Annotated in this window: 101 protein-coding genes and 4 pseudogenes; 52 read left to right on the top strand and 53 right to left on the bottom strand. The window is 49.6% G+C overall.

The window, feature by feature from the left end; genetic code table 11:
* Nucleotides 1-106: 106 nt before the first annotated feature.
* Nucleotides 107-1912: a protein-disulfide reductase DsbD gene (gene dsbD, locus ACTHRE_RS09010; protein ID WP_070644886.1), complete on the bottom strand. Its 1806-nt coding sequence runs from the start codon at nt 1910-1912 to the stop codon at nt 107-109.
* A gap of 218 nt (nt 1913-2130) precedes the next feature.
* Nucleotides 2131-2904, bottom strand: a complete 774-nt coding sequence (gene folE2, locus ACTHRE_RS09005; protein WP_377072645.1) for a GTP cyclohydrolase FolE2 — start codon at nt 2902-2904, stop codon at nt 2131-2133.
* 178 nt (nt 2905-3082) lie between these two features.
* Between folE2 and ACTHRE_RS09000 the strand changes: the two genes are divergently transcribed.
* From ACTHRE_RS09000 to ACTHRE_RS08985, 4 genes are all read left to right on the top strand, one after another.
* Complete coding sequence (locus tag ACTHRE_RS09000) at nt 3083-4240, top strand: trans-sulfuration enzyme family protein (RefSeq protein WP_049344451.1); 1158 nt, start codon at nt 3083-3085, stop codon at nt 4238-4240.
* 70 nt (nt 4241-4310) lie between these two features.
* Nucleotides 4311-4754: an META domain-containing protein gene (locus tag ACTHRE_RS08995; RefSeq protein WP_377072647.1), complete on the top strand. Its 444-nt coding sequence runs from the start codon at nt 4311-4313 to the stop codon at nt 4752-4754.
* Nucleotides 4755-4852: 98 nt separating this feature from the next.
* A complete protein-coding gene (locus tag ACTHRE_RS08990; protein ID WP_377072648.1) occupies nt 4853-5632 on the top strand; it encodes a ferredoxin--NADP reductase in 780 nt (259 codons plus the stop codon).
* Nucleotides 5633-5709: 77 nt separating this feature from the next.
* Entirely contained in the window at nt 5710-6711 is a 1002-nt protein-coding gene (locus ACTHRE_RS08985; protein ID WP_377072650.1) for an adenosine deaminase, read from the top strand.
* Nucleotides 6712-6765: 54 nt separating this feature from the next.
* On the opposite strand, the gene ACTHRE_RS08980 is transcribed toward ACTHRE_RS08985, so the two are convergent.
* Both ACTHRE_RS08980 and bioB read right to left on the bottom strand, forming a co-directional pair.
* Nucleotides 6766-7245 carry a DUF302 domain-containing protein gene (locus ACTHRE_RS08980; RefSeq protein WP_003680761.1) on the bottom strand — a complete coding sequence of 160 codons (480 nt, stop codon included), beginning with the start codon at nt 7243-7245 and terminating at the stop codon, nt 6766-6768.
* Between the two features lie 131 nt (nt 7246-7376).
* The gene (bioB, locus tag ACTHRE_RS08975; RefSeq protein ID WP_004519884.1) at nt 7377-8429 is read right to left on the bottom strand and encodes a biotin synthase BioB; all 1053 of its coding nucleotides are present in this window, start codon (nt 8427-8429) and stop codon (nt 7377-7379) included.
* Nucleotides 8430-8646: 217 nt separating this feature from the next.
* Here bioB and miaA point away from each other — a divergent pair, with 217 nt between their 5' ends.
* Genes miaA through hpnC form a run of 3 tightly spaced genes read left to right on the top strand, consistent with a single transcriptional unit; the run spans nt 8647 to nt 11183 of the window.
* The gene (gene miaA, locus ACTHRE_RS08970; RefSeq protein WP_377072652.1) at nt 8647-9588 is read left to right on the top strand and encodes a tRNA (adenosine(37)-N6)-dimethylallyltransferase MiaA; all 942 of its coding nucleotides are present in this window, start codon (nt 8647-8649) and stop codon (nt 9586-9588) included.
* 3 nt (nt 9589-9591) lie between these two features.
* A complete protein-coding gene (gene tadA / locus ACTHRE_RS08965) occupies nt 9592-10314 on the top strand; it encodes a tRNA adenosine(34) deaminase TadA (protein ID WP_377072654.1) in 723 nt (240 codons plus the stop codon).
* A 53-nt stretch (nt 10315-10367) separates the two neighbouring features.
* Complete coding sequence (hpnC, locus tag ACTHRE_RS08960; RefSeq protein WP_440344990.1) at nt 10368-11183, top strand: squalene synthase HpnC; 816 nt, start codon at nt 10368-10370, stop codon at nt 11181-11183.
* Nucleotides 11184-11231: 48 nt separating this feature from the next.
* On the opposite strand, the gene htpX is transcribed toward hpnC, so the two are convergent.
* The 7 genes from htpX to surE all read right to left on the bottom strand — a co-directional run bounded on the left by htpX (nt 11232) and on the right by surE (nt 17809).
* Nucleotides 11232-12071, bottom strand: a complete 840-nt coding sequence (htpX, locus tag ACTHRE_RS08955; protein WP_440344991.1) for a protease HtpX — start codon at nt 12069-12071, stop codon at nt 11232-11234.
* Between the two features lie 192 nt (nt 12072-12263).
* Nucleotides 12264-13172, bottom strand: coding sequence for an oxygen-dependent coproporphyrinogen oxidase (gene hemF, locus ACTHRE_RS08950; RefSeq protein ID WP_440344992.1), 909 nt, complete (start codon nt 13170-13172; stop codon nt 12264-12266).
* 184 nt (nt 13173-13356) lie between these two features.
* Entirely contained in the window at nt 13357-13740 is a 384-nt protein-coding gene (locus tag ACTHRE_RS08945) for a hypothetical protein (RefSeq protein ID WP_002219725.1), read from the bottom strand.
* A gap of 129 nt (nt 13741-13869) precedes the next feature.
* Entirely contained in the window at nt 13870-14403 is a 534-nt protein-coding gene (locus ACTHRE_RS08940) for a C40 family peptidase (RefSeq protein ID WP_070827048.1), read from the bottom strand.
* A gap of 43 nt (nt 14404-14446) precedes the next feature.
* On the bottom strand, nt 14447-15970 hold the full coding sequence (locus tag ACTHRE_RS08935) for a phospholipase D family protein (protein ID WP_107867297.1): 1524 nt from the start codon (nt 15968-15970) through the stop codon (nt 14447-14449).
* A gap of 78 nt (nt 15971-16048) precedes the next feature.
* Nucleotides 16049-16960, bottom strand: a complete 912-nt coding sequence (locus ACTHRE_RS08930; protein WP_377072664.1) for a peptidoglycan DD-metalloendopeptidase family protein — start codon at nt 16958-16960, stop codon at nt 16049-16051.
* Between the two features lie 93 nt (nt 16961-17053).
* A complete protein-coding gene (surE, locus tag ACTHRE_RS08925; protein WP_377072666.1) occupies nt 17054-17809 on the bottom strand; it encodes a 5'/3'-nucleotidase SurE in 756 nt (251 codons plus the stop codon).
* 98 nt (nt 17810-17907) lie between these two features.
* On the opposite strand from surE, the gene ACTHRE_RS08920 reads away from it, so the two are divergent.
* Nucleotides 17908-18246, top strand: coding sequence for a hypothetical protein (locus ACTHRE_RS08920; protein WP_107857684.1), 339 nt, complete (start codon nt 17908-17910; stop codon nt 18244-18246).
* Nucleotides 18247-18300: 54 nt separating this feature from the next.
* On the opposite strand, the gene ACTHRE_RS08915 is transcribed toward ACTHRE_RS08920, so the two are convergent.
* Complete coding sequence (locus ACTHRE_RS08915; RefSeq protein ID WP_070827022.1) at nt 18301-18669, bottom strand: rhodanese-like domain-containing protein; 369 nt, start codon at nt 18667-18669, stop codon at nt 18301-18303.
* A gap of 112 nt (nt 18670-18781) precedes the next feature.
* Complete coding sequence (locus ACTHRE_RS08910) at nt 18782-19117, bottom strand: carboxymuconolactone decarboxylase family protein (RefSeq protein ID WP_003686488.1); 336 nt, start codon at nt 19115-19117, stop codon at nt 18782-18784.
* Between the two features lie 128 nt (nt 19118-19245).
* Here ACTHRE_RS08910 and ACTHRE_RS08905 point away from each other — a divergent pair, with 128 nt between their 5' ends.
* Nucleotides 19246-20202, top strand: coding sequence for a cupin domain-containing protein (locus tag ACTHRE_RS08905; RefSeq protein ID WP_377072668.1), 957 nt, complete (start codon nt 19246-19248; stop codon nt 20200-20202).
* A 101-nt stretch (nt 20203-20303) separates the two neighbouring features.
* On the opposite strand, the gene typA is transcribed toward ACTHRE_RS08905, so the two are convergent.
* Nucleotides 20304-22115 carry a translational GTPase TypA gene (gene typA / locus ACTHRE_RS08900; RefSeq protein ID WP_070461822.1) on the bottom strand — a complete coding sequence of 604 codons (1812 nt, stop codon included), beginning with the start codon at nt 22113-22115 and terminating at the stop codon, nt 20304-20306.
* A 419-nt stretch (nt 22116-22534) separates the two neighbouring features.
* Between typA and bfr (ACTHRE_RS08895) the strand changes: the two genes are divergently transcribed.
* The gene (gene bfr, locus ACTHRE_RS08895; protein WP_070461824.1) at nt 22535-22999 is read left to right on the top strand and encodes a bacterioferritin; all 465 of its coding nucleotides are present in this window, start codon (nt 22535-22537) and stop codon (nt 22997-22999) included.
* Between the two features lie 29 nt (nt 23000-23028).
* The gene (gene bfr, locus ACTHRE_RS08890) at nt 23029-23502 is read left to right on the top strand and encodes a bacterioferritin (protein WP_377072670.1); all 474 of its coding nucleotides are present in this window, start codon (nt 23029-23031) and stop codon (nt 23500-23502) included.
* Nucleotides 23503-23622: 120 nt separating this feature from the next.
* On the opposite strand, the gene ACTHRE_RS08885 is transcribed toward bfr (ACTHRE_RS08890), so the two are convergent.
* On the bottom strand, nt 23623-24738 hold the full coding sequence (locus tag ACTHRE_RS08885; protein WP_377072672.1) for a methyltransferase: 1116 nt from the start codon (nt 24736-24738) through the stop codon (nt 23623-23625).
* Between the two features lie 226 nt (nt 24739-24964).
* Between ACTHRE_RS08885 and ACTHRE_RS08880 the strand changes: the two genes are divergently transcribed.
* A complete protein-coding gene (locus tag ACTHRE_RS08880) occupies nt 24965-26758 on the top strand; it encodes a 2-isopropylmalate synthase (RefSeq protein ID WP_377072674.1) in 1794 nt (597 codons plus the stop codon).
* An 82-nt stretch (nt 26759-26840) separates the two neighbouring features.
* Here ACTHRE_RS08880 and ACTHRE_RS08875 read toward each other — a convergent pair whose 3' ends face one another.
* The 5 genes from ACTHRE_RS08875 to ACTHRE_RS08855 all read right to left on the bottom strand — a co-directional run bounded on the left by ACTHRE_RS08875 (nt 26841) and on the right by ACTHRE_RS08855 (nt 29471).
* On the bottom strand, nt 26841-27173 hold the full coding sequence (locus ACTHRE_RS08875; protein WP_377072676.1) for a hypothetical protein: 333 nt from the start codon (nt 27171-27173) through the stop codon (nt 26841-26843).
* A 96-nt stretch (nt 27174-27269) separates the two neighbouring features.
* A complete protein-coding gene (gene purE / locus ACTHRE_RS08870) occupies nt 27270-27755 on the bottom strand; it encodes a 5-(carboxyamino)imidazole ribonucleotide mutase (protein WP_254346586.1) in 486 nt (161 codons plus the stop codon).
* Between the two features lie 79 nt (nt 27756-27834).
* The gene (locus ACTHRE_RS08865; protein ID WP_377072678.1) at nt 27835-28590 is read right to left on the bottom strand and encodes a tetratricopeptide repeat protein; all 756 of its coding nucleotides are present in this window, start codon (nt 28588-28590) and stop codon (nt 27835-27837) included.
* A 14-nt stretch (nt 28591-28604) separates the two neighbouring features.
* A complete protein-coding gene (locus tag ACTHRE_RS08860) occupies nt 28605-29273 on the bottom strand; it encodes a class I SAM-dependent methyltransferase (protein ID WP_377072680.1) in 669 nt (222 codons plus the stop codon).
* Between the two features lie 12 nt (nt 29274-29285).
* Nucleotides 29286-29471 (bottom strand): DUF3460 family protein, encoded by a 186-nt coding sequence (locus ACTHRE_RS08855; RefSeq protein ID WP_003680728.1) that lies wholly within the window; start codon nt 29469-29471, stop codon nt 29286-29288.
* A gap of 215 nt (nt 29472-29686) precedes the next feature.
* Between ACTHRE_RS08855 and ACTHRE_RS08850 the strand changes: the two genes are divergently transcribed.
* The gene (locus ACTHRE_RS08850) at nt 29687-31039 is read left to right on the top strand and encodes a polynucleotide adenylyltransferase PcnB (RefSeq protein ID WP_377072682.1); all 1353 of its coding nucleotides are present in this window, start codon (nt 29687-29689) and stop codon (nt 31037-31039) included.
* Between the two features lie 117 nt (nt 31040-31156).
* Here ACTHRE_RS08850 and rpoD read toward each other — a convergent pair whose 3' ends face one another.
* Nucleotides 31157-33109 (bottom strand): RNA polymerase sigma factor RpoD, encoded by a 1953-nt coding sequence (gene rpoD / locus ACTHRE_RS08845; protein WP_377072683.1) that lies wholly within the window; start codon nt 33107-33109, stop codon nt 31157-31159.
* A gap of 194 nt (nt 33110-33303) precedes the next feature.
* A complete protein-coding gene (gene dnaG, locus ACTHRE_RS08840; RefSeq protein WP_070644843.1) occupies nt 33304-35076 on the bottom strand; it encodes a DNA primase in 1773 nt (590 codons plus the stop codon).
* Nucleotides 35077-35406: 330 nt separating this feature from the next.
* On the opposite strand from dnaG, the gene ACTHRE_RS08835 reads away from it, so the two are divergent.
* Nucleotides 35407-36843, top strand: a complete 1437-nt coding sequence (locus ACTHRE_RS08835) for an NAD-dependent succinate-semialdehyde dehydrogenase (RefSeq protein ID WP_377072685.1) — start codon at nt 35407-35409, stop codon at nt 36841-36843.
* A 698-nt stretch (nt 36844-37541) separates the two neighbouring features.
* Here the strand turns inward: ACTHRE_RS08835 and ACTHRE_RS08830 are convergent.
* Both ACTHRE_RS08830 and ACTHRE_RS08825 read right to left on the bottom strand, forming a co-directional pair.
* A complete protein-coding gene (locus ACTHRE_RS08830) occupies nt 37542-38528 on the bottom strand; it encodes a malate dehydrogenase (protein ID WP_377072686.1) in 987 nt (328 codons plus the stop codon).
* A gap of 121 nt (nt 38529-38649) precedes the next feature.
* Complete coding sequence (locus ACTHRE_RS08825; RefSeq protein WP_070590856.1) at nt 38650-39624, bottom strand: PhoH family protein; 975 nt, start codon at nt 39622-39624, stop codon at nt 38650-38652.
* 102 nt (nt 39625-39726) lie between these two features.
* Between ACTHRE_RS08825 and ACTHRE_RS08820 the strand changes: the two genes are divergently transcribed.
* From ACTHRE_RS08820 to rlmB, 3 genes are all read left to right on the top strand, one after another.
* Nucleotides 39727-40437, top strand: a complete 711-nt coding sequence (locus ACTHRE_RS08820) for an AzlC family ABC transporter permease (RefSeq protein ID WP_107791874.1) — start codon at nt 39727-39729, stop codon at nt 40435-40437.
* Entirely contained in the window at nt 40434-40742 is a 309-nt protein-coding gene (locus ACTHRE_RS08815; protein ID WP_003680717.1) for an AzlD family protein, read from the top strand. The genes ACTHRE_RS08820 and ACTHRE_RS08815 overlap by 4 nt, the downstream gene beginning before the upstream one ends.
* A gap of 62 nt (nt 40743-40804) precedes the next feature.
* Nucleotides 40805-41554 carry a 23S rRNA (guanosine(2251)-2'-O)-methyltransferase RlmB gene (gene rlmB / locus ACTHRE_RS08810; protein ID WP_004520319.1) on the top strand — a complete coding sequence of 250 codons (750 nt, stop codon included), beginning with the start codon at nt 40805-40807 and terminating at the stop codon, nt 41552-41554.
* A 66-nt stretch (nt 41555-41620) separates the two neighbouring features.
* Here the strand turns inward: rlmB and ACTHRE_RS08805 are convergent, their stop codons facing one another.
* The 3 genes from ACTHRE_RS08805 to pdxH form a co-directional block, all read right to left on the bottom strand.
* Nucleotides 41621-42034, bottom strand: coding sequence for a hypothetical protein (locus ACTHRE_RS08805; RefSeq protein ID WP_377072689.1), 414 nt, complete (start codon nt 42032-42034; stop codon nt 41621-41623).
* 361 nt (nt 42035-42395) lie between these two features.
* A complete protein-coding gene (locus tag ACTHRE_RS08800) occupies nt 42396-43454 on the bottom strand; it encodes a pseudouridine synthase (RefSeq protein ID WP_070461850.1) in 1059 nt (352 codons plus the stop codon).
* A 159-nt stretch (nt 43455-43613) separates the two neighbouring features.
* Complete coding sequence (gene pdxH / locus ACTHRE_RS08795) at nt 43614-44246, bottom strand: pyridoxamine 5'-phosphate oxidase (protein WP_440344993.1); 633 nt, start codon at nt 44244-44246, stop codon at nt 43614-43616.
* A 111-nt stretch (nt 44247-44357) separates the two neighbouring features.
* Here pdxH and dut point away from each other — a divergent pair, with 111 nt between their 5' ends.
* From dut to guaA, 3 genes are all read left to right on the top strand, one after another.
* Nucleotides 44358-44810, top strand: coding sequence for a dUTP diphosphatase (dut, locus tag ACTHRE_RS08790; protein ID WP_003680707.1), 453 nt, complete (start codon nt 44358-44360; stop codon nt 44808-44810).
* A 184-nt stretch (nt 44811-44994) separates the two neighbouring features.
* Nucleotides 44995-45321, top strand: coding sequence for a hypothetical protein (locus tag ACTHRE_RS08785; RefSeq protein WP_039862324.1), 327 nt, complete (start codon nt 44995-44997; stop codon nt 45319-45321).
* A 148-nt stretch (nt 45322-45469) separates the two neighbouring features.
* Entirely contained in the window at nt 45470-47035 is a 1566-nt protein-coding gene (guaA, locus tag ACTHRE_RS08780; RefSeq protein ID WP_314512803.1) for a glutamine-hydrolyzing GMP synthase, read from the top strand.
* A 70-nt stretch (nt 47036-47105) separates the two neighbouring features.
* Here the strand turns inward: guaA and gloB are convergent, their stop codons facing one another.
* The 8 genes from gloB to ACTHRE_RS08740 all read right to left on the bottom strand — a co-directional run bounded on the left by gloB (nt 47106) and on the right by ACTHRE_RS08740 (nt 59817).
* Nucleotides 47106-47855 carry a hydroxyacylglutathione hydrolase gene (gene gloB, locus ACTHRE_RS08775; RefSeq protein WP_314512801.1) on the bottom strand — a complete coding sequence of 250 codons (750 nt, stop codon included), beginning with the start codon at nt 47853-47855 and terminating at the stop codon, nt 47106-47108.
* Nucleotides 47856-47878: 23 nt separating this feature from the next.
* Nucleotides 47879-48964, bottom strand: a complete 1086-nt coding sequence (locus ACTHRE_RS08770; RefSeq protein ID WP_314512800.1) for a hypothetical protein — start codon at nt 48962-48964, stop codon at nt 47879-47881.
* Nucleotides 48965-49148: 184 nt separating this feature from the next.
* Nucleotides 49149-49967, bottom strand: a complete 819-nt coding sequence (locus tag ACTHRE_RS08765; RefSeq protein ID WP_440344994.1) for an HNH endonuclease — start codon at nt 49965-49967, stop codon at nt 49149-49151.
* Nucleotides 49968-50092: 125 nt separating this feature from the next.
* Nucleotides 50093-54019, bottom strand: coding sequence for a phosphoribosylformylglycinamidine synthase (gene purL / locus ACTHRE_RS08760; RefSeq protein ID WP_440344995.1), 3927 nt, complete (start codon nt 54017-54019; stop codon nt 50093-50095).
* A gap of 307 nt (nt 54020-54326) precedes the next feature.
* A complete protein-coding gene (gene rep, locus ACTHRE_RS08755) occupies nt 54327-56327 on the bottom strand; it encodes a DNA helicase Rep (RefSeq protein ID WP_377072700.1) in 2001 nt (666 codons plus the stop codon).
* A 90-nt stretch (nt 56328-56417) separates the two neighbouring features.
* Nucleotides 56418-57353 carry a dihydroorotate oxidase gene (locus ACTHRE_RS08750; RefSeq protein ID WP_440344996.1) on the bottom strand — a complete coding sequence of 312 codons (936 nt, stop codon included), beginning with the start codon at nt 57351-57353 and terminating at the stop codon, nt 56418-56420.
* Between the two features lie 225 nt (nt 57354-57578).
* The gene (locus tag ACTHRE_RS08745) at nt 57579-58760 is read right to left on the bottom strand and encodes an aspartate aminotransferase family protein (protein ID WP_377072704.1); all 1182 of its coding nucleotides are present in this window, start codon (nt 58758-58760) and stop codon (nt 57579-57581) included.
* Nucleotides 58761-58872: 112 nt separating this feature from the next.
* Nucleotides 58873-59817: a class I SAM-dependent methyltransferase gene (locus ACTHRE_RS08740; RefSeq protein WP_377072706.1), complete on the bottom strand. Its 945-nt coding sequence runs from the start codon at nt 59815-59817 to the stop codon at nt 58873-58875.
* Nucleotides 59818-60153: 336 nt separating this feature from the next.
* Here ACTHRE_RS08740 and ACTHRE_RS08735 point away from each other — a divergent pair, with 336 nt between their 5' ends.
* Nucleotides 60154-61563: a DEAD/DEAH box helicase gene (locus ACTHRE_RS08735; protein ID WP_440344997.1), complete on the top strand. Its 1410-nt coding sequence runs from the start codon at nt 60154-60156 to the stop codon at nt 61561-61563.
* Nucleotides 61564-61691: 128 nt separating this feature from the next.
* On the opposite strand, the gene leuB is transcribed toward ACTHRE_RS08735, so the two are convergent.
* The 7 genes from leuB to leuC form a co-directional block, all read right to left on the bottom strand.
* Nucleotides 61692-62762, bottom strand: coding sequence for a 3-isopropylmalate dehydrogenase (gene leuB, locus ACTHRE_RS08730; RefSeq protein WP_070814173.1), 1071 nt, complete (start codon nt 62760-62762; stop codon nt 61692-61694).
* A gap of 66 nt (nt 62763-62828) precedes the next feature.
* Complete coding sequence (locus ACTHRE_RS08725; RefSeq protein ID WP_070814172.1) at nt 62829-63692, bottom strand: DUF1444 family protein; 864 nt, start codon at nt 63690-63692, stop codon at nt 62829-62831.
* A 38-nt stretch (nt 63693-63730) separates the two neighbouring features.
* Nucleotides 63731-64192, bottom strand: a complete 462-nt coding sequence (locus tag ACTHRE_RS08720; RefSeq protein ID WP_004520346.1) for a YhcH/YjgK/YiaL family protein — start codon at nt 64190-64192, stop codon at nt 63731-63733.
* Nucleotides 64193-64256: 64 nt separating this feature from the next.
* Nucleotides 64257-64898, bottom strand: coding sequence for a 3-isopropylmalate dehydratase small subunit (gene leuD, locus ACTHRE_RS08715; RefSeq protein WP_440344998.1), 642 nt, complete (start codon nt 64896-64898; stop codon nt 64257-64259).
* A 45-nt stretch (nt 64899-64943) separates the two neighbouring features.
* Nucleotides 64944-65309 (bottom strand): VOC family protein, encoded by a 366-nt coding sequence (locus tag ACTHRE_RS08710; protein WP_049331002.1) that lies wholly within the window; start codon nt 65307-65309, stop codon nt 64944-64946.
* 103 nt (nt 65310-65412) lie between these two features.
* Nucleotides 65413-65634, bottom strand: coding sequence for a hypothetical protein (locus ACTHRE_RS08705; protein ID WP_070644808.1), 222 nt, complete (start codon nt 65632-65634; stop codon nt 65413-65415).
* A 129-nt stretch (nt 65635-65763) separates the two neighbouring features.
* The gene (gene leuC / locus ACTHRE_RS08700; RefSeq protein ID WP_377072717.1) at nt 65764-67173 is read right to left on the bottom strand and encodes a 3-isopropylmalate dehydratase large subunit; all 1410 of its coding nucleotides are present in this window, start codon (nt 67171-67173) and stop codon (nt 65764-65766) included.
* Nucleotides 67174-67437: 264 nt separating this feature from the next.
* Between leuC and gshA the strand changes: the two genes are divergently transcribed.
* The 7 genes from gshA to ACTHRE_RS08665 all read left to right on the top strand — a co-directional run bounded on the left by gshA (nt 67438) and on the right by ACTHRE_RS08665 (nt 76855).
* The gene (gshA, locus tag ACTHRE_RS08695) at nt 67438-68796 is read left to right on the top strand and encodes a glutamate--cysteine ligase (RefSeq protein WP_070644804.1); all 1359 of its coding nucleotides are present in this window, start codon (nt 67438-67440) and stop codon (nt 68794-68796) included.
* Between the two features lie 102 nt (nt 68797-68898).
* Nucleotides 68899-69969, top strand: a complete 1071-nt coding sequence (corA, locus tag ACTHRE_RS08690) for a magnesium/cobalt transporter CorA (RefSeq protein ID WP_070644802.1) — start codon at nt 68899-68901, stop codon at nt 69967-69969.
* Between the two features lie 117 nt (nt 69970-70086).
* Nucleotides 70087-70569, top strand: coding sequence for an acyl-CoA thioesterase (locus ACTHRE_RS08685; RefSeq protein ID WP_070644800.1), 483 nt, complete (start codon nt 70087-70089; stop codon nt 70567-70569).
* A gap of 127 nt (nt 70570-70696) precedes the next feature.
* Nucleotides 70697-73468 (top strand): DNA gyrase subunit A, encoded by a 2772-nt coding sequence (gene gyrA, locus ACTHRE_RS08680; protein WP_377072722.1) that lies wholly within the window; start codon nt 70697-70699, stop codon nt 73466-73468.
* Nucleotides 73469-73532: 64 nt separating this feature from the next.
* On the top strand, nt 73533-75374 hold the full coding sequence (uvrC, locus tag ACTHRE_RS08675) for an excinuclease ABC subunit UvrC (protein WP_107769045.1): 1842 nt from the start codon (nt 73533-73535) through the stop codon (nt 75372-75374).
* A 27-nt stretch (nt 75375-75401) separates the two neighbouring features.
* The gene (gene aroD / locus ACTHRE_RS08670; RefSeq protein ID WP_377072724.1) at nt 75402-76151 is read left to right on the top strand and encodes a type I 3-dehydroquinate dehydratase; all 750 of its coding nucleotides are present in this window, start codon (nt 75402-75404) and stop codon (nt 76149-76151) included.
* A gap of 134 nt (nt 76152-76285) precedes the next feature.
* The gene (locus tag ACTHRE_RS08665; protein WP_063067856.1) at nt 76286-76855 is read left to right on the top strand and encodes an acetate uptake transporter; all 570 of its coding nucleotides are present in this window, start codon (nt 76286-76288) and stop codon (nt 76853-76855) included.
* Between the two features lie 77 nt (nt 76856-76932).
* Here the strand turns inward: ACTHRE_RS08665 and yfaE are convergent, their stop codons facing one another.
* The 4 genes from yfaE to nrdA form a co-directional block, all read right to left on the bottom strand.
* Nucleotides 76933-77232: a class I ribonucleotide reductase maintenance protein YfaE gene (gene yfaE, locus ACTHRE_RS08660; protein WP_003686421.1), complete on the bottom strand. Its 300-nt coding sequence runs from the start codon at nt 77230-77232 to the stop codon at nt 76933-76935.
* A 105-nt stretch (nt 77233-77337) separates the two neighbouring features.
* Nucleotides 77338-78471 (bottom strand): class Ia ribonucleoside-diphosphate reductase subunit beta, encoded by a 1134-nt coding sequence (gene nrdB, locus ACTHRE_RS08655; protein ID WP_039863698.1) that lies wholly within the window; start codon nt 78469-78471, stop codon nt 77338-77340.
* 99 nt (nt 78472-78570) lie between these two features.
* Nucleotides 78571-79344, bottom strand: coding sequence for a hypothetical protein (locus tag ACTHRE_RS08650; protein WP_377072727.1), 774 nt, complete (start codon nt 79342-79344; stop codon nt 78571-78573).
* 70 nt (nt 79345-79414) lie between these two features.
* Nucleotides 79415-81694: a class 1a ribonucleoside-diphosphate reductase subunit alpha gene (gene nrdA / locus ACTHRE_RS08645; RefSeq protein ID WP_377072729.1), complete on the bottom strand. Its 2280-nt coding sequence runs from the start codon at nt 81692-81694 to the stop codon at nt 79415-79417.
* Between the two features lie 404 nt (nt 81695-82098).
* Here nrdA and ACTHRE_RS08640 point away from each other — a divergent pair, with 404 nt between their 5' ends.
* The gene (locus tag ACTHRE_RS08640) at nt 82099-82431 is read left to right on the top strand and encodes a stress response protein (RefSeq protein ID WP_070583918.1); all 333 of its coding nucleotides are present in this window, start codon (nt 82099-82101) and stop codon (nt 82429-82431) included.
* A gap of 51 nt (nt 82432-82482) precedes the next feature.
* Here ACTHRE_RS08640 and ACTHRE_RS08635 read toward each other — a convergent pair whose 3' ends face one another.
* The gene (locus tag ACTHRE_RS08635; protein WP_440344999.1) at nt 82483-83217 is read right to left on the bottom strand and encodes an epoxyqueuosine reductase QueH; all 735 of its coding nucleotides are present in this window, start codon (nt 83215-83217) and stop codon (nt 82483-82485) included.
* A gap of 112 nt (nt 83218-83329) precedes the next feature.
* Entirely contained in the window at nt 83330-84775 is a 1446-nt protein-coding gene (locus ACTHRE_RS08630; RefSeq protein ID WP_440345000.1) for a patatin-like phospholipase family protein, read from the bottom strand.
* Nucleotides 84776-84915: 140 nt separating this feature from the next.
* On the opposite strand from ACTHRE_RS08630, the gene recO reads away from it, so the two are divergent.
* From recO to ACTHRE_RS08580, 10 genes are all read left to right on the top strand, one after another.
* Nucleotides 84916-85659, top strand: coding sequence for a DNA repair protein RecO (gene recO / locus ACTHRE_RS08625; RefSeq protein ID WP_070824286.1), 744 nt, complete (start codon nt 84916-84918; stop codon nt 85657-85659).
* 68 nt (nt 85660-85727) lie between these two features.
* A complete protein-coding gene (gene pdxJ / locus ACTHRE_RS08620; protein ID WP_070583911.1) occupies nt 85728-86456 on the top strand; it encodes a pyridoxine 5'-phosphate synthase in 729 nt (242 codons plus the stop codon).
* Nucleotides 86457-86544: 88 nt separating this feature from the next.
* Nucleotides 86545-86922, top strand: coding sequence for a holo-ACP synthase (acpS, locus tag ACTHRE_RS08615; protein ID WP_003686416.1), 378 nt, complete (start codon nt 86545-86547; stop codon nt 86920-86922).
* 142 nt (nt 86923-87064) lie between these two features.
* Nucleotides 87065-87868, top strand: a complete 804-nt coding sequence (locus tag ACTHRE_RS08610; protein ID WP_377073258.1) for an NUDIX domain-containing protein — start codon at nt 87065-87067, stop codon at nt 87866-87868.
* 1 nt (nt 87869) lies between these two features.
* The gene (locus tag ACTHRE_RS08605) at nt 87870-88292 is read left to right on the top strand and encodes a hypothetical protein (protein ID WP_107867335.1); all 423 of its coding nucleotides are present in this window, start codon (nt 87870-87872) and stop codon (nt 88290-88292) included.
* A gap of 765 nt (nt 88293-89057) precedes the next feature.
* The gene (gene prpB, locus ACTHRE_RS08600; protein ID WP_293206073.1) at nt 89058-89933 is read left to right on the top strand and encodes a methylisocitrate lyase; all 876 of its coding nucleotides are present in this window, start codon (nt 89058-89060) and stop codon (nt 89931-89933) included.
* Nucleotides 89934-90017: 84 nt separating this feature from the next.
* Complete coding sequence (gene prpC, locus ACTHRE_RS08595; protein ID WP_293206042.1) at nt 90018-91172, top strand: bifunctional 2-methylcitrate synthase/citrate synthase; 1155 nt, start codon at nt 90018-90020, stop codon at nt 91170-91172.
* Between the two features lie 404 nt (nt 91173-91576).
* Complete coding sequence (gene acnD, locus ACTHRE_RS08590; RefSeq protein ID WP_377072736.1) at nt 91577-94183, top strand: Fe/S-dependent 2-methylisocitrate dehydratase AcnD; 2607 nt, start codon at nt 91577-91579, stop codon at nt 94181-94183.
* 118 nt (nt 94184-94301) lie between these two features.
* Nucleotides 94302-95471 carry a 2-methylaconitate cis-trans isomerase PrpF gene (gene prpF, locus ACTHRE_RS08585; protein ID WP_377072738.1) on the top strand — a complete coding sequence of 390 codons (1170 nt, stop codon included), beginning with the start codon at nt 94302-94304 and terminating at the stop codon, nt 95469-95471.
* Between the two features lie 211 nt (nt 95472-95682).
* On the top strand, nt 95683-96894 hold the full coding sequence (locus ACTHRE_RS08580; protein WP_049343851.1) for an acetate kinase: 1212 nt from the start codon (nt 95683-95685) through the stop codon (nt 96892-96894).
* A 74-nt stretch (nt 96895-96968) separates the two neighbouring features.
* On the opposite strand, the gene purM is transcribed toward ACTHRE_RS08580, so the two are convergent.
* Nucleotides 96969-98003 (bottom strand): phosphoribosylformylglycinamidine cyclo-ligase, encoded by a 1035-nt coding sequence (purM, locus tag ACTHRE_RS08575; RefSeq protein ID WP_003686290.1) that lies wholly within the window; start codon nt 98001-98003, stop codon nt 96969-96971.
* A 203-nt stretch (nt 98004-98206) separates the two neighbouring features.
* Between purM and ACTHRE_RS08570 the strand changes: the two genes are divergently transcribed.
* Together ACTHRE_RS08570 and ACTHRE_RS08565 are read left to right on the top strand one after the other, a co-directional pair.
* Nucleotides 98207-99277 carry an AI-2E family transporter gene (locus tag ACTHRE_RS08570; protein WP_070711962.1) on the top strand — a complete coding sequence of 357 codons (1071 nt, stop codon included), beginning with the start codon at nt 98207-98209 and terminating at the stop codon, nt 99275-99277.
* Nucleotides 99278-99339: 62 nt separating this feature from the next.
* The gene (locus ACTHRE_RS08565; RefSeq protein WP_440345001.1) at nt 99340-100056 is read left to right on the top strand and encodes an S-methyl-5'-thioinosine phosphorylase; all 717 of its coding nucleotides are present in this window, start codon (nt 99340-99342) and stop codon (nt 100054-100056) included.
* Nucleotides 100057-100101: 45 nt separating this feature from the next.
* Here ACTHRE_RS08565 and ACTHRE_RS08560 read toward each other — a convergent pair whose 3' ends face one another.
* From ACTHRE_RS08560 to ACTHRE_RS08550, 3 genes are all read right to left on the bottom strand, one after another.
* Nucleotides 100102-100596: a hypothetical protein gene (locus ACTHRE_RS08560; protein WP_063075906.1), complete on the bottom strand. Its 495-nt coding sequence runs from the start codon at nt 100594-100596 to the stop codon at nt 100102-100104.
* Between the two features lie 147 nt (nt 100597-100743).
* Nucleotides 100744-101178, bottom strand: a complete 435-nt coding sequence (locus ACTHRE_RS08555; protein ID WP_004520379.1) for a hypothetical protein — start codon at nt 101176-101178, stop codon at nt 100744-100746.
* Nucleotides 101171-102478, bottom strand: a complete 1308-nt coding sequence (locus tag ACTHRE_RS08550; protein ID WP_070711964.1) for a homoserine dehydrogenase — start codon at nt 102476-102478, stop codon at nt 101171-101173. Before ACTHRE_RS08550 ends, ACTHRE_RS08555 begins: the two co-directional genes overlap by 8 nt.
* Before the next feature lie 205 nt (nt 102479-102683).
* Here ACTHRE_RS08550 and ACTHRE_RS08545 point away from each other — a divergent pair, with 205 nt between their 5' ends.
* Together ACTHRE_RS08545 and ACTHRE_RS08540 are read left to right on the top strand one after the other, a co-directional pair.
* Nucleotides 102684-103058, top strand: coding sequence for an Mth938-like domain-containing protein (locus ACTHRE_RS08545; protein WP_070711965.1), 375 nt, complete (start codon nt 102684-102686; stop codon nt 103056-103058).
* Between the two features lie 273 nt (nt 103059-103331).
* Nucleotides 103332-104177 (top strand): annotated as a pseudogene (locus tag ACTHRE_RS08540) (IS5 family transposase); the annotation flags it as partial.
* A 121-nt stretch (nt 104178-104298) separates the two neighbouring features.
* Here the strand turns inward: ACTHRE_RS08540 and ACTHRE_RS08535 are convergent.
* A complete protein-coding gene (locus ACTHRE_RS08535; protein WP_234395980.1) occupies nt 104299-104505 on the bottom strand; it encodes a hypothetical protein in 207 nt (68 codons plus the stop codon).
* Nucleotides 104506-104646: 141 nt separating this feature from the next.
* On the opposite strand from ACTHRE_RS08535, the gene ACTHRE_RS08530 reads away from it, so the two are divergent.
* From ACTHRE_RS08530 to ACTHRE_RS08490, 9 genes and pseudogenes are all read left to right on the top strand, one after another.
* Nucleotides 104647-105192: an HNH endonuclease gene (locus ACTHRE_RS08530; RefSeq protein ID WP_377072744.1), complete on the top strand. Its 546-nt coding sequence runs from the start codon at nt 104647-104649 to the stop codon at nt 105190-105192.
* A gap of 2 nt (nt 105193-105194) precedes the next feature.
* A complete protein-coding gene (locus tag ACTHRE_RS08525) occupies nt 105195-105581 on the top strand; it encodes a hypothetical protein (protein ID WP_070583431.1) in 387 nt (128 codons plus the stop codon).
* Between the two features lie 38 nt (nt 105582-105619).
* A pseudogene (locus tag ACTHRE_RS08520) lies at nt 105620-105721 on the top strand (HNH endonuclease); the annotation flags it as partial.
* Nucleotides 105722-105723: 2 nt separating this feature from the next.
* Nucleotides 105724-106114: pseudogene (locus ACTHRE_RS08515) on the top strand (hypothetical protein).
* 137 nt (nt 106115-106251) lie between these two features.
* A pseudogene (locus ACTHRE_RS08510) lies at nt 106252-106476 on the top strand (DUF6911 family protein); the annotation flags it as partial.
* Between the two features lie 33 nt (nt 106477-106509).
* Complete coding sequence (locus tag ACTHRE_RS08505; RefSeq protein WP_377072746.1) at nt 106510-107517, top strand: IS5 family transposase; 1008 nt, start codon at nt 106510-106512, stop codon at nt 107515-107517.
* 372 nt (nt 107518-107889) lie between these two features.
* Entirely contained in the window at nt 107890-109635 is a 1746-nt protein-coding gene (locus ACTHRE_RS08500; protein WP_070461294.1) for a ShlB/FhaC/HecB family hemolysin secretion/activation protein, read from the top strand.
* 68 nt (nt 109636-109703) lie between these two features.
* Complete coding sequence (locus ACTHRE_RS08495; RefSeq protein ID WP_440345003.1) at nt 109704-114449, top strand: two-partner secretion domain-containing protein; 4746 nt, start codon at nt 109704-109706, stop codon at nt 114447-114449.
* 264 nt (nt 114450-114713) lie between these two features.
* A partial coding sequence (locus tag ACTHRE_RS08490; protein ID WP_440345004.1) for a hemagglutinin repeat-containing protein occupies nt 114714-115120 on the top strand: 407 nt, incomplete at its 3' end.

Genomic DNA, 115120 nt, shown 5'->3' with positions numbered 1-115120 from the left:
GCCCCTTTGTTAAAGGGGCTTTAGTTATGTTAAAAATGCCCCTGTGATAGGGCGCAATATATAAGGCCGTCTGAAAATCTGTTTTCAGACGGCCTTTTTATAGACGCTATTTCTCGTTTTTGCGATACCATTCGATGAAAGCATCGGGTTTGACAAAGCCTAATAAGGGTTCGCTATGACTGCCGTCGGCGCGGACAACAAACACGCCCGGAGGACCGAAGAGGCCGTATTCTTTCAGTAAGGCCTGATGGTCGGGAGTGTTGGCAGTTACGTCGATTTGGAAGAAGCGCTGCATATCGACCGCTTCGTGTACCTGCGGTTGGTTGAGCGTGTAGGCGGCCATTTCTTTGCAGGATACGCACCAGTCGGCGTAGAAATCAATCAGCACGGGCTTGCTTGGGTCGGCTTTCAAGGCGGCATCCATAGCGGCTTTGAGTTCGCCGACATCGGTAAACATTTTGCCGTGGTCGGTTTCTTGTCCGGCTTCGGATGGCGGGACCAGCGTTAAGAAGTGGTGCAGGGCGGTGGTTTGTTTATTAAAGCTTTGCCAGCCAAACCATGAGCCGCCAATCAGCAGTAAAAAGCCCAATACGGCGGCAACTGTTTTCAGACGGCCTTTTTGTTTGCCGGATTTCGCCAAAAGCATAAGGGCGGGAACAATCATCAGCAAGGTGTAGAGGCCGACTACTGCGAAATAAGGCAGATGCGGTGTGGCAAGGTATACGGCAACGGCCAGTAAGATGAAGCCGAATGCGTATTTGATGCCGTTCATCCAGTCGCCTGCTTTAGGCAGGATATGGCCGCCGAATGTGCCGATGATGATGAGCGGCACGCCGGTGCCGAGCGCTAATGCATAAAGTGCAAGGCCACCCAATACGGCATCGCCGGTCTGGCCGATATAGCCCAAAGCAAATGCCAGCGGAGGCGCAACGCAAGGGCCGACAATCAGCGCGGACAAAATACCCATGATGAAGACGGAAATGATTTTGCCGCCGGAGAGTTTGTTGCTTTGGTTTTGGAAATAGGATTGGACGGAGTTGGGCAGTTGGATGTTGAAGAGACCGAACATGGACAGCGCCAGTACCACCATCAACGCGGCGGCAGCAAGTACGACCCACGGCTGTTGTAGCCATACGGTCAACAGCGCGCCTGTCAAACCGGCAATCACACCGACCAAGGTATAGGTCAATGCCAAACCTTGTACATACACCATAGACAAGATGAACGCGCGGCCTTTGCCGGCTTTTTTATCGCCCACGACAATGCTGGAAACAATCGGCAGGAGTGGATACATACAGGCTGTAAAGCTTAAGCCCAAACCTGCGACAAAAAACGCCAACAGGTTGGCGTTTAAAGTATCCCAAGAGAGCTTGAAGCGGCTGCTGTCGGGATTGTTTGTACTGGGTTGCGTGGGCATTTGGCCGTCTGAAGAGGCGGACGGTTGCAAAAAGCGGTCTTTGGCAGAAACCGGCTCGTCGCTTTGCGGCTGGTAAACCCCGTTGCCTTTTACGTCAAACTCGGTGTCCACAGGCGGATAACACACACCCACTTCGGCACAGCCTTGATAAGTCAGTGTCAGTTTGTATTGCGGTACGGCTTGTTTGTAAGGCAGGTTAACCTGTGCAGTATGGTGGTAAACCGTTTGTTTGCCGAAGAATTCGTCTTCTTTTTCTTCGCCTTTGCTGAATTTGGGTTCGGCCAAGACTTTGTCAGGATTGGTCGCAGCAACGATTTTGGACTGGTACATATAGTAGCCGTCAGCGATCTTGAACTGAACGCTGATGCCTTGATCGGTTACATTGACTTGAGGTACAAAGGCTTGCTCTGGAGGCAGCAAATCATTGGCGTCTACTGCGAATGCGAAGCTGCTCAAGCCTAAAAATGCAATGAGGAAATAAAGGAATTTTTTCATAGTATCTACGGAGATGCCGTTGAGGAACCGTCATTATAAATGATGGAAAAAATAAACGGCTTAATTTATGTTAAATATTGCGAGAGAAATCTAATGCTTTTGAATTATATCGAAATAGAGTTGCCCATATATGACCGATAGTCTCATGTTATCGTTCAATCTATGCCAAAGGCCGTCTGAAACTTTCAGACGGCCTTTATTTCTATTCGGCTCGGCTTTTAAGGATAAGCGATATAAGCGTAAGCGGAATGGTTGTGTATCGATTCGAAGTTTTCGCTTTCGACAACAAACGACTCGATGCGTTTGTCGGCAATCAGCGCAGTGGCTACATCGCGAACCATGTCTTCGACAAACTTCGGATTTTCGTACGCTTTTTCCGTTACATACTTCTCGTCAGGGCGTTTGAGCAAGCCGTAGAGCTGGCAGCTTGCTTGCGCTTCGACGTAATCGATAATTTCTTCAATGCCTACATCTGCGTTTGCAATCAGGCTGACCGTCACATGCGAACGTTGGTTGTGTGCGCCGTATTGGGAAATTTCTTTGGAACACGGACACAATGAAGTAACCGGAACCATCACTTTCAGGCTGTGGCTGTATGTACCGTTTTTGATTTCGCCGGTCAGGGTGACATCATAGTCAAGCAGCGATTGGATGCCGGAGACAGGCGCACTTTTCTTGCGGAAAAACGGGAAGGAAACGCTGATTTTGCCGGAATGGGAATCCAACAGGGCAACCATATCGGCGGTCAGTTTGTGCAGCGTATCAAAATCCAAAGCATCGGTTTGTTTTTCCATCAGGGCGACAAAGCGCGACATATGCGTGCCTTTTTGGTCGGCAGGCAGAAAAACCGTCATGGTCAGGCGGGCGACGGTGGATTGTTCGCCTTCTTTGCTTTTAAGGGAGATTGGAAAGCGCAGGCCTTTAATGCCGACCTGATTAATCGGCAGGTTGCGTAAATCGCGGCTGGATTGCACGTCTGCAATGGCGTTCATGCGTGGTATGTCCTTCATGATAGGATTGTTGAGATGCGTGTGGAGGGAATCGGCTCGTGTCGGCCGATTTGCAAATGCGAGATTATATCACTTGCTTTATCTGCCTGCATTGATTGTTTCTATTTTTCAGATAGTGATAAAATCTTCGATTATTCACATCTATATAGGCAGAGACCCAATGAAATTCGCCACGAAAGCCATCCATTCCAGCTACGATTGCGACGAACACAACCGTGCGCTGATGCCGCCGATTTATCAAAACAGTATGTTTGCGTTGCACGAGATTGGCGAAAATGTGCCTTACCGCTACTCGCGCCTGAGCAACCCGACCCGTCAGGTCTTGGAAGATACCGTTGCCGATTTGGAACATGGTGCGGCCGGCTTTGCATTTTCCAGCGGTATGGCGGGGATTGATGCCGTGTGGCGCACTTTCCTGCGCCCGGGCGATACCATTGTCGCAGTCGCCGATATTTATGGCGGCGCTTATGATTTATTGGTCGATGTTTATCAAAAATGGGGTGTGAACGTTGTTTTTGCCGATTTGGGCAATCCAGATAATTTGGACGAGCTGCTCAAAGCGCACAATGTCAAACTGGTTTGGCTGGAAACGCCGTCCAATCCGCTTTTGCGCTTGGTAGACATCAAAGCGCTTGCCGCGAAAGCCAAAGCGGCTGGCGCGCTGGTTGGTATTGACAACACCTTCGCCACGCCGTATCTGCAACAGCCGTTGGATATGGGTTGCGATTTTGTGTTCCATTCCGCTACCAAATATTTGTGCGGCCATTCCGACGTATTGATGGGCGTAGTCGTTGCCAAAACCAAAGAGCTGGCTCAGCCTTTGCACGACATGATGGTGCATACCGGCGCGATTGCAGGCCCGATGGACTGCTGGCTGGTGTTGCGCGGTATCAAAACGTTGGCTCTACGTATGAACGCCCATTGCCAAAACGCACTCGAAATCGCGCGCCGTTTGGAAGCCCATCCTGCCATTGAAAAAGTGTTCTATCCCGGCCTGCCGTCGCACGAACATTACGAACTCGCCCAAGCACAAATGCCCAAAGGCATTGGCGGCGTGGTTACGGTTTATCTCAAAAACGACACGCGTGAAGCAGCCAATAGCGTGATTAAAAACATGAAACTGGTCAAAATGGCTTCCAGCCTCGGCGGCGTGGAAAGTCTGGTCAATCATTGCTATTCCCAATCCCACAGCGGCGTGCCGCATGATGTGAAAATGGAAATGGGCATCAAAGTCGGCCTGCTGCGTTTCTCTGTCGGTATCGAAGATGTGGACGATATTTGGAACGATATTTCCAAAGCATTGGATACGACTTTGTAAATAAGGCTTAAAGGCCGTCTGAAGGAGGATAGTTTTTCAGACGGCCTTTAGCAATAATTAAGGAATGGATATGAAAACATTATTCGGTGCATTGATGAGTATGGTAGTTTTGGCAGCTTGTACATCTCCTTCAGCATCTCAGACTGAACAAGCCTCTAAAGCGCAGGTACAAACTCAACAAGCTGCGCAACCTACTTTAGCCGCCAAATGGCGTGTTGTCGCTTTCAATAAATTCACTGAAAAAGAATTGGCAGATAAAAACGCCTATTTGGATTTCAGCAAAATGCCTAAGGCTTATGGCAATATGGGTTGCAACGGTATGATGTTTCAAGCGAATGTAATCGGAGCGGGCAAAATTGATTTTGGCCATATTGCGGTAAGCATGATGCTGTGTGAAGACATGAAGCTGGAAGATACGTTTTTGCGCAAACAAAGCGTGTGGAACTATCGTTTTGACGGTAACGATTTGATTTTGGAACAAAAAGTCATCAGTATCCGTTTGCGCCGTGAATAATCTTAAAGGCCGTCTGAAAATAAATATTTCAGACGGCCTTTTGAATCTTTATAATAAGCCCTATTTGAAACTGATACCGAATATCAAGGAAACCTATTATGGCAGCTTCTCCAGAAGCCAAGTTTACCGAAGAAAAAGTCTTGTGGATCAAACACCATACGCCCAAGCTGATGACTTTTACCATCAGCCGTCCCGAGTCCTACCGTTTTTCGGCAGGGCAGTTTTCGCGCCTTGGTTTCCGTGACGGCGAGGGCTTTATTTGGCGCGCGTATTCTGTCGTGTCTGCCGAATACGCCGATACGCTTGAGTATTTCGCGGTATTAATCGAAGGCGGCCCGATGTCGGCGCGTTTTGCTGCGATGAAAGAGGGCGATACTATTTTGCTGGATAAAACGGCTACCGGTTTCCTCTTGCCCGAGCGTTTCCCCGACGGCAAAGATTTGGTTATGCTCTGCACGGGTTCCGGCATTGCGCCTTTCCTCTCCATTATCGAGCAGCCTGAAATTTGGCAGCGTTTTGACCGTTTGGTTTTGGCGCATTCCGTCTCTTATGCTGATGAGTTGATTTTCAACCAGCGCCTTGCTGATTTGAAAGAGCATCCGCTGATTGAGGAATATTTCCATAAATTCACTTTTGTTCCGGTCACTACGCGTGAGGAAACGGAAGGCGCATTGAGCGGCAAACGGATTCCCGAATTGCTGAAGAATGGCGGCTTGGAAGAAAAAGTCGGCTTTAAGTTTACCAAAGCCGATACGCGCTTTATGGTTTGCGGCAATCCGGCAATGGTCAAAGACACTTTCCAAGCCCTGATGGATTTGGGCTACGCTATGCACCGCAACCGCATCCCCGGCGAAATCATGATGGAAAATGGTTTTTAACAGGTAAATGTTCAAAGGCCGTCTGAAAGTTTCAGACGGCCTTCAATATTAAATATAAACCGAAAATTAGAGAAAATATGAATATCAAACAAATTATCCAAGCCCTGCCCAAAGCAGAGTTGCACGTCCACATCGAAGGGACGTTCGAGCCGGAGTTGATGTTTGAAATCGCCAAGCGCAACCACATAGCGATTCCTTATGAAAATGTCGATGCGGTACGGCAGGCTTATGATTTTCACAATTTGCAGTCGTTTTTGGATATTTATTATGCCGGTGCCGGCGTATTGTTGCACGAGGCGGATTTTTACGATTTGACCCGCGCGTATCTTGAGCGTTGCCATGAAGACAATGTCGTGCATACGGAAATATTTTTCGATCCGCAAACCCATACTGTGCGGGGCGTGGCGTTTGAAACCGTGATTAACGGCATTGTCCGTGCCTGCCGTGAAGCCGGGCAGCAATGGGGCATAAGCACGCGTTTGATTATGTGTTTCCTGCGTCATTTGTCGGAAGAAAGCGCATTTGAAACCTTAAATCAGGCTTTGCCATATAAAGAACACATCATCGGCGTAGGCTTGGATTCGAGCGAATTGGGGCATCCGCCGTCTAAGTTTGAGCGCGTGTTTGCGCAGGCGCAGGGTTTGTTGACGGTGTGTCATGCTGGAGAAGAAGGCCCGCCCGAATATGTTTATGAGGCTTTGGACTTGCTGCATGTCCGCCGTATCGATCATGGCGTACGGGCGGAAGAAGATGAGGCTTTGATGGCGCGTTTGATTGCAGAGCAAATGCCGTTGACCGTTTGCCCGTTGAGCAATTTGAAATTAAAAGTGTTCCCTGAAATGGCGAAACACAATTTGCGCCGTATGTTGCAACGCGGCGTGTTGGTAACCGTCAATTCCGATGATCCGGCATATTTTGGCGGCTATATGAACCGCAATTTTGAAGCGCTTGCCGAGGCTTTGGATTTGAGTGCGGAAGAAATCAAAAACTTGTGCGCCAATTCGTTCCGCGCTTCGTTTTTGAGCGAGGCGGAAAAGGAAGAGTGGATACGGAAGATTGAAGGTTTTGATGCTGAATAACGATAAAAGGCCGTCTGAAAAAGTTTTAGACGGCCTTTTATGTCGGCGACGGGCTTATTCGCCTACGGTTTTTTGTATCAGTTTTTCGGCGTTTGCCAAAGTGTTTGCCACTTCGTCAAAACCGATGCGGCTGCCGGCGATGAGGGCGCGCGTATCGGTATAGGCGGCGCGTACTTTGCCGTCCGTTTCGGTAACGAGGACGCGCAGGGGCAGTTGCAGGGCGAAGGCGGGGTCTTTGACCATCAGCGGCGTGCCGGCTTTGGGCGTGCCGAAGACGATGACTTTTGCCGGCTGCATCGTTAAGCCGTTTCGGCGGGCGGCTTCCTGATGGTCAATGACGGCAAAAATGTCCATTCCTTTGCTTTTTATGGCGGTTTCAAGGCGGCTGACGGTTTCGTCAAAGCTGTATTTTGAGGTGAGGGTATGCGTGGTCATAGCGGTTTCGTTTTGGGTGGACGGTTCGCCGGTAGGATGTGCCGAAGCGGTTGAAATGCAGAGTGCGGATGCGGCAATCAGGGGGAGTATGTGTTTCATCGTATTTCCTTATCGGTTTGTTTATCAGGCTTCGGACGGGGCGGCACGCGCCGCGCCTGATGTTGCGCCGCGTGCCGGAGTGCCGTATGCCGTCTGAAAGCCTGTCCTTTCAGACGGCATTATGATGGCGGTTAATAGTCGACTTTGATTTTGGGCGTTTCCTGAGCGGCTTTGTATTCTTCTTCCAATTCAAAGCGCAGCGGATACAAATTCAATTTTTCCATCAGCAGGCGGTCGCCGTCTTCGTCCGGATTGCCCGTAGTCAGCAGCTTGTCGCCGTAGAAAATCGAGTTTGCGCCAGCCATGAAACACATGGCCTGCATGGATTCCGGCATATTGCTGCGGCCAGCGGACAGGCGGACGTAGCTATGCGGCATGGTAATGCGTGCGACGGCGATGGTGCGGACAAATTCAGTCCAGTCCAAATCTTCGGCATCGGCCAGCGGCGTGCCTTCTACTTTAACCAACTGGTTAATCGGCACGCTTTCAGGTTGCGGGTCGAGGTTGGCAAGGCTGGCAATCAGGCCTGCGCGTTCGGCGCGGGTTTCGTTCATGCCGACGATACCGCCGCAGCAGACTTTCAAACCGGCATTGCGGACTTTGCCTAAAGTATCCATGCGGTCTTCGTGTTTGCGGGTGTGGATGATGTCGTTGTAGCGTTCGGGGTCGGTGTCGAGGTTGTGGTTGTAGTAGTCCAAACCGGCTTTTTTGAAGTCTTCAGCCATGCCGTCTTCGAGCATGCCGAAGGTGCCGCACACTTCCATGCCCAAGCCTTTCACCGCGCTGATGATTTCGGAAACGACAGCCACGTCTTTGGGTTTGGGGCCGCGCCATGCCGCGCCCATGCAGAAACGGCTGGCGCCGCGCGATTGGGCAATTTTGGCTTTTTCGACGATTTCGTCCACATCCATCATCTGCTCTTTGCCCAGATTGGTGTTGTGGTGTGCCGATTGCGGGCAGTAGGCGCAATCTTCGGGGCAGCCGCCGGTTTTAATGGAGAGCAGGGTGGAAAGTTGGATTTCGCGCGGGTTGAAGTTTTGGCGGTGGATTTCGGCGGCTTGGAAAACGAGGTCGAGGAAAGGCAGTCCGAACAAAGCCTCGACATCGCATTTTTTCCAATAACGCGCAGTCGGATGCGGCTTGCGCTCGGTTTGACGGCGCAAGGCTACGGGAGATACGGTCATAGTGTGTTCTTTCGTGTTTACAGCGACGCAGTGTCGCTGACGGCTTGACTGCCGGCGCAATGACGGCAGCAGCAGGTTTGAAATCAATATAAAAGGCCGTCTGAAACGGCGCAGCAAGTGTAACGCTTTTGATAATGTAGAGCAAATGTTTCAGACGGCCTGAAATATGGTTTGCCCGGGTTTGCTATAATCGCATTTTTAATTTTTCCGTTTTCTTATGAACGCGCCCAAAGCCTTCGCCGTACTCGGCCCGACCGCCGGCGGTAAAACCGCACTGGCCTTAAATATTGCCCAATCGCTGCCGGTGGAAATCATCAGTTTGGATTCCGCACTGGTGTATCGCGGCATGGACATCGGTACGGCCAAGCCGACTGCCGAAGAGCTTGCCGCCGTACCGCATCATTTGATTGATATTATTTCGCCGCTGGAAAGTTACAGTGCGGCAGATTTTGTCGGCGACTGCGTGCGCTTGGTGAACGAAATACATGCGCGCGGTCGCTATCCGCTGATTGTCGGCGGCACGATGATGTATTTCCACGCGTTGACGGAAGGTTTGAACGACTTACCTAGCGCGGATGCGGCAGTGCGCGCACAACTTCAGGCAGAAAAAAACGAACACGGTTTGGCAGGCCTGTATTGCCGTTTGCAGGAAATTGACCCGATTACGGCAGGCCGTCTGAAAGCCAATGACAGCCAGCGTATTGAGCGCGCTTTGGAAGTCTATCTTTTAACCGGCAAGCCTTTGAGCGAACATTTCACAGAACAAAAGCAGGCCGTTCCTTTATTAGATTTATGCACGGTTGCCTTGATTCCCAAAGACCGCCATTTGTTACATCAGCAAATCGAAAAACGCTTTTTAAATATGCTGGAACACGGTTTCCTAGATGAAATGCACACCTTGCGCCGCGATTATCCGCAGCTGCATGCCGATATGCCGTCTATGCGCTGCGTGGGCTACCGTCAGGCTTGGGATTATCTCGAAGGCGAAACCGATTATGATACCTTTGTCGAAAAAGGCATTGTCGCCACGCGCCAGCTTGCCAAACGCCAGTTGACCTGGTTGCGGAAAATTCCTTTGGCGCACACGTTAGATCCTTACGCAGACAGCGATTATGTTCAGACGGCCTTAGCCTTGGCGCGTCAGCATTTTCAGGAATAATCCATGCTGACCACGCCACCACTTGCGCCTAAGACGTTGGCCGCATTAAAAAAATTGGGTATTCGTACACTGGAAGATTTACAGGAAATCGGCGCAGTCCGCGCATTTCTATTGCTGAAAGCGTCGGGTTTGACCGTAACCAAAAGCACCTTGTGGCAACTGGACACGTTGGTTTCGGGTGTGGATGTCCGGCATATTTCCGAGGAGAGAAAGACGGAGCTGGGCGAGGCCTTGAAAAACCATCCGCCTGTTGCTGTTTTTCCTTCTCAAAACGATATGGAAGCCTTTATGTGGCTGGCGATAGAACAGGCCAGACAATCGGCGGCCTTGGGCGAGGTGCCGGTTGGCGCAGTCATCGTATATCAAGGCGAAGCAATCGCTGCGGCACATAATACCTGCATTGGCGACCACAATGTCAGCCACCATGCCGAAATCAATGCACTTTCCGCCGCTGGTAAGGCCTTGCAAAACTACCGTTTGGAAGATTGCGACGTATACATCACATTAGAGCCTTGCTCCATGTGCGCATCTGCCTTGATACAGGCGCGGGTCGGGCGCGTGATTTATGGTGCGGCCGAAGCTAAAACCGGTGCGGCAGGCAGCGTGGTCGATTTGTTTGCCGACAAACGTCTGAACAAGCATACTGCAATTTTGGGCGGCATATTGGCAGAAGAATGCCAAAACGTATTGCAGGATTTCTTTGCGGCCAAACGTAAGGCCGTCTGAATTTCAGACGGCCTGTCAGCAAAAACACTTTATTTTAAATTTTCGGATTTCCCATGTCAGTCAATCATTACGAAAACTTCCCAGTCGGTTCCATTGTGCTGCCGCGCCGTTTGCGCAAGCCGATTCACGCCGTTTACGCTTTTGCACGGACGGCGGATGATATTGCCGACGAAGGCAATGCCGAAGCAGCCGAACGCCTGCGCCAACTGGATGAACTGAAGGCAGAGTTAGACCGCATTGCACAAGGCGGGAAACCGCAAACGGCTTTGATGCAGCGTTTGTACAACGAAGCGATTGAGCCGTTTCAATTACCGTTGCAGCCGTTTTATGATTTGCTGGCGGCGTTCAGTCAGGATGTGGTCAAAACCCGTTATGAAAACTTTGGCGAATTGATTGCCTATTGCCGTTTGTCCGCCAATCCGGTGGGGCGCATTATGCTGCATTTGTACGGGCAAACCGATGAAGTGAGCATGGCGCAAAGCGACGGCATTTGCACTGCCTTGCAGCTGATTAATTTCTGGCAGGACGTGGCGGTAGATTGGCAGAAAGGGCGCGTGTACATCCCTCAGGAAGATTTGCAGAAGTTCAAAGTCAGCGAAGAGCAGATTGCGGCCGGCAAAGCCGACTTTGCTTTTCAACGACTGATGGCACATGAGTGCCAACGTGCTTTTCAAATGCTGAAGGCAGGCTCGCCGTTGGGCAAAACCCTCAAAGGACGAATCGGTTTTGAGCTGCGCATGATTATTGTCGGCGGCCAGTTGATTTTGCAAAAGCTGGACGGTTGCAAATATGACGTGTTTAACCAGCGCCCGCTGTTGGATAAGAAAGACTGGATGATTATCATCAAGCGGGCTTTGATGAAGAAATAAAAAAAGGCCGTCTGAAATTGATGTTTCAGACGGCCTTGATGTTTTCGACTAGCGGTTTTTCAAACGGTTGATGCGGTTGTCCAAAGAAGGATGGGTGCTGAACCAAGAATCTTTGGCTTCGCTGGCAATGCCCATTGCCGTCATGGTTTGCGGCAAATCGCTGGGGTTGCCTTTCAAGCGTTGCAGGGCGGCAATCATTTTCGGCGCGCCCACCAGTTTTGCAGCGCCCGCATCGGCGCGGTATTCGCGTTGGCGGCTGAACCACATCACGATGATGCTGGCGAGGAAGCCGAATACGATCTGCAATACCATGCTGACCATGAAATATGTACCTTGCGACGTACTGCCGTCATTGTTGCGCGCCACTATACTGGAAACGATACGCGCCAAGAAGACGACAAAAGTATTCACAATACCTTGAATCAGCGTCAGCGTTACCATATCGCCGTTGCCAACGTGCGCCATTTCATGCGCCAAAACGGCTTCGACTTCATCGCGGGTCATGTGGTCGAGCAGGCCGGTGCTGACAGCGACGAGCGAGCTGTTTTTGGTCGCGCCGGTTGCAAAGGCGTTAGGCTCGGGAGAGTCGTAAATGGCGACTTCCGGCGTTTTCAGATTCCATTGGCGGGCTTGCGCTTCAACAGTTGCCAACAGCCAAGCTTCTTCTTCGCTTTGGGGCTGGTCGATGACGACGGCGCCGACCGAATGTTTGGCGATGGTTTTCGACATCAGCAGGGAGACAATCGAGCCGCTGAAGCCGACGACTGCGGAATAAGCCAACAGGCTGCCGACTTGGTCGGTGCTGTTGATGCCCAATATGGCCAAAATAACACGGATGACAACCAGAACTGCGATATTGGTTGCGATAAATAAGAAAATGCGTTTCACCGATTATTCCTTTTTAGTGTGGTTTGTGAGGTGATTTTTATATGGGCGCATTGTCTCAAAAACTCTATAGAGATGAAACAGCGCAATAGGCAAAGGTATGCAAATTCAAAGCAATTGAAGAAAAGGCCGTCTGAAAAAGCAGTATTTATGGTTAAAAACAGCCTTTCAGACGGCCTGTATTGCAAACAGATATTATTTTCCGAATTCCTGCAGCCAGTCTCGCGCTACTAAAAATTGATTTAATGCGGCCTCTGGAGAACCTTCTTCCGGCACATATTGATACTCGAAGCGTACCAAAGGCGGCATGGACATCAAAATGCTTTCCGTACGGCCACCGCTTTGCAGGCCGAACAGCGTGCCTCTGTCCCAAACCAAGTTAAATTCCACATAGCGTCCGCGACGGTAGAGTTGGAAATCTCGTTCACGTTCTCCATAAGGCGTATTTTTGCGTTTGGCCACAATCGGTAGATACGCTGCGATATAGCCTTCCCCGACCGCCTTGATAAAATTCAAGCAGGTATCGAAATCCCAGCGGTTTAAATCGTCAAAAAACAGGCCGCCCACGCCGCGTGTTTCGTTACGATGTTTCAAATAGAAATATTCGTCACACCATTGTTTGAATTCAGGATAAACCGATTCGCCAAATGGCGCGCATACGTCCCGCGCCACTGTGTGCCAATGCACGATATCTTCTTCAAAAGGATAAAACGGCGTCAAATCAAAGCCGCCGCCAAACCACCAAACCGGCTCGGCATTTTCAGGATAGGCAATAAAAAAGCGCACATTGGCATGGCTGGTCGGAACATAAGGATTTTTCGGATGAATGACCAGCGACACGCCCATGGCTTCAAACGCAGCGCCTGCCAATTCCGGACGATGGGCCGTGGCAGAAGCCGGCATTTTTGTTCCCTTTACATGCGAAAAATTCACACCGGCCTGCTCGAATACTGCGCCGTTTTTCAATACACGGGTTTCGCCGATACCCAGCTTCCCAGTCCATACTTCATGCACAAATTTGGCTTCGCCATCTTCTTGCTCCAGCGCGGCGCAGATTTGGTTTTGCAGTGTTTTGAGGAGGGTTAGAACGGATTCTGTGTGCATGATATATCCTTGATGGTTTCGTATTTGTAAAATGACAGGGCGGAAGATGATTTAAGTTGTTGAAACTAATTGTTATTTTTCTGTTTCTTTATTATGGGTAAATTTTTGCATAGGCGTATCTTGCAATCAAGCGTTACTCATCGGCAATAGATTGAAAGGTATTACGGGGTTAAAAATACAGTTGCTACTCTTGCTGCATGATATTGGCAAGATTTAATTTAAATGTTTGTTGAATCTTGTTTACATCCTTAGCAAAAATATGATAGTCACTCGAAGAATAGATAGATTTTATTCTATCCAAATTAGTTTGTTGATAACATTTTTTCATTTCCGCGATGAAAAAATTATCTTTTCCTCTTTCATTGAGACAGTTATTTTCTAACAGATAGATTGCCCATGCTGTAAAAATAAATGTACTATCTTCCGGATATTCAGATAAATAAATTTCGAATTCAATTATAGAATATTCAGCTGCTTCAATTAATGTTATATCTAAATCTCTGACAAATTTTTCCGTTATATTTTTAAATAATTTCTTGAATTCTATATAATTTTTTATTTTTTCCATGATTCTATTTTCCTGTAAAAATATTTAATTAAATATTTGGATAGCGATTTCTAAACTCTAAAATAACATTGCTGCAAGATTGACAGGCCTTTAATGATGATATTGCGATACCTTTCAGACGGCCTTGATTTATTCAGTAAAAAAAGTATGTGCGCCCAAATAGTTTTTTGCGTAGAACGGAGTGGAAAGTTTTTCGGTTTTGATGGTTTTACCGCTGCTGGGGGCGTGAATAAATTCGCCGTTGCCGATGTAGAGGCCGACATGGGAATATTTGTGTGCGCCGCCGGTATTGAAGAAGACAAGATCGCCGGCTTTCAATTTGCTGTCGGGAATTTTTCGGCTGGCTGCGGCCATATCGCGTGCGGTGCGTGGCAGATTGACGTTGAGGGCGTTTTTATAGACGAATTGGATCATGCCGCTACAGTCAAAGCCTGTGGCTGTGGTGCTGCCTCCCCATTTGTAGGGCGTACCGATCAGGCCTAGGCTGTGAAGCATCAATTCCTGCGAACCTTGGGTGTGGTCGATATGGGAAATGCGGACAGGTTGGATTGTTCTGGCGGTTGTTTGCGGCTTGTGGGATTTATGCTTGCCAGTGGTGCCGCAGGAGGCCAACAATAAGCAGGTGGTACAAACAAATAGGGTTTTGCAGATGAGTCGAGACATGGTGAATTCCTCCGGCTGCATGATTTTTGTTTTCAGACGGCCTCTATAATAATCCTTCTATGGGCAGGATGGACAGGATTTTTGAAGTCATCCGTTTCCAGAACTTGGCTTCGGGTTCGTGTGCGTAAGTTCGTTTTTCGCTTGGGTCATACCAGTATAGTTTATTGTAATTGCCAAGCGTTACCTGATAGGCGTAATTTGGGGTGGTCGTTACGAGGGTGCGCTGCATTTGGCCTGCGATTTCGGGGCTTTCGATGACGACACCCATTTCGGTATTGAGGCGTGCGGAGCGTGGGTCGAGGTTGAATGAGCCGATGAAAATGCGTTTCTCGTCCACGATGAATGTTTTGGCGTGCAAGCTGGTGGCTGAACTGCCGGTCAAGCCGCGGTCTTTGGAGGTCGGAACGGCGTGGTTGGGTTGAAGCTCATAGAGTTTAACTCCGGCTTTAAGCAAGGGCTTGCGGTATTTGACGTAGCCGGAATGGACGGCGGCAACGTCGGTCGCCTGGAGGGAATTGGTCAGAACGGTAACATCCACGCCGTTGTGAATCAGCTTTTCTATGGCCTTAACGCCTGATTTTGTGGGTACAAAATAAGGGGAAACAAGGTAAACGCTTTTTTCAGGTTGCTTGAGGGCGTCTTGCAGGCGTTCGGAAATAGGCGGTTTGTGCCGGTCGCGGTCTAAGCCTTTGGCCGGGTCATCGCTGATCAGGCGTGTGCTGACACTTTGCCACTCCATAAGGTTGCTCTGCATTTTTTGATAGAGGTTGGAGTGTTCGATGCTTTGACGGTAGCGGATGAGCGTTTGATTTTTATCTTGGGCGGTGTAATCAAGCTCTGCCAATCCTTTTTGCATGTTTCCCCGTTTGATGATGCTGGTCGCGTTATAGGCGGAGTGGCTTGCCCAATAGCGGTCGAAGTCTTGGGAAACTTCGGTTACTACGCGGCCTGTGGCGAGGATATCAAGGTCGGCAAAAATGGTATCGTCGTTAACCTTAAAATATTCGTCGCCGATATTGCGTCCGCCCAAAATGGTGGCACGGTTGTCCGCGGTAAACGATTTATTGTGCATTCTGCGGTTAAGTCGCGGGAAGTCGGCAACGTAGCCGAGTGCACGCCATTTTCTGAAAATAAAGGGATTAAACAGACGGACTTCGATATTGGGATGATTGTCGAGTGCAAGTAGGAGATCATCCATGCCGTTGGTGTTGTTGTCGTCCAGAAGCAAACGCACACGGACGCCGCGTTCGGCCGCGCGATGAATCAGGTTGAAGAGAAGCTTGCCGGAGATGTCGTTGTGCCAGATATAGTACTGCAAATCGAGGGTATGGTCGGCGGATTCAATCAGGGCGGCACGGGCGACAAAGGCTTCATGGGCATCGTTCAACAGATAGATATGGGAAACATCGGTCTTGGAGGATGTAGAAGGAATGCCTAATGCGCTGTCCAGCCGCGGCGTTGCAGGTATGTCAAGATAACTGCTTTGGGTGCGTTCATCCAATGAAGGCAAAAACGCGGCACACCCACCCAATAGCAGGATATAAAGAAAGGGAAGATGAAATTTCATGGGGAACCGGTACAAACAATCCCTACCTAAATGACATTTAGGCAGGGATTGAAGTGAAATTAGGTTGCTTGAATCAGCTTAGAAGGCAACATAATTTGCCGGATTGACCGGTTTGCCGTTTTGACGGATTTCAAAGTGCAACTGAGTACGAGATGCATCGGTATTACCCATGTGCGCAATGGTTTGACCGCGTTTAACGGTTTGGTTTTCATTAACCAGCAGGCGTTGGTTGTGGCCGTATGCGCTCAAGAATGAGGAGTTGTGTTGGATGATGACCAAGTTGCCGTAACCGCGCAAGCCTGAGCCTGCGTAAACGACTTTACCGTCTGCCGCTGCAACAACAGGCTGGCCTTGTGTACCGGCGATATCTACACCTTTGTTGCTGCCGCCGAAGTTGGCGATAACGTTACCGGTAGTCGGACGCTGCCATGTGATGCCGCTGACGTTGCGGCTGCTGCCGGTAGATACGGTTGGTGTATTGGCAGGAGTGCTTGGAGTCGGAGCAGTGGTTGTAGTTATTGGCGTAGAAGGTTTGCTTGCAGAAGCTGCAGGTGCAACGTAGCCTTCAGGTTTCACACGGAGGGTTTGACCAATGCTGATGGTGTTGTCGGCCAAGTTATTCCATGCGCGCAGATTGTCTTGGGTAATGTTGTAGCGTTTGGAGATGTTGTAAACGGTATCACCACGAACAACGGTATGTGTCGCTGCATTAATATCAACAGGCGCATAAGAAGGCGTGTAAGTGCCGGTGCTGCCGCTGTTGTATGTTGGAGCAGGTGTACTTGCCGGCGGAGTGTATGGAGCATCTGCCGCTGGGCTGGTGTTGGTATTGTAAGGCGCTGCGCCGTAAGGATTGTCAACGGTAGAGCCTGTTGTTGAACCACCGCTTTGAGTGCCGACGACTACAGGAGCCGGTTGTTGGCTGGCACAGGCTGCAAGTAATAAAACCAAAGCTGCCGATCCGGCATAAGATACACTTTTTTTCAACATGTTAATGACTTTCGTATTCGGGTAATTGTTCTCGTCGAGGCATATCATAATAAAAATATGCTTGTTTCTCAAGTGTTCGGCTGTTAGGGACTGTTAAGGCGCAGGGATTTCTGACCAAAAGGAAGCGGTTTGCTCCATTTGTCCGTAGGCAGTCAAATCGACTTGCAGGGGGGTAATCGTGATGAAGCCGGACGCGCATTCGCCAAAGTCGGTACCTTCTTCGCTGTCGGAAACATCGCCGACCGGCCCAATCCAATAAATTTGTTCGCCACGTGGATTATACATGGGAACAATGCTTTGTTCATGATGACGACGGCCGAGCCGTGTAATTTTTATGCCTTGGATATCCTCAGGTGCGACGGCAGGGATATTGATGTTCCATAAGATGGGTTCGGAAATAGGGCGTTTGAGAAAGTAGGAAAGCAGCATCCAAGCGGCTTTTTCTGCAGTTTCCCAATAACGGCCGCTTGAATCGGCAAGCGAAAAGGCAATAGCGGGAATACCCATCAGATAAGCTTCCGTTGCGGCGGCAACCGTACCAGAATAAAGCGTATCGTCGCCCATGTTTGCGCCGTTGTTAATGCCAGACAAGACTAAGTCGGGTTTGAAGTCGGCAAGGGCGTATTGACAGACATGAATGCAGTCGGTGGGGGTGCCGTTGACATAGTAAAACCCATTTTCCGCCTGTTTCAGTTGTAAAGGACGGTCTAAAGTCAGGGAATTGCTGACGCCGCTGCGATCGCGTTCGGGCGCAACCACCCTGACATTGGCAAATTCTGCACACACTCTTGCCAAAACTGCCAAACCGGGCGCAAGATAACCATCGTCGTTTGAGATTAATATGTTCATGTGACAATATTGTGTCTATTGGTAAGATGGGCGGTATTGTACTGGTTTGCTTGAGCGATTGTCCACGAATCGGCAACGTTTGGGCGGAAAGGATAATAATGAAACATTATGAGTTAGACCCCAAAGCTTTATTGGGCGGCGTGATTGCTTCAGACGGCAATCAGGAGATTGTTCAGCTTTCACTGCAGAAGAATAATGAAATTCCGGCATATGAGGCGGATGCGATTATTTTGCTTTTGGTTTTAAACGGCAAAGCCGAAATCAAAACGGTGGGCGAAGTTTTGCAAACCGAAGGCTTGCAAGTTATCCGTCTTGAGCCGATGGAAGCGCACAGCATTCGCGCGTTGGCCGATAACACCAATATTTTGGTTATCAAACAATTGATTCACGAAACCGGTCTCAGCAAACGTTTGAGATTTGGAAGTTGCTGTCTGTAATGCAATAAAGGCCGTCTGAAAAGTTTCAGACGGCCTTTTTAAAATCAACTAGATTTATTTCAAACCTTTTTTCACCAAGTCTTCATAACCGCCATGGTTGGTTACGTTGGTGTAGCCGGCTTTTTTCAGCTCAGTCAGCGCGGCTTCTGCACGGCGGCCGCTGCGGCAGTAGAGGTTTACCGGTGCGTTTTTATCCGGGCTGACGGATTTGATGCGGTCAACGATTTGGTCATGCGGAATATTGAGCGCACCTTGCAAATGGCCTTCTTTAAATTCTTCGGCAGAGCGGACATCAATCCAAACGCCTTTTGCTTTTGCAGGCTGTGCCGCAATTTTTTCAACTTTAGGCATAGAGGCAGCGGAAGTGGCCAAAGGAGTGGCAACAGCGGCGGCAAAAAGTACGGCGGTCAGCAGTTTCTTCATGGTTCAATCTCCTATTAGACAGAAAACAATATGATAACTTTATCAGTTTAGCATTTCATCAGGCCGTCTGAAAGGGGAGTTGGCTTTCAGACGGCCTGATTTTACAAACCGATTAGCGTTGGGTTTCTACTGCTTCCAAAGCGCGCAAAGCGTAGGTATAAGCGGCACCTGCATTCAGAGCGATAGCGGTGGCCAATGCGCCGGCGATTTCGCTTTCGGTTGCACCTGCTTTGGCTGCGGCGGCGGCATGCACGCTGATACAGCTTTCGCAACGTGTGGTAATGGCAACGGCAATGGCGATCAGTTCGCGTGTTTTGGCATCCAGTGCTTCGGCAGCGGCTGCTTGATCCAGTGCGCCGTAGGCTTGCAGCATTTTAGGATGGTTTTTACCCAGTTCACCGAATGCTTTTTTTACCAAGGCGGTATGTTCAGGCCAGTCTTTAAACATGATATGTCCTTTCTTAATGTGAGTGGATAAGATAAAAAATCCTATCCGTTTGTGTTTGGTGTGTGTATTATTGCAATAATTGGAAGAATAAAATCGTCAAAACATCTCATTTATTGGTAAAAAACACTATGGATATTTTGGATAGGCTGGTCGAATTGGCGCAGGTAAAAGGCAGCGTGGATGTTCAATGCCTGTTTCAGGGGGAATGGTATGTGCGGCATGAGCCAAAGCGTGCGCATGGTTTGGTGCATATCGTAACTGCCGGTTCGGGTTATATCCGAATTGATGGGGAGCAAGAGGCTAGGCTGCTGAGTGCGGGGGATATCATTTTTTTCCCGCGCAGCGTAGGGCATACTTTGAGTAGCGACAGCAGTTGTGAAAATCTCGGCGTCAATGTGCTGACGAGTGAAAAAGGCGCATTTAAAGTTAAGCAAAGTCATGCAGGAGGCGATGCGGCTTTGCATCTTTTCTGCGCGCGGTTTGAATATGAAGCGCAGGCAGATATTATGGCAGGGTTGCCTGACACAGTTTTGCTGAATATCAACCATCCGTCTTTACAGTATTTGGTAGCATTGTTGCAATATGAGAGCGGTCAGGCTTTGTCCGGTTCGGTAGCGGTTGTGAACGCATTGGCTTCGGTGTTGCTGGTATTTCTACTTCGAGCCAGCCTGGAGAAAAATGGGGCAGCGCAATTAAGCGGTTTGCTGAATGGTTGGCAGGACAAACGTTTGCGGAATTTGCTTCAGGCAGTAGTGGATAAGCCGGAAGAGGAATGGAATATCGAGAAAATGACCGAGATGGCCAACTTATCTCGCGCCCAGTTGATGCGGGTATTTAAGCAGCAGACGGGAACAAGCCCTCATGCTTTTGTAAACAGTATCCGCTTACAGCAGGGGGCATTATTGTTGAAACAGACGGCGGATTCGGTTTTATCGGTTGCGCTCTCGGTCGGTTTTCAATCGGAAACGCATTTTGGCAAGGCATTTAAAAAGCAATATGGGATATCGCCGGGGCAATATCGTAAGAATGATCGCGCTGATGAAGCAGCAGTACAAGCGGAAGAAATGCCGATTTACTTTATTTGAACAGATGATAAAAGGCCGTCTGAAAGTGTAAAAATGAAATCTAGGATTTCCAAAACACTTTTCAGACGGCCTCAATTTTAAAACGTATCAATCAAACAGAATTAGTCCAGTTTTTTGAAATGACGGCGACGTTCCAATTCGCTCAGGTAGCGTTTACGCAGGCGGATGGATTGTGGCGTAATTTCAACCAGTTCGTCATCGTCGATGAACTCAACTGCACCTTCCAAAGTCAATTTGATCGGCGTAGTCAGGCGTACGGCTTCATCTGTACCGCTGGCACGGACGTTGGTCAGTTTTTTACCTTTTAGAGGGTTTACCACCAAGTCGTTGTCGCGACTGTGAATACCGATAATCATACCTTCGTAGACTTTGTCGTTTGGAGAAACGAACATACGGCCGCGGTCTTCCAAGTTCCACAGGGCGTAAGCAACGGCTTCACCTTGCTCTTGAGAAACCAGTACGCCGTTGTGACGGCCGGGCATATCAGGTTTAACCGGAGCATAGTCGTCAAAAACGTGGCTCATCAAGCCGGTACCGCGGGTCAAGGTCAGGAATTCGCCTTGGAAACCGATCAGACCGCGTGCAGGAATGTGGTATTCCAGACGGGTACGGCCATTACCGTCGCTTTCCATATTGGTCAATTCGCCACGGCGACGGCCAAGCTCTTCCATAACGGCACCTTGGTTGTCATCAGGTACGTCCACGGTCAGGTTTTCGTAAGGCTCGCATTTTTGACCGTTGATTTCACGGAATACCACGCGCGGTTTACCGACTGCCAATTCAAAGCCTTCACGGCGCATGTTTTCCAACAAAATGGTCAGGTGCAATTCGCCACGGCCGGAAACGCGGAATACATCAGCGTCGGCAGTATCTTCAACACGCAGGGCAACGTTGGTCAGCAATTCTTTTTGCAGGCGGTCGCGGATTTGGCGGGAAGTCACGAATTTGCCTTCAGTACCGGCCAAAGGAGAAGTATTGACCATAAAGTCCATGGTCAGGGTAGGCTCGTCCACGCTCAACATAGGCAAGCCTTTAGGATTGTCTTTGTCGGTAATGGTTACGCCGATACCGATATCTTCGATACCGGAAATAATCACGATATCGCCGGCTTCAGCTTCTTCCAAAGGTACGCGTTCCAAGCCTTGGAAGCCCAACAGCTGGTTGATGCGGCCTTGGGCGACTTGTTCTTCATGATTCATAACGGCAACGACTTGGCCGGGTTTGATGCGGCCGTTCAGGATGCGGCCGATACCGAGGCGGCCGGTATAGTTGTCGTAGTCCAGTTGGGAAATTTGCAGTTGCAGCGTTTCGTCCGCGCTGCCGCTTGGTGCAGGCGTGTGTTTCAAAATGGTCTCGAACAGAGGGCGCATGTCGCTGCTCTCGTCGTTCTCATCCAGTTTGGCAAAGCCGGACAGGCCGGAAGCATAGACGATAGGGAAGTCCAATTGCTCGTCGGTTGCACCCAAGTTGTCGAACAATTCGAATGTTTGGTCGATAACCCAGCTTGGACGGGCAGACGGTTTGTCGATTTTGTTGATGACAACGATAGGTTTCAGACCCAAAGCCAAGGCTTTTTTGGTCACGAAACGGGTTTGCGGCATAGGGCCTTCTTGTGCGTCAACCAACAGTACGACGCAGTCAACCATGCCCAATACACGTTCCACTTCGCCACCAAAATCGGCGTGTCCCGGGGTATCTACGATGTTGATGTGGTAGCCTTCGTATTCGATGGCGGTATTTTTGGCGAGAATGGTAATGCCACGCTCTTTTTCAAGATCGTTGCTGTCCATGACGCGCTCTTCTACTTGCTGGTTGGAACGGAATGTACCGGACTGGCGCAGCAATTGGTCAACTAATGTGGTTTTGCCATGGTCGACGTGGGCGATGATGGCAATATTGCGGATTTGTTTCATGATAATTTATGTGTTTCAGCTAGGTGCTTAAAAAAAAGGTAACTGGTAATTATAGCATGATTCCTAAGTGTTGGCCGAATAGAAGAGTCAAAAAAATGAGGCAACAGTAGTTGAGAATAATTTATAATTAAATTTGATTGATTTTGTTGGATTATTTGCTTTTATTTATGGTTAATGAATGTAAATGTTTTTGAATAATGCAATGGATTCTTAATACTAATGTCAAAAAATTGTTATTAAAAACAGGGGATTAATTTTTCAGACGGCCTTTAAAGCGGGTTAAATTTTTTGATAATTGTTTGTATTTTAAATAGAAAATTTGTCAAAAGTGCTACTTATGCATACAATTACCTCATTCCATAACAACACACGAATCTTCATTTCGTGATTATCAACTTTTAAAAGAAAGAGAAAGAATTATGCAAGGCAACCAAGCAGTTATTGATTACATGAACGAATTATTGTCTGGTGAGTTGGCTGCTCGCGACCAATATTTTATCCACTCTCGCCTGTACTCTGAATGGGGTTACACCAAACTGTTCGAACGTTTGAACCACGAGATGGAAGAAGAAACCACTCACGCCGAAGACTTCATCCGTCGTATCCTGATGTTGGGCGGTACGCCTAAAATGACCCGTGCCGAACTGAACATCGGTACTGACGTAGTCTCTTGTCTGAAAGCAGACTTGAATACTGAATACGAAGTACGCGATGCGTTGAAAAAAGGCATCAAATTGTGCGAAGAAGCTCAAGACTACGTTACTCGCGATTTGATGGTTGCTCAACTGAAAGACACTGAAGAAGATCACGCTCACTGGTTGGAACAACAACTGCGTCTGATCGAATTGGTCGGCGAAGGCAACTACTACCAAAGCCAACTGTAATCTAGCCTATAACATATAAGGAGCTGAATATGAAAGGCGATCGCTTAGTTATTCGCGAGCTGAACAAAAACTTAGGTTTGTTGCTGATTACCATTAACCAATACTTCCTGCATGCCCGCATTTTGAAAAACTGGGGTTTTGAAGAATTGGGCGAACACTTCTTCAAACAATCCATCCGCGAAATGAAATCCGCAGACGATTTGATCGAGCGTATTTTACTCTTGGAAGGCCTGCCTAATCTGCAAGAACTGGGTAAACTGTTGATCGGTGAATCTACCGAAGAAATCATTGCCTGCGATCTGAAAAAAGAGTATGAAAAACATGATGCTCTGGTTGCAGCCATCGCTCTTGCAGAAGAGCAACAAGACTACGTCAGCCGTGATTTGTTGGAAAAACAAAAAGACATCAACGAAGAACACATCGACTGGCTTGAAACTCAGCAGGAATTGATTGGTAAAGTTGGTTTGCCAAACTACCTGCAAACAGCGGCGCAAGAGGACTAAAACACAAACCACTGCCAAATATAGCAGTCCCTGCTCCCATCAACGGCATATCTTTACGATATGCCGTTTTCTTTTATGGAAATGTTTAAAGGCCGTCTGAATGTTCAGACGGCCTTAATTTTATATCGCTTTCAAACGGTATAGATAAGTAGTTTCTTTGTTTCTGGCAAACGCCAAAGGATCGGATTCATCTATTGCTTTTTTGTGTTGCGGTTTAGTTTTCAAAATATCAACTACATTGAGCGAGGCCATCTGAAAGCATTGGTTTAGAAAGTCTTTATCGCGTAAATGCAAGTGTTCTGCCAAGTCAGAAATAATCAGCCAAGCTTCGCCGTTTGGATTTAAGTGATGACGTACGCTGTTGAGGAACGCGGTCAGCATGGCATTATTGGGGTCGTAAAGGGCAGTCTCAATAGCGGAGGTCGGTTTTGCCGGCAGCCAAGGCGGATTGCAGACGATAAGGTCGGCGCAACTCTCGGGAAATAAATCAATCGATTGGATGTTGACGGCTTTATCCAAGCCTAGGCGTTTGAGGTTTGCTGTGGCACAGGCAATTGCTTTGGGGTTGGTGTCTGTGGCAATGATGTCGGGTATGCCTCGTTTGGCCAAAATTGCGGCAATAATACCTGAGCCGGTGCCGATGTCAAAGGCCGTCTGAATATTGGGAGCGAGTGGTGCTTGGGCGATTAAATCCAAATATTCGCCACGCAGTGGAGAGAATACGCCGAAAGGAATATGGATTTTTTCATCAAGCTGAGGAATGTCTATGCCTTTTTTGTGCCACTCGTGTGCACCGATAAAACCCAATAATTGATTCAGCGGCAAAAGAAACGGTTTGTCGTTTGGTGTGTCGTAAACATCGCACAAAGCGGCGTAGATGTCGGGTGCGCGTGCATTATCCAGTTGAAAATTTGGTTGGATTTCAACAGCAAGCATATTGAGCAAACGGCTTTGTTGCGCCTGTTTCATACGGTGGGCATGAAAGGCCGTCTGAATATCGGCAGGTGCGCCTTTCTTTTTTTCAGACGGCCTGCGGATGCGTTTTTTCATTGCGGCCAAGACTTGCTTGGCATTGTGAAAATCGCCAGTCCAAACAGTTGCAGTTTGTGCGTGGGCATTTTTTAAAATTTCTGCTGCGGCTGCTTCTTGAATGTAAACCGCCTGCTTGGGCGACTTTTGTGTGCTTTCGTTGCGCCATTCGATGTCGGAGCGGTTGGTAGGGATGGTGTGGGGCATAATGTATTTCAAATCGAGGACATAAGGGATTAGTTTACTATATTTAGGATAGGTTCGGTTTGAGATGGGCTTTTAATAGTCTGAATTAGACAAAATGTATAAAAATTTCTCAAGTTTTAAAATTTAAGCCAATATTTTTATAAAAACAGATTGTCGTTTTGTCTAAAATGAGTATAATGCAAAACCAGAACACAATAATCTTAATCAGATTTGGACAAGGAACATCATGCAATTAGACATTGACCGTTTGGTTGCCTATTTTGGCGGCGTAAACGCGCTGGCCGAAGCCCTGAAACAGCACGACCCGGAAAATGCTGCGACCACAGCGGCTATCTACAAATGGCGTACACGCGGTTCCCTGCCTTTGGCTCAGTTGCAAAAACTGACCGCTTTGGCGGAAGCGCAAGGCAGACCGCTTGATTTGAATGCTTTTTTACAAAAAAACGAATCTCTGGAGAGAACAGAAATGACACAAACCAATCGTGTAATTATTTTCGACACTACCATGCGCGACGGTGAGCAGTCCCCTGGTGCATCCATGACCAAAGAGGAGAAAATCCGTATTGCCCGCCAGTTGGAAAAGATGGGTGTTGATGTGATTGAGGCAGGTTTTGCAGCAGCCAGTCCGGGTGATTTTGAATCGGTTAATGCGATTGCCAAAATCATTACCAAATCTACAGTTTGCTCATTGGCGCGTGCCGTTGAAAACGATGTGCGCAAAGCAGGCGAAGCTGTTTCCCCTGCTCCAAATAAACGTATTCACACTTTTATCGCCACCAGCCCCATCCACATGGAGCACAAACTGAAAATGAAGCCGCAGCAGGTCATCGATGCGGCGGTCAAAGCGGTAAAAATTGCTAAAGAATACACTGACGATGTGGAATTTTCTGCTGAAGACGCAGTACGTTCGGATTTGGACTTCCTTGCCAAAATCTTTACGGCGGTTATTGAAGCGGGGGCGACTACTATCAATATTCCTGATACTGTCGGCTACTCCATCCCTTCCGTATGGTACGAGCGTATCAGCAACATCATCAAAAGCGTTCCCAATGGCGACAAAGTAGTTTGGTCGACCCACTGCCATAATGACTTGGGTATGGCGGTTGCTAACTCATTGGCTGCTGTTCAGGCAGGTGTGCGTCAGGTGGAATGTACCATCAACGGCTTGGGCGAACGCGCGGGCAATGCCAGCCTTGAAGAAATCGTGATGGCGTTGAAAGTGCGTCATGATTTGTTCGGCTTGGAAACCGGCATCGATACCACGCAAATCGTGCCGGTATCCAAACTGGTATCTACTATCACCGGCTATCCGATTCAGCCAAACAAAGCAGTAGTCGGCGCAAACGCCTTTGCGCACGAATCAGGCATCCACCAAGACGGCGTGTTGAAACACCCTGAAACCTATGAAATCATGACTGCCGAATCAGTCGGCTGGTCAACCAACCGCTTGACTTTGGGCAAACTCTCTGGCCGCAGCGCATTCCGCAGCAAGCTGGCAGATTTGGGTATTGAGTTGGAAAGCGAAGAGGCGTTGAATGCGGCATTTGCACGCTTCAAAGAGCTGGCGGATAAGAAACGCGAAATCTTTGATGAAGACCTGCACGCTTTGGTGTCTGACGAAATGGGCAATATGAATACCGAAAGCTATAAATTCATTTCCCAAAAAATCAGCACCGAAACCGGCGAAGAACCTCGTGCCAATATCGTGTTCAGTATTCGCGGAGAAGAAAAACACGCTACCGCTACCGGTTCTGGCCCTGTTGATGCGATCTTTAAAGCCATTGAAAGCGTAGCACAAAGTGGCGCAACCTTGCAGATTTACTCTGTCAATGCGGTGACGCAAGGCACAGAAAGCCAAGGCGAAACTTCTGTCCGTCTGCAACGTGGCGATCGTGTGGTCAACGGTCAAGGCGCAGATACCGACGTGTTGGTGGCGACTGCCAAAGCCTATTTGTCTGCGCTGAGTAAATTGGAATTCGGCCAAGCCAAGCCAAAAGCGCAAGGCAGCGGCATGATTTAATGCTTTGAACAAGTAAAGGCCGTCTGAAATCGTAGTGATATGTTTCAGACGGCCTTTTTTATTTAGTCAAAAAATAGTTTGTTTATTGAAGTTTAAGCAGTCGGTCTTGTTCGACAGACAAGACGCCGTTTACTTTCTTGAAATAGGCAATGGCATCTTTAATCTTGGTCTTGGAAGACGGACGAATAGCAATGCCGTTCAGGTTTTTGTATTCATAAATCAAACTTGCACCCGAGGTTTTCACTGCTTTTAGCAATGGCGCAGAACCGGTTTGGGCATCATAGAAGATAATCAGGTTTCCATTTGTATCTTGGGCTTGCTGTTGAGATGGAATGGCGGTTGATTGAGTAGGAATACTTGGGCTTTGGCAGGCGCAAAGCAGGGTGGAGAGTAGGACGAATGCTAGGGTTTTCATGGTATTAGTTCAATTTGATAAAAGACTAAGGCCGTCTGAACAATCATAAAACGAAATCAAAGTTTCCCTTTACAACGTTCAGACGGCCTTTGTCAGTTATGCTTTAGGCAATTCCATGGCAAGAACGGTTTGTTCTTGTTTGGCACGGAAAGCGGCCAATTTTTCAGCCAATTCAGGATTTTCGTTGGCCAAAAGTGAAATGGCAAACAACGCTGCATTGGCCGCACCGGCTTCGCCAATGGCAAATGTGGCAACAGGAACGCCTTTGGGCATTTGCACAATTGAAAGCAGGGAGTCTTCGCCGCGCAGATATTTGCTGGGAACGGGAACGCCCAAGACGGGAACCGTGGTTTTGGCAGCGACCATGCCCGGCAAATGCGCTGCGCCGCCTGCGCCGGCAATGATGGCTTTGATGCCGCGTTCGCGTGCGGTTTCGGCGTATTCAAACATCAAATCAGGCGTACGGTGTGCAGAGACGACACGCGCTTCATATTCAACGCCGAATTCTTTGAGAAATTGTGCCGCCTGCTGCATCACCGGCCAATCGCTGTTGCTGCCCATAATAATGCCGACTTGGATCATGAGGAATTCCTTTTGCTTGAATGGATTAAGGGTAAAAAATGTTCAGACGGCCTAGGGGATGACAAGGCCGTCTGAACGTTTATCTTTGTTTAAGGCTGATGGAAGCGCGTTTTGCCGCTTCGCTGTTGGGGAAGCTTTGTATCAGTTTGCGCCATGTGCTGCGTGCGATGTCTTTTTGTTGCAGTTTGTATTGGCACTGGCCGATGCTGTACATGGCATCGGGAGCTTGCGGGCTGTTGCGGAATCGGTTGGCGTAGCGGTTGCCGATTTCGATAACGGATTCGCAGTTACCCAGACGTTGTTGGCTTTGCAGGAGCAGATACATATTGCGGCGGGCAATTTCGCTGCCGTTGCCGCCGTCAGCCTCTTTCAAAATGGCCACAGCGGCGGAATAGTTGTTACGCTGATAGTATTTTTGCGCCTGATTATAAAGGCGTAATTCGTTTTGTGCGGCTGAGTCTGTTTCAGACGGCACGCCACCGCCATTGGCCAAATAATTCATTTTCAGATTGCGGTCGTCCAATCGCTGGGCTTTGGGTTTGGGAGCTAAAGGGGTTGGACGTTTGATGTTTCGTTGTTGTTCCAATGTGTGCAAGCGTTGATTTAATTCTTCAACCGTACGTTCCAGTCGGGCAATTTGTATGCCCAAGTGGTCAATCTGGGTTTGTGCGTCCAAACGCGGATAGGGGATACTTTTTTCATGTAAAGGCTCACGCGGAATATCCGGTAGGACAAAGTTGGGATTGTCGGTAGGTTGGGGAGGATGGGAAACGGTGCATGATGCGGCCAATAGAGTAAGCGGCAAAAGAAACAGGGAATGTGATAATGTTTTCATCGGATTGTGTCGTTTTATTTTTTTAGTAGTAATGTCAAACCGTCGCCGATAGGCAGGGTAATAGGAATAATGCGTGTATCGTGCGGCAGATTTTGGTTGAAATGGCGCAGGATATCCAAGCTGGGCGGGTCATTTTCGGCAGCTTCATTCATGACGCGCCCACCCAATAAGATATTGTCGATGGCAATCACGCCGCCACTCCGTACCAGTTGCAAACAGCGTTCGAAATATTTCGGCGTAGGCGGTTTGTCGGCATCGATAAGTGCCAAGTCATAGCTTTCCGATTCGCCTTGCGCAATCAAATCATCCAAAGTCAGCAAAGCCGGCTGCAGATGAAGTGAGATTTTATGCGCTATGCCTGCAGCCTGCCATGTTTCGCGGGCAATATCGGTAAAGGTTACATTGATGTCGCAAGCCGTGATTTTGCCGTCTTCGGGGAGGGCAAGTGCCACGGAGGTGCTGCTGTAACCGGTAAAGACGCCAACTTCCAAATATTTTTTGGCATTCAATAATTTGGCCAACCACACCAACATGGCCGCCTGCTCTTGGGCGATGGCCATCTTTCCCAGACGATGTGATTGGGTACGCTCGCGCAATGCGGTCAAAACGGGATGTTCGGATTGACCAATGCTGTTGAGGTAATGTTGTAATGCCGGATCGGTATTGTGGGTGTTGGTCGTCATACCGATACGGGATTAGTCTTGATAGTAGGTGTAGGGTTTTTTGTTGACTTTGGCCGCTTCAAATTCGGCCTGCTCTGTCGGATTGAGGGTAACATCCCACAGCAAATGGCGGTTTTCGAGGCGTTGCGCTTCCATTTCGGGGTTGTCTTCCATGAGTTTGTCGAGGAATTGGGTAGCTTCGGATTTGTAGTGGTACATGATGTTCTGCCTGAATCGTTGTCAGACCGTCATTATAGCCGATATTTTTTGCCAATACGCTAATTAATCGAACTTCCATAAGGTATAATGGCACGTCTTTTTTAGGCCGTCTGAAGCCTTTGCTCAATGTTTTCCCCTTCTGCGGCAGAATATTGTGCAAAGGCTTAAGCCAGACAAGTTTCAGACGGCCTTTTTTATTGTGAAAAGAGCTGCTTATGTTAAAAAAATGGCTGCATAAAGTGTTGCCTAAAAAACACGTCAAATCGTTGCCCGAAAAGGAAATTATCCCGCTTGAGCAACACGGTATCCGCGCGGATATGTTGAGCTTTGCCGCGGAGAAAATTGCCAAACGTCTGCATGAAGCCGGTTTTCAGGCTTATGTTGTGGGTGGTGCCGTTCGGGATTTGTTGCTTGGGGTCGAGCCCAAAGACTTTGATATCGCAACTGATGCCACGCCGGAGCAAATCCGCAAAGTATTCCGCCGCAGCCGCATTATCGGCCGCCGCTTCCAAATCGTTCATGTGATGATCGGACCTGAAACCATTGAAGTGACGACGTTCCGCGGTGGCGATAAGGTTCAGCAAAATGCGCAAGGCCGTATTATGAAGGACAATACTTACGGCAGCATTGAAGAAGATGCCATGCGTCGCGATTTTACTTGCAATGCGCTGTATTACGACCCGATTAAAGAGGAGATTTGGGACTTCCATCAGGGTGTGGCTGATGTTGCTGATAAAAAATTGGTGATGATAGGCGATCCTGCCGAACGCTATCAGGAAGATCCTGTCCGTATTCTTCGTGCTGTACGTTTATCGGGCAAGTTGGGCTTTGAAGTGGAAGAGCAAACGGCTTTGCCGATTGCCGAATATGCAGGCCGTCTGAAAAATGAGCCTGTTGCTCGTCTTTTTGACGAAATTCTGAAAATTCTGTTTTCCGGTTATTCCCGTGCCTGTTTGAAACGGCTAAACGAGCTGGGTATTCCCGAAGGCATCCATCCACTTTTAGATGCCTTGAAAACTGCTGAAGCGGCTGAAAACCGTATGATTATGTTGGCCTTGAAAAATACCGATGAGCGTATCCGTGCGGATAAGTCCGTTTCCGTCGGTTTCGTATTGGCGGCGGTATTGTGGCCGACACTAAATGCTATGTGGCAACGCAATCTAAGCCATGGACAAAAACCTGTCCCTGCATTGATGGATGCGATGAACACCATGCGAGATACGGTAGAGAAGGGTTGGGGCGTACCGCAACGATTTTCTGCAACCATGCGTGAAATCTGGCAATTTCAGCCGCAATTTGACAATATGCGTGGCGTACGCCCGTATCGCCTGCTATCGCAAACACGTTTCCGGGCCGCTTATGATTTCCTGATTTTGCGTAGCGAGGTTGGCGAGGTTGATAAAGAGATGGCTTCTTGGTGGACAACTTTCCAACATGCCGATGAGGAAACACGCCAGCAAATGACTGCGGCCAATGATCACAAACGTCAGAAACAAAGTGGATCAACCGATGGCAAACCCAAACGTCGCCGCCGCCATCCGAAAAAGAAAACCACTGAGGCTGAATAAATTATCAAAATAAGTTTAAGGCCGTCTGAAACGATTAAATCTTTTGAGATTTGTTTTTCAGACGGCCTTATTATATTTCAATAAAAAACCGCAGGTCTTTTAACCTGCGGTTTGCTTTTATGATTTGTTTTCTTCGCTGTCGAGGAAGCTGCGGAGGCGGTCGCTGCGGGTCGGGTGGCGCAGCTTGCGCAGGGCTTTGGCTTCGATTTGACGGATACGTTCGCGGGTTACGTCAAATTGTTTGCCGACTTCTTCGAGCGTGTGGTCGGTATTCATATCGATACCGAAACGCATACGCAAAACTTTGGCCTCGCGCGGCGTCAGGCTTTCGAGGATTTCTTTGGTTACTTCGTGCAGGCTAGTGTACATCGCAGCTTCTGCCGGCGCAACGTTGTTGGCATCCTCGATGAAGTCGCCCAAGTGCGAATCGTCGTCATCGCCAATCGGTGTTTCCATGGAAATCGGCTCTTTGGCGATTTTCATGATTTTGCGGATTTTATCTTCCGGCATTTCCATTAGCTCGGCCAGTTTAGCAGAATCAGGCTCTTCACCGGTTTCTTGCAGGTATTGGCGCGAGATACGGTTCATTTTGTTGATGGTTTCAATCATGTGAACCGGAATACGGATGGTACGCGCTTGGTCGGCGATAGAACGGGTAATCGCTTGACGGATCCACCATGTGGCGTAAGTTGAGAACTTGTAGCCGCGGCGGTATTCGAATTTGTCCACCGCTTTCATCAGGCCGATATTGCCTTCTTGAATCAAATCAAGGAACTGCAAGCCGCGGTTGGTGTATTTTTTGGCAATGGAAATAACCAAACGCAAGTTGGCCTGAATCATTTCCTGTTTGGCGGCTGAGGTTTCTTTTTCGCTCAACACCATGTTTTTGTTGATTTCTTTCAACTCTTCGATGGAAATGCGGGTTTCAGCTTCCATATTTGCCAGCTCGGTTTGTTTTTCGAGGATGGCGTGGCGGAAACGATCTAACGCGTTTGCCCATACACGGCCTTTGGCTACTTCTTCTTCTACCCATTCCAAATCGGTAATAGCTGGCAGGAAGTTTTTGATGAAGTAGTCGCGATCCATACGGACGCGGTCGATACAGATGTCGCGGATTTCACGCTCGAGTTTACGGATGTTTTCAACGCGGCTGCGCAGGTTGCTGCTCAGGTTTTCGATTTGACGTGTGGCAAAACGGACTTCTAACAGTTTGTTGGCAATGGCATCACGGTGTTTCAGGTAGTTGGCGTGCAGGCTGCCGTATTTTTCCAACTGCTTGATCATTTTGCCGTATTCGCTCTCGATAAAGGCGAAGTGTTCCAAAACTTTTTGCTTCAGTTCGGCCAAATGGGCAGCGGATATGGCTTCAGAGTCGCTACCTGAATCGTCTTCATCTTCATCGTCGCCATCTTCATCATCGCTAACGGTTTCGCCTTCTTCGTCATCTGGTTTGGCATTTTCCAAATGACCCAAGCCCAATTCGTTCAACAAGACTTCATTAGGGTCGATGATGGCTTCAACCACTTCATCCACACGGATTTCGTCGTTGCGGACTTGTTCGATCAAAGCCAGAATTTCGGCAATTGAGCCTGGGCAGGCGGAGATTGCCTGCACCATGTTTTTCAGTGCATTTTCGATTTTTTTGGCGATGATGATTTCGTCTTCACGCGTCAACAGATCGACTTGACCCATTTCACGCATATACATACGCACAGGGTCGGTTGTGCGGCCGAATTCTGAATCTGCACTGGAGAGTGCTGCTTCGGCTTCTTCAACGGCATCGTCGTCGGTCATGGCGGCGGCGTTGTCGCTCAAGAGGATGTCTTCAGCATCGGGAGCTTGCTCGGTTACTTGGATACCCAAGCCGGAAATCATGCTGACGATGTTGTCGATTTGCTCGGCATCGGACATATCGTCGGGCAGGGCATCGTTAATTTCGGAATAAGTGATGTAGCCGCGTTCTTTACCCATGATAATGAGTTGGCGCAGACGCGCGCGCTGCTCTTCGATACTCAAAGGACGGTTGTCGTCTTGGTCTTGGTATTCTTCGTAGTTTTGATTTTTAGACATGGATTGCTCTCTAGGTTGGTAGGATGCCGACGGTTTACGGTGATGTGGCCGTACCTGAAGGCGGAGCAGAGCTTTTTGTTGTGAAATCAGATTTCACTTTAATACTCTGAGGCCGTCTGAAAATATTACAGATGGGGTGTTCTGCGTGTCATGTTTTGCAGCGTGTGTTTAGATTGTTCAGACGGCCTGAGGGGTTAGTTTTGCTTTGCCGTCAAAAGTGACAGCAAGAGCCTTTTTTCATTTTCGGTCAAACCAGTTTGAATACTTTTTTGCTTTAAAGTTTCGATTTGACTGTATTTTAATTCATTTAACAACTTTTTCATGCCGATTTGGAAACTTTCGCAATCTTCTTCGTTATCCCCTTCCATTTCTTCAGAGTGAAGGGTCGATAAAAAGATTTGATTGACGGTTTCCTCATAGGGCGAACCGCGCATATATTCAAGCACTTGCGCAGTTGCAGGAGTCGTATCGTGATGCTTGATGGTTTCGGCTAAATTGGCAAGGCAGGCGAAGTCGCCGCTTAAAGCCAGATAATCGGGCAGGTCTATATATGAAGCCCAAGCCGGATTTATCAAGAGGCTGCGTATCTGTCTTTGAACCAGTGTCAGCATGGTTGGCTGTTTGACAGAAATAGGCGGCAGTTTGTAACTTTTTTGTTTGACGTGCCGCTTGGGCGCTTCTTGTCCGAGTAACTGGGCGAGGTTGTCAGGGTCAATGCCCACCAACTCGCTGAGTTTTTGTTTCAGGAGATAGCCCAATGCCGGCGCGGTAATTTGCGCTAAAAGCGGAGAACTGGTTTTGACCAATTCTGCTTTGCCTTCTTGTGTATTGAGGTTGAGGCCGTCTGAAAGATGTTCCCAAAAGTATTCCGATAGGGGCTTGCTTTGGTTTAACAAGGCATCTTCAAATTGAGCCTTGCCATAGGCGCGAATGTAGCTGTCTGGGTCGTGTTCTTCGGGTAGGAATAGAAAATGCAGCGATTTATCGTCTTTTAATTGCGGCAACGCATTTTCCAGCGCGCGCCAAGCCGCTTTACGTCCTGCGCTGTCGCCATCAAAACAAAAATAAATACTGTCTGCCTGGCGCATCAGGATTTTGACATGTTCCGCCGTGGTTGACGTACCTAAAGCCGCTACGCCGTAGCCGACGCCAAACTGCGCCAATGCGACCACGTCCATGTAGCCTTCGACCACCAAAATCCGTCCAGCCTCTTTTACGGCAGCACGCCCTTCATATAGTCCGTAAAGGTTTTTCCCTTTGTCAAACAAAGGCGTATCCGGCGAGTTGAGGTATTTGGGTTTAGAGTCGTCCAATACGCGGCCGCCAAAGCCGATAACCTGCCCGCGCGGATTACGGATAGGGAACATAATCCGATGGCGAAAGCGGTCGTAATGTTTGCCTTCGTTATCGATGACCATGCCCGTATCCACCAACGCAGTATTCGGATAGGGTTGGAACACTTGCGCCAAAGGTTGCCAACCGTCAGGTGCATAGCCCAAGCCATAATGCGCAATAACTTCCGCACTCAAGCCGCGTTTGTCCAAATAAGCCTTCGCCGCCGGATTGAATTTCAACTGTTGCGCATAAAAATCTGCTGCCGCTGCCGTCGTTTCTTCCAAAGTCTGCTGTTTTTTCTTACGTTCGGCACGGATTTCGGGATTGTCTTCCTGCCCGCGAACTTTAGGCACCGTCATGCCGACGCGATCAGCCAAAAACTGCACCGCCTCTGGAAACGACAGTCCCTGATGTTCCATCACAAAACCAATCGCCGAACCATGAGCCCCGCAACTGAAGCAATGGTAAAACTGCTTGGTCGGGCTGACTGAAAACGACGGCGTCTTTTCCTTATGAAACGGACAGCAGGCCATATAGTTCGCCCCGCCTTTCTTCAGCGGAACCTGCTCGTCGATAATATCGACAATATCGACTTTGGACAAAAGCTCATCAATGAAATCAGATGGAATCATGGCTCGACAGAAGAGGATGGACGGAAAATATTTCAGACGGCCTTATAAACAGACAAAGGCCGTCTGAAAATGGAATTTTGGATGAGGGTTGAAATGAGGTTTGTATTATAGCAAATTGTTGTAATACATGTGTCTTATCCTTTTGAGGTAGAGTATTAATCATCGTATTTCATTCGTTATTTAAGATAGATATGATGTCGTTAAAGCAAAGGCCGTCTGTAAGATATTCAGACGGCCTTTGATGTTGGTTTATTTTTTGATTTAGTTGCACTTTGATGGTATGAATATGATAATGAACGTATATCCTCGGTTTTAGAAAGGTCGTTTCTCATGAAAGATTTTGCCCGTTTGCTCAATCATCCCGATATTTCCTTTTCTCCGATTCCAAATGCCATTAAAGTTGATAACCCTGCAACAGGTGAGGCTTTGGCGTTTGTCCGTAAGACTGATTCAGACGGCCTGAAGCTTTTGATTCAAAAGGCGGAGGCGGCACAAAAATTATGGGCGGCAAAAACTGCGTTGGAGCGCGCCGATGTGTTGTGGCGTTGGTATTTTTTAATTAAAGAAAACAAAGAAGAACTGGCGCGTATCATGACGATGGAGCAGGGCAAAAGTCTGACTGAGGCGCGTGGCGAGATTGATTATGCGGCTTCGTTTGTGCGCTGGTTTGCGGAAGAGGCTCGGCGGATTGACGGTGATGTGCTGACGAGTGTGAAAGCGTCGCAAAAACTGGTTGTATTGAAACAACCCGTCGGCGTTACTGCTGCGATTACGCCGTGGAACTTCCCGTCTGCGATGATTGCGCGCAAGGCTGCACCTGCTTTGGCAGTGGGCTGTGCGATGATTGTCAAACCTGCATCGCTCACGCCTTTGAGTGCGTATGCGTTGGCCGTGCTGGCTTATGAATCAGGTATGCCGCAGGATTTGTTGCCTGTTGTCAGCGGTAGTGCTTCGGAAATCAGCCATGAATTTGCCACAAATCCAACTGTGCGCAAAATTAGCTTTACCGGCTCAACCGAAGTCGGCGCAAAAATTTTTGCCGACAGTGCGGCAGACATTAAAAAACTTAGCTTAGAACTGGGCGGCAATGCGCCGTTTATCGTGTTTGACGATGCCGATTTAGACAAAGCCGTCGAAGGTGCGCTCGCCAGCAAGTTCCGTAACAGCGGTCAGACCTGCGTCTGCACCAACCGCGTTTACGCTCAATCCGGCATTTACGAGGAATTTTGTCACAAATTGAGTGAAAAAGTGGCTGCGCTCAAATTGGGCAACGGCTTGGAAGATGATGTAAACCAAGGACCGCTGATTGAGGAAAAAGCGGTGGAGAAAGTAGAGCAGCACATCGCCGACGCATTGGCTAAAGGCGCAAGTTGCCTGACCGGCGGCAAACGCAGCGCGTTGGGTGGAACGTTTTTTGAGCCGACTGTTTTAAGCAGCGTTACGGCGCAAATGGCGGTAGCCCACGAGGAAACCTTCGGGCCTTTGTGTCCGGTGTTCCGTTTTGAAACCGAAGCCGAAGTCATCGAGGCTGCGAACAATACGGAATACGGTTTGGCAGCTTACCTTTTCACCTCCGATACCGCCCGCCAATGGTGCGTCGGCGAAGCCTTGGAATACGGCATGGTCGGTATCAATACGGGCTTAATTAGTAATGAAGTAGCACCGTTTGGCGGCGTAAAACGCAGCGGTTTGGGACGTGAAGGCAGCAAATATGGTGCGGACGAGTATTTAGAATTGAAATATTTGTGCATTGATGTAGCGGAATAAGGCTGCATAGTAAAGACCGTCTGAAATTTGGTTTTCAGACGGCCTTTTTCAAACGCAGAGAAGGTATTGGATAATTTTTATATTGTGAGAGCGAGCTTTATAAAAAAGCAAAACCATAAGAAACAAAGTTGCAAAAAATTTGTCACATGTTTATAAAATTAGTTTGATAACTATTTTTATGTTTTTAATTTCATTATATGTGTATTCCAAATTTCTGGCAGTAGTTTTTCTTTGAGTGATGGCAGCGAAATTTTGGCACATATATCGGCGGCACAATTAGTTATATACACAAATGTGGGCAAGGCGAGATTGGTTCTTTTTGCTCACACGGTGTGGCTCATATCGATAGCGTGGGAACTTTATCTAGGTTACAATTTTTGGGTATGATTTTTATAAAAAAGGTGATGTGAATGTTGAAGAAATTTTTAATCTTGTTTTGCGTAGCTTTCACCGGCGCATGCAGTTCCTTTGATGGAGACGGTTTGACAAATGGCTCATATTCTCAAGGGAAACGGCTTGACCCGAATTGTGATCATTATGCTGTCGGCGGTAGTGGTGGCGGTTGTACACCGTCAGGTCAATGGCATCTTAAAGATAAGCAAGGACAAAGAGTGCCATTCTAGCTTTTAAAAATGATTGTAGAACGGGCATTTAATTATTTAGGCCGTCTGAAATTTGGTTTTCAGACGGCCTTTGTTTTAGAGTAGATCCTGGATGGCTGAACGTTCTTCTTCCAATTCGGCCAGTGTGGCGGCAATACGTTTTTGGCTGAATTCATCCGACAAGTCCAAGCCTTGGACGATGCGGTAGCTGCCTTCGTCACAAATGACGGGGAAGCCGAAAATCAAACCTTCGGGAATGCCGTAGGAGCCATCGGATGGAACGCCCATGGTTATCCATTTACCGCTGCTGCCGAGCAACCAGTCGCGCAGGTGGTAGATGGCGGCATTGGCGGCGGAAGCTGCGGATGATGAACCGCGCGCAGCGATAATGGCGGCACCGCGTTCGGCGATTTTCGGCATGAAGACTTCGGTGTTCCAGTCGGGTTCGGTAATCATGTCTTGGACGGACTCCCCGTTGCTGGTGGCGTAGCGGTAGTCGGCGTACATAGTCGGGCTGTGGTTGCCCCAGACGCACATTTGCTCGATGGAAGTAATCGGGCGGTTGATTTTTTCGGCAATTTGGCTGACTGCGCGGTGGTGGTCGAGACGCATCAGGGCGGTAAAATTTTCCGGCGGGATGTCGGGTGCGGATTTCATGGCGATGTAGGCGTTGGTATTGGCCGGATTGCCGACGACGAGGACTTTAACGTTGCGATGGGCAACTTTGTTCAACGCCGCGCCTTGTACTTTGAAAATTTCGCCATTGGCGTGCAACAAGTCGGCACGCTCCATGCCTTGCGTGCGCGGGCGCGCACCAATCAAGAGGGCGATGTCGGCATCTTTGAAGGCGACTTCGGGGTCGTCTGTGGCGAAGATGTCGGCAAGGAGCGGGAAAGCGCAATCCTGCATTTCCATAATCACTCCGCGCAATGCCTGTTGTGCCTGTGGCAGGTCGAGCAGCTGCAGGATAACGGGTTGGTCGCGTCCGAGCATGATGCCGCCGGCGATACGGAAGAGGGTGGCGTAGGCGATTTGGCCTGCCGCGCCGGTAACGGCGATTCGGACGGGTGGCTTGAGGGACATATTTTTCCTTTTGAAGTCTTTGTTTTACTTGATTTTCGGATTATAGCAGTATTATAGGGAGAATGATGTAGAAAGGCCGTCTGAAATTTGATTTTCAGACGGCCTTGAGTGTTTGAAAAGATTATTCGCCGCTTTTCTTTTCGGCTTGCTCTTCCGCTGCTTCATAGGCTTCGACGATTTTCTGCACCAAAGGATGGCGGACAACGTCTTCGCTGGTGAAGGTGTGGAAATACAGGCCTTCTACATCGCGCAGTTTTTCTCGTGCATCTTTCAAGCCGGATTTGATGTTGCGCGGCAGGTCGATTTGGCTGATGTCGCCGGTAATGACTGCTTTGGCACCAAAGCCGATACGGGTCAGGAACATTTTCATTTGTTCGGGCGTGGTGTTTTGCGCTTCGTCCAAAATGACATATGCGCCATTCAAGGTGCGGCCGCGCATATAGGCCAGCGGCGCAATTTCAATCAAACCTTTTTCCATCAGTTTGGTGACGCGGTCAAAGCCCATCAAGTCATAAAGCGCATCATAAAGCGGGCGCAGGTAGGGATCGACTTTTTGCGCCAAATCGCCCGGCAGGAAGCCTAATTTTTCGCCTGCTTCGACTGCTGGGCGCACCAAAACGATGCGTTCGATTTGGTGTTTTTCCATGGCATCGACTGCAGCGGCAACGGCAAGATAGGTTTTGCCTGTACCGGCTGGGCCTAAGCCGAACACGACATCGTGGTTGAGCAAGGCGCGGATATAGCCGTTTTGGCGCGGGGTGCGGCCGCCGATGCTGCCGCGTTTGGTGCGGAAATAGTATTGTTGGTCGTGGTGTTTTTCTTCGTGTTTTTCATCTGCTGTTTTTGCTTCAACGGCCGCGAGGCTGATGGCGTTGTCGTCCAAGTCGCCTTTTTCTGCGGCTTCGGCAAGCGACAGCAAGGCGCGACGGCCGGCGTGTGCCAGTTCGCCCATGAAGGTGAAATGTTCGAAGCGGCGGCTGATTTGGATATCAAGGGCTTTGCCTAAGGCTTCGAGATTGCTGTCGAGCGCGCCGCACAGGCGTTGCAACACGGTATTGTCAATTTCTTCAAACTGTAGATGGACGGTGTGGGTCATATCGGTTTCCGTAAATAAATCTAATTTTTCCGTATTATACCCTTGTTCAGACGGCCTGCTTTATAATACGTCGCTTCTTTTTAATAAACCGTTTCAATCAAAATGAATCAGACTGCTTCTCCTCAATCGGAATTTCTGCGCGGTATCAAAGAATGTTCCCCCATGCTGATCGGCTTGTTGCCGTGGGCGCTGATTTTGGGCATGCAGGGTGGGCAGAAAGGCATGAGTTGGCTGGAAATGCTGCTGATGACGGGCATGAACTTTGCCGGAGGTTCGGAATTTGCCGCAGTCAATTTGTGGGCAAATCCTTTGCCGATTATGCTGATTGCAACAGTTACGTTTATGATCAATTCGCGCCATATCCTGATGGGGGCGGCGATTGCGCCGTATATGAGGGATATGCCGCTGAAAAAGGCAATGCCCGCGCTGTTTTTTATGTGTGATGAAAGCTGGGCAATGGCGTTTGCTGAAATTCAAAAGCGTAAGGCGGCAGGTTTGCCTGCTTTCAATATGCCGTTTTATGCCGGCGTGTGTTTTATTTTGTATGTAACTTGGATTGGTTTTGCGGCATTTGGCGCGGCAGTCGGCCCGATGTTCGGCGATGTGGCGGCTTGGGGCTTCGGCATGGCGTTTCCTGCGGTGTTTTTGGTGTTGCTGCGCGGGATGTGGAAGAGCTTTGCGGCTTCACGCCCTTGGTTTGTCAGCCTGATTGTGGCGTGCGCAACCTATTTGACCGTGGATGGCGCATGGTATGTTCCGGCCGGAACGTTGTCGGGCTTGTTGGCGGCGTATGTGTGGGGAGAGCAAAAATGAAGGATTTGTTGTCGCTGCAATCGTTTTTGCTGTTTTTAAGTATGTTGGCCGTTACCTATTCAACCCGATTAATCGGCTTTTTTGCATTGCGCAACCGTACGTTGAGCCGTCGCGCGCAAGTGGTTATGGAGGCCGCGCCGGGCTGTGTGTTGATTTCCGTGATTGCGCCTTATTTTGTGTCGGACAAACCGCATGAGCTGATTGCCATTGCTTTGACGGTATTGGCGGCCAGCCGGTTTTCGATGTTGGTGACGGTATTAATCGGCGTTGGCACTTCGGGCATACTCGGTTATTTGATGAAATAAAAAATTTTCAGACGGCCTTACTTGTTATAATGGCCGTCTGAATTTTTTGATAAAGCAAAAACATGGCAAACCAACGACTCATCTATGGCTTTCACGCCGTCAATGCCCGTTTGTGGCAAAACCCGAAATCGATTACCGAACTCTATATCCAAGAGGGCAAATCCGATGCGCGCACCCGCGATGTATTGGATAAAGCGGCCTCTGAAAACGTACGCGTGCATTTTGCTGATGCCGACCGCCTGAATGCCATCAGCAAAGGGGCGCGTCATCAGGGCGTGGTCGGGTTTATCGATGCTTCCAAAAACCATGTTCACTTGGAAGATGTATTGGAAAACCTGAGCGAACCTCCGTTTTTGCTGGTATTGGACGGCATTACCGATCCGCACAACCTCGGCGCGTGCCTGCGTACTGCCGATGCGATGGGCGTGCATGCCGTGATTGCGCCCAAAGACAAAAGCGCCGGCCTGAATGCGACCGTCAGCAAGGTTGCCTGTGGCGCGGCGGAAACCGTGCCGTATATTACCGTAACCAATCTTGCCCGTACTTTGCGTGAGCTGAAAGAATACGGCATTTGGATTGTCGGCACGGACATGGGCGGCGACTCCGACCTTTACCATTGCGACTTGCCCGACAGCGTGGCTTGGGTAATGGGCAACGAAGGCGAAGGCATGCGTCGCCTGACGCGCGAACATTGCGATATGCTGGTATCGATTCCGATGTTTGGCACAGTCGAAAGTATGAACGTTTCCGTCAGCGCAGGCATGGTATTGAGCGAAACCCGCCGTCAACGGGTGTTGAAATCGGAAAAATAAAAAGTTTAAAATAAAAAGTTTAATTAAAAGGCCGTCTGAATGTTTTTCAGATGGCCTTTTAAAATTTTAATGTTTTTCCAAACGTTTGACTTCCGTTTCTTCTAAAACTTCCGCCTCCATCAAAGGAATCGTAACATCGGCATCTGTTGATGGTTTTAAAAGCTCATATACGGTTTTTTTAACGGCTGTTTCAATACGAGAACGCATGGCCCATACAAATAAAAACAATAAGATAAAAAATGAGGTAAAGATAAATAGTCCGTATAGGTAGCTGCCCAAAAGCTGGCCTATATAGAGTGAAAGGCTAAGTAAAACCAAAATGACGGCTACTGCTCCTGTAATGGCGAAGAGTAGGTAGAAAACGCTTGGTGCCGCATATTCAGAAGCCGTTTCTGCCAATTGTTCCTGTTTTTCTCGAACACTGTCGGAAATCGGGTCAATGATGGCTTCACGAAATTTCCGCTTTATAAAATCAAACATAGTTTCCCCTTTTTTATAATGATTAAAGAAATAGCATTATCTTATAAATAAGAAATTTATGCCAAAGCATTTGGAAATTTGGATGTATTGGGAAGTAGTAAATATACCGATTAGTTGAGATGAAGGGATAGGCTATTATTGAGTACAGCCTTGTGAAGGTTGGAGCAGCTCTGCTTATATTTAATAATAAAGTAGAAAAAATATAAATTATTCAAATATTTAAAATAAATGGAATAAATTTGTAATAATATGTTTTGTGCTAAGAGATTTGAGTTTTAATTCTCTTGATTTTTATGACTAAAGCAAGATGTTATAAGGCTGAGACGATTTTGCAAAAGTCTCAGCCCCGATTTATCTTACATTAACTTTTCTTCCGGCGACGTTCGCCAGGCAGCAGCATATCTGCCCATTTGATGATGTTGGCGACTTCTGCCGGATTGAGTTCGTAGAACTGGCCGCGTTTGAGGCGGTTTGGCAGACCGATGGGGCCAAAGCCTACACGGACGAGACGGCTGACGGTCAGGCCTTGGCTTTCAAAAATGCGGCGTACTTCGCGGTTGCGGCCTTCTTTGATGACCACGTTATACCATTTGTTTGCGCCTTCGCCGCCTTGTTCGTAGATGCGTTCGACTTTTGCCAAACCGTCTTCGAGCATCACGCCTTCTTCGGTTAGGACGCGCATTTGTTCGGTGGTCAACTCGCCCAATACGCGTACGGCGTATTCGCGTTCGACTTCAAAGCTGGGGTGGGCAAAGCGTTGAACGAGTTCGCCTGAAGTGGTCAGGATCAAAAGGCCGCTGGTATTGATGTCCAACCGGCCGATGGCTACCCAGCGGCTGCTGGCTGCTTGCGGCAGGCGGTCGAAAATGCTGACGCGGCCTTGCGGGTCGTCGCGGGAAACGATTTCGCCTTCTTGTTTGTAGTAGAGGATGATGCGCGGCAGGCGGTCTGCCCATTTGAGTTTGATGATGCTGCCTTTGACGGTAACATGATCGTCGGGCGTAACTTTTTCACCCAGTTGGGCTACACGGCCGTTGACCGTTACCCAGCCGTTGCTGATCCATTCTTCCATTTCGCGGCGTGAGCCGACGCCGGAAGCAGCCAGGACTTTTTGCAGGCGCTCGGGTTCGAAGCGGGAAAGGTCGCTGCGGCGTTCTTTCAAATCGCGGGCGTGCTCCATGATTTTTTGGTTGGGGTTGCGGACAACCAGTTTTTTGGCTTTGGCAGCACGTTGTTTAGGCGCGGTATTTTGAGCTTTAGGGCCGTCTGAAACTTTTTGGCCGTAAGGTTTGCCTGATGTTTTTCGCTCGTTGTCGGGACGTTTTTTATTGGCAAAGGATTTGGCCGGTTTGGAGGGTTTTTGGGCGGTAGATGATACGCCGTCGCGCCATTGGCGTTTGCTGGAAGGCTGTTTGGACATGATTTTTCCTAACTCGCTTGAAAAAGCGGTTCTTCTGCGGCGGTTGCGGCAGGGGTTGGATTGGGGGAAAAGGCCGTCTGAAAATCAGATTCAGACGGCCTGCCGATGAAAGGCTGTATTGTAACTCAACCAGTAAATTTTTGTTTGAAAATCCGAAAATTATGGTGAAAGGCGTTCGCGTATCCAGTTGCCGTCAACCAGGCGGTATTGGATGCGGTCGTGCAGGCGGCTGGGGCGGCCTTGCCAGAATTCGATGCGGTCGGGAATAACGAGGTATCCGCCCCAATGCGGCGGGCGGGGAACATGCAGGGGATGTTTGACACCGACGGCTGCGGCTTTGGCCACTAAAACGGCTTTGCTGGAAATCACTTCGCTTTGTTCGCTTGCCCATGCGCCGATACGGCTGGTGTAGGGGCGGCTTTCAAAATATTCGTCCGAAGCGGCGGCGTCGAGTTTTTCGATGCGTCCTTCAATGCGCACTTGGCGTTCGAGTTCCGGCCAGAAAAAAGTCATGGCGGCAAAAGGGTGTGTCGTATAGGAGCGTCCTTTACGGCTGTGGTAATTGGTAAAGAAAACAAAGCCTTTGGGGTTGACTTCTTTCAGCAGTACCATGCGGCTGTTGGGCCTGCCGTCTTCGCCTACGGCGGCAACATTGACCGCTGTCGGCTCGTTGACTTCGGCGTGAATCGCTTCGTTCAGCCATTGCTCGAATTGGACAATCGGGTCGGCGTGGCATTCGGCTTCCGACAGCTCGCGTTTGCTGTAATCTTCGCGGATATTGTGCAGATCCATGATTTTTCTCCTTAGGTTTGACTGAATCATACCCCGTTTTTTCAGACGGCCTCAAGGGCATTTGTGTATAATCGTAGCCCTTTCCAATATAGAACAATACGGAGTCCTGTCATGCAAACCGAAGTCGAACTGAAAATCTTAAATCCGAAAATGGCCGATTCCCTGCCTGCTTATGCAACGCCCGGTTCTGCCGGTTTGGATTTGCGTGCCTGCTTGGATGAGGCTGTTGTATTGCAGCCGGGCGATGTATATCTCGTGCCGACCGGTTTGGCGGTGCATTTGGCCAACCCTGCTTACGCAGCCGTTTTGTTGCCGCGTTCCGGCTTGGGTCATAAACACGGTATTGTTTTGGGCAATTTGGTCGGTTTGATTGACTCGGATTATCAAGGCGAATTGAAGGTTTCTTTGTGGAACCGTGGTAAAGAAGCGTTTACCATCGAGCCGATGGAGCGTATCGCGCAAATGGTGATTGTGCCGGTTGTCCAAGCCGCGTTTAAGGTTGTGGACGAGTTTGCCGCCAGCGAGCGCGGTGAAGGCGGATTCGGCAGCACGGGTAAAGCCTGATGATTTGAAAGGTCGTCTGTAACAGGATAAATTGAAATTCGATTTCGGTTTGCCGTTGTTCAAACGGCCTTTTTGTTGGGTTAACCTTTGCATAATCACACACAAGATTGCATTTTTATATCTTGCCTGCATGGCCGGCGCACCCAATAATACAGGCCGTCTGAAACCTTTACGGAGTGTTGTTATGTCCCGTCCCTCACTTTTTCTGCCTTTGTTTTTGATTATCTTTGGTGCGATTTGGTTTTTACGTGCTACGGATATTTTGCCTGCGACATCGACCATGATTGCCGGCGCATTAATTATTTTGGGCTTTGCCGTGTTGATTATGGACGGCATCAACAAACAGTCCATCGTTTCCGGCCCGATGCTGGTTTATATCGGTACAGCCATTTATCTGCACATGAGCTACTGGATTTACCTCTCGCCGTTGCTGGCCATCGGCATGGTTGTGTTGGGTTGCCTGCTGTTGCTCTCGCGCAGCGATATGATTCCTGAGAAACACACAAAATAGAAAGATGAGAGATTTGGGTTTTGCCCTATAAAGGCCGTCTGAACAATGGTATAATCCGCCGATTCAGACGGCCTTTTTTATTGTGGTTTAAATTTAAAATTTGCCCTTACGGCCGCACCGTTTTCTTACATTTTGCAAAGTTTCCGCCATGACCCAAGACAAAATCCTTATTCTCGACTTCGGTTCGCAAGTTACCCAGCTGATCGCCCGCCGCGTGCGCGAAGCCCATGTTTACTGCGAATTGCATTCTTTCGACATGCCTTTGGAAGAAATCAAAGCCTTCAATCCGAAAGGCATCATCCTCTCCGGCGGCCCTAATTCCGTTTACGAATCCGATTATCAAGCCGATACCGGCATCTTCGATTTGGGTATTCCGGTTTTGGGCATCTGCTACGGCATGCAATTTATGGCGCACCACTTGGGCGGCGAAGTTAGCCCGGGCAACCAACGCGAATTCGGTTATGCGCAAGTGAAAACCATCGACAGCGAGCTGACACGCGGCATTCAAGACGATGCGCCTAATACGCTCGACGTATGGATGAGCCATGGCGATAAAGTTTCCAAACTGCCTACCGGCTTCTCTGTCATCGGCGATACGCCGTCTTGCCCGATTGCCATGATGGAAAATGCTGAGAAACAATTCTACGGTATCCAATTCCACCCTGAAGTGACCCACACCAAACAAGGCCGCGCGTTGTTGAACCGCTTTGTCTTGGATATTTGCGGCGCACAACCAAGCTGGACCATGCCGAACTACATCGAAGAAGCCGTTGCCAAAATCCGCGAACAAGTCGGCAGCGACGAAGTGATTTTGGGTTTGTCCGGCGGCGTGGACTCTTCCGTAGCGGCCGCACTGATTCACCGCGCCATCGGTGACCAACTGACCTGCGTGTTTGTTGACCACGGTCTGTTGCGTTTGAACGAAGGTAAAATGGTGATGGATATGTTTGCCCGCAACTTGGGCGTACGCGTGATTCACGTTGATGCCGAAGAGCAGTTTTTGGAGAAACTTGCCGGCGTGACCGATCCGGAGAAAAAACGCAAAATCATCGGTGCGGAATTCATCGAAGTATTTGATGCCGAAGAGAAAAAACTTACCAACGCCAAATGGTTGGCGCAAGGTACGATTTACCCTGACGTAATCGAATCCGCAGGCGCGAAAACCAAAAAAGCCCACGCTATTAAATCACACCACAACGTCGGCGGCCTGCCTGAAAACATGAAGCTCAAATTGCTTGAGCCTTTGCGCGACTTGTTCAAAGACGAAGTACGCGAACTGGGCGTCGCTTTGGGCCTGCCGCGCGAAATGGTGTACCGTCATCCGTTCCCGGGCCCGGGTTTGGGTGTGCGTATCTTGGGTGAAGTGAAAAAAGAATACGCCGACTTGCTCCGTCAAGCAGACGATATTTTTATTCAAGAATTGCGCAATACTACCGACGAAAACGGTACATCTTGGTACGACCTGACCAGCCAAGCCTTTGCCGTATTCCTGCCTGTGAAATCCGTCGGCGTGATGGGCGACGGCCGTACTTACGATTACGTCGTAGCTTTGCGTGCCGTGATTACCAGCGATTTTATGACTGCGCACTGGGCAGAGCTGCCATACTCGCTGCTTGGCCGCGTGTCCAACCGCATCATCAACGAAGTCAAAGGCATCAACCGCGTGGTTTATGATGTCAGCGGCAAACCGCCTGCCACGATTGAATGGGAATAATCCCTAAATAATAAAGGCCGTCTGAACAGATATTGTTCAGACGGCCTTATTCTTTAGGAACTAAGCCCAATTAAAATTGATTTTTTAATTCACGCAAAGCAGCGAAGACTTCGAGTTCGCTGTTTAATTTTTGTCCGCTCAATTCTTCGGCGCGTGCCTGAACTTGGGGCAGGTGTATGCGGAAAAACGGATTGACTTTGCGTTCGTGCGCAAGGCTGACAGGCAGTGTCGGCGTGTGTTCGGCTGAGGCCAAGGCCGTCTGAATGTCGGCGTTGTCCGGCTCGATATGCTGGGCAAAGCGTAGATTGGAGGCGGTATATTCGTGCGCCGGATAAAACAGCGTTTCTTCGGGCAGCTGGTTGAATCGGTGGAAACTGTCGTAAAGCTGCTCGATTGTGCCAGTAAATACGCGGCCGCAACCGGCGGAGAACAAGGTATCGCCGCAGAAAACGTGCAGGCCGTCTGAATTTTCCAACAGATAGCTGATGTGGCGGTCGGTATGGCCGGGGGTTGCCCAAACGGTAACCAAGCCTTCGCCAAACGGGAACTGCGTACCTGCGGTGACGGTATGCGTCGCTACGTCGATGTCGCTTTCGCCATAGATTGGGGATTCCAAAAAGCCGTGGAACAGGCTTTTTGCGCCGCCGGTATGGTCGGGGTGCGGATGGGTAATCCATGTTTGCGCCAGCATCAGGCGGTTGTGGACGAGGAATTTCAAAACGGGCGTGGCATCGGACGGATCGACGCAGGCGGCATGGTTGCCTTCTTGAATCATCCAGATGTAGTTGTCGTTTAGGGCTTGGATTGGCGTGATTTTCATATGCTTTCTTCTGGTTTGGGGTTTCAGACGGCCTCTAGATAATCTTTGATATTCGGGCTTTGGCCGAACACGGCTTCATGGGCTTGATGGATGCACAGTCGGTTGAATAGCAATCTTTGGGTTTGATCGCCATCGATAATCCGCACTTGGCCTTGCAGTTTGGGCGCGTCGTGATGAAAGGTGTTTTTAAACGCGTGCCAACGGTCGGTTTGCAGATGGACGATGGCAAACATATCATGCGAGATATTAACGCCGACACTGAATAGCTTGGCCGAGGCTTGCAGGCAGAAACTGCTGTCGCCAAACAGGCAAAGCCCTGTGTTTTCCGGATAGCGGAACAATTCGATTTTCACGGCTTCGGGTTCGGCAAAGATGTTGCAAAACAACCGTTCAAACAACGACGGTTGCGCCACGCCTTCGCTCAACATACCGTAAAGCCCACCCAGCCAATCGACATAGCCGAGAAAAGTGAAACGGTAGTCCTGCATAATGGCTTCGATGCGCTTGGGATCGCGTTTGCTGATCAAGCGGACAAATTCAAAACCGACTTCCGGCAGCCGCGCCCGAAGTGTTTGATGTAGGCGGTGGGCAAACAGGTTTTTATGGTTGTGCGGATTGCGCAGAATACCGAGGAATTTCAGCCGCAATATCCGCCACAAAGCATCCGGTACTTTGGCAGTATTGGCATTTACCGTAGTTGTTTTCAGACGGCCTGCAGGTAAGGTGCGCAGGTGGTTGCAGGCCTCTTCGTAGCCGCTTTCATGACGGTTGAACCAGCTTTCCAGATTGTATTGGTTGGCGGAGTCTTCGACAAAGGTCAGCGTATAGAGGTTTTTCGCCGCCAAGTTTCCGATGATGTTGACGCTTATCGCTTCGCTGCGGTTTTGTTCTTTGCCGCGGGCTTTTTCGCCAGTATGGAACATAGACAGCGGCAGGCGGTAAACGTTTTGGTTTTGCGGGCTGACCTGCGGATTATGCGAATGCTGCCGCTGCTCGGTTTGGGCGATGAAGTGGTGTTCCTTCGTCGGATTTGCGGTCAACAGGGCGTAAGGCTTTTCTCCACATTCGGAAAATTCGCAATCGCTGAGGATAAAGGCTTGTCGGGTCATAATGTCGGGAAAGGCCGTCTGAATATGTCGATTATAGTTTAAAAGTGGGAATTATACAGAAGGACGGCGACGGGTTTGGTCTTTATACGCAAAAGGACGCAAAAAGGTCGTCTGAAAACGGATATAGCGAGGTTCGCTAAATCGTTTTCAGACAACCTTAAATCAACGGACTGTTCAACACTATTTATTCTTCTTTTTGGAAAACATGGTTGCGGTGATACTCGAAATATTTTTCGCTTTCAGGTTCGATTTTTAATTTCATATCGCGAGAAATTCCAAGCCGCTCTTGATTTTCCGGATCGATTGTCGGGTGGATTTTTATCGTCCCGTCGGTATCAAACGTAATCAGTCCTTTATCAAATAATGCGTCAATATTGGGTGCGAGCATCAGACCATTGAAGGGATCTAAACGTTCGTTATTATTGCACACACTCCAAGGTTTGATATGGCTGGCAATGAGTAAAGGCTCGATATCTAGACCGGTCAACGGGCAGCTTGGATATAGTTTGAGTAGGTCTTGTCGGAATTGATCTTGCCCTCTGCGGACTTTTATTAAGATTTTTAGTTCGGTTTGCTTTTCTGTGCTAGTTTCGGAGGCTAAACGGTTTTTGAGTTCAGCTATATTTTTTCCTAAGTGTGGGATAGAGTTCGTGTAAAAATTTTGCTCTTCAGTCAGCCAAGCTGTCTTTTCTTCGTCTAATTCCTTTTTAAAACAAGTTTTACATCTGTTTTCTCTATCGTATTCACTCCAACTCCACTCACTGAGTTTCTTACGGGAGTTGGAACAAACTTTAAAATAATCTGAATCGTTTGTCGTCCAATTTTTGTCTTTTCGTTCAGTAGGAAAGCTGTTACAGCCACCACTAGCTTTGTGTAACATAGGGTATATGGATTGGGTTCCACCTTTGTCTATGTTTAGTATAAAACCATTTTTATTGTTCTTAAGCCAGTCAATATAAGCTCCATCATCTGGCATATCTTTAAAAATTTTTATATCAGACATAAGTTTCTCCAAATTGTTTTCCATAATTTCTATGAAGTTGTTTATTTTCAAAAAGGTCGTCTGAAAACCTCAAATTAAGGTTTTCAGACGACCTTTTCTTGCCAATCAGTCAATCAGGGCACGATTTAGCCCAAAGCCTTCCTTGCTCCGGCGAAGAGGCGGTACCAGCCGGAGAGTTCCGTCCAGCCTTCCGGTTTCCAGCTCATTTGTGCGGCGCGGTACACGCGTTCCGGATGCGGCATCATGATGGTAACGCGGCCGTCGGCGTTGGTCACACCGGCGATGCCTTGTGGCGAGCCGTTGGGATTGAGCGGATAAGTTTGGGTCACTTGGTTTTGACCGTCCACATATTGCAGCGCAATGCCCAAATCGGCAGAAATGTTGCCGCCGTGAAGCGCGAAGTCAGCGCGGCCTTCGCCGTGGCTGACCACGACAGGCAGGCTGGAGCCTTGCATTTCGTTCAGAATCAGCGATGCGGATTTTGGAACATGAACCATACTCAGGCGCGCTTCAAACTGTTCGCTCAAGTTGCGTTTGAACTTCGGCCATGTTTCTGCGCCCGGGATAATCTCGGCAAGGTTGCTGACCATTTGACAGCCGTTGCACACGCCCAATGTCAGCGTGTTCGGGTCGGCGAAGAAGGCGGCAAATTGGTCGCGCAGAGCAGGGTGGAACAGGATGGATTTCGCCCAGCCTTCGCCTGCGCCGAGTACGTCGCCGTAGCTGAAGCCGCCGCACGCCGCCAGCATTTTGAAGTCGGCAAGGTGGACGCGGCCTGCCATCAGGTCGGACATATGCACGTCGTAAGCATCGAATCCGGCGCGGGTGAAGGCGGCGGCCATTTCGATTTGTCCGTTCACGCCCTGTTCGCGCAGGATGGCGATTTTGGGTTTCGCGCCGCTGTTGACGAAAGGCGCGGCGATGTCTTCGTTCACGTCGAACTTCACGTCGGCAAACAATGCGCTGCGGTCGTTGTCGTCAATCAGGGCAAACTCACTGTCGGCGCAGGCAGGGTTGTCGCGCAGACGTTGAATGGCGTGGCTGGTTTCCTGCCATGCGCGTTGCAGGTCGGTAAGGGATTGATTGAAAAATTCTTCTCCTGCATTGATGACCATATGGCCGCTGTCGGCAAACTCTCCCAAATGGTGCAGCGTGAGATTCAGTTTCTCGCACAAATTGAAAATATATTCGTGGTCGGCAGCGTGAACAGCAATAACGGCTCCTAATTCTTCGTTAAACAGGGTAGTTAGGACAAATTTTTGCCATTCTTGAGACGAGTAATACTCGTTTTGAACGTTAATATTTTTACTTACCATTGTCAGCAGGTCGAGATTCATGCCACGGCGAGAAGCAAATGCCATTTCTGCCAGAGTCACAAACAAACCGCCGTCGCTGCGGTCGTGGTAGGCCAGCAACTTATCTTCTTGAACGAGTTGCTGAATTAACTGATAAAACGCTTTCAGATGGCCTGCATCAATATCAGGTGCTTCGCCGCCGCTTCGGTTATACACTTGAGCCAGTGCAGACCCACCCATACGGCACTTGTTGTTGCCTAAGTCAATCATCAGCAGAATAGCGAATGAATTGGCATTGTCTTTTAATACGGGCGTAACGGTTTTGCGTACGTCTTGAACTGGCGCGAACGCGGAGATAATCAGGCTCAACGGCGAGACGACAGATTTTTTCTCTTCGCCGTCCTGCCACACGGTTTTCATTGACAGGCTGTCTTTGCCTACGGGGATGCTCAGATCCAATGCCTGACAGGCTTGGGAGACGGCTTCGACGGTGCGGTAAAGTTTTTCGTCTTCGCCTTCGTTGCCGCATGCCGCCATCCAGTTGGCGGAGAGTTTGATATTGCCGATGTCGCCGATGTTGACTGCCGCGATGTTGGTGATGGCTTCGCCGACGCACATTCTGCCCGAAGCAGGCGCGTCAAACAGGGCGACAGTCGGTTTTTCTCCCATAGACATCGCTTCGCCACGATAGGTATTGAAGCCCATCATGGTAACGGCGCAGTCGGCTACGGGGGTTTGGTATTTGCCGACCATTTGGTCGCGGTGGGTCATGCCGCCGACACTGCGGTCGCCGATGGTAATCAGGAAGTTCTTGGCGGCTACTGTAGGCAGACGCAGAACACGGTAGGCGGCTTCGGTAATGTCGATATCGCCGGCGTTAAACGGTTTTTCAGATGGCGTAACTGTTTTGTCGGTACGCGTGGTTTTAGGCGGTTTGCCAAGCAAAACGTTCAGCGGCAAATCGACAGGGTTGTTGGAGAACAAGTCGTCGCGTACTTTCAAATGGCCGTCGTCGGTTGCTGTACCGACTACGGCAAATGGGCAGCGTTCGCGTTCGCAGATGGCGCGGAAGGTCTCCAAATCTTTTTCCAAAATCGACAACACATAACGTTCTTGCGATTCGTTGCACCAGATTTGCAGCGGGTTGAGTCCGTGTTCTTCCAGCGGCACTTCGCGCAGTTTGAATACCGCGCCGCGACCGGCATCGTTGACGAGTTCAGGGAAGGCGTTGGACAAGCCACCTGCGCCGACATCGTGGATGGAGATAATCGGGTTTTGGTCGCCAAGCTGCCAGCAACGGTCGATGACTTCTTGCGCGCGGCGTTCGATTTCGGGGTTGCCGCGTTGTACGGAGTTGAAGTCCAAAGATGCGTCGTTTGTGCCGGTGTTCATGGAAGAAGCCGCGCCGCCGCCCAAGCCGATAAGCATGCCCGGGCCGCCCAGTTGGATCAGCAATGCGCCTTCGGGAATTTCGTCTTTGTGTGTCTGCTGCGCCTGAATGCTACCCAAACCGCCGGCGATCATAATCGGTTTGTGATAGCCTCGGACCTGACCGTCAAATTTTTCTTCAAAGGTACGGAAGTAGCCCAAGAGATTTGGACGGCCGAATTCGTTGTTAAACGCCGCGCCGCCGATCGGGCCTTCAATCATGATGTCTAAAGGGGAAGCAATATGGCCGGGTTTGCCGTAGGCTTGTTCCCAAGGCTGCTCCAAGCCAGGGATATTCAGGTTGGAAACAGTAAAGCCGGTCAAGCCTGCTTTCGGACGCGAACCTTTGCCTGTAGCGCCTTCATCACGGATTTCACCGCCCGCGCCCGTTGCCGCGCCTGCAAACGGCGCGATGGCGGTCGGATGGTTGTGTGTTTCCACTTTCATGATGATATGGGTGTCTTCTTCGTGGAAACGGTAGCCTTGGTTTTCTGCCGCATTTGGATAGAAACGCTCGACTTTTGCGCCTTCGATCACAGACGAATTGTCTTTATAGGCAACGACTGTGCCTTCGGGATGCGCGTTGTGCGTGTCGCGAATCATGCCGAAAAGGGATTTCGGTTGTTTTTCGCCATTGAGGATGAAGTCGGCGTTGAAGATTTTGTGGCGGCAGTGCTCGCTGTTTGCCTGAGCGAACATCATTAATTCAACATCGGACGGATTGCGGTTTAAAGCCTGATAGTTTTCAACCAGATAATCGATTTCATCGGCCGAAAGCGCCAAGCCCATTTCGGTATTGGCTTTGACCAATGCTTCTTTACCGCCGCCCAATACATCTACGCTGGAGAAGGTTTCCGATTGGATGTGGTGGAACAGTTGCGCCGCTGCATCGATGTCGGTCAACACGCTTTCGGTCATGCGGTCGTGCAACAGGGCTGCCCATTGTTGTTTTTGTCCGTCGGTAAGCGCACCTTCCAACCATACGGCCATGCCGCGTTCAATACGCTCAATACCTTCCAAACCGCAGTTTTCTGCGATATTGGTTGCTTTGGAAGCCCAAGGCGAAATGGTGCCCAAACGGGGCGTTACCAAAAATAAATGCAAGCCCTCGCGCGCTTTGGGCGTTTGTTCAACGCTTTGCGCTGCCAGTAAGGCTTGCAGTTTTTCGACTGTCGCGGCATCAAGTGTTTTTTCGCTACCGACAAAATACCAAAATTCGCTGCTTAATTTGACTTCGGGCAGGCCGAGGGCGGCTGCTTTTTGGAAGAGTTTTTCAACACGGAAATCGGAAAGGGCGGTTACACCGCGCAAGGGCAGAACAACAGACATGGATTCAGCTCACAAAATGCAGTTGGGGAATCCATTATTATACCTGAAAAATGCAATTTTGCTTGTGAATTTATACTTCAAGTGTTGACAATTTTTGCTTGTAAATTGAAGGGGAATGAGGCGATCGTGTTACCTGCTTTTTTTATTTTGTACCTGATTATTCGATTATTTTTGTTTATTTTTGAAGAATCGGGAGGAATGGGGACGGATAGGCGTAAAGGTATAAAGTAAAAATTATTTGATTGTTGACTTTGACATTTTGCTGACAATAAGGCCGTCTGAAACCTTACTTTCAGACGGCCTTGCTTTATCCTTTTCTTTTATTTCCCAGCATATCCAGCAAACCCGCCAGATTACTTTTTCCTTCTTCCTTGCTCACAATCGGCTCGCCGCCTTTGCGGCCTAGGATTTTGATGTCTTCCTGCGGCATTTCGTCTATGAAGCGGCTCGGCTCGGGGAACTGCCATGTGCCTTGCTTTTTGCGTTTGAGGCAGTGGGTCAGTGTAAGTTGGCGTTTGGCACGGGTAATGCCGACGTACATCAGACGGCGTTCTTCTTCGACATTGTCTTCTTCGATGCTGTCATTATGCGGCAAGATGCCTTCTTCGCAACCGACAAGGAAAACGTAGGGGTATTCCAAACCTTTGGAAGCGTGCAGGGTGGAGAGTTTGACGGCATCGATTTCTTCTTCGCTTTTGCCCTCCAAAAGTGTCATCAGGGCAATGGTTTGGGCGAGTTCGATGATGTTTTTACCGTCTTGCTCGCCTTTGCGTTCCAGCCAACCGGTCAGGTCGGTAACGTTGCGCCATTTGATTTCGCCTGCTTTGCCTTCCTCATTGGCTAGCAAGTGGTTTTCGTAGTCGATTTCTCTCAGCAGGTTATGGATAAGCTCGCCTGCTTCGCTGGTTTCGGCTTTGGCGCGGTAGCTTTCAATCATATCCATGAAGGCTTGCAGGTGTTGGCGGTTGGTATGGTTCAACAGGGCAAGTGCTTCTTCGGTTTGCGCGGCTTCATACAGGCTGCATTCGTGTTCGTGCGCGTAGGTGTTGAGTTTGCCCAGTGTCACGTCGCCAATGCCGCGTTTGGGCGTGGTTACGGCGCGAAGGAAGGCGGGATCGTCGTTGGGATTGGCAAGCAGGCGCAAATAGGACAAGACGTCTTTGATTTCGGCTTTATCAAAAAAACTTTGTCCGCCGGAGAGTTGGTAGGGAACGCGCGCGCTGCGTAAGGCTTCTTCGAAAATCCGCGCCTGATGGTTGCCGCGGTATAACACGGCAAAATCGGCGTATTGGGTTTTGTCGCCGCCGACCAGCTTCTGCTTGACGATTTGGCTGACAACCCAGTCGGCTTCATGCTGCTCGCTTTGACAGGCAACGACTTTGACGATTTCGCCTTCGCCGAACTGCGACCAAAGTTTTTTGGTAAAGAGTTTGGGGTTGTTTTCGATGACTTTGTTGGCGATTTTGAGAATCCGCGCGGTGGAGCGGTAGTTTTGCTCCAGCTTGATAACCTTCATCTGCGGATAGTCTTCCTGCATTTTACGCAGGTTTTCCATGTTCGCGCCGCGCCATGCGTAGATGGATTGGTCGTCATCGCCGACGGCGGTAAACATGCCTTCCGCACCGGTCAGAAGCTTCATTAGGGTGAATTGGCAGGTATTGGTGTCCTGACATTCGTCAACCAACAGATAACGCAGCCGCCGCTGCCATTTGTTGCGCACTTCGCTGTTTTGCTGCAACAGTACGGCGGGCAGGCGGATTAAGTCGTCGAAGTCTACTGCCTGATAGCTTTGCAGGGTTTCCTGATAGCTCGCATACACGCGCGCTGTTTGTTGTTCCCACACGTTAGAGGCCGTCTTAACTACCTCTTCAGGCGTTTTTAGATCGTTTTTCCAAAGGGAAATTTGGTGTTGCGCTTTGAATATGGCTTCTTTGCCCGTACCGCCCAAGAGTTCGCCGATAATTTTCGCGCTGTCAGTGGAATCGAGGATGGAAAAATTTTTTTTGTAACCGATATGGTTCGCCTCTTCGCGCAGAATCTTCATGCCCAAAGAGTGGAACGTGCAAATCGTCAGCCCTCGCGTTTGCGATTTAGGCAGCATTTTGGCGACGCGCTCCTGCATTTCCGTAGCGGCTTTATTGGTGAAGGTAATCGCGGCAACGGTATGCGGCAGATAGCCGACATTGACAATCAAATGCTTGATTTTTTGCGTAATCACGCCGGTTTTGCCGCTGCCTGCGCCGGCAAGGACGAGCAGGGGGCCGCCTAGATATTTGACCGCGGCTTGCTGTTGGGGGTTGAGTTTCATTGAAGGGGAAGACGGGTAATGTGGGGAGCAATTATACAACAAGGCCGTCTGAAATTTTCAGACGGCCTTGGGCGTTTTTTAGAGTAAACCCTATTCAAAATATTTCAATTTGCCTTTGAAGTCTTCTATTTTTTCATAACCTTTTTGCGCCATGATGGCTGTTAATTCAAGGGAAACCCGTTCAAAAATGTCTACGCCTTGCTGGTGTAGCGCCGTGCCGATCTGTACCATGCTTGCGCCGCACAAGATGTGTTCAAACGCATCGCGGCCGCTGTAAACGCCGCCCGTTCCAATGACTTGAATAGACGGATCCAGTCTTTGATAGAATGAGTGGACATTGGCGAGCGCAGTCGGTTTGATGTATTGACCGCCTATGCCGCCGAAGCCGTTTTTCGGGCGGATTACGACGGATTCGTCTTCGATATACATGCCGTTGCCGATGGAGTTGACACAGTTGACGAATTTTAGGGGATAGCGGTTGAACACTTTCGCCGCTTGATCGAAATGGGCAATATCAAAATATGGCGGTAATTTGATGCCCAAGGGCTTGTCGAAGTAGGTAAAGGCATTATCCAAAATCATCTCGGTTGTTTCAAAGTCGTAGGCAATTTGCGGTTTGCCGGCGACGTTTGGGCAGGATAGGTTGAGTTCGGTAATGCCGTTGAACCCGCTGTTTTGCACCTTTTCCAACAGGATATGTGTTTCGCCGGGCGACAGGCCGACCAGTGATAGGAAAAATGTCCGTTCCGGCTCAGATTCTTGAAGGGTAAGCAGGTAATCCAGATAGTAATCAATGCCTTGATTCGGCAAACCCATCGAATTGATGCTGCCGAGAGGCACGTCCCGATAACGCGGCTCGGGGTTGCCTTGACGAGGGGTAAGCGTTGCGGTCTTGGTAATGAAAGTGCCTGCCGAAGACTGTCTGACCGCTTCCAATTCCTCAACGGTCATACACGACACACCAGCCGCATTCATCAGGCAGTTGTCAAAAGAAAAACCGGCGATTTGGGTTTTCAACGATACCATCTCCTGCTCCTTTTCTTCGTAAAATCAAATTGTTTGCCAAGCGTAACACGAAGAGGCAGTACGATTTTTAACAAACATCAAATGACAAAACATGTAGGCGGATGTTGTTTTCAATATTAAAAAAAGGCCGTCTGAAAAACTCAAACGGTCTTTCAGACGGCCTTCACTATATGGCATTAATAGAACCAAAAGCTGTCGGCTGATTTGGATATTGGGTTTTAAAAATCAGGCCAACCATTCGTCCAAGGCCGCTTCAAAACGTTTCAAGCCTTCGGCCATGTCTTCATCGTTCAGCAGCAGGCTAGGGGCGAAGCGCACCACATTGGCGCCGGCAACCAGTACCATCAGGCCGTGTTTCAAAGCGGCGGCGGTAATTTCCGATGCCTTGCCTGCGTATTCGTCTGCCAACACGCAGCCAAGCAGCAAGCCCATGCCGCGGACTTCTTTAAATATGCCGGTCTTTTCGCCTATTTCACGCAAGGCCGTCTGAAGTTTTTGGCCTTGTTGTTCAACGTGTGCCAATGTTTCGGGCGCATTGATGATGTCAAATGCACGGCTGCCGACCGCGCACGCCATCGGATTGCCGCCGAAGGTCGAGCCATGCGTTCCAGGGCCGAAGGTTGGAGCGATTTTATCGGTGGTCAGTATCGCGCCAATCGGGAAACCGCCACCCAAGGCTTTAGCGGAGCTGAGGATATTGGGTGTCACGCCGTAATGCTCGTAGGCAAACAGTTTGCCTGTATGGCCCATGCCGGTTTGCACTTCGTCCAAAATGAGCAAGGCGCCGTGTTTGTCGCACAAACGGCGTGCGGCTTGCAGATATTCTTGGGTGGCAGGCAGGATGCCGCTTTCGCCTTGAATCGGCTCGATAATCACGGCGCAGGTTTTATCGCTGATGGTCGCTTCCAATATGGCAATATCATTGAAGGGAACGTGGGTAATGCCGGCCGGCAGCGGCGCGTAGTCTTTGCTGTATTTGGGCTGGCCGCCGACGGATACGGTAAACAGGGTGCGGCCGTGGAAGCTGTTGAGGCAGGAGATGATTTCGGTTTTGTGTTCGCCAAAATGATCGCGGCCGTATTTGCGCGCCAGTTTCAGCGCGGCTTCATTGGCTTCCGCGCCGGAATTGCAGAAAAACACTTTGTCGGCAAAGGTGTTTTCGACCAATTTTTTGGCCAATTCTTGCGCCGGTTGGGTAGTATAGATATTAGAAATGTGCCAAAGTTTTTGCGACTGTTCAGCCAAGGCGGCGACCAAATCAGGATGGCAATGGCCCAGCGCGTTCACAGCAATACCGCCTGACAAGTCAATGTATTCTCGTCCTTCAGTATCCCAAACTCGGCTGCCGAGCGCACGTTCCGGAATCATGGGGGCGAATGAGAAATTGGGTGTCAGGTAGTTTTGCATTTTCTTTTCCTTTTGATATTGTCAACAATTTCTTGAATTATGCGCCTATTGATTAAGAGATTCAATATGGCAATCAGGCCGTCTGAAAACTGGCTTTCAGACGGCCTGATGCTTATTTATGCTTGATTTCCCAGCATTGATGGATTTTTTTGTTGCGGAAATCGTCGGGAACAGACTGCTTGGAAATGTCTTTGACTGCGTATTGTTCCGCGACCGAATCGTCCAACACAAAGCTGCGCAGGTTGTTGGAGAAATACAGAATGCCGTCTGAAGCGAGCAGGCTCATTGCGCCGTCAATCAGCTTTTTATGGTCGCGCTGGATATCGAGGATGTCGAGCATCTTTTTGCTGTTGGAAAAGCTGGGCGGATCCATGACGATCAGGTCGAACTTTTTGCCTTCGTCTGCGGCATTTTGCAGGTATTGGAACACATCGGCGCGGACGATTTTGTGTTGTTCGGGGTCGATGCCGTTGAGTTCGAAATTGCGTTTTGCCCACTCGAGATAAGTGTTCGATAAATCGACGGTTTCGCTGGATACCGCGCCGCCGGTTGCGGCGTAGACGGTAAAGCTGCCTGTGTAGGAAAACAGGTTGAGGAAGCGTTTGCCAGCTGCGGTTTCGCCGACTTTTTTGCGCGTGTTGCGGTGGTCAAGGAAAAGGCCGGTGTCGAGGTATTTGTCGAGGTTGACCCAAAACTTGCGGCCGTTTTCAGTAATGACGAAATCATCGCCGGTTTTGCCGGTTTTCTCGTATTGCTGCAAACCTTTTTGACGTTCGCGGCGTTTGAGGTGGATTTGTTCGGGCGCAAAGCCGGTCACAAAACCGATGGCTTCCAATACATCGGCAAGCCATGCTTCGTATTCTTCGGGCTGCATCAGCCAGCCGGTATCGTATTCCTGAAGATGAATTTGGTCGCCGTAAACATCGATGGCAAAGGGAAATTGGGGAATATCGCGGTCGTAAATGCGCCAGGCTTCGATATTGTTGCGTTTGGCCCATTTCATAAGATGTTTGATGTTTTTGCCCAAGCGGTTGGCAAAGGGGGTAATGTCAGTCATGGTTTCAGACGGCCTGAATAAGTATTGGGAAGGGGTTGGATTTTAACGCACTTGATGTCTTTTTGCTTGACTGTTATCCATAAAATCTATATTATTCGCCGTTCGCCTTTTGATACGAAGCCATCGTCATCCAACCTAAACCGCCGTTTCGGGCGCGTTTCTTTTATTGCTTGCATATTTGCAAAGTCTTTTCTGTGCAGGTTGTCGTCGATGTTAACCACAAGCAAGATGCTTGCGACAACCCTGTAACTTCACATTTCCCGTATCGTTACTTTCCTTTGCTTCAGGTCGTCTGAAATTGTTCAGGCGTGCGTGTTGTTGTCTCTTAGGATAGATATGTCTATTAAATTTGCCGATTTGAACCTTGATAAAAACATTTTGTCTGCCGTAAGCAGCGAGGGTTATGAAAGCCCGACCCCGATTCAAGCGCAAGCGATTCCGTTTGCTTTGGACGGCCGTGACATTATGGCTTCGGCACAAACCGGTTCAGGCAAAACCGCAGCCTTCCTGCTGCCGACTTTGCAAAAACTGACCAAGCGCAGCGAAAAACCGGGCAAAGGCCCGCGCGCTTTGGTATTGACCCCGACCCGCGAACTGGCGGCTCAGGTAGAAAAAAATGCACTGGCGTATGCTAAAAATATGCGTTGGTTCCGTACTGTCAGCATTGTCGGCGGTGCATCTTTCGGCTACCAAACCCGTGCTTTGAGCAAACCGGTTGACCTGATTGTCGCCACTCCGGGCCGTCTGATGGACTTGATGCAGAGCGGTAAAGTTGATTTTGAACGTTTGGAAGTGCTGATTCTGGACGAAGCCGACCGTATGCTGGACATGGGCTTTATCGACGACATCGAAACCATCGTTGAAGCAACGCCGAGCGACCGTCAGACTTTGTTGTTCTCCGCCACTTGGGACGGTGCGGTGGGCAAACTGGCGCGCAAATTGACCAAAGACCCTGAAACCATCGAAGTTGAGCGTGTGGATGATCAAGGCAAAATCGAAGAGCAGCTGTTGTACTGCGACGATATGCGCCATAAAAACCGCCTGCTCGACCACATCTTGCGCGATGCCAATATCGACCAATGCGTAATTTTCACGTCCACCAAAGCCATGACCGAAGTCATCGCGGATGAGTTGTACGAAAAAGGTTTTGCCGCCAACTGCCTGCACGGCGATATGCCGCAAGGCTGGCGTAACCGCACGTTGATGGACTTGCGCAAAGGCCGCTGCAAAATTTTGGTTGCCACCGACGTTGCCGCACGCGGTATCGACGTACCGACCATTACCCACGTTATCAACTACGACTTGCCGAAACAGGCTGAAGACTACGTTCACCGCATCGGCCGTACCGGTCGCGCTGGCCGTACTGGTATTGCGATTACTTTTGCCGAAGTAAACGAATACGTCAAAGTACACAAAATCGAAAAATACATCGGCCGCAAATTGCCTGAGCTGACCATCGAAGGCATGGAGCCGACACGCAAACGCAAATCTGCCGGTGGCAAACCGAAAGGCAAAGGCGGCTGGGGCGATCGTAAATCCAGCGGTTGGCGCGGCGATAAGAAACCGGCTAAAGAAGGCTTTAGCGGCAAATCACGCGGCGAAGGCCATAAAAAAGACGGTTTCAAAAAAGATGGCTTTAAGAAAGACGGTTTCAAGAAGTCTGACGGTTTCAAAAAAGGCGGCGAAGGCTTTAAAGGCAAACGTAAGTCTAACGACGGCTTTGGCGGCAAACATAAAAAAGGTTGATTGCTTCAATCTTAAGGCCGTCTGAAATAAGACGAAAGGGCGTGTGAAGACACGCCCTTTTTTATGGTTTCGAGTTTTCGCATATAAAAAAGCGTGGGATTGGTCCCACGCTTTTTTCAGACGGCCTCTTACAAAGCGGCCAATACGGCATCGCCCATTTCTGAGCAGGAGACCAGTTTGGTACCTTCTTCGTAAATGTCGCCGGTACGCAAGCCTTGTTGCAGTACTTTTTGTACGGCGTTTTCAACTTGTTGCGCGCGGGCTTCGTCGTTCAGGCTGTAACGCAGCAACATGGCGAGGGACAAAACGGTCGCCAGAGGATTGGCTTTGTTTTGACCGGCAATGTCTGGAGCGGAGCCGTGAGAAGGTTCGTACAGGCCTTTGCCGTTTTCGTCCAAAGAAGCGGAAGGGAGCATACCGATGGAGCCGGTCAGCATGGAGGCTTCGTCAGAGAGGATGTCGCCGAAGATGTTGCCGGTAGCAATCACGTCAAATTGTTTAGGCGCGCGTACCAACTGCATGGCGGCGTTGTCCACGTACATATGGGAAAGCTCGACATCAGGGTATTGTTTGCCGATTTCTTCAAAGACTTCGCGCCACAGTTCGGTGGTTTCCAAAACGTTGGCTTTGCCTACGGAGCAGACTTTTTTGCTGCGTTTTTGGGCGGATTGGAAGGCAACGTGGGCAATACGGCGGATTTCGCTTTCACTGTATTTCATGGTGTTGTAGCCTTCGCGTTCGCCGTTTTCCAGAACACGGATGCCGCGCGGTTCGCCAAAGTAAATATCGCCGGTCAGTTCACGTACGATAAGGATGTCGAGACCGGCTACGATTTCCGGTTTCAGAGTGGAAGCGTTGGCCAGCTCGGGATAAAGGATGGCAGGGCGCAAATTGGCAAAAAGATTCAAGTCTTTACGGATAGCTAATAAGCCGCGCTCAGGACGCAACGGACGGTCGAGATTGTCGTATTGAGGAGAACCGACTGCACCAAGCAGAACCGCATCGGCTTTACGGCAAAGGTTTTGCGTGAATTCTGGATAAGGATGGCCGTATTCGTCATAGGCTTCGCCGCCCAAAGGCGCATATTCGTAGCTGACATCCAAACCTTGTTCGATAAGTTTGTCGAGTACACGGACGGTTTCTGCAACGATTTCAGGGCCGATGCCGTCGCCGCGCAAGATAGCGATATGTTTGGTCATTTCGGGTTTCCTTATGGGAAGGTTTAAAGTAAAGGGCAGGTCGCCTGTTTTTCAGACGGCCTTAAATCAATTTGCTCTGAAAACGCTGATTGTACCATTATGGTACTGGTAAAGCTGGGTAGAAATCGCGTAGGCAGAATCTTCAAATGCCTGCAGGGCGATATTCGCCATCGCCTGCAAAGCCTCTTCATCGGATGGGCTGCAAACGAGCAGGGCATTGCGTGCCGGGACTGCAAAAACGGGATTGGCCGGCAGCATAGGATCGTCTTTAAGTACTTCGTCCAAAAGCAAAATCAGGGAAGCATCATAGTCGTTGTCCAAATGGATTTGGGTCAATGACCAACCTTCGGCATGATGAATTTGGACACGTCCATTCATCCGTTGGCGCAAATTATCCATGGCGGTACGATACAAGGCGTCTTCATCTTCAATACCGGCCTCTTGCATATGCTCACGATTGAGCGTATGCATGGATTCTTCCGTATCCACCATATAAAGCAACATGATATCGCCCGCAATCGGTTTATATACCAGGTAATCGGCAGGTTCGTCTTCGTCCGTATTTGTAATCAGTCTGACGTTTTCCAGATAAATTGTATTTTTAATCGTCGGAAGAATTTGTTGTGCTGAAACACTGGCATCAGCGTCTTGAATCTTATCGATAACCGCTAAATTGGCAGCAACAATAGCTTCCAAGGCCTCGGGATTTTGCAGATAACTTGTGTAATGGTTGCTCAAATATGTGCTGAACGATGCTTCATCGTCTTCGGAAAACTGGACAATAATAGGCGAAGAAGCAATGTTTTCGCCCCAGTCGATTTTCGCCTCAAGATCCAATTCTTCTTGGATGCGACGGGCAAAGTATTCGACAAATTCCTGCCAAGTCATTAATTTAGGTTTAGAGCGGAACAACCTGCTGAAAAAAGACATATTGTGTCCTGAATAAGGAAGTAAGGCCGTCTGGAAAGTTATAGGCGTTCGGTTTCAACACGGATTTTAAAAACAACTTTGCGTATGTTTGCCCTGTCGCCGACCAATGGGGCATGCGCATCATTCGGGAAAAATAGTGCAAATTCGCCGGGCTCCAAGGTCAGCCAAGTTTCCGGCTCGCAGTCGAAAAACTCAATATCGCGCTTTTCGTTGTAGCCCAAACCGTTTTTCAGACGGCCTCTGTCTATCCAGCCATACGTTTCGCTGCCATCAATCGGCGTTTGAATATCAATGTGTTTTAAGTGCGCTTCAGGCTTAGCTTCGCCTTGAGTCCTCATCGGCTCGCTGCCGATAAAAATACGGATATTGGGATTTTCGCACGGCACTTGACCGTCCGGCAGATTGGCAAAATCTAGGGTCTGCAACAGATGGAAGGCCTCTGCAAAGTCGGGATGCAGGGCAGCATAGCGGGTGGCATTGCTTATGGTGTCGGTAATCATAATATATTTGTGTAGATTAAAGGCCGTCTGAAACGCTTAAATTTTTCAGACGGCCTTTGGTATATCAACCGTTAAACAGCCAAGGCTGGCTTTGGCGGCGTTTTTCTTCGAAATCGCGGATTTCGTCGGCGTGTTGAAGGGTCAGGCCGATTTCGTCCAAGCCGTTTAAGAGGCAGTGTTTGCGGTGTTCGGTAATGTCGAATGTGAATGTTTCGCCTCTAGGAGTGGTCAGGGTTTGCTCGGCAAGGTCGATGGAGAGTTGATAGCCTTCGTTGGCTTCAACTTCTTTGAAAAGCTGGTCAACCTGTTCTTCGGTCAAAACGATGGGTAAAAGGCCGTTTTTGTAGCAGTTGTTGAAGAAGATGTCGGCAAAGCTGGGGGCGATGATGGCGCGGAAGCCGTAGTCGTCCAATGCCCAAGGGGCGTGTTCGCGCGAGGAGCCGCAGCCGAAGTTTTTACGCGTTAACAGGATTTGTGCGCCTTGATAGCGTGGCTGGTTCAGGGAGAAATCCGGATTCAACGGGCGTTTGCTGTTGTCCATGCCCGGCTCGCCGTGGTCGAGGTAACGCCATTCATCAAAGGCATTGGGGCCGAAGCCGCTTCGTTTGATGGATTTTAAAAATTGTTTGGGGATGATGGCGTCGGTATCGACGTTGCTGCGGTCGAGCGGAGCGACGATGGCAGTGATTTTGGTAAAGGCTTTCATGTTAGATTCTTATAGTAATAATGGGAAATTTTATGGCTATTCGGGTTAGCGTGTGCTGTGCAAACCGATTCGGTTGCCTTCTGTATCTTCGATAAATGCTGCAAAGCCGTTGGCAATGCGGAATTTCTCTTGTAACAGTTTGCCGCCTGCTGCAACGGCTTTTTCTGCTGTTTCGGCACAATCCGGGCAATTGAAGAAAATGGTTGTACCGCCGTGGCCGGGTTGGGCGTTGCTGTCGTGCCAAATCATGCCGGCCGTACCGTGTTGGGTGTAATCGGCCGGAAAAATGATGAAACGGAATCCGTTACCGCCAACGTCTTGCAGAGGTTTGCCGAATACGGATTCGTAAAAGGCTTTGGCGCGATCCAGATCATGAGCGTGAATACCAAACCAGCTTGACGGATTGCTCATTGTTTCTTCCTTTGCTTGGAATCGTGAAAATGTCTGAAAAATTAATAATGTATCAGGCCGTCTGAAACGGAGTTAGGAGCTTCAGACGGCCTGATTTACCGAATTATTCGGTAGCGGCTTCGATTTTTTCTCCAACATGGCTCATGCCGCGGCCTACTGCATTGCCGCCTTTTTTAACGGCTTCGCCAGTTTTGTCGGCAACGTGTTCTGCGGTTTCTTTGGTTTTGTCCCAATTGCGGCTGGTATCGTCTTTTGCGCCGGACCAAGTGCTGGAACAAGCTGACAGAATAAGGGCTGCGGCAGCCAATGCAAACAGTTTTTTCATACTAGATTCCTTTCAAGTTATCAATGATTAAGAAGGTTTTCGGACGTTTTGCGCAATATAATAAGAAAACTTGTTTGAGCAAGGTATTGTTTCAGACGGCCTGATCAATAAAGGCCGTCTGAAAATATTTTAAGCCATAGTGCGGATGTCGGTAAAGTGGCCGGTAACCGCGGCTGCGGCTGCCATGGCAGGGCTGACGAGGTGGGTGCGTCCGCCGTTGCCTTGACGGCCTTCAAAGTTACGGTTGGAAGTGGAGGCGCAACGTTGTCCCGAGGTCAGGCGGTCGGCATTCATGGCGAGGCACATTGAGCAACCAGGCTCGCGCCATTCAAAACCGGCTTCGATAAATACTTTGTGCAAGCCTTCTTTTTCGGCCTGTTCTTTAACCAAACCTGAGCCGGGAACAATCAATACGCGTTGTACATTGTCCGCTTTTTTGCGGCCTTTGGCGATGGCGGCGGCTTCGCGCAAATCTTCGATGCGGCTGTTGGTGCAAGAACCGATAAAGACGATATCGACAGGGATTTCGTTTAATGGCGTACCGACTTCCAAGCCCATGTATTCAAGGGCGCGTTCCATGCCGCTGCGTTTGACCGGATCGGTTTCTTCGGCAGGATTAGGCACTTTGCCGCTGATGTCCAAAACCATTTCAGGCGAGGTGCCCCAAGTTACTTGAGGCTCGATGTCTTCGGCTTTGAAGTGGTATTCTTTATCGAATACGGCGCCTTCGTCAGACACCAGCGTGCGCCAGTATTCGACGGCTTTGTCCCACGCTTCGCCTTTAGGTGCGAAAGGTTTGCCTTTTACATAGTCGATGGTGGTTTGGTCAACGGCAACCATGCCTGAGCGCGCACCGGCTTCGATCGCCATATTGCACAAGGTCATGCGGCCTTCCATAGAAAGGCTGCGGATGGCTTCGCCGCCAAACTCGATGGCGTAGCCTGTACCGCCGGCCGTGCCGATTTGGCCGATGATATAAAGTGCCACGTCTTTGGCGGTAACGCCGGGTTTCAGACGGCCTTCAACGGCAATCAGCATGGATTTGGATTTTTTTGCGGTAATACATTGGGTTGCCATGGTGTGTTCGACTTCGGAAGTGCCGATACCGTGCGCCAATGCGCCGAATGCGCCGTGAGTAGAAGTGTGCGAGTCGCCGCAGACAACGGTCATGCCGGGCAGGGTAGCGCCTTGTTCCGGGCCCATAACGTGTACGATGCCTTGGCCTTTATCCATGAACGGGAAGTAGGCGAGTGCGCCAAACTCTTTAATGTTTTTGTCCAAAGTGTCGACTTGCAGTTTGGAAATCGGATCTTGGATACCTTTGTCCCAGTCGCCTGTCGGGGTGTTGTGGTCGGCTGTGGAGACTACGCTGTCAATACGCCAGAGTTTGCGGCCGGCCATTTTCAAGCCTTCAAATGCTTGCGGGCTGGTTACTTCGTGAACCAGGTGTCGGTCGATGTAAAGCAGGACAGTGCCGTCTTCTTCTTCGCGGACGACGTGGCTGTTCCAAAGTTTATCGTAAAGGGTTTGTGCGCTCATGATGAGTATTCTTTGCTATTGGTAGGTATGAATGATGGTTTGCGTTTATGGGCGGATTTTAGGCTTTTTATAGGGGCTGCGCAATAGGAATTTGTCCAATTTTTAAAATTTGTTGCAAAGTTTCAAAAACACTTGTCAAAAATTAGACAAATTGTAGAATTGTTGACAAAAAGATGCATCTTATCTGAAAGAATACTTGTCGAAATGCACTAAAAAGTTCTATCATTCTCACTCAACATCCACACTTACCAAGAGGTATAAAGAATGAAATTACCGGTAATGGCTCCTGAGCATCTGACTCAATTACGGGAATTTGAGAAAAAAGTCCTTGCCAATCATGCCAAAATCGAAGCATGGTTCCGTTCGCATTGGAACGAACACCGTCCACCATTTTATGGTTCGGTTGACATCCGTAATGCCGGTTACAAAATTTCATCTATCGATATGAACCTGTTTCCGGGCGGCTTCAATAATTTGAATCCCAACTTTATCCCGCTGGCGGCGGTTGCCGCGCAAGATGCGGTACAGCGTGCCTGTGAAACGGCAAAATCCGTATTGATTATTCCTGAAAACCACACACGCAACACATTCTATCTGCAAAACGTTTACGCACTCAGCGAGATTTTGCGTTCGGCAGGATACGAAGTGCGCTTGGGCAGTTTGAATCCTGAAGTGACTGAGCCAACCGAGTTTGAAACCGCGTTGGGCGACAAAATTTTGCTTGAGCCTTTATTGCGTACCCGTGAGCGTGTACATCTCGCAGACGGTTTCTCGCCTTGCGTTGTTTTGTTGAACAATGACTTGTCTGCGGGTGTTCCTGAAATCCTTAAAGACATCAGTCAAACCGTATTGCCTCCATTGCACGGCGGCTGGACGACTCGCCGTAAAACCGAACATTTCGGCGCGTACAACCAAGTTGCAGCCGACTTTGCCAAGTTGATTGACATCGACGAATGGCAAATCAATCCTTATTTTGAAAAAATCAGTGGTTTGGACTTCCAAGAGCGTGAAGGTGAGGATGCGTTAGCGGAAGCAGTAGAACGTGTGCTGGCGAAAATTCAAGCCAAATACGACGAGTTGGGCATTACCGACCAGCCTTTCGTTATTGTGAAAGCCGACGCAGGTACTTATGGCATGGGCGTAATGAGCGTTAAATCTGCAGATGAAGTACGCGGATTGAACCGTAAAAACCGCAATAAAATGGCGAAAGTCAAAGAAGGTTTGGAAGTCAGCGAAGTCATTGTCCAAGAAGGTATTTATACCTACGAAACCATGGATGGCGCCGTGTGCGAACCCGTTGTGTATATGATGGACCGTTTCGTAATCGGCGGTTTCTTCCGTGTACACGAAGGCCGTGGCGTGGACGAAAACCTCAACGCCGGCGGTATGGTATTTGTCCCGCTGTCCAACAGCATCCCCACCGGCAGCGGCGACAATTCCCAAGAAGCCCCCGAAGCCTGCAAGCGCGTATTTGAACAATGGGACTCGCTCGGCATGCCACGCTCTGAAAAAGACTGTGATGTGGACAACGAACACAACCGCCTCTACGTTTACGGCGTAATGGCGCGCCTGTCCTTGCTTGCCGCTGCATTGGAGTTGGAGAAAACCGCGCCCCAAGCCTAATAAAGCGTTGATCGATATTGTCAGGCCGTCTGAAAATTAGTTTTCAGACGGCCTTTTCTGTCTGTACAATTCATTCTAACTAAAAAAACATGATTTATTTTTATGAGCAAACCAGCCAATCCAGTTGAAATAACCGACAATCTGCAAGACCAAACCATGAAGCGCAGCAATACCGACAATGCGCCGCGTTCTGCTATCCATCAAACCTTGTATTCCGCCGATACCTTTGCTCAGCATGATTATCTTGCCGGAAAAAACTTGCCCGATATTGTCCGTCCGCAAGAAGGCCAAATCAACTGGCTACATTTTGTCGGTATCAATGATGTTGCCTTGCTCAAGCACGCGCTTGAGCCTTATGGCATTCATGAGCTGGTTATTGAAGATATTCTCAGTCGTAAGCAGCGTCCGAAAATTGAAGATTACGGCAACTATGTTTTTACTGCCGCACAGGTTTACCACTATACCTCTACGGGCAAACTCCATTCTGACCAAGTGTATGTGATTATCGGCAAAGATTTTGTGTTGTCTTTCCAACAAAAACCGCTGGGCTTATTCAGCCATCTTCGCCGGCAGATGCACGAGAATCCGCACAATATTTTGAACAAAAATACAGCGTTTCTTGCTTATTGCCTGCTCGACCGTATTGTGGACGACTATTTCATTGTTTTGGAGTCGTACAACAACCGTGTCGAAGTAATAGACAAGTCGCTGTTTAAAAATGAAAACAGCGATATTCTCAGTAAGATTCACCGACTCAAACGCGATGCCGTCCGTCTGCGGCGCACACTTTTGCCATTGCGCGATGTGTTCTACCAACTGGCCGTACGCGGCGATTTTGCCATTTTCAAAGGCGAATCGACCGTCTATCTGCGCGATGTGTACGACCACAATATGCAGCTTATCGAATCGCTTGATGCCTCGCGTGATATGGTGTTGAGCATGATGGACATTTATCTTTCCTTCCAATCCAACCGCATGAACCAGCAAATGCGCGTGTTGACGGTTATCACCATCATCTTTATGCCGCTGACCGTCATCACCGGTATCTACGGCATGAACTTCGACAATATGCCCGAGCTGCATTGGCATTACGGCTATTTCATGGTTTTGGGTGTGATGCTGTGCATCATCATCGGACTGCTGATTTTCTTTTCGCGTAGAAAATGGTTATGATCAGGTGTGGTAGATTGAATTTTTCCACTCAAAAACGGTAGAATCAAAATTCCTACAAAACATGCCGTCTGAAATACTAGGCGGCCTTAAAAACAAACCACTTCAAGAGGCCAAACTATGGAACAAGCACGCCAACTTCCTTCTCACGAACTCATTATGTCCGAGCTGATGATGCCGGATACGGCAAATTTCAGCGGCAACGTCCACGGTGGCGAATTATTGCGCTTGCTCGACCAAGTCGCTTATTCCTGTGCCAGCCGATACAGCGGCAACTACTGCGTTACCTTGTCTGTCGATAAAGTTTTGTTTAAAGAGCCTATCCATGTCGGCGAACTGGTAACCTTTTACGCCAGCATTAACTACACCGGCCGCACTTCTATGGAAGTCGGCATCCGTGTAGAAGCGCAAAACATCCGCACCGGTGAAGTGCGCCATACCAACAGCTGCTACTTCACCATGGTTGCCGTAGAAGACGGCAAGCCGGTTGCCGTGCCACCTTTGGAAATCAATACATCGCGCCAACGTTGCCGTTATGAAAAGGCTAAAAAGCGCAAAGCATTGAGCTTGCAGGCTTCCGATGAAGATTCTGGCTGCAACTAAATTAAATTTATTAAATAATGAAGGCCGTCTGAAATCCTGTTTCAGACGGCCTTCACGCAAAAGCCATAAACCGCTTGTTTTGTGGTAGAATCAACAAGATTTTTGCCATACGAAATTACAGATAATCATGACCGACGCAACCATCCGCAACGACCATAAATTTGCACTTGAAACCCTGCCTGTCAGCCTTGAAGACGAAATGCGCAAGAGCTACCTCGATTACGCCATGAGCGTGATTGTGGGACGAGCCCTGCCGGATGTCCGCGACGGTCTCAAGCCGGTACACCGTCGCGTGTTGTACGCGATGCACGAGTTGAAAAATAACTGGAATTCCGCCTATAAAAAATCGGCGCGTATCGTCGGCGACGTCATCGGTAAATACCACCCTCACGGCGATACAGCCGTTTACGACACAATCGTCCGCATGGCACAAGACTTCTCCATGCGTTATGTACTGATCGATGGTCAGGGCAACTTCGGTTCTGTCGACGGCTTGGCCGCAGCAGCCATGCGTTATACCGAAATCCGCATGGAAAAAATTTCCCATGAAATGCTGGCGGATATTGAAGAAGAAACCGTTAATTTCGGCCCCAACTATGACGGCAGCGAACATGAGCCGCTGGTGTTGCCGACCCGTTTCCCAGCATTGTTGGTAAACGGTTCGTCCGGTATTGCCGTCGGTATGGCAACCAATATCCCGCCGCACAATTTGGGCGATACCATCAATGCCTGCCTGCGCTTGTTGGATGAGCCTGAAACTGAAATCGATGAGCTGATCAACATTATCCAAGCGCCCGATTTCCCAACCGGCGCAACTATTTACGGCTTAAGCGGCGTTCGCGAAGGCTATAAAACCGGCCGCGGTCGTGTAGTGATGCGCGGTAAAACCCATATTGAGCCTATTGGTAAAAATGGCGAACGCGAAGCCATCGTTATCGATGAAATCCCATATCAAGTAAACAAAGCCAAGCTGGTTGAGAAAATCGGTGAGTTGGTACGCGAAAAAACGTTGGAAGGCGTATCCGACCTGCGCGACGAGTCCGACAAATCCGGTATGCGTGTCGTGATCGAATTGAAACGCAATGAAAATGCCGAAGTCGTTTTGAACCAACTCTACAAACTGACCCAGCTGCAAGACAGCTTCGGTATCAACATGGTGGCCTTGGTTGACGGCCAGCCGCGCTTGCTGAATCTGAAACAAATCCTGTCCGAATTCCTGCGCCATCGTCGCGAAGTCGTTACCCGTCGTACCTTGTTCCGCCTGAAAAAAGCGCGTCATGAAGGCCATATTGCCGAAGGTAAAGCAGTTGCCTTGTCCAATATCGACGAAATCATCCGTCTGATTAAAGAATCTGCCAATGCGCCGGAAGCCAAAGAAAAACTGCTGTCCCGCCCATGGCGCAGCAGCTTGGTTGAAGACATGCTCAGCCGCACGGATTTAGACCTGCACATGATGCGCCCTGAAGGCTTGCCAGAGAATTTGGGCCTGCACAGCCAAGGCTATTACCTGAGCGAATTGCAAGCCGATGCCATCCTGCGCATGAGCCTGCGTAACCTGACCGGCCTCGATCAGGAAGAAATTGTCGGCGAATATAAAAACCTGATGAGTAAAATCATTGATTTTGTGGATATTCTTTCCAAGCCTGAGCGCGTTACCCAAATCATCCGCGAAGAATTGGCAGACATTAAAGCCAACTTCGGCGATGAACGCCGCAGCGAAATCAATCCGTTTGGCGGTGATATTGCCGATGAAGACCTGATTCCGCAACGCGAAATGGTCGTTACCCTGACTCATGGCGGCTATATCAAAACCCAGCCGACAACCGATTATCAGGCGCAACGTCGCGGCGGCCGCGGCAAACAGGCAGCGGCAACCAAAGACGAAGACTTTATCGAAACCCTGTTTGTTGCCAACACGCATGATTATTTGATGTGCTTCACCAATTTGGGCAAGTGCCATTGGATTAAAGTGTACAAACTGCCGGAAGGTGGCCGAAACAGCCGTGGTCGTCCGATCAACAACGTCATCCAATTGGAAGAGGGCGAAAAAGTCAGCGCGATTTTGGCTGTTCGCGAGTTTCCCGAAGACCAATACGTCTTCTTCGCCACCGCACAAGGCATGGTGAAAAAAGTCCAGCTGTCTGCGTTTAAAAACGTCCGCAGCCAAGGCATCAAAGCCATCGCGCTTAAAGAAGGCGATTACTTGGTCGGCGCAGCGCAAACAGGCGGTGCGGACGACATTATGTTATTCTCCAACTTGGGCAAAGCCATCCGCTTTAACGAATATTGGGAAAAATCGGGTAACGATGAAGCAGAAGATATCGATATCGAAACCGAAAACGAAGATTCAGACGGCCTGGATGATGAAAATGCCGAAAACGCATTGCCAAGCGGCAAACACGGTGTCCGTCCGTCCGGTCGCGGCAGCGGAGGTTTACGCGGTATGCGTCTGCCGGCCGATGGCAAGATTGTCAGCCTGATTACCTTCGCCCCTGAGGCCGAGCAAAGCGACTTGCAAGTATTGACTGCTACCGCCAACGGCTATGGCAAACGTACCCCGATTGCCGATTACAGCCGTAAAAACAAAGGCGGCCAAGGCAATATCGCCATCAATACCGGCGAGCGCAACGGCGATTTGGTTGCCGCGACTTTGGTTAGCGAAACCGACGACCTGATGCTGATTACCAGCGGCGGCGTCCTGATTCGTACCAAAGTTGAGCAAATTCGCGAGACCGGCCGGGCTGCTGCCGGTGTCCGCCTGATTAATCTGGATGAAGGCGAAACCTTGGTCAGCTTGGAACGCGTGGCCGAAGAGGCCGAAGATGAAGCTGCTCTGGAAAGCGATGCAGCTGAAAACCAAGTGGTAAAAGCTGAAGATACTCCGTCTCAAGAATCTTAAACGTCAATGAATAAGGCCGTCTGAAAAGTTTTCAGACGGCCTGCTTATTCCAAAAGAAAATCCCGTGAGCGCAACCGAACCGTTCGATTTACCTCTTTTTCTGAAAAATCTGCCCAATCTGCCGGGCGTGTACCGTTTTTTTGACGAAGACAACAATGTTTTGTATGTCGGCAAAGCGGTCAATCTCAAGCGGCGCGTTTCCAGCTATTTCCAAAAAAACGATCATTCGCCGCGCATCGCATTGATGGTAAAACAGGTTCACCATATCGAAACCACCATCACACGTTCCGAAGCTGAAGCGCTGATTCTTGAAAACAACTTCATCAAAGCCTTGTCGCCGAAATACAATATTCTTTTCCGCGATGACAAAAGCTATCCTTATTTGATGCTCAGCGGCCATCAATATCCGCAAATGGCGTATTACCGCGGCACGCTGAAAAAGCCCAATCAATATTTCGGCCCGTATCCGAACAGCAACGCCGTGCGTGACAGCATTCAAGTATTGCAAAAAGTCTTTATGCTACGTACCTGCGAAGACAGTGTATTCGAGCATCGCGACCGTCCTTGTCTGCTGTACCAAATCAAACGCTGTACCGCGCCTTGTGTCGGTCACATCAGCGAAGAAGATTATCGTGACAGCGTGCGTGAAGCTGCGACTTTCCTTAATGGCAAAACCGACGAATTGACGCGCACCTTGCAACACAAAATGCAAACTGCCGCCGCGAATCTGCAATTTGAAGAAGCCGCCCGTTACCGCGATCAAATTCAAGCGCTCGGCATCATGCAGAGTAATCAGTTTATCGACAGTAAAAATCCGAACAATCCAAACGACATCGATTTGCTTGCGCTGGCAGTTTCAGACGGCCTGGTCTGCATACACTGGGTCAGCATCCGCGGTGGGCGGCACGTAGGCGACAAAAGCTTTTTCCCCGACACCAAAAACGATCCCGAGCCAAACGGACAAGATTACGCTGAAGCCTTCGTCGCCCAACACTATCTGGGCAAAAGCAAACCCGACATCATCATCAGTAACTTTCCCGTTCCCGATGCGCTGAAAGAGGCTTTGGAAGGCGAACACGGCAAGCAGATGCAATTTGTCACCAAGACCATAGGCGAACGCAAAGTCTGGTTGAAAATGGCGGAACAAAACGCACAAATGGCGATTGCTCAACGCCGCCTGCAACAAAGCAGCCAGCAGCACCGTATTGATGAACTGGCCAAAATCCTCGGCATGGATTCAGACAGCCTCAACCGCCTTGAGTGTTTCGATATCAGCCACACGCAAGGCGAGGCCACTATTGCGTCCTGCGTTGTGTACGATGAGCAAAGCATCCAGCCTTCGCAATACCGCCGCTACAACATCACGACCGCCAAGCCCGGCGACGACTACGCCGCCATGCGCGAAGTGTTGACGCGCCGCTACGGCAAAATGCAGGAAGCCGAAGCCAACGGAGAAAGTGTCAAATGGCCGGATGCCGTGTTGATTGACGGCGGCAAAGGGCAAATCGGCGTAGCCGTATCAGTATGGGAAGAACTCGGGCTGCACATTCCTTTGGTCGGTATCGCCAAAGGCCCCGAGCGCAAAGCTGGTATGGAAGAACTCATACTGCCTTTTACCGGCGAAGTCTTCCGCCTGCCGCCCAACAGCCCGGCTTTGCATTTATTGCAAACCGTACGCGATGAGTCGCACCGCTTTGCGATTACAGGCCACCGCAAAAAACGCGACAAAGCACGCGTTACTTCCTCACTCAGCGAAATCCCCGGTATCGGTAGCAAACGCCGTCAAGCATTGCTTACCCGATTCGGCGGTCTGCGCGGCGTGATTGCGGCCAGCCGCGAGGACTTGGAAAAAGTGGAAGGCATCAGCAAAGCCTTGGCAGAAACCATTTATGAGCATCTGCACTGATTGGCTTGAAGAGCAAAAAGGAACAATATGAAACCTGTCATCATCAAAAATATCGAGATCGGCAAAGGCCTGCCTAAAATTGCCGTACCGCTGGTGGCCGCCAATACGCAGGAATTGGAGCAGGCTTTGCGCGTATTGAAAGAGACGGCTTTTGACATTATTGAATTTCGTGCAGATTTTTTTCAAGCTGCGCTTGATGCCGATTTTATTACCGAACAATTAGGCATTGTCCGACAGGCTTTTCCTGACAAGCCCTTACTGTTTACGTTTAGAAGGGCGCAAGAGGGCGGCAATACGCCTTGTTCTGACGACTATTATTTTGAATTATTGGAAAAAATCATCCGTTCCAAACAAGCCGATATTATCGACATCGAGCTTTTTGCCGAGAAAAGCGGCGTAAAACAAACCATTGCTTTGGCGCATGAGTATCAAACTGTTGTCTTACTTTGCAATCACGATTTCCAAGCCACGCCGTCTTTGGCAGACATTACAGGCCGTCTGAAAATAATGGCCGAGTGGGGCGCGGATATCTGCAAAATTGCCGTTATGCCGCAATCGCCGCAAGATGTATTGACCTTATTACAGGCAACATATGATGTTTCACAAATTATCAATCGCCCGATTATTACTATGTCTATGGGTAAAATCGGAGCCGTCAGTCGTCTGGCCGGCTCGGCTTTCGGCTCAGCCGTAACCTTTGGTGCTGCAGGAAAAACGTCGGCTCCCGGCCAAATTGATGCCAACGGATTAAGGAAAATCTTGGCAATTTTGGGATAGTTTAATTATTAATATTCAAGGCCGTCTGAAAAATATTTTTCAGACGGCCTGATTTTTTTAAATTTATTTCTTTTAATTTTAAATAAAATAGGTAACAATAGGCTTCCTATTTCAATAACTAGAGGAGAAATAAAATGACTACTACTAAAGAAAACCTGGCGAATCCAGGTCCAGTAGGCCTGTGTGGCTTTGCATTGACAACTTGGTTACTCAGTCTGATTAACGGCGGCTTTTTTACTGCTCAAGAGGGTGTCGGCTTAGTTTTGGGCATGGCTCTCGCCTTTGGTGGTATCGCCCAAGTTATTGCCGGTATGTTTGAGTTCAAGAAAGGCAATACGTTTGGCTTTACCGCTTTTATCAGCTATGGCGCATTCTGGTGGACATGGGCTTTGTTTACCATCTTTTTCAAAGGTGAAACAGCTCCGGCATTTATCGGCTGGTATCTTTGCGCATGGGGTATGTTTTCGCTGATGATGTTTGTGGCCACCTTGACCAAACCTAAAGTATTGAGCGGTATTTTCTTTTGCTTGACACTGACTTTCTTTGCACTGGGTATTGGCGATGGCATGGAAAATCATAGCATCGTCCATATCGGCGGTTGCTTAGGCTTGGTAACTGCACTCGGTGCGTTCTACTTGGCAGCGGCAGAGGTCATCAACGAATCTTTCGGCCGTACTGTTTTGCCGGTTGGCGAGCGTAAATAAGCTTAACCATACAAAATGCCGTCTGAACGGTGGAAATGAAATCAAAGATTTCGGCCACAATGTTCAGACGGCATTTTTTATTTGTCTTCAAATAAATCGACATCAAATAAATCCGGCTCTTTGATGCGCTCCCGACAATCAAGCTTGATGTCTTCAGTAACTCGGCAGCAGCACGGCAAAATTTCTCCGGGCGCGACAAAAGCGAGCGGAAAATTATCATAAGAGACTTTTCCATCCAAGATTTTAACCCGGCATGAACCGCAATAACCGCTGCGACATTGGTATTCAACTTCGTGTCCAGTGCGCTCCAAGCCCTCCAATAAGGTTTCGCCTTGTTGGAGTTGGAAGGTTTTGTCGTGTGTGCTAATGAGTGCCATATGATTTGTTTGGATTGGAAAGGCCGTCTGAAACGGTGTAAAGACGAAATCAAAGATTTCAGCCACACCGTTCAGACGGCCTTGATCATAAAACCGAATGTTCGATTACAGCTCGAAATCGCCCAAATCGTCGGCATTGACTTCCGAATCAATCTGACCAATCAGGTAAGAGGAAATTTCCACTTCTTGCGGCGCAACCTGTACATTGTCAGAAGACAGCCACGCGTTAATCCATGGAATCGGATTTTGGGTCGCACCTTCAAATCCGGCAGGAAGGCCAACCGCCTGCATACGAAGATTAGTAATATATTCAACGTATTGAGCCAGAATTTCTTTATTCAGACCAATCATGGAACCGTCTTTAAACAGATAGGCCGCCCATTCTTTTTCCTGCTCGGCTGCTTTTTTGAAGAGGTTGAAACACTCGTCCTGCAATTCATTCGCAATTTCCGCCATTTCAGGATCATCGGCACCGGCACGCATCAGGTTGAGCATATGCTGGGTGCTGGTCAGGTGCAGGGCTTCGTCGCGGGCAATCAGTTTGATGATTTTGGCGTTGCCCTCCATCAATTCGCGCTCGGCAAAGGCAAACGAGCAGGCGAATGAAACGTAAAAGCGGATGGCTTCCAATACATTGACGCACATCAGGCAGAGATAGAGTTTTTTCTTCAACTCACGCAAAGACACGGTCACGAGCTTACCGCCGATATTGTGCGAACCTTCGCCCAACAGATTGTAATACTGGGTGTATTCAATCAAATCATCGTAATAGCAGGCAATGTCTTCGGCGCGGGCGATGATGTATTTGTTTTGCACAATATCATCGAACACGACTGACGGATCATTCACGATATTGCGGATGATATGAGTGTAGCTGCGCGAATGGATGGTCTCGCTGAAGCTCCACGTTTCAATCCACGTTTCCAGCTCGGGAATTGACACCAAAGGCAAGAACGCAACATTAGGACTGCGGCCTTGGATCGAATCGAGCAGGGTTTGGTATTTCAGATTGCTGATGAAAATATGTTTTTCGTGTTCGGGCAGATTGGCGTAGTCGATACGGTCGCGCGACACGTCGATTTCTTCCGGCCGCCAGAAGAAAGATAATTGTTTTTCAATCAGTTTTTCAAATACTTCGTATTTCTGCTGGTCATAACGGGCGACATTTACCGGCTGACCAAAAAACATCGGCTCTTTCAGCGCATCGTTTTTGGTTTTGGAAAAAGTGCTGTATGACATGACTAGATGTTCGCAGGACATGGGGAACTCTTTTTAGATTAACTTAAAATGGTAATATTAATATTGTGAAATTTATCTCTTTTATCTAAAACATACTTATCAATTATTTAAATCTTTAATATTTTTAATTAATTCAAAACTCTTATTAGCTAACTCTAAAATCCCCGTAAAACAGGTAACTTTTTTTGCAATTTCTCCCATCTTAGAAAGGAGATTCTTACCAGTTTCTGTATTGCTCATGAATTCTTTATATTCATGGTTGAAATACATATGACCAACAGTATTTTCTAGGACTTCGATAATAGCTTCAGAACCAGTAATTGCATATTGATCAATGGATTCAATAAGACGCAAAAGATATTTTAGAATAGAAGACTTAACATTGTCTTCTATATTTTCAGAAATTAATATGTCCTGATATATGCTTTTTATAGAATTATTTATTTCAATTAGTTCACTTTCATCAATTTTTCTCAAAAATGAAAGTTGATTTTTTTCAAAATTAGCATCAATAATCTTAACAGAAGAATAAAGATATGAAGTCATATTTCCATCTAAATAACAAATGACATCATCCCATTGTCTATCTAACTCTACCGATTTTCCAAGAAAAAACAATATGTTTGCCATCCAATCCTGACAATGCTCGATATAGTCAGGTTCATTTACTTGGAAATAGTTATTAATCTCCTCAATTAAATTTATAACTTTGCTAATCGAAAATAGAATATTACGATCACTAGCTTCATCATTAGTTAGATTTAAAATCTCTATCCACGCGCCTCTTGAAGTACGAAGTGATGAAACTTCTTTAGCTTTTTTAATAATTTTCAATAATCTTTGTGCTGGATTATCATAATAAGCATTAGACATTTTCTTCCATCCTTTGTTTTATTTTCAGACGACCTTTTAAACTCTAAAGATCGTCTGAAATCTCCCATTATCAAATCTTACAAGCCCCACCAGCGCAGCCGTCATCCTGAATATCGGTCTGCGTATCGTCCGCACCGTCGCGGGTGTTGTGGTAGTACAGGGTTTTGACACCGTATTTGTAGGCGGTCAGCAGATCTTTCAGCATTTGTTTCATGGAAACTTTGCTGCCTTCGAATTTGCCCGGGTCGTAGGCGGTATTGGCAGAAATCGATTGATCGACGAATTTTTGCATTACGCCGACGAGTTTCAGGTAGCCTTCGTTGCCTGGAAGCTGCCACAGGGTTTCGTAGGCATCTTTCAGGGTTTCAAACTCCGGTACGACTTGTTTCAAAATACCGTCTTTTGATGCTTTAACGCTGACCAGACCGCGTGGAGGCTCGATGCCGTTGGTGGCGTTGGCAATTTGCGAGCTGGTTTCAGACGGCATGAGTGCGGTCAGGGTAGAGTTGCGCAGGCCGTATTTGACGATGTCGGCGCGCAGGCTTTCCCAGTCGTAGTGCAAAGGCTCGTTGCACACGGCGTCCAAGTCTTTTTTGTAGGTGTCGATAGGCAGTTTACCTTGCGAGTAAACGGTTTGGTTGAACAGCGGGCATGCGCCGTATTCTTTGGCAAGGTTTACCGATGCTTTGAGCAGGTAATACTGCATGGCTTCAAAGGTGCGGTGGGTCAGGCCGAGGGCGGAATCGTCACTGTAACGTACGCCATTTTTCGCCAGATAGTAGGCGTAGTTGATGACGCCGATGCCGAGTGTGCGGCGGTTCATGGTTGCTGTGCGAGCGGCTGCAACCGGATAGTCTTGATAATCCAACAGGGCATCAAGTGCGCGTACGGTCAAATCGGAAAGCTCTTCCAGTTCGTCCAAGTTGTTCAATGCACCCAAGTTGAAGGCGGACAAGGTACACAAGGCAATTTCGCCTTCTGCGTCGTTGATGTTGTCCAGCGGTTTGGTTGGCAGGGCGATTTCCATGCACAAGTTGGACTGATGAACAGGCGCAACGCGCGGATCAAACGGGCTGTGCGTGTTGCAGTGGTCAACGTTTTGGATGTAGATGCGACCGGTACCGGCGCGTTCCTGCATCAGGGTGGAGAACAATTCTGTTGCCGGCAAAGTACGTTTGCGGATGTTTGGATCTTGCTCGTATTGAGTGTAGAGGCGCTCGAATTCGTCTTGATCGGCGAAGAAGGCATCATACAAACCCGGAACTTCATTTGGCGAGAACAGGGTAATGTTGCCGCCTTTAATTAAACGGGTGTACAGCAGGCGGTTGATTTGCACGCCGTAGTCCAGTTGGCGGATACGGTTGTCTTCTACGCCGCGGTTGTTTTTCAATACCAACAGGCTTTCGGCTTCGATGTGCCACAATGGGTAGAACAAGGTTGCCGCGCCGCCGCGTACGCCGCCTTGTGAGCAGGATTTAACGGCCGCTTGGAACATTTTGAAGAATGGGATACAGCCGGTGTGTTGTGCTTCGCCGCCGCGGATTTCGCTGCCCAAACCGCGGATACGGCCGGCGTTGATGCCGATGCCTGCACGCTGGGAAACGTATTTCACAATCGCGCTGGTGGTGGCGTTGATGGAGTCGAGGCTGTCGTCGCATTCAATCAACACGCAGCTTGAGAATTGACGGGTAGGCGTACGCACGCCGCTCATGATAGGTGTAGGCAGCGATACTTTGAATGTGGAAACGGCGTCGTAAAAGCGTTTGACGTAATCCAAACGGGTCTCTTTCGGATATTTGCTGAAGAGACACATGGCCACCAAAATGTATAAAAACTGCGGCGTTTCATAAATTTGGCGGGTAACGCGGTTTTGAACCAGATATTTGCCTTCCAGCTGTTTTACGGCTGCATAAGAGAAGGTCATATCGCGGCTGTGGTCGATATAGGCATTCAGCTCGTCGAATTCTTCGCGGCTGTAATCTGCGATGATGTGGCGGTCGTATTTGCCTGCCTCGGTCAGTTTTTTAACGTGATCGTAGAGGTGAGGCGGTTCGAATTCGCCATAAGCGATTTTGCGCAGATGGAAAATGGCGAGGCGGGCAGCCAGATATTGATAATCGGGCGTATCTTGTGAGATCAAGTCGGCCGCGGCCTTGATGATGGTCTCATGGATATCGTCGGTACGGATACCATTGTAAAACTGAATATGTGATTTGAGCTCAACTTGCGATACGGAGACGTTTTGTAAGCCTTCTGCCGCCCAAGTAACAACGCGGTGGATTTTGTCTAAATCGATATTTTCCAAGCGTCCGTCGCGTTTGGTTACTTTAATATTCGTTGCTGCATTCATTGTTCAGTCTTCCCATTAAAAAACACAAGATACGGTATGTGATTGCTTTGAACGGCACAATATAATGTATTTTTCTTTGTTTAACTAGACTTGACAATGCGCTTTTTTCGGGGGCTGATTAAGGAGAGGGAGGGCTCAGACTAGGATTCATGTGGCTTTGTGGCGATTTGGCATTATTTTGCATTTGCATCACATTTGGTTAGACATTGGCTAGAGGCTTATGAAATAAAGAAATTTATATTCAGCTTCTGTCTTCATGGACGGTATGTTAAATTTTGCAAAGCAAGAAGGATAGTGCTGTAATTGCTTAAACTCATTTATCATGAAACATATTGAGAAGTTTGTCGAGGTATCAGGCGAGGCATATAATGGGATGACTATCCAACCTAAACTGGGAGCGAATCATGTTGACACTGAAAACTTTAGGTTCCGCACTGGCGGCGGTTGCCGTATTGAGCTTGGGTGCTTATTCTGCCGAAGCGGCGGCCAAACCGCATGGCCATCATGTGAGCAAACACCAGCAGGCGAAGAAAAACAAATTGCATCCTGCTTGTAAGAGATACCTTGAGCGCCGTGCTGCTTGGTATCGTTATAAAGGCAACAAGGCTGAGTTGAGGGAAAACCGTAAAGCGGCAAAAGCGTTCCGCGGTTTGCCTTATGCCGAGCAAAAAATTCAATGCCAAGCTGCTTATCAGGCATTTGATGATTTTGATCACGGCAAATTCCGCCGCCGTTAATCATCTGATTTGAACAAAGGCCGTCTGAATATTTCAGACGGCCTTTGATATTTATTTCTCAACAAGGATTTTGTTTTCGGCTTGAGGCTCGTATTGGGTGGATTCATCATCGTAATACAATACGCCCAGCTTGATGGGGATGCGGCCTTGCGATTTGCGGTGGGCATTGGAATCGCGCAGGGAGTAGGCGCAACCGCAATATTCTTGTTGGTAGAAATGCTCACGCTTGCTGATTTCAATCATGCGTGCGCTGCCGCCGCCTTTGCGCCAGTTGAAATCCCAATAAACCAAGTCATCGTACGGCTCGGCAGCGCGATGGCCGCAGCCGTTGATTTGTTTCATGTCTTTCCAGCGTGAAATGCCCAGTGAGCTGGTGAAGACATGGAAGCCGTTTTCATGGGCGTATTGCGCCGCTTTTTCAAAACGCATGTCGAAACACATGGTGCAACGGATACCACGTTCAGGTTCAAATTCCATGCCTTTGGCTTTGGCGAACCATTCTTTGCGGTCGTTTTCGTAGTCGTCGTCTTTATCGACAAAGGGGATGCCAAATTTGTCCGCAAAACGCATATTTTCTTCTTTGCGCAACATATATTCTTTGTGCGGATGGATATTGGGGTTATAAAAATAAATGGTGTAGTCGATGCCGCTGGCAAGCATGGCTTCCATCACTTCGCCGGAGCATGGGGCGCAGCAGGAATGCAGCAGGACTTTCTTATGGCCGCCCGGTGGAACGAGGATGGGGCGGTCAATATCGGTAACGATGGGAGTGTTTAATTCGGTCATGGTTGGATTCTATTTATTGTTAAGTGTTTCAGACGGCCTTGGGTATTGAGGCCGTCTGAAATATAAGATGAAGCATATATTTTAACAGAGCTACACTTTATGGAACAGTTTGCTACTGCTTTTCTTTTTCGTTCAATGGCTTGAACTCTTGCACATCCGGAGGCGGGGCTGCAAAGATGGTGTCTGGATTGGGGTGTGCCGCAAATTCTGCCAGCAGGTTGCGATAGTCCAGTGACTGTTTCATCAGTTCGGCGGCGGCGGTGCGCAGGTTGTCCACGTCTTCCGGCGGCAGATAGAAACTGGTCGGAATATTCAATACCTTGTCCCTCAGCTGGGATGGCGGAAGGTCTTTGAGATTCAGGCTGACGAAAGAGAAATAGATGTTTTCATTTTGCTTGTCTTTGTTCCATTGGTCGACAAAAGCTCTGAAGCGGCGCAAAGATTCTTGCGAATGTTGGTCGATCGGGATATTCACGATGGCGGAAACGACATCTCGGAAACCGGGTACGGCAGCGCTTTTATCCAAATTGCTGCTGACTTCGTTTTGGGCATTGACGTTGATGACGACAATATGGCGGATTTTGTTTTGTTTAATTTTATGCGTCAGGATTTTTTCCGGATACATCTCCGTCATGTCCAAAAGGCTGCGCATGCCCAGATTGTCGGTTAAACCGCCGTCGATAAGGTGGATGTAGGGACGGTTTTTACTGTCGCTGTATTTTTGGAAACGCTCGAAAAATTCTTTTCGGGTTTGCAGCTGTTTTTTACCTGCTTCGCTGTCTTCGCTGTCGGAGACAAGTTGAAACGGCGGCGTGTATTGGCAATGGCCGCCGTTGTTATTGAGCGTAATCGGTGCAAACACCATAGGTACGGAGCTTGACGCGGCAACGGCGCGGGCAAGTCGCAAGTCGCCCAAGTCGATACACATCGGGTCGAAATATTCTTGCGTGAAATTGAAACGCTCGCCTATGCACATATCGGTGGCGGAAATGATGGCAAACGGGCCTTTGGCATTTTTTTCCAAATCGCGGAAAGTGGTTTTGCCGAAAAGGTAGTTTTCAAACTGCTCCTGCAACAGATCGCCGCGTCCGTATTCAGGCGAGGCCAGTCGGGGCAGGTTGGACATGGAAAAGGCTTGTTTGACGACTTGGCGTTGGAAGTTTTGGTGTAGGAAACGTTTATAAAACAATGGAATGGTTTCTTCGCCCTTGAGTGCAAAATAAGCTGCCAAAACCGAGCCGCCGGATACGCCGACCACCACATCGACATTCGACATCAAAGATTGTTTTTTGCCGCCAATGGTAATCTGTTGCTTATGAAGTTGCTCCAACACACCATAACCCAAAGCCGCCGCGCGTGTACCGCCACCGGAGAACATCAACACAATAAGCGTATCGTCTTCGTCGTTGCGCTGAAGCCGGCTGGTTTCAAAGCGGTAGCCGCGTTTCAGGTCGACCGTATCAATACCGGCGACAGGCTGATATTTCACCAGCGAGCAGGCGGATAATAGGGCTGCGGAGAGCAGGGAAATGGCGGATTTAAAAGGAAATTTTGGCATAAACACAGGAAAGTCGGTTGTTCATTCAAAATGGATTATAAAGGTTTTCAGACGGCCTTTATAGAAGGCAGATTTGCAGACGGCCTTTTTGCATCGATTTTCCGTTATAATCGACATACTCTTTATCTTTCCAAACCCTTATGGCGCAACCAAACCGCATCAACCACGAACCTATCTTTCTGCTTGCTTCTGCCCCGTGGCGCGAGAGCAGCTTGTGGGTGGAAGCTTTCAGCCGCCGTTATGGACGGGTGGCTTTGTTGGCAAGAAGCGCGCGTAAACGGCAAAGCGAGTTGCGTGGCGTGTTGGTGCCGTTTGTGCCGGTGAGCGCGTCTTGGTATGGCTCGCAAGAGTTGAAGACCCTGCATCGCGCTGAATGGATAGGCGGTTGGCCGCAGCCGCAGGGCCGGGCTTTGTTCAGCGGATTGTATGTGAATGAGTTGATGCTGAAGTTGACCGTCCGCGAAGACCCGTTGCCCGAGCTTTACGATGTTTTGGCGGAAACCATGAAAACCATCTGTTGCGAGGCCAACCACATAGCCGCTTTGCGCCGTTTTGAATGGTCGCTGTTGACACGTTTGGGTTTTGCCCCCGATTTGTTTCATGACGGCAACGGCAATGAAATCAATGGCGAAGAAACATATTGGCTCACGCCTGAAGAAGCTGTGGTTCCCCTGGCCGAGGCCGACCGTTTCCATGCGCTTAATAAGGGCGTTGCCGTATTGGGCGCGACTTTAATCGATTTGAGGGAAGGCAGTTTCGTTCATCAGGAAAGCCTCGGTCAGGCTTTGAAAGTAACGCGGCTTTTGATTGACAACCTTCTACCCGAGGGCATCAAGTCTCGGCAGGTTTTACAGCAGTTGCAGCAGTTTGGCTTGGGCAGTTGAATTTTTTCAGACGGCCTTTGATAGGTAATGACTCAGGCCATCTGAAACCTTAATGAAAGGACATTATTATGTTGTTAGGCGTAAACATCGACCATATTGCCACCGTCCGCAATGCGCGCGGTACGATTTATCCCAGCCCTGTCGAAGCGGCGCTGATTGCAGAAACCCACGGCGCTGATTTGATTACCATGCACTTGCGTGAAGACCGCCGCCATATTAAAGATGCGGACGTGTTTGCCGTTAAAAACGCCATCCGCACGCGCCTGAATTTGGAAATGGCGCTGACGGAAGAAATGCTGGAAAACGCGCTCAACGTCATGCCGGAAGATGTGTGCATCGTTCCTGAAAAACGTCAAGAAGTGACCACCGAAGGCGGTTTGGACGTATTGGCGCAACAGGATAAAGTGGCCGAGTTCACCAAAATCCTGACTGACGCAGGCATCCGCGTGTCCTTATTTATCGATGCCGACAACGCGCAAATCCAAGCCGCTTATGATGTCGGCGCGCCCGTTATCGAGTTGCACACCGGTGCATATGCCGATGTGCACAGCCACGCCGAACAAATGAAACAATTCGAGCGCATTCAAAACGGCGCGCATTACGCCAGCGATTTGGGTTTGGTCGTTAACGCCGGACACGGCCTGACCATTCACAACGTTACGCCGATTGCCCAAATTCTCGCCATCCGTGAGTTGAACATCGGCCATTCGCTGATTTCCCAAGCACTCTTCCTCGGCCTGCCTGAAGCTGTCCGCCAAATGAAGGAAGTCATGTTCAGAGCCAGAATGCTGCCTTAACGGCATCAGCCATACAGGCTAAAGCGGTTTGCTTTGGCCTGTATTCACACTTTCAGACGGCCTGACTATTTAAACAAGGAGCAGACCCATGATTTATGGAATCGGTACAGACATTGTTTCCCTCAAACGCATTATCCGCCTGAACAAAAAATTCGGACTGGCATTTGCGCAACGCATTCTCAGCCCGGAAGAGCTGTTGGAATTTCCGCAGGCAGGCAAACCGGTCAACTATCTTGCCAAACGCTTTGCTGCCAAAGAGGCTTTTGCCAAAGCCGTCGGTACGGGCATACGCGGCGTGGTGTCTTTCCGCAATATCGGTGTCGGACATGACGCATTGGGCAAACCTGAATTGTTTTTTGCGCCGGCTTTGACCAAATGGCTGGAAGAGCAGGGTATCCGAAGTTGCCATCTCAGTATGAGCGATGAAGAAGATACCGTCATGGCTTTTGTCATTGCGGAAAAATAAGGCCGGATTTAGGTATTCTGAAATAGAGCATCCTAAAGGGTTAGGTATTTGTTGAAGGTCGGGCGTATAGGCCCGACATCGTTTTTTTTACGCATAAATCGGCAGGTGTCGCCGCCTGCCGTATATTAAGAATAATCTCATGATGACTGAAGACACACGTCCATTGGTGCAAGTGGTTGCCGGAATTATGCTCGACCAAAACGGCCGCTACTTGCTCAGTTCGCGCCCAGAGGGCAAGCCGTATGCTGGCTATTGGGAATTTGCCGGCGGCAAGGTTGAGGCAGGCGAAAGCGATTTTCAAGCTTTGCAACGCGAGTTTGAAGAAGAACTAGGCATCCATATCCTTGCCGCTACGCCGTGGCTGACCAAAATCCATTCCTACGAACACGCACATGTACGCCTGCATTTTTTATGGGTGGAAGCCGACCAATGGACGGGCGAAATCCAATCGAGGGAAGGGCAGAAATGGGCATGGCAAAAGGCAGGGGATTTTACCGTTGCGCCGATGTTGCCTGCCAATAGCGCGTTATTACGTTCCCTATCCATTCCGCGCCAGCTTCAAGGCCGTCTGAAAAGCGGATTCAGCGGTCAAAACAGCATGGGCGAATATCATGTTGTGCCGTATCTGTCGGCTCAGCATCAAACCGCATCTGCCGTATTGTTGAATTTTGCCGATTGGCAACAAGGCAAACCGATAGAAGCGCCTAGCGTGTGGCCAATCATTGAAAATGCCGAACAATGGCAGCAGGTGCAAAATGCCGATGCTGTCGTTTGGAAAGTAGCGAATGAAGCGGTAGCCAAGCAAGTTATCGATATTTTGGCTCAAGGCGTGGCTATGCCGCTGATTGCGGCTGCTCCGGAAAGTATGGTTTCCATTTATCGCGAACAGTGGCAGAGCATGGGTATGCATGCTGTTTTGATCGATAATGACATTGAGGCCGTCTGAAATGAGTAAAAATCAAAAACTACTGATTGCCGCTGTTTTACTGATTGTGTTTGCGGCGGCCAAACTGCTGCTCTTGGATTGGTGGCAGAAGCAACAGTCAAAAGCTAATGTAGTCGAATGTAGTCTAACACAAGGCTGCGTCCTGCCTGACGGTTCAAAAGTGCGAGCGACCTCCATCAATACACACGAACCTTTCGATATTGTGGTTGAGAATGTGCCGAAGAATACGGGCGCGGTCAGTATCAGTTTCAGTATGAAAAACATGGACATGGGCTTCAATCGCTACAACCTGACGCAACAATCGCCACAAAGTTGGCAGGCTGCGCAAATCCGCTTGCCGTTTTGCATCGAAGGCCGCCATGATTACACTGCCGACATTACCATTGGCAAACAGACTTTTCAGACGGCATTTAGTGCAGAGTAGTCATCATGCAAAGGCCGTCTGAAAATTTAAAGGCAAAAATTTTAATTTTTTCAGACAGCATGTTTAAAAGTTCCTTATAAATGAATCAATTATAATTTATTTTTAGATGGATTGTTTACAATCATTCTGACTATCAGTCAAAAGTACAAAACGGACAGAAACTAGGCCACACAAGGGTTTGATGTGGTATAGCCTGTCCGTTTTTTACATTTGTTGCAAAAAAATCGTTTATTAATAACTGAATTTTTTATAATTTTTTTGAAAAAAGTGTTTGACAAGACTGGTTTTATTTTTTAAATTTGTTTCCATAAATAAAAACTACATCGCACTACAAAGGAACATCATCATGAATCTGTATCAAACCACTCTCTCTTGTTATAGATTTTCTCCCATCTCTGCCGCTCCCGTCGCCGCCAGCTTATTGGCAGTCCCGACGGTCTGAAGGCTCTCAACCCGAATCCAGTTTCCGCATTCCTACAAACGCTTCGGGTTTTAAAATATCTGTATCTCCAATCGAATTCATATTTTGATTAATAAAAATTAAAAAACGTACACCTCCGCTTCAGCCTTATTGTATTTATTGTTTTTGATAACTATTTGTATTTATTGATTTTAAATTTTCAGATGGTTGATGATTGAAATTTTACAGGCCGTCTGAAAACAGTTTTTAGAACGATTGTTTCTTTTTAAACGATTCGTTTCAAGTTGTGAAAAAACTGAGCCGTCCGATTAATACTGAAAAAAAGTCTATAAAGGAGAAATATGATGAGTCAACACTCTGCCGGAGCACGTTTCCGCCAAGCCGTGAAAGAATCGAATCCTCTTGCCGTCGTCGGTTGCGTCAATGCTTACTTTGCACGATTGGCCACCCAAAGCGGTTTCAAGGCGATTTATCTGTCCGGCGGCGGCGTGGCAGCCTGCTCTTGCGGTATCCCTGATTTGGGCATTACCACAATGGAAGACGTACTGATCGACGCGCGACGCATTACGGACAACGTGGATACGCCTCTGCTGGTGGACATCGATGTGGGTTGGGGCGGTGCATTCAATATTGCCCGTACCATTCGCAACTTTGAACGCGCTGGTGTTGCAGCGGTTCACATCGAAGATCAGGTAGCGCAAAAACGCTGCGGCCACCGTCCGAACAAAGCCATTGTATCTAAAGATGAAATGGTCGACCGTATCAAAGCTGCCGTCGATGCTCGCGTTGATGAGAACTTTGTGATTATGGCGCGTACCGATGCGCTGGCGGTAGAAGGTTTGGATGCCGCTATCGAACGCGCTCAGGCTTGTGTCGAAGCCGGTGCAGACATGATTTTCCCTGAAGCTATGACCGATTTGAACATGTACCGCCAATTTGCAGATGCAGTGAAAGTACCTGTATTGGCCAACATTACCGAGTTTGGTTCCACTCCGCTTTATACCCAAAGCGAGCTGGCTGAAAACGGCGTGTCGCTGGTGCTGTATCCGCTGTCATCGTTCCGCGCCGCGAGCAAGGCTGCTTTGAATGTTTATGAAGCGATTATGCGCGATGGCACTCAGGCGGCGGTGGTAGATACCATGCAAACCCGTGCCGAGCTGTACGAGCATCTGAACTATCATGCCTTCGAGCAAAAACTGGATAAATTGTTTCAAAAATAAGTAACCGCTTTCAGACGGCCTTTCAACAAATCCGCATCGGCCGTCTGAAAAATAAAACCCATAAAAATACAAAGGAGAAATACCATGACTGAAACTACTCAAACCCCGACTTTCAAACCTAAAAAATCCGTTGCGCTTTCTGGCGTTGCAGCCGGTAATACCGAATTGTGTACCGTTGGCCGTACCGGTAACGATTTGAGCTATCGCGGTTACGACATTCTGGATTTGGCACAAAAATGCGAGTTTGAAGAAGTCGCCCACCTGCTGATTCACGGCCATCTGCCCAACAAATTCGAGCTGGCCGCTTATAAAACCAAGCTCAAATCCATGCGCGGCCTGCCTATCCGTGTGATTAAAGTGTTGGAAAGCCTGCCTGCACATACTCATCCAATGGATGTGATGCGTACCGGCGTATCCATGCTGGGCTGTGTTCACCCCGAACGTGAAAGCCATCCGGAAAGTGAAGCGCGCGACATTGCCGACAAACTGATCGCCAGCCTCGGCAGCATCCTGCTGTACTGGTATCAATATTCGCACAACGGCAAACGCATTGAAGTTGAAAGCGACGAAGAGACCATCGGCGGTCATTTCCTGCACCTGTTGCACGGCAAACGCCCAAGCGAATCACACATCAAAGCCATGCACGTTTCACTGATTCTGTATGCCGAACACGAGTTCAACGCTTCTACCTTTACCGCCCGCGTGATTGCCGGTACAGGCTCTGATATGTACTCCAGCATTACCGGTGCAATCGGCGCGTTGAAAGGTCCGAAACACGGCGGCGCGAACGAAGTGGCTTACGATATTCAAAAACGCTACCGCAATGCCGACGAAGCCGAAGCAGACATCCGCGAACGCATCGGCCGCAAAGAAATCGTGATCGGTTTCGGTCATCCGGTGTACACCATTTCCGACCCTCGCAACGTTGTCATTAAAGAAGTGGCACGCGGTTTGAGCAAAGAAACCGGCGATATGCGCCTCTTTGACATTGCCGAACGCTTGGAAAGCGTGATGTGGGAAGAGAAAAAAATGTTCCCGAATCTGGACTGGTTCTCTGCCGTTTCCTACCAAAAATTGGGCGTACCGACTGCTATGTTCACACCGCTGTTCGTAATTTCCCGTACAACCGGTTGGAGCGCACACGTTCTCGAGCAACGCGAAGACGGCAAAATCATCCGTCCGAGCGCAAACTACACAGGCCCTGAAGATTTGGCATTTGTGGAGATTGAAAACCGCTAATACGCGTAACAGCGGGTGGGCCACCAGCCCGCCCCATCTCGAAATGCCGTTTGAAAACAATGAATAATTAAGTTTCCGTTTTTCGACGGCCTAGTGCAGTATGCGAGAGAGAGAGCCGGCCGTTTGGAAAACATGCTGCTCTGCTGTCGTCATTCCCATACAGGCAGAAATTCAAAAGTTGAAATGTTCTGCTGTAAAGAGTGCTGAAAGATTTAAGTTTAGTTTGGATTTCCGTCTATACGGGAATGATGGTAGCGGAGCAGCAATTTTTTTTCATACCGCGAATAGATTTCAGACAACAAGCAATAAAACAGAATTTATGGTTTCAGACGGCCTGAAGGTCCGAATCAACAGGCCGTCTGAAACCCCAAAACCAAAAAAAGAATAGATTTAGGAGAACCGACATGACTGCCAACCAACGTTACCGTAAAGCTTTGCCCGGTACGGATTTGGAATATTACGACGCGCGTCAAGCGTGTGAAGACATCAAACCAGGCTCTTACGACAAGCTGCCGTATACAAGCCGTATCTTGGCTGAGAACTTGGTCAACCGCGCAGACAAAGTCGACCTGCCTACGCTGCAAAGCTGGTTGGGCCAACTGATTGAGGGAAAACAGGAAATCGACTTCCCCTGGTATCCGGCGCGCGTGGTGTGTCACGATATTCTGGGTCAGACAGCATTGGTGGATTTGGCAGGCCTGCGCGATGCGATTGCCGAAAAAGGCGGCGATCCTTCCAAAGTGAATCCTGTGGTGCAAACCCAGCTCATCGTCGACCACTCTTTGGCCGTTGAATGCGGCGGTTACGATCCTGATGCCTTCCGCAAAAACCGCGAAATCGAAGACAGACGTAACGAAGACCGTTTCCACTTCATCAACTGGACAAAAACCGCATTTGAAAATGTGGATGTGATTCCTGCGGGCAACGGCATTATGCACCAAATCAACTTGGAAAAAATGTCGCCGGTTGTCCAAGTCAAAAACGGCGTGGCATTCCCTGATACCTGCGTCGGTACTGACTCACATACGCCGCACGTCGATTCATTGGGCGTGATTTCCGTAGGCGTGGGCGGTTTGGAAGCCGAAACTGTGATGTTGGGCCGTGCCTCCATGATGCGTCTGCCTGATATTGTCGGTGTTGAGCTGACCGGCAAACGCCAGCCGGGCATTACTGCCACCGACATCGTGTTGGCACTGACCGAATTCTTGCGTAAAGAGCGCGTGGTTGGCGCATTTGTCGAATTCTTCGGCGAAGGCGCAAGAAGCCTGTCCATCGGTGACCGTGCCACCATTTCCAATATGACCCCTGAGTTCGGCGCAACTGCCGCGATGTTCGCTATTGATGAGCAAACCATTGATTATTTGAAACTGACCGGTCGCGACGATGCGCAAGTGAAATTGGTAGAAACCTACGCGAAAACCGCAGGCTTGTGGGCAGATGCCTTGAAAACCGCCGTTTATCCGCGCGTATTGAAATTTGATTTGAGCAGCGTAACGCGCAATATGGCAGGCCCAAGTAATCCGCATGCCCGTTTTGCGACCGCCGATTTGGCCAGCAAAGGCTTGGCTAAATCTTATGAAGAGCCTTCAGACGGACAAATGCCTGACGGAGCAGTGATTATTGCCGCGATTACTTCGTGTACCAATACTTCCAATCCGCGCAACGTTGTCGCCGCCGCGCTGTTGGCACGCAATGCCAACCGCCTCGGCTTGCAACGCAAACCTTGGGTGAAATCTTCGTTTGCACCGGGTTCAAAAGTAGCCGAAATCTATTTGAAAGAAGCAGGCCTGTTGCCTGAAATGGAAAAACTCGGCTTCGGTATCGTTGCCTTTGCATGTACCACCTGTAACGGCATGAGCGGCGCGTTGGATCCAAAAATCCAGAAAGAAATCATCGACCGCGATTTGTACGCCACCGCCGTACTGTCCGGTAATCGCAACTTTGACGGCCGTATCCATCCGTATGCGAAACAGGCTTTCCTCGCTTCGCCTCCGTTGGTCGTTGCCTACGCGCTGGCAGGCAGTATCCGTTTCGATATTGAAAACGACGTACTCGGCGTTGCAGACGGCCGCGAAATCCGCCTGAAAGATATCTGGCCAACCGATGAAGAAATCGATGCCATTGTTGCCGAATATGTGAAACCGCAACAATTCCGCGACGTTTATATTCCAATGTTCGATACCGGCACAGCACAAAAAGCACCAAGCCCGCTGTACGACTGGCGTCCGATGTCCACCTACATCCGCCGCCCACCTTACTGGGAAGGCGCACTGGCAGGGGAACGCACATTAAGAGGTATGCGTCCGCTGGCGATTTTGCCCGACAACATCACCACCGACCACCTCTCACCGTCCAATGCGATTTTGGCCAGCAGTGCCGCAGGCGAATATTTGGCGAAAATGGGTTTGCCTGAAGAAGACTTCAACTCTTATGCAACCCACCGCGGCGACCACTTGACCGCCCAACGCGCCACCTTCGCCAATCCGAAACTGTTTAACGAAATGGTGAGAAACGAAGACGGCAGCGTACGCCAAGGTTCGCTGGCACGCGTTGAACCCGAAGGCAAAACCATGCGTATGTGGGAAGCTATCGAAACCTATATGAACCGCAAACAGCCGCTCATCATCATTGCCGGTGCGGACTACGGTCAAGGCTCAAGCCGCGACTGGGCTGCAAAAGGCGTACGTCTCGCCGGCGTGGAAGCGATTGTTGCCGAAGGCTTCGAGCGTATCCACCGCACCAACTTGATCGGTATGGGCGTGTTGCCGCTGCAGTTCAAACCCGGTACCAACCGCCATACCCTGCAACTGGACGGTACGGAAACCTACGACGTTGTCGGCGAACGCACGCCGCGCTGCGACCTGACCCTCGTGATTCATCGTAAAAACGGCGAAACCGTCGAAGTTCCGGTTACCTGCCGCCTCGATACAGCAGAAGAAGTATTGGTATATGAAGCCGGTGGCGTGTTGCAACGCTTCGCTCAAGACTTCTTAGAAGGAAATGCAGCGTAAGGTAAATCGGACATAGTTAAAATGTCCGTGCTACGCTAAAAAAGGTTTTCAGACGGCCTCGAATGTTTGAGAGGTCGTCTGAAAAAACCATACTAAGAAATACAAAGGAGAACTCGAAATGCCGCAAATTAAAATTCCAGCCGTTTACTACCGCGGCGGTACATCTAAAGGCATTTTCTTCAAACGCACCGATCTGCCGGCCGCTGCGCAGGAAGCAGGCGAGGCACGCGACAAAATCCTCTTGCGCGTACTCGGTAGCCCCGACCCTTACGGCAAACAGATTGACGGTTTGGGCAACGCCAGTTCGTCCACCAGCAAAGCTGTGATTTTAGACAAATCCGAACGTGCCGATCACGATGTCGATTATTTGTTCGGGCAAGTTGCTATCGACAAACCTTTTGTCGATTGGAGCGGCAACTGCGGTAATCTGACCGCCGCCGTGGGCGCATTTGCCATCGAACAAGGCTTAGTCGATAAAGACAAAATCCCTTCAGACGGACTGTGTACCGTCAAAATCTGGCAGAAAAACATCGGCAAAACCATTATTGCCCATGTGCCGATTCAAAACGGCGCAGTTTTGGAAACGGGCGATTTTGAGCTTGACGGCGTAACGTTCCCGGCAGCCGAAGTGCAAATTGAATTTTTAGATCCAGCCGATGGCGAAGGCAGTATGTTCCCAACCGGCAATTTGGTCGATGAAATTGATGTGCCGAATATAGGCCGTCTGAAAGCCACGCTTATCAATGCCGGGATTCCAACCATTTTCCTGAATGCCACAGATTTGGGCTACACAGGCAAAGAGTTGCAAGACGACATCAACAACGATGCCGCGGCTCTGGAAAAATTTGAAACCATCCGCGCGTATGGCGCGCTGAAAATGGGTTTGATCAGCGATGTATCCGAAGCCGCCACCCGCGCCCATACTCCGAAAGTCGCTTTTGTTGCTCCCGCGGCCGATTACACTGCTTCAAGCGGCAAAACCGTCCAAGCTGCCGACATCGACTTATTGGTACGCGCGCTGAGCATGGGCAAATTGCACCACGCCATGATGGGGACCGCTTCAGTTGCCATCGCTACCGCAGCCGCCGTGCCCGGAACGCTGGTCAACCTTGCAGCCGGAGGCGGAGCGCGTAAAGAAGTCCGCTTCGGTCATCCATCAGGTACGCTGCGTGTAGGTGCCGCCGCTGAATGTCAGGATGGGCAATGGACGGCTACCAAAGCAGTTATGAGCCGTAGCGCACGCGTGATTATGGAAGGACAAGTCCGAGTGCCGGAAGATTGCTTTTAAGTTTTCATACGGCCGCAGCACTAAACAAGGCCGTCTGAAAACCAAATAAGCAGATTTTAGTCAGGTAGCGATACCTGCAATGGAGATTAGGGTTGGGCATAAAGCCTGACTAAACACCAAACCAAAGGCAATCTGAAAAGCTCTCAAATGTTCTTGCTCTTTTCAGACGGCCTGAAGCCAAAAATAATCAAAAATTCAAAGGAGAAACACCATGTCCAACCAACTCATTCTTGTTCTGAACTGCGGCAGCTCTTCACTCAAAGGTGCCGTTATCGACCGTAAAAACGGCAAAGTTCTCTTAAGCTGTCTCGGTGAACGTTTGGGTACGCCCGAAGCAGTCATTACGTTCAGCAAAGACGGCAAAAAATGCCAAACAGCTTTGACCGGCCGTAACGATCATGCCGGTGCCGTAGGTATGTTGCTGAAAGAACTTGAAAAACACGGCCTGCACGACCGCATTAAAGCTATCGGCCACCGCATCGCCCACGGCGGCGAAAAATACAGCGAATCTGTTTTGATCGATCAAGCAGTAATGGACGAACTCAATGCCTGCATTCCGCTCGCTCCGCTGCACAATCCTGCTAATATCAACGGCATTTTGGCTGCGCAAGAGCATTTCCCGGGTCTGCCCAATGTCGGCGTGATGGATACTTCGTTCCACCAAACCATGCCGGAGCGTGCCTACACTTATGCCGTTCCGCGCGAATTGCGTAAAAAATACGCTTTCCGCCGCTACGGTTTCCACGGTACCAGCATGCGTTACGTTGCCCCTGAAGCCGCACGGATTTTGGGCAAACCTCTGGAAGACATCCGTATGATTATTGCCCACTTAGGTAACGGCGCATCCATTACCGCCATCAAAAACGGCAAATCCGTTGACACCAGTATGGGCTTCACGCCGATTGAAGGTTTGGTAATGGGTACACGCTGCGGTGACATCGACCCGGGCGTATACAGCTATCTGACTTCACACGCCGGTTTGGATGTTGCCCAAGTTGATGAAATGCTGAACAAAAAATCAGGTTTGCTCGGTATTTCCGAACTCTCCAATGACTGCCGTTCTTTGGAAATTGCTGCGGATGAAGGCCATGAAGGCGCACGCTTGGCTCTGGAAGTGATGACTTACCGCCTTGCCAAATACATTGCTTCGATGGCTGTGGCTTGTGGTGGCGTTGACGCACTGGTATTTACTGGCGGTATCGGCGAAAACTCGCGTAATATCCGCGCTAAAACTGTTTCCTACTTGGATTTCTTAGGTCTGCACATCGACACCAAAGCCAATATGGACAAACGCTACGGTAACTCCGGTATCATCAGCCCGACAGGTTCTATGCCGGCTGTCTTGGTTGTTCCAACCAATGAAGAGCTGATGATTGCCCACGATACGGCTCAGTTGGCCGGCTTTATGGAAGAAGCAGGCTAGGACGAAGATTTTCCTAGACCATAAACAATAAAAAGTGCGGATTCATCATCCGCACTTTTCTAATTACATCTCAATCAAGCCACTTGGGTTTGATGTTCGTCACCGTTGCGCTCACGAACTGCGCCCAAACGGTAAACGGTTTCGCCTTGTTCGCTCAAGAATGCTTGTACCGCATCGGCATCTTCTTTAGCAATGATAACGACCATACCAATACCGCAGTTGAAGGTACGGTACATTTCTTGGGTTTCCACATTACCTGCTTTTTGCAGCCATTGGAACAGTTTAGGCAATTCCCACGCTTTGGCATCGATTTGTGCGACGGTATTTTCAGGTAAAACGCGAGGTACGTTTTCGGTAATGCCACCGCCGGTAATATGGGCCATGCCTTTAATGGTGAATTTTTCCAAAGCGGCAAGGATAGGTTTCACATACAGGCGGGTAGGGGCGATAATGGCTTCGCGCAAAGTTTTACCGTTGTCGAATTCCGCGTCCAAATCAGGATTGTCGCGCTCGATGATTTTGCGTACCAAAGAGTAGCCGTTGGAGTGTGCGCCGTTGGAAGCCAAGCCCAAAACAACGTCTCCGGCCTGAATGCTGCGGCCGTTAATAACGCGTTCTTTTTCAACCACACCGACGGCAAAACCGGCCAAGTCGTATTCGCCTTCGGGATACATGCCCGGCATTTCGGCAGTTTCACCGCCAATCAAAGCGCAACCGGATTCTTCGCAACCTTGGGCAATACCTTTAATCACATCAGTCGCGCGGGCAACATCCAGCTTGCCGCAAGCGAAATAGTCCAAGAAAAACAAAGGTTCTGCACCTTGGACCAAAATGTCGTTGACGCTCATTGCAACCAAATCGATGCCGACAGTATCGTGTTTGTCCCAGTCGAATGCCAGTTTCAGCTTGGTGCCGACGCCGTCCGTACCGGAAACCAATACCGGATTTTTGTATTTTTTGCCGATTTCGACCAAAGCGCCGAAACCGCCCAAATCACCCAACACTTCAGGGCGCATAGTACGCTTGGCAAAAGGTTTGATGTTTTCGACCAGTTGATCGCCTGCGTCGATATCCACGCCTGCGTCACGATAGCTCAAAGAAGTGCTCATTGGATTTCCTTATTCGGGTATGGGTAGATTGTCGGAGCGTATTTTATCTTAAATTAGAGGATTCAGGCTGATTTTTTTGGCATTATTGTCAACAATTTTTATTTTATCTTAATAGCCGTCACGCGTTCAGACGGCCTTTGTGAATCTGTTATACTGCTTATTTATTTCGAAAACCTTAAACATCAATTGGGAAATACCTTTTTATGTATCAAAAGAAAGCGCGCAGTATAAAACCGTGGATTATTATGGCTTGCGTTATCGCGGCCTTTATTTGGCTTTTATATGCCTTAGGCAATGTTTTGACGCCGTTTATTGTGGCTGCCATTTTGGCCTATGTTTTGAATCCCTTGGTCGAATGGCTGCAATTGAAGCGTATCCGCCGCGCGCCGGCCTCCATGATTATTATGGCGTTTGCTTTGCTGATATTACTGGCGTTGATGCTGATTATTATACCTATGCTGTTAAATCAGTTTAATAATCTGGCCGAACGCCTGCCACAAATCGTGGGCTTCGTTCAAAACAAACTGCTACCATGGCTCAACAGCGTCAGCGGGGATTATATTCAAATCGATCAAGAATCAATCATCGCATGGTTGCAATCGCATACGGATGAGTTGAGCAATACGCTCAAAGAATGGATTCCGACCTTGATGCGTCAAAGCGGCAACGTGATCAGCGGCGTCAGCAATTTGGTGTTGTTGCCTTTGTTGCTGTATTACTTCTTGTTGGATTGGAAACGCTGGTCTTCCGGAATCAGTAAATTGGTTCCGCGCCGTTTTATCGAAACTTACACGCGTATCAGCGGCAATATGGATGAAGTTTTGGGCGAGTTTCTGCGTGGCCAGCTGATGGTTATGATGATTATGGGCTTGGTTTATGGATTGGGCTTGATGCTGGTCGGTTTGGATTCCGGCTTTGCCATCGGTATGATTGCCGGTATTTTGGTATTTATTCCGTATTTGGGTGCATTTACCGGCCTTTTGCTGGCAACAGTTGCCGCGCTTTTACAATATGGCTCATGGCAGGGTTTGTTGATGGTCTGGGCTGTATTCGGTGTCGGACAATTCTTGGAAAGCTTTTTCATTACGCCTAAAATCGTCGGCGACCGTATCGGTTTGTCTCCGTTCTGGGTGATTTTCTCGTTGATGGCTTTCGGACAACTGATGGGTTTTGTCGGTATGCTTGCTGGTCTGCCGCTTGCCGCCGTAACATTGGTTTTATTGCGTGAAGGCGCATCTGCCTATTTCGGCAGCCATTTCTACAAACATAAATAAATCATATTAAGGCCGTCTGAAATCCAAGTTTCAGACGGCCATTGATAACAAAGGAAGTCTATATGTTAGCCATTATCGGCGGCAGCGGTTTGACCAAACTGCCGGAACTCGAAATTACTGAACGAAAAATTGTACGCACCCCTTACAGCTTAACCAGCAGCCCTATTTTGTTCGGCAGGTTGGGGCGCTTGGATATTGTTTTTCTTGCCCGACACGGCTTCAGCCATACCATCGCGCCGCATGAAATCAACTACCGCGCCAATATTTGGGCGTTACACTCTTTAGGCGTTGAAAATATTATTGCCATTTCTTCAGTCGTCGGTATCAATCCCGATTTTGAAAACGGCAGTTTGGTGTTGCCGGACGATTTAATCGACTATACCTATGGCCGTAAAGATACTTTTTTTGAAGGCCAAGAATGCCCTGTCGTCCATACCGATTTTTTCAACCCTTATTGCAATGAATTGCGACAAGAATTGTTGAATATCACGAAAGCGCACAATGTGCCGATTTACGATTCCGCCGTTTATGGCTGCCTGCAAGGTCCGCGCCGTCCAACCCGCGCAGAAATCGCCCGTTATCGCCGTGACGGGGTAGATGTACTCGGTATGACCGGTATGCCTGAAGCCGTTTTGGCCAGAGAGTTGAAAATGGCCTATGCTCACTTTTGCAGCGTCAGCAGCATTGATTGCTTTGATAGCGGAGTAGGGACTGTGGGCTGTAATGAACAGACTTCTATGGCGATGACGAAAATCCGACAGTTATTGAATGGTTTGTAACTGATAATGCCGTCTGAAATGATGTTTTCAGACGGCATTGTTTATTTAAGAAGCCGTTTCACGCGCCCAATGGGGCAGGGAGGCTTTTTGTTTGCGGAACGAGGCAAGTTTCATACCCCGACATTTTTCAAAAATCAATTCGACCCCGCTTTGCAGCTGTAAAATCAAATTGGTATGCGTTTCCGTTTTAATAAAATCGATATTGCGTTGTACTAAGCGCTGAATGACGGCATATACATCAAGGCAGCCATTTGCAAAAAACCACGGATTCAATTTTACCCAACGGCCGCCGCTTAGTGCAGCATCAGGCTGAAAATCAGCGCGAATCTGTGTCAAACGATTGTCGGAGAAATGCAGTTCGATATCGCCATAAAGCCAAATATTCCAGCCTTTTTGTACCAACAAGCCTTTAGGAACGCAATCAGGCGCAGGAAACATCTGCAAAATAGACTCTGCCGATTGTCCGATTTCCAGATAATCAAACCGGCCGGTATACAAAAAATCATAAATATCAATGGCAATAGGAAAGTGGTAGCGCATGGCAACAACCATAGAAAAGCAATTAACCAAGCTATCTTAAACTTAAAATATAATGAAATCAATTCTTATTACTATTTATTCAATATAAGAAAGGCCGTCTGTTGTTCAGACGGCCTTGTAGCCTTTGGCTTAAACCCATATTTTGGTTTACTCAGCCTTTAAATCAGCCACGCATTGCTTATCGCGTGCCTCAAAAGCTTCCGCGCCACCCAAGAGCTTGAGTTGCTCCTCTGGGCTGATTTTGCCGAAGTTTCGGATTTGTTCGTCAGAGAGTTTGCTTAAGGGCTGATCCCACATACAGACACAATAGTCTTGAGCCAATTTCTCGTTTTGCGCATCCAAACCTTTTGCCTTCAAATCAGTTTGCCATTTTTCAGCAAAAGGAATGTTTTTTACGCAAGACTCCACCACATTTTGTTTCATCTGCGGCTTGTTCATGGCGCATTGTGAGAGCAGGGCAGTCAGAGCCAGCAAAGACAAAATAATCCATGCCCAAATGCGAATGGTGCGGATTTTTGCCTTGGCTTTCTTTCTAGCTGCCAGTTGCTCTTCAGACGGCCTTTCCGTTTGTTGCTCAGTCATGCAGGCTTTCCATGCGGATCATGGTGATCGGAGCCTCCACGCAGCTCAGAGCTTCAATCACTGCGATAGCGCGTTTGACGTTGTGTTCCACTGTGGTGTGAGTCAGAATCACGATTTCGGCAGTGCTTTGATTAATCACGCCTTTTTGAATCAGAGCCTCGATAGAAACATTTTCTTTGGCCAAGAGTGCGGCAATTTGACCCAAAGTGCCCGGTTCGTCAGTTGCTTGAACGCGCAGATAGTAGCTGCTGGTGATTTCATCCATAGGCAGAATATTTTGCGCTTGAACTTGTGAAGGTTGGAATGCCAAGTGAGGAACACGATGGTCAGTTTCCGCTTCAATTAGGCGGGCAATATCAATGATGTCGGCAACCACGGCAGAAGCAGTTGGCAATGCACCGGCTCCTGCACCGTAATACAAGGTTTCACCAACCATATCGGCATTGACACGGACAGCATTCATCACGCCGTTAACGTTAGCCAGCAAACGGCTTTCAGGAATCAGAGTAGGGTGTACGCGCAACTCGATGCCTTTGTCGGTTTTACGGGTAATACCCAACAACTTGATACGATAGCCAAGTTCTTCAGCGTATTTGATATCGCGGCTGTCGAGTTTGCTGATACCTTCCAAATAGCAGGCAGAAAAGTTCATCGGCGTACCAAATGCCAATGCGCTCATAATCGTAATTTTATGGCCGGCATCATGACCTTCGATATCAAAAGTAGGGTCAGCTTCTGCATAGCCCAAAGCCTGAGCTTCTTTCAATACGTCTGCAAACGCGCTGCCTTTTTCACGCATTTCAGTAAGAATGAAGTTGCTGGTACCATTAATAATACCGGCAATACTGCGGATTTGGTTCGCAGCCAAACCTTCACGCAAAGCCTTGATAATAGGGATACCGCCGGCAACAGCAGCTTCAAACTGCACCATGACATTTTTTTCTTCCGCCAAAGGGAAAATTTCATTGCCGTATTCAGCCAACAGTTTTTTATTGGCAGTAACAATGTGTTTACCGTTTTCAATCGCTTTCAATACCGCATCTTTGGCAATACCGGTGCCGCCAAACAATTCAACAACAACATCAACATCTTGATGTTGAACCAGCTCAAACGGATCTTTGATAAAAGCAGCATTCGGGCAAATTTGTTTGGCTTTTTCTTCGCTCAAATCACAAACAGCAGAAATACGGACTTCACGTCCCAAGCGGCGGCTGATTTCCGCAGCGTTGTCCTGCAATACAGTGGCCGTACCGCCACCGACTGTACCCAAACCTAAAAGACCGATATTTACTGGCTTCATTGTGTCTCCTTTTGAGCCGATACTTTAAAATAATCACGAAAAACCAAGGCTTGTTATAATCGCTTGCAATCGTAAATTCAGAGCAAAGCATCAATGCACAAGGTCAAACGTTGAATCCTACCTGATATTGCTTGATTTTGCACCTTTTTTTGCAAGTTTCCCAAGGCCGTCTGAAAATCGTTCTACCATAAAAACAGGAATTGCCATGAAAATCACAGAAAACCATATCGATGAAGCCACATCATTTTTTTCATCCTCACAAGGCATATTGCAAATCGGTGAACAAACATACTCAGAACCCATTTGCTGGCAAAATGGCAAAGTGAGCATCATTCCTCAAACAACCATCGAAGAATTAAATGAACAAATTTTTATATCAGCAATTAAAACAGCAGAAAACCGTCCAGAAGTCATTATCATAGGTACAGGAGCAAAACAAAAATTTCTGCATCCCAAAATTGCTGCAGTTTTATCAGCCTACGGCATCGGCTTCGAATGCATGAACACAGCTTCAGCTTGCCGAACTTTAGTTTTACTGCAAGGAGAAGGCCGAAGCACATGGGCTTGGTTATGGCCATAATTTGTAGAAAAGACTATTGCATCATGCTAGTCTAAGTTCGCATAATTTATATTATGTTAAATTTATAATGCTAGTATTTTAATTTGCTAATTCCTGTTTTTCTCAGTAGTACAATCACTTACAATATTCAAAAACAAAAAAGGCCGTCTGAAAATTTCAGACGGCCTTTTTGTTTATATTCCTCAGCCTTTTTCTCAACAAATCCCTTATGAGACCTTTGCAAAATTCCCCAAAATCCCCTAAATTCCCACCAAGACATTTAGGGGATTTTCCATGAGTACCTTCTTCCAGCAAACCGCCCAAGCCATGATTGCCAAACACATTGACCGCTTCCCACTATTGAAGTTGGATCAGGTGATTGATTGGCAACCGATCGAACAATACCTGAATCGTCAAAGAACCCGTTACGTCCGAGACCACCGCGGCCGTCCCGCCTATCCCCTGTTGTCCATGTTCAAAGCCATCCTGCTCGGACAATGGCACAGCCTCTCCGATCCCGAACTCGAACACAGCCTCATCACCCGCATCGATTTCAACCTGTTTTGCCGTTTTGACGAACTGAGCATCCCCGATTACAGCACCTTATGCCGCTACCGCAACTGGCTGGCGCAAGACGACACCCTGTCCGAATTGCTGGAACTGATTAACCGCCAATTGACCGAAAAAGGCTTAAAAATAGAGAAAGCATCCGCCGCCGTCATTGACGCCACCATTATTCAGACCGCCGGCAGCAAACAGCGTCAGGCTATAGAAGTTGACGAGGAAGGACAAGTCAGCGGCCAAACCACACCGAGTAAAGACAGCGATGCCCGTTGGATAAAGAAAAACGGCCTCTACAAACTCGGTTACAAACAACATACCCGTACAGATGCGGAAGGCTATATCGAGAAACTGCATATTACCCCCGCCAATACCCATGAGTGCAAACACCTGTCTCCTTTGTTGGAAGGGATAGCCGAAGGTGAGACCGTCTATGCCAACAAAGGCTATGACAGTGAGGAAAACCAGAAACATCTGAAAGAGCATCAGTTACTGGACGGCATTATGCGCAAAGCCCACCGCAACCGTCCGCTGACGGAAGTGCAAACGAAGCGCAATCGACATCATGCCGCCGCCCGACTGGCCGGTGGTGTAGAGCCGTTTGCCGTCGATGGGTAACTTGGTTTTCAAGTGTTTGATTAGGTTGATAGTGGCATCGAGATAGTTGGACGCGGTGCTGGTATCGTCCATAATAATTTCGTCAAACTCGGGCGCAATCACAAAGCAGGGATGCTGCGCCTGAAATTCGGGTGACGCCCACGCAATCGCGCCGTTGCCCTGATACAGCGGTACTTTGCGCCACATAAACGCGCTCCACCGTGCGCCCCGCCACGCCGTATTGCGACGGCTCAAGCACGGCGGCAGACACATCGGCGCGGTACTTCACCGCCACCGCCACCAGCCGCATCCCGTCGCCAAACACGCAGGTTACGGCGGCGGCCGATTCGACGGCATTATCCAACGCGCCGCCCAACGCAGCGCAGCCGCATATGCTCGAACCCGATACGACTGGGGTGGTATAGGTGCAAGCACCGTCAAACAGTCGCAGATGGGCGCAGTTGCATTGCCGAAAGGGAAAGCACCTGTCGGGGAAAATTTTTTCCAAGCCCAACAAGGACGGTACAGTTATGATTCACCGTACCACTCCCGCACTGTCAGAACGGAATTGGAACAGCGTTACGGCAAACAAAATGTCAAATCCTCGACAGTACCGCCGTCAAACGGCAAAAATGTCAAACTGGCAAACCAAAGCCACCCGAAGACCGGGGTGCCGTTTGACAGTAAAGGATTTCCAAATTTTGAGAAACACGTGAAATATGATACGAAGCTTGATATTCAAGAATTCAGGTCTAAGAGTTCGACAGGACAAATGAGGCTGGCAACCAAAGATTTGGCGGAAGCCATTAGGAAAGGACAGGTTCGCAAATCAAGCTTTAACACAGAACAATTAAGGGCAATTGAAAAAGGAGAATCTAAAATACCGGATTATACTTGGCATCATCATCAGGATACCGGACGTATGCAGCTTGTACCTGAAAAATCTCACCATGATACTGGTCATATCGGCTGGGAAGCGATGAATAAAGGAAGATAATTATGTGGAAAATTACGAAAGAGCAAGGTCAAGATTTAAGTTTTGCAACATATTGCTTATTATCGGCAGCAATTAATTTGCAAGAATTTAAATTATGGTTGGATAAGGTTGTCTTAGATATGCCTATTGATAATATACCTTTTTATATTTTTGATTTAATTGATCTTGAAGGAGTAGGAGATATTTATAATATTTTGGATTTTGTTCCGAATTCAGACTTATCTAAAGATCAAGATGACGCATTAACCGGCATTGCCTTCTTAAGGGGGGTAGATGTCTATGACCCTCCCGTTTCAAAAGAAAAAGCATTAAAAGCCTTAAAGAAACATCCTGAAATTTATCAGAGGTTTCAGCATTTCTTTCCATTTGTAGAACTGCCTCCGCTTTAGAGGGTAATGAGGTCGTCTGAAAAACATCAGACGACCTTTGGCATCATCATCAAGATACAGGAAGGATGCAATTGATTGGTGAAGACTTGCATCATGATACCGGCCATATTGGTTGGGAAGCGATGAGTAAAGGAAAGTGACTATGTGGAAAATCATAAAAGAGGATAGTGATGATTTAGGATTTGCAATTAAATGCTTATTCTCTCAATCTATTGATTTAAATGAATTCAAGTTATGGATTGAACAAGTAATACGCGATATGCCCATTGAGGACACCCCTTTTTATATTTTTGACTTGGCGGATTTCGATGGGGTAATTGCCGATATTGACAATATTGTAGGTTTTGTTTCGAGTTACAGCCTATCAAAATCGAAAAAAAAATGCCTTGACGGGTATTGCCTTCTTAAGGGGTATAGATGTCTATGACCCTCCCATTTCAAAAGAAAAAGCGTTACAAGCCTTAGAAAAACATCCTGAAATTTATCAGAAGTTTCAGCATTTCTTTCCATTTGTAGAACTGCCTCCGCTTTAAAGGGTAAAAAGGTTGTCTGAAAAACATCAGACGACCTTTCCTTCATTTGAAACGGAATATTGAGAACTGAGTTCTTCAAAAATCCCACACCTGCTCCTTCCACGGCAGCACCTTGGTCAAAACGGCAGACGGCTACAATGAAAGCATCAACAATTGTTTTTGGCGGATTTTTTATTACAGATAATGGAGAACGAATCCAAATTCCTATTTTAGAAAATCCTAACATTAAAGAAATAAATAACTTTTTTTCTGTATCAAATTTTGAAAAAAAAGCCGGAGTCCTTGTTTTCAGAATTATTCCTGAGCCTGAATTTGGCAATAATGAATTAACTGAGACCTTTGCAAAATTCCCCAAAATCCCCTAAATTCCCACCAAGATATTTAGAGGATTTTCCATGAGCACCTTCTTCCAGCAAATCGCACAAGTCATGATTGCCAAACACATCGACCGCTTCCCACTATTGAAGTTGGATCAGGTGATTGATTGGCAACCGATCGAACAGTACCTGAATCGTCAAAGAACCCGTTACCTCCGAGACCACCGCGGCCGTCCCGCCTATCCCCTGTTGTCCATGTTCAAAGCCGTCCTGCTCGGACAATGGCACAGCCTCTCCGATCCCGAACTCGAACACAGCCTCATCACCCGCATCGATTTCAACCTGTTTTGCCGTTTTGACGAACTGAGCATCCCCGATTACAGCACCTTATGCCGCTACCGCAACTGGCTGGCGCAAGATAATACCCTGTCCGAATTGCTGGAACTGATTAACCGCCAATTGACTGAAAAAGGCTTAAAAGTAGAGAAAGCATCCGCTGCCGTCGTTGACGCCACCATTATTCAGACCGCCGGCAGCAAACAGCACCAGGCCATAGAAGTTGATGAAGAAGGACAAATCAGCGGCCAAACCACACCGAGTAAGGACAAAGATGCCCGTTGGACAAAGAAAAACGGCCTCTACAAACTCGGTTACAAACAACATACCCGTACCGATGAGGAAGGCTATATCGAGAAACTGCACATCACTCCTGCCAATACCCATGAGTGCAACCATCTGTCCCCTTTGTTGGAAGGCATTGCCGAAGGTACGACCGTCTATGCCGACAAAGGCTACGACAGCAAGGAAAACCGGCAACATCTGAAAGAGCATCAGTTGTTAGACGGCATTATGCGCAAAGCCTGCCGCAACCGTCCGCTGACGGAAGCGCAAACCAAACGCAACCGATATTTGTCGAAGACCCGTTATGTGGTCGAACAAAGCTTCGGTACGCTGCACCGTAAATTCCGCTACGCCCGGGCAGCCTATTTTGGTCTGCTCAAAGTGAGTGCGCAAAGCCATCTGAAGGCGATGTGTTTGAACCTGTTGAAAGCGGCCAACAGGCTAAGTGTGCCTGTTGCAGCCTAAAAGGCGGATCGGATGCCTGATTATGGGGTGTCCGGGCAGGATTAAGGGGGTATTTGGGTAGAATTAGGAGTGATTGGGGGCGAAACAGCCGAAAACCTGTGTTTGGGTTTCGGTTGTCGAGGGAAGGGCTTTTTTGCAAAGGTCTCTAACAGTGTTTTACACAACAGCTTAAGAAAAATACGCCGGCAACATCTCAAACACCGCAACCCTTTCAGGCTGCCATAAGGCTTCACAGTATCATTCTTGAAATCTTCAGATACTGTAAACAGCGCCAGATATCTATAGATAAAGTTAAGACATTGACATTTTATCAATGATTTTGTAAAATTTAGTGAGTTTATTTTCAAGTAAAAATATACTGGGTTTAACATTATGTCCGCCATACACACCCATCTGAGTTTAGCTATTTTGGCAGCCTTTTCTTTTCAGGCTGCACTTGCCGATACCATTGAAGAAAGCGAATTCAGACGTCAGGAAATGCGACGCCGGCAGCAGGAGCAGCAGCTGCAGCGCGAAGTCGATGTGCGTTTGGAAGATACGCGGCAAAGTACGCTTACTCCGTCTGCAGCCGAATCGGCCGAATCCCCCTGTTTCCCCATTCATACCGTTACCCTGACCGGCGATGCTGCCGGCCGTTTTCAGTTTGCACTTAAAAAAGCCTTGAAAGAAACCGGCTTCCAATCCGGACAATGTTTGGGTGCGCAAGGCATCAACCGCATTATGGTTGCGGCACAAAACGCCGTTATCGGCCGCGGCTATACCACTACCCGTATTTTGGCCGCACCGCAGGATTTAAACAGCGGAACTTTGGAATTAACCGTTTTGTCCGGCAAAGTGCGCTCGGTTCGCACTGATACTTCGCACAACGACCAAACCCGTGCCGCGCGCATTGCCGCCTTTCAAAACGAAATTCCGTTGAAAGGCGGCGATATTCTGAATCTGCGCCGTATCGAGCAGGGGCTGGAAAATCTCAAGCGCGTACCCACCGCGGAAGCCGATATTCAAATCGTTCCCGCCGATGCACCCGATGAAAGCGACATCATTGTTGCCTGGCGGCAGCGGCTGCTGCCCTACCGCCTGTCGCTCGGTGTGGACGACTCCGGCAGCAAAACCACCGGCAAATACCAAGGCAGCCTGACTTTCTCTGCCGACAACCCTTTCGGCTTAAGCGATCTGTTTTATCTGTCCTACGGCCGCCATCTGGGCCATACCGACACCCATACCGACTCCGAGGGCAAAAAAACCGCCGGCGGCACCCAAAGCTACGCCTTTCACTATTCCGTTCCTGCGGGCAACTGGCTGTGGAGCTGGAACCACAACTACTACCGCTACCACCAAGCCGTGGCGGGTATCAATGAAGTGTACGACTACAACGGCAAAAGCCGTGGCAGCGACATCGGATTTACCCGCCTGCTGTACCGTGATGCGCGGCGCAAGAGCCATATCGGCTTCAAACTGTGGCAGAAAGAAAACCAAAGTTTTATCGATGATGCCGAAGTCGAAGTACAGCGCCGTAAAACCGCCGGTTGGCAGTTGAGCCTAAAACACAAGGAATACATCGGCCGCAGCACTTTGGATATCGGCCTTGGCTACAAGCGCGGCACCGGCATGGCCGATGCCATTGCCGCCCCTGAAGAGGTGTTTGATGAAGGCACTTCGAGAATGAAGGTGATCACTGCCGACATCAGCTATAACCACCCCTTCCAAATCGGCCGGCAGCACTTCGTATATGACACCGCCCTCCATGCCCAGTGGAATAAAACCCCGCTGACGCCTTTGGACAAAATCGCCATCGGCGGTCGCTACACCGTGCGCGGCTTCGACGGCGAAAGCTCACTGTCGGCCGAGCGCGGCTGGTACTGGCGCAACGAAGCCGGCTGGTATTTTCAGGCTGCCCACCAGTTTTATCTGGCGCTAGACGGCGGCCATGTTTCCGGTGACTCGGCGCAATACCTGCTCGGCCAAACCCTAATCGGCGCCGCCGCCGGCCTGCGCGGCCAGTTCAAAGCAGGCGGCAGCCTGAATTACGACCTATTTGTCGGCAAACCGATTAAAAAACCGCAAGGCTTTAGCAAACGTACCGCCGTTTTCGGCTTCAACCTAAACTATTCGTTTTAACCGGAGAAAACACGGGCACCGCCTGCATTTGGGCTGCCTGTTTCCCATTTCCACACGGACGCAAGAACATGAACAAACACTGCCATAAAATCGTCTTCAACCGCACCCGCGGCATCCTGATGGCCGTAGCCGAGACTGCCATCGGGCAGGGCAAAAGTCCCGGCGAGCGCTCAGGCGGAGAAACCGGTGGCGGTGACGGCAGCCTAAAAACCCGTTCAGGCTGCCGTTTGCATTTGGGCACGCTGACTTTCAGCCTGCTGCTCGGTTTCGGTTCGGCCCTGATTGTGCCCGCCGCCGCTGCCGACATCCAAGCCGACAAATCCGCCCCCAAATCCCAGCAGCCCGTCATCCTGCAAACCGGCAACGGACTACCGCAGGTCAATATCCAAACCCCCACCGCCCACGGCGTATCCGTCAACCAATACCGCCGTTTCGATGTCGACACGCGCGGCACCATTCTCAACAACAGCCATAAAAGCGTATCCACCCGCCAGGCCGGCTGGATACAGGGCAACCCCTTTCTCGCCCGCGGCGAAGCCCGTGTAATCGTCAACCAAATCAACAGCAGCGACCCGAGCCGGCTGAACGGCTATATCGAAATCGCCGGCCGCCGCGCCGAAGTGGTGATGGCCAACCCCGCCGGCATCCGCGTCGACGGCGGCGGCTTTATCAACAGCGCAGGTGCCACCCTGACCACCGGCCGTCCCATCCTGGCAGACGGCCGTTTCGACGGTTTGGACATCGGCAGCGGCCGTATTGAAATCGGCGCACAGGGTCTTGACGGGCGCGGTGCCGACTACACCCGCATTCTCAGCCGTGCCGCCAAGATTGACGGCGGCATTTGGGGGCAGGACGTCCAAGTGATTGCCGCCGCCGGCCAAACCGACGCCGCAGGCAGCCTGAAAGACGCCGCCGCACCCCGCACTCCGTCTTCATCCGCCCCCGTCTTTGCCATCGACACCGGCGCCCTGGGCGGCATGTATGCCGGCAAAATCACCCTGATTGCTGCCGATGCCGGCAGCGGCATCCGCAATGCCGGCAAGATTTACGCCGGTGCCGGCGGCGTGACCCTCAGCGCCGACGGAAGACTGGCCAACAGCGGCACCGTCGCCGCCCAAGACGGCGGCACCCTGCGTCTTAACGCCGGCCAAGCCGACAACAGCGGCACCCTTTACGCCCACGGCCAAAGCAGCATCGACAGCAAAAGCAGCCTGAACAACAGCGGCCGCATTCTCAGCACCGCAGAAAACCGCATCCGCAGCGCCCGGATTGACAACAGCGGTCAAATCGACGGCGGCCGTCTGGACATTGCCGCCCCCGTATTGGACAACAGCGGCCGCATCAGCCAAAGCGGCAGTCAGGATCTAGCCGTCGATACCGCCCGCCTGGCCAACAGTGGCCGCATCGGCCTGCCGGAAAACAACAACGGCAACAGTGGAAACAGTAGCGGCAACAACGGCGGAAACGGCAACAACAATGGTTCCCACTCCGGCAACAAGCGGCCGCCCGCCAATAACGGCAACGGCAATAGCGGCAACAGTCACGGCGGCCATACCCAAGTTCCCACTCCTGCCGACGGCCGCATCAGCGTCTCCGGCCGTTTGGACAACAGCGGCACCATCGAAGCGGGCGGCCGCACCGATCTGAACGTACACAGCGAACTGGCCAACAGCGGCCGCCTCACCCTCGGCAGCCTGAAAGCAGACGGCAGCCGTTTCGACAACCGCCAAGGCGACATTCTCGCCCACAGCGCCGACATTCACAGCAGCCACAGCGACAACCGCGACGGCGCCCTGGCCGCAGGCAGCCTGAAACTGGATGGCACCCGACTCGACAACCGCCAAGGCGCCATCCGCAGCAACAGCCAAAGCGACATCCGCCTTTCAGACGGCCTGAACAACGAACAAGGCGAAATCACCACTGCCGGCAGCCTGAAACTGGCCGCCGACAACATCACCAACCAAGACGGCAGCATCTTGGCCGGACAGGACATCGGACTGGATGCCCGGGTACTGGACGGCAGCGGCACCCTGGCCGCTGGCCGTGATGCCGCCCTCAAACTCAGCGCCGACTTTGACAGCAGCGCAGACATCGAAGCCGGCCGCACACTCAGCATCGAAAGCGGCGGCAGCATCCGCAACCGCCACCGTTTGGCCGGCGGCGCAGCCCTCGACATCCGTGCCCGGCACATCGACAACCGCGCCGAAGGCAAACTGGTTTCCGGCAGCAATACCCGTATTGGCGCCGACACCGTGGACAACCGCGGCCTGATCAACAGCAACGGCCTGACCCGTATTGATGCCGCAGACAGCCTGAACAACATCGGCAGCGGCCGCATCTACGGCAGCCGTCTCGCCCTGGGCGGCGGCAGCCTGAACAACCGCGAAGAAGCAAGCGCAGACGGCAAAAACCAAGCCCCCGTGATTGCCGCACGAGAGCGGCTGGACATCGGCATGCGCAGCATAAGCAACACCGGCAGCGGCTTTGGCCGGATTGAAAACGGCCAAGTACAAACCGGCAGCGTCTCCAGCCTGATCAGCAGCGAAGGCACACTGCATATCGGCGGCCGTTTGAATGAGCGCCATCAGGCCGAAGGCAGGGCCGAGCGCCTGGAAAACCGCGGCGCGCGGATTGAAGCAGTGGGAGGCGGGCAGATTGCCGTTCAAAAACTGGACAACCTAAACGCCGGTTTGCGCACCGAAGAATATTTGGCCGACAGCCGCCGCCAAACTGCCTACACCTTTGCCGGCGAGCCCGAACGCTACATTGACGGCGAAGACGGCAACATGAGCCAATACCGAACCAATCTGGTCTTCCGTTTCAACGAGCAGGGCAGACAGAAAAGCGGCAGTACCGAACGCAAATTCGAACGCTCCGACGTATCGGCGGTACGCCGCTACCAATACAGCCTGAACCGTTACCGCCAACGTATCGTAGAAAGCCGTCCGGGCGAAATCCTGATTGGCGGCGACCTGAAAGCCGAAGGCGGAGAATGGCGTAACAGTGACAGCAAAATCCTGATCGGTGGCACATTGTCGGGGCTTTCCAAAGACAAGATTGCCAACCACGCCACCCAAGAGCAGCGGCGTCTGGAAGAAGTCGGCATAAGCGAACATGCGACCTTCGAAAGAAGCCATGGCCACCGAGGCAGGCATCATGTCTATTGGAGAGGTGGTTATGCTTACAACAACCCGAGCGTCAGCACCCACGACTTTGAAAACCAGCTGAGCGACATTCTGCAAAACCAAGGCAGCCTGAACCCTCCCGCCGGCCATGCCGCCGCGGCCGATGCCGCCACCGTCGCCGTTGCGCCACAACGCATTAAAAGTCCCGACAGCAGCTTCAGTCTGCCCGAAAGCAGCCTGTACACCGTCCGTCCCGACCGCCCCGGCTATCTGGTGGAAACCGATCCTGCCTATGCCGACTACCGCACCTGGCTGGGCAGCGACTACATGCTCAAAGCCCTGCAAACCGATCCCAACCGCACCCACAAACGGCTGGGCGACGGCTATTACGAGCAACGCCTGATCAACGAACAGATTGCCCGTCTGACCGGCTACCGCCGTCTGGACGGCTACCCCAACGACGAAGCCCAATTCCAAGCCCTGATGGACGCCGGCATCAGCTTTGCCCGCGCCCAGCAGCTGACCCCCGGCATCGCCCTGTCCCCCGAACAAGTTGCCCGGCTGACCAGCGACATCGTCTGGCTTGAAAGCCAGACCGTTACCCTGGCCGACGGCAGCAGCCAAAGCGTACTCGTACCCAAAGTCTACGTCCTCGCCCGCCCCGGCGATCTCAACAGCGCCGGCGGACTCATCAGCGCCGACACCCTGCAGCTGAATGCCGGCCGCATCGACAACCGCGGCACCCTGGCCGGCCGGCGCATCGTCGATCTGGCTGCCGGCGACATCAGTAACAGCGGCCGCATCGGCGGCAAAAACGTCATACTCGACGCCCAACAACAAATCGACATCACCGGCGGCAGCATTGAAGCCGAACGGCTGCTCAGCCTCAAAGCCGACAACATCACCCTCCAAAGCAGCACCGCCCAAAGCGGCGACTCGCACAACGGCCGCACCACCGTTGACCGTGTGGCCGGACTGTATGTCAGCGGCACAGAAGACGGCCAAGGCCTGCTCAGCCTCGAAGCAGGGCACGACATCAAACTGAACGGCGCCCGCCTGGCCAACCGCGCCCGCGACGGCCACAGCCAAATGATTGCCCGCGAAGGCAGCGTCACACTCGGCACCGTCCGCACCGAAAGCCACGAAAGCTACGGCGCGGCAAACGACAAAAACCACCGCCACATTCACCAAAGCGCCGAAGCAGGCAGCCGCATCGAAGCGGCCGGCAACATCACCGTATCCGCCGGTAAAGAGCTCAGCATCCGCCAAGGCCAAATCGACAGCCAAAACGGCCACACTACCCTGGCCGCCCAAGGAAACATCGCCATCGCCGAAGGCCGCCGCACCCTGGATCTGGACGAATCGACCTACAGCAAAGAGCGCGGTTTGGTCGGCAGCAAAAGCCGGCTGGACCAATACCGGCGCCAACACGACGAAGCAGCCGGCAGCGTGATAACCGGCCGCGAAGTCAGAACGGCCTCCAGCGGCGACACCCGCATCCGCGGCAGCCAAGTCATCAGCGACGAACAGACCCTGGTTACCGCCGCCGGCGAGGTGCGCGTTGATGCTGCCGAGAACCGCTACAAAGATTGGGAAAACCACGAGCGCAAAAAGTCCGGCCTCACCGGTAGCCTGAAAAACGGCGTAGCGATGGCCGGTTACGGCAAGACCCAAGAAAACCTGCAGTAAAACAGCGTATCGTCTGCCGTAGTCTCCTCGCAGATAGGCAGCCTGAAAGGCGATACCACCGTAGCGGCGGGCGGCAAACTGAGTACCGAAGCCGCACAGCTGTATGCCGGTGGCGATCTGAAGCTGCAGGGGCGCGAAGTTTCCCTTGACGAAGCCTATAACCGCAGCGAACAGCACAGCCGGACACAGCGTAAACAAAGCGGCTTCTCGATCGGCATCACTTACGACCCCTATACCGCCGGTAAAAATGCCTGGGACAAAGCCATGCAGGGCGGCGGGTACAGCGACAGTATTGTTGGCAACTGGATGCAGCGCAGCAGCGCCTCGGCCAAAGCCAGCCAGGCGGCGGGCACGCCTGTCGTGATCAGCGGCGGCCGCAGCCGCAGCACGCAGACGCAGGATAGCAGCAGCACCGAAGCCGTCGGCAGCTCGCTGACGGCCGGCCGCCATCTCAGCATCCGTGCCACCGAAGGCAGCATCGAAGCCAAAGACGCACAAATCTCCGCCGAAGGCGATGCCCTGCTGTATGCCAGCGACGATATCCGACTGCTGGCCGCGGCCGACAGCCGCCGGCAAACCGGCAGCAGCAAGCGCAGCGGTTTCTCCATCGACAACCGCGACCATATCACCCCCTTCGGCACCTTTAACGATCAGGGGCAGGCTGCGGGCGA

The organism is Neisseria sp. P0001.S007 (genome assembly GCF_051963655.1).
Classification (GTDB): domain Bacteria; phylum Pseudomonadota; class Gammaproteobacteria; order Burkholderiales; family Neisseriaceae; genus Neisseria; species Neisseria subflava_A.
Note: the sequence above shows the minus strand (reverse complement) of the source record. Positions and strands in the feature narration are given on the sequence as shown.

Excerpts from the sequence above, each read along its gene's own strand:
- dsbD (WP_070644886.1), bottom strand. The coding sequence starts at position 1,912 with ATGAAAAAATTCCTTTATTTCCTCATTGCATTTTTAGGCTTGAGCAGC.
- folE2 (WP_377072645.1), bottom strand. The coding sequence starts at position 2,904 with ATGAACGCCATTGCAGACGTGCAATCCAGCCGCGATTTACGCAACCTG.
- ACTHRE_RS09000 (WP_049344451.1), top strand. The coding sequence starts at position 3,083 with ATGAAATTCGCCACGAAAGCCATCCATTCCAGCTACGATTGCGACGAA.
- ACTHRE_RS08995 (WP_377072647.1), top strand. The coding sequence starts at position 4,311 with ATGAAAACATTATTCGGTGCATTGATGAGTATGGTAGTTTTGGCAGCT.
- ACTHRE_RS08990 (WP_377072648.1), top strand. The coding sequence starts at position 4,853 with ATGGCAGCTTCTCCAGAAGCCAAGTTTACCGAAGAAAAAGTCTTGTGG.
- ACTHRE_RS08985 (WP_377072650.1), top strand. The coding sequence starts at position 5,710 with ATGAATATCAAACAAATTATCCAAGCCCTGCCCAAAGCAGAGTTGCAC.
- ACTHRE_RS08980 (WP_003680761.1), bottom strand. The coding sequence starts at position 7,245 with ATGAAACACATACTCCCCCTGATTGCCGCATCCGCACTCTGCATTTCA.
- bioB (WP_004519884.1), bottom strand. The coding sequence starts at position 8,429 with ATGACCGTATCTCCCGTAGCCTTGCGCCGTCAAACCGAGCGCAAGCCG.
- miaA (WP_377072652.1), top strand. The coding sequence starts at position 8,647 with ATGAACGCGCCCAAAGCCTTCGCCGTACTCGGCCCGACCGCCGGCGGT.
- tadA (WP_377072654.1), top strand. The coding sequence starts at position 9,592 with ATGCTGACCACGCCACCACTTGCGCCTAAGACGTTGGCCGCATTAAAA.
- hpnC (WP_440344990.1), top strand. The coding sequence starts at position 10,368 with ATGTCAGTCAATCATTACGAAAACTTCCCAGTCGGTTCCATTGTGCTG.
- hemF (WP_440344992.1), bottom strand. The coding sequence starts at position 13,172 with ATGCACACAGAATCCGTTCTAACCCTCCTCAAAACACTGCAAAACCAA.
- ACTHRE_RS08945 (WP_002219725.1), bottom strand. The coding sequence starts at position 13,740 with ATGGAAAAAATAAAAAATTATATAGAATTCAAGAAATTATTTAAAAAT.
- ACTHRE_RS08940 (WP_070827048.1), bottom strand. The coding sequence starts at position 14,403 with ATGTCTCGACTCATCTGCAAAACCCTATTTGTTTGTACCACCTGCTTA.
- ACTHRE_RS08935 (WP_107867297.1), bottom strand. The coding sequence starts at position 15,970 with ATGAAATTTCATCTTCCCTTTCTTTATATCCTGCTATTGGGTGGGTGT.
- ACTHRE_RS08930 (WP_377072664.1), bottom strand. The coding sequence starts at position 16,960 with ATGTTGAAAAAAAGTGTATCTTATGCCGGATCGGCAGCTTTGGTTTTA.
- surE (WP_377072666.1), bottom strand. The coding sequence starts at position 17,809 with ATGAACATATTAATCTCAAACGACGATGGTTATCTTGCGCCCGGTTTG.
- ACTHRE_RS08920 (WP_107857684.1), top strand. The coding sequence starts at position 17,908 with ATGAAACATTATGAGTTAGACCCCAAAGCTTTATTGGGCGGCGTGATT.
- ACTHRE_RS08915 (WP_070827022.1), bottom strand. The coding sequence starts at position 18,669 with ATGAAGAAACTGCTGACCGCCGTACTTTTTGCCGCCGCTGTTGCCACT.
- ACTHRE_RS08910 (WP_003686488.1), bottom strand. The coding sequence starts at position 19,117 with ATGTTTAAAGACTGGCCTGAACATACCGCCTTGGTAAAAAAAGCATTC.
- ACTHRE_RS08905 (WP_377072668.1), top strand. The coding sequence starts at position 19,246 with ATGGATATTTTGGATAGGCTGGTCGAATTGGCGCAGGTAAAAGGCAGC.
- typA (WP_070461822.1), bottom strand. The coding sequence starts at position 22,115 with ATGAAACAAATCCGCAATATTGCCATCATCGCCCACGTCGACCATGGC.
- bfr (WP_070461824.1), top strand. The coding sequence starts at position 22,535 with ATGCAAGGCAACCAAGCAGTTATTGATTACATGAACGAATTATTGTCT.
- bfr (WP_377072670.1), top strand. The coding sequence starts at position 23,029 with ATGAAAGGCGATCGCTTAGTTATTCGCGAGCTGAACAAAAACTTAGGT.
- ACTHRE_RS08885 (WP_377072672.1), bottom strand. The coding sequence starts at position 24,738 with ATGCCCCACACCATCCCTACCAACCGCTCCGACATCGAATGGCGCAAC.
- ACTHRE_RS08880 (WP_377072674.1), top strand. The coding sequence starts at position 24,965 with ATGCAATTAGACATTGACCGTTTGGTTGCCTATTTTGGCGGCGTAAAC.
- ACTHRE_RS08875 (WP_377072676.1), bottom strand. The coding sequence starts at position 27,173 with ATGAAAACCCTAGCATTCGTCCTACTCTCCACCCTGCTTTGCGCCTGC.
- purE (WP_254346586.1), bottom strand. The coding sequence starts at position 27,755 with ATGATCCAAGTCGGCATTATTATGGGCAGCAACAGCGATTGGCCGGTG.
- ACTHRE_RS08865 (WP_377072678.1), bottom strand. The coding sequence starts at position 28,590 with ATGAAAACATTATCACATTCCCTGTTTCTTTTGCCGCTTACTCTATTG.
- ACTHRE_RS08860 (WP_377072680.1), bottom strand. The coding sequence starts at position 29,273 with ATGACGACCAACACCCACAATACCGATCCGGCATTACAACATTACCTC.
- ACTHRE_RS08855 (WP_003680728.1), bottom strand. The coding sequence starts at position 29,471 with ATGTACCACTACAAATCCGAAGCTACCCAATTCCTCGACAAACTCATG.
- ACTHRE_RS08850 (WP_377072682.1), top strand. The coding sequence starts at position 29,687 with ATGTTAAAAAAATGGCTGCATAAAGTGTTGCCTAAAAAACACGTCAAA.
- rpoD (WP_377072683.1), bottom strand. The coding sequence starts at position 33,109 with ATGTCTAAAAATCAAAACTACGAAGAATACCAAGACCAAGACGACAAC.
- dnaG (WP_070644843.1), bottom strand. The coding sequence starts at position 35,076 with ATGATTCCATCTGATTTCATTGATGAGCTTTTGTCCAAAGTCGATATT.
- ACTHRE_RS08835 (WP_377072685.1), top strand. The coding sequence starts at position 35,407 with ATGAAAGATTTTGCCCGTTTGCTCAATCATCCCGATATTTCCTTTTCT.
- ACTHRE_RS08830 (WP_377072686.1), bottom strand. The coding sequence starts at position 38,528 with ATGTCCCTCAAGCCACCCGTCCGAATCGCCGTTACCGGCGCGGCAGGC.
- ACTHRE_RS08825 (WP_070590856.1), bottom strand. The coding sequence starts at position 39,624 with ATGACCCACACCGTCCATCTACAGTTTGAAGAAATTGACAATACCGTG.
- ACTHRE_RS08820 (WP_107791874.1), top strand. The coding sequence starts at position 39,727 with ATGAATCAGACTGCTTCTCCTCAATCGGAATTTCTGCGCGGTATCAAA.
- ACTHRE_RS08815 (WP_003680717.1), top strand. The coding sequence starts at position 40,434 with ATGAAGGATTTGTTGTCGCTGCAATCGTTTTTGCTGTTTTTAAGTATG.
- rlmB (WP_004520319.1), top strand. The coding sequence starts at position 40,805 with ATGGCAAACCAACGACTCATCTATGGCTTTCACGCCGTCAATGCCCGT.
- ACTHRE_RS08805 (WP_377072689.1), bottom strand. The coding sequence starts at position 42,034 with ATGTTTGATTTTATAAAGCGGAAATTTCGTGAAGCCATCATTGACCCG.
- ACTHRE_RS08800 (WP_070461850.1), bottom strand. The coding sequence starts at position 43,454 with ATGTCCAAACAGCCTTCCAGCAAACGCCAATGGCGCGACGGCGTATCA.
- pdxH (WP_440344993.1), bottom strand. The coding sequence starts at position 44,246 with ATGGATCTGCACAATATCCGCGAAGATTACAGCAAACGCGAGCTGTCG.
- dut (WP_003680707.1), top strand. The coding sequence starts at position 44,358 with ATGCAAACCGAAGTCGAACTGAAAATCTTAAATCCGAAAATGGCCGAT.
- ACTHRE_RS08785 (WP_039862324.1), top strand. The coding sequence starts at position 44,995 with ATGTCCCGTCCCTCACTTTTTCTGCCTTTGTTTTTGATTATCTTTGGT.
- guaA (WP_314512803.1), top strand. The coding sequence starts at position 45,470 with ATGACCCAAGACAAAATCCTTATTCTCGACTTCGGTTCGCAAGTTACC.
- gloB (WP_314512801.1), bottom strand. The coding sequence starts at position 47,855 with ATGAAAATCACGCCAATCCAAGCCCTAAACGACAACTACATCTGGATG.
- ACTHRE_RS08770 (WP_314512800.1), bottom strand. The coding sequence starts at position 48,964 with ATGACCCGACAAGCCTTTATCCTCAGCGATTGCGAATTTTCCGAATGT.
- ACTHRE_RS08765 (WP_440344994.1), bottom strand. The coding sequence starts at position 49,967 with ATGTCTGATATAAAAATTTTTAAAGATATGCCAGATGATGGAGCTTAT.
- purL (WP_440344995.1), bottom strand. The coding sequence starts at position 54,019 with ATGTCTGTTGTTCTGCCCTTGCGCGGTGTAACCGCCCTTTCCGATTTC.
- rep (WP_377072700.1), bottom strand. The coding sequence starts at position 56,327 with ATGAAACTCAACCCCCAACAGCAAGCCGCGGTCAAATATCTAGGCGGC.
- ACTHRE_RS08750 (WP_440344996.1), bottom strand. The coding sequence starts at position 57,353 with ATGGTATCGTTGAAAACCCAAATCGCCGGTTTTTCTTTTGACAACTGC.
- ACTHRE_RS08745 (WP_377072704.1), bottom strand. The coding sequence starts at position 58,760 with ATGCAAAACTACCTGACACCCAATTTCTCATTCGCCCCCATGATTCCG.
- ACTHRE_RS08740 (WP_377072706.1), bottom strand. The coding sequence starts at position 59,817 with ATGACTGACATTACCCCCTTTGCCAACCGCTTGGGCAAAAACATCAAA.
- ACTHRE_RS08735 (WP_440344997.1), top strand. The coding sequence starts at position 60,154 with ATGTCTATTAAATTTGCCGATTTGAACCTTGATAAAAACATTTTGTCT.
- leuB (WP_070814173.1), bottom strand. The coding sequence starts at position 62,762 with ATGACCAAACATATCGCTATCTTGCGCGGCGACGGCATCGGCCCTGAA.
- ACTHRE_RS08725 (WP_070814172.1), bottom strand. The coding sequence starts at position 63,692 with ATGTCTTTTTTCAGCAGGTTGTTCCGCTCTAAACCTAAATTAATGACT.
- ACTHRE_RS08720 (WP_004520346.1), bottom strand. The coding sequence starts at position 64,192 with ATGATTACCGACACCATAAGCAATGCCACCCGCTATGCTGCCCTGCAT.
- leuD (WP_440344998.1), bottom strand. The coding sequence starts at position 64,898 with ATGAAAGCCTTTACCAAAATCACTGCCATCGTCGCTCCGCTCGACCGC.
- ACTHRE_RS08710 (WP_049331002.1), bottom strand. The coding sequence starts at position 65,309 with ATGAGCAATCCGTCAAGCTGGTTTGGTATTCACGCTCATGATCTGGAT.
- ACTHRE_RS08705 (WP_070644808.1), bottom strand. The coding sequence starts at position 65,634 with ATGAAAAAACTGTTTGCATTGGCTGCCGCAGCCCTTATTCTGTCAGCT.
- leuC (WP_377072717.1), bottom strand. The coding sequence starts at position 67,173 with ATGAGCGCACAAACCCTTTACGATAAACTTTGGAACAGCCACGTCGTC.
- gshA (WP_070644804.1), top strand. The coding sequence starts at position 67,438 with ATGAAATTACCGGTAATGGCTCCTGAGCATCTGACTCAATTACGGGAA.
- corA (WP_070644802.1), top strand. The coding sequence starts at position 68,899 with ATGAGCAAACCAGCCAATCCAGTTGAAATAACCGACAATCTGCAAGAC.
- ACTHRE_RS08685 (WP_070644800.1), top strand. The coding sequence starts at position 70,087 with ATGGAACAAGCACGCCAACTTCCTTCTCACGAACTCATTATGTCCGAG.
- gyrA (WP_377072722.1), top strand. The coding sequence starts at position 70,697 with ATGACCGACGCAACCATCCGCAACGACCATAAATTTGCACTTGAAACC.
- aroD (WP_377072724.1), top strand. The coding sequence starts at position 75,402 with ATGAAACCTGTCATCATCAAAAATATCGAGATCGGCAAAGGCCTGCCT.
- ACTHRE_RS08665 (WP_063067856.1), top strand. The coding sequence starts at position 76,286 with ATGACTACTACTAAAGAAAACCTGGCGAATCCAGGTCCAGTAGGCCTG.
- yfaE (WP_003686421.1), bottom strand. The coding sequence starts at position 77,232 with ATGGCACTCATTAGCACACACGACAAAACCTTCCAACTCCAACAAGGC.
- nrdB (WP_039863698.1), bottom strand. The coding sequence starts at position 78,471 with ATGTCATACAGCACTTTTTCCAAAACCAAAAACGATGCGCTGAAAGAG.
- ACTHRE_RS08650 (WP_377072727.1), bottom strand. The coding sequence starts at position 79,344 with ATGTCTAATGCTTATTATGATAATCCAGCACAAAGATTATTGAAAATT.
- nrdA (WP_377072729.1), bottom strand. The coding sequence starts at position 81,694 with ATGAATGCAGCAACGAATATTAAAGTAACCAAACGCGACGGACGCTTG.
- ACTHRE_RS08640 (WP_070583918.1), top strand. The coding sequence starts at position 82,099 with ATGTTGACACTGAAAACTTTAGGTTCCGCACTGGCGGCGGTTGCCGTA.
- ACTHRE_RS08635 (WP_440344999.1), bottom strand. The coding sequence starts at position 83,217 with ATGACCGAATTAAACACTCCCATCGTTACCGATATTGACCGCCCCATC.
- ACTHRE_RS08630 (WP_440345000.1), bottom strand. The coding sequence starts at position 84,775 with ATGCCAAAATTTCCTTTTAAATCCGCCATTTCCCTGCTCTCCGCAGCC.
- recO (WP_070824286.1), top strand. The coding sequence starts at position 84,916 with ATGGCGCAACCAAACCGCATCAACCACGAACCTATCTTTCTGCTTGCT.
- pdxJ (WP_070583911.1), top strand. The coding sequence starts at position 85,728 with ATGTTGTTAGGCGTAAACATCGACCATATTGCCACCGTCCGCAATGCG.
- acpS (WP_003686416.1), top strand. The coding sequence starts at position 86,545 with ATGATTTATGGAATCGGTACAGACATTGTTTCCCTCAAACGCATTATC.
- ACTHRE_RS08610 (WP_377073258.1), top strand. The coding sequence starts at position 87,065 with ATGACTGAAGACACACGTCCATTGGTGCAAGTGGTTGCCGGAATTATG.
- ACTHRE_RS08605 (WP_107867335.1), top strand. The coding sequence starts at position 87,870 with ATGAGTAAAAATCAAAAACTACTGATTGCCGCTGTTTTACTGATTGTG.
- prpB (WP_293206073.1), top strand. The coding sequence starts at position 89,058 with ATGAGTCAACACTCTGCCGGAGCACGTTTCCGCCAAGCCGTGAAAGAA.
- prpC (WP_293206042.1), top strand. The coding sequence starts at position 90,018 with ATGACTGAAACTACTCAAACCCCGACTTTCAAACCTAAAAAATCCGTT.
- acnD (WP_377072736.1), top strand. The coding sequence starts at position 91,577 with ATGACTGCCAACCAACGTTACCGTAAAGCTTTGCCCGGTACGGATTTG.
- prpF (WP_377072738.1), top strand. The coding sequence starts at position 94,302 with ATGCCGCAAATTAAAATTCCAGCCGTTTACTACCGCGGCGGTACATCT.
- ACTHRE_RS08580 (WP_049343851.1), top strand. The coding sequence starts at position 95,683 with ATGTCCAACCAACTCATTCTTGTTCTGAACTGCGGCAGCTCTTCACTC.
- purM (WP_003686290.1), bottom strand. The coding sequence starts at position 98,003 with ATGAGCACTTCTTTGAGCTATCGTGACGCAGGCGTGGATATCGACGCA.
- ACTHRE_RS08570 (WP_070711962.1), top strand. The coding sequence starts at position 98,207 with ATGTATCAAAAGAAAGCGCGCAGTATAAAACCGTGGATTATTATGGCT.
- ACTHRE_RS08565 (WP_440345001.1), top strand. The coding sequence starts at position 99,340 with ATGTTAGCCATTATCGGCGGCAGCGGTTTGACCAAACTGCCGGAACTC.
- ACTHRE_RS08560 (WP_063075906.1), bottom strand. The coding sequence starts at position 100,596 with ATGCGCTACCACTTTCCTATTGCCATTGATATTTATGATTTTTTGTAT.
- ACTHRE_RS08555 (WP_004520379.1), bottom strand. The coding sequence starts at position 101,178 with ATGACTGAGCAACAAACGGAAAGGCCGTCTGAAGAGCAACTGGCAGCT.
- ACTHRE_RS08550 (WP_070711964.1), bottom strand. The coding sequence starts at position 102,478 with ATGAAGCCAGTAAATATCGGTCTTTTAGGTTTGGGTACAGTCGGTGGC.
- ACTHRE_RS08545 (WP_070711965.1), top strand. The coding sequence starts at position 102,684 with ATGAAAATCACAGAAAACCATATCGATGAAGCCACATCATTTTTTTCA.
- ACTHRE_RS08535 (WP_234395980.1), bottom strand. The coding sequence starts at position 104,505 with ATGCGGCTGGTGGCGGTGGCGGTGAAGTACCGCGCCGATGTGTCTGCC.
- ACTHRE_RS08530 (WP_377072744.1), top strand. The coding sequence starts at position 104,647 with ATGGGCGCAGTTGCATTGCCGAAAGGGAAAGCACCTGTCGGGGAAAAT.
- ACTHRE_RS08525 (WP_070583431.1), top strand. The coding sequence starts at position 105,195 with ATGTGGAAAATTACGAAAGAGCAAGGTCAAGATTTAAGTTTTGCAACA.
- ACTHRE_RS08505 (WP_377072746.1), top strand. The coding sequence starts at position 106,510 with ATGAGCACCTTCTTCCAGCAAATCGCACAAGTCATGATTGCCAAACAC.
- ACTHRE_RS08500 (WP_070461294.1), top strand. The coding sequence starts at position 107,890 with ATGTCCGCCATACACACCCATCTGAGTTTAGCTATTTTGGCAGCCTTT.
- ACTHRE_RS08495 (WP_440345003.1), top strand. The coding sequence starts at position 109,704 with ATGAACAAACACTGCCATAAAATCGTCTTCAACCGCACCCGCGGCATC.